The following is a 111753-nucleotide window of genomic DNA, read 5'->3' on the forward strand; positions in this document are numbered from 1 at the left end:
GCGCACCACGGCATGGCCGGGCGGCGGCACCGGCTCGGTTTGCGGTGCCGCTTCGAGCCGCAATGCGTCGAGGTCGGCGGCCTTCTCGTTCACGCGCAGTGCGCGCGAACTGTGGGCGGGGTGCATGGCTGCTGCGCTCATCGTTCAGCTCCTCGCATCTGGCAGGCCCAGCATCGCGCGGGCCTCGCGCGGGTTGGCGACTTCGCCGCCCAGGCTCACGAGGATGTCGCGCGCCTTCGCCACCAGCTGCGCGTTGCTCTCGGCGAGCACGCCCTTCTCGAGGTAGATGTTGTCTTCCATCCCCACGCGCACGTGGCCGCCCAGCAGCCAGGCCTGCGCGACGATCGGGAACTCCATGCGCCCGATGCCGAAGGCGCTCCAGAAGGCGCCGCGCGGCAGCATGTTGCGCGCATAGAGCAGCGTCTCGGGCGTGGGCGCGAAGCCGTACTTCACGCCGAGAACGAAGGTCCACATGGCGGGGCCGTCGAGCGTGCCGTCGGCGATGAGGTCGAGCGCGAGGTTGATGTCGCCCGAGTCGAAGATCTCCAGCTCGGGCTTCACGCCCGCCTCGCGCATCACCTTCGCCATGCGCCGCACGTTCCTCGGCGTGTTGATGACCACGTCGGGGCCGGAGTTCATGGTGTTCAGGTCGAGCGAGCACACGTCGGGCCTGATGAGCGCGATGTGCTCCACGCGCTTCTCGGGCGGCAGCAGCGTGGTGCCGGGCGCGGCGACCTTCGGATCGTCTTCGCTCGGAATGAAGCGACCGCCCGGGCCGGTCGTGAGGTTGACGATCAGCTCGCGGTTGCCGCGGCGGATGCGGTCCACCACCTCGCGGTACAGCTCGACTTCCATCGAGGGCTTGCCGGTCTCGGGGTTGCGCACGTGGATGTGCACCTGGCTCGCGCCGGCCTCGGCGGCGGCCAGGCATTCGTCGGCGATCTGCACCGGCGTGATCGGCAGGTGCGGCGTCTGCTCCGGCTTCACGAGGTTGCCCGTGACGGCGCAGGTGATGAGTGTCTTGGTGGTGCTCACAGGTGGCGCCCTCCGTCGACCACGATGCGCGTGCCGGTCACGAATCGCATGGTGGTGGCCAGCGCCTCGACCGTGGCGGCCACGTCATCGGGCTGGCCGATGCGGCCCAGCGGCGTGGTGCTGGCCATCTTGCTGGCGAACTCCGCGCCGCGCCCCGGCACGAAGCCCGATTCCACCGCGCCCGGCGAGACCGACACCACGCGCACCGCCGGCGCCAGGGCCTTGGCCAGTGCATCGCCCACCACGTCGAGCCCGGCCTTGGCCGCCACGTAGGCGAGGTTGCTGCCCACGCCCGTGAAGCCTGCGATGGACGAGATGTTGGCCACGAGGCCGTCGCCGCTCGCCTTCAGCATCGGCGCGAACGCGCGGATGGTGGCGAACACGCCGCGGAAGTTGGAACGCACGATGTCGTCGATGAGCTCGTCGGTCAGCGCGTCGAGGTCGGCGGCCGGCACCGGTTTCGTGTGGCCCGCGCTGTTGACGAGGATGTCGCAGCGCCCGAGCGTGGCCTTCACCTCGGCCGCGGCGGCGACGAGGCTCGGCGTGTCGACGATGTCGGCGCGGATCGCCGCATGGCGCTGGCCGTTGGCCGAGGGCAGGGCGGCCGCGCGGGCCGCGGCGTCGTCGCCCTTGCGGTGCAGCAGCACGCAGGTGGCGCCCAGCGCGGCGAGGCGCGTGGCGGTGGCGTAGCCGATGGCGCCTAGGCCGCCGGTGATGACGGCGACCTTGCCGTCTAGTCTGGAGACTGGGTCGAAGCTCATGGGTGTGGTGCGGAAGAGTTGATTCAGGGAATGGGTGGGCGGGGAAACTTCATCTCGCCGGGTTCGAGCTCGAAGTCGTGGTGCAGCGAGGCACTCTTTCCGTCAGGAGCGAGCGCGAAACGGCCGATCAGCCGACGCGTCACGCCGAAGGTCGGGTCGCTCTCCAGGTTCTCGTCGTCATCGGCGAACACCTGCGTGATGAGCACCTTGTGTCCCGGCTTGCTCACCATGAAGTGCAGGTGCGCGGGACGGTTCGGGTGACGCTTCTGCGCGCGCAGCAGCACGCCGCAGGGGCCGTCGGTCGGCACCGGGTAGCCGGCCGGGCGCACGCTGCGGAAGTGGAAGCGGCCCTCGGCATCGGTGGAAAAGCGCCCGCGCAGGTTCATGTCTTCCTGCGACGGGTCCTGGTTCTCGTAGAGGCCGACCGGCGAGGCCTGCCACACGTCGACGGTGGCATCGGCCACCGGCCGGCCCTCGTGGTCGCGCACCGTGCCCGTCACCTCGAGCGGGGTGCCCGGCGTGCCCGAGCGCGCGATGCTCTCGCCCTGCGCGCAGGCCGGCGCGTTCGCGCGCCAGAAGGGCCCGAGCAGCGCGGCCGGCGACTCGCCCTGCGGGTCCTGGTTGTTCTGCAGCGCGACCACGGTCGACACGCCCAGGATGTCCGCCGCCAGCACCACCTCGTTCTTGGTCTCGCCGGTGGCCTGGCCGATGGCGACGATGAATTCGAGCGCCTGCTCGAACTCTTCTTCCGTCAGCTTCACTTCCTGGACCAGCGCGTGCAGGTGGCGCGTGACCGCTTCCATCACGGTGCGCAGCCTGGAGTCGGGCGTATGTCTCATGGCGTCGAGCACGTGGCCCAGCACCGAGTGGGGGGAGGTGGCGATGTTCATGGCAAGTCTTTGCAATCGTTTGCACGATATTAGTCCAAATCGCCGAAAAGTAAAATGGCGGCAATCCGGGGTATATGAATGGCAGAAAGCCGCCTGAAGCCACTGCACCCGGCGACAATCGTTTGCACCAATGAGCGCCAACCAACCCGCCCCGTCCTCACCCGTCACCATCCGCGACGTCGCCCGCGCCGCCGGCGTGCACGTGTCCACCGTCTCGCGCGCGCTCAGCCCCGAGAAGCGCTCGCTGATCAGCGAGGAGGTGCTGCGCGTGGTCGAGGAGGCGGCGCAGCGCCTGGGCTACCGGCCCAACCGCGCGGCCTCGGCGCTGCGCACGGGGCGCACCCACACCATCGGCGTGCTGGTGCCCGACATCACCAACGCGGTGTTCCCGCCGATCCTGCAGGGCATAGAGGCCAGCGCCGCCGCGCGCGGGTATTTCGTGTTCGTCACCAACGTGGTCGACCACGCGCTCGCGCGGCCGGTGCTGGAGCGCATGCTGGCGCAGCGCGTCGACGGCGTGGTCATGGCCACCGCCACGCGCGACGATCCGCTGGTCGACTTCGTCACCAAGGCGGGCATGACGGCCGTGCTGGTCAACCGCGCCGACGAGACCGGCCGCCTGCCGGCCGTGGTGAGCGACGACCGGCTCGCGATGAAGCTCGCGGTCGACCACCTCGTTGCGCTGGGCCACAAGCGCATCGCGCACCTTGCGGGCCCGCAGACCATTCCCACCGGCGTGGGCCGGCGCCTGGGCGTGGAGCAGGCCCTGCGCGACCACCGCATGAAGCCCTTCCGCGTGGTCGAGTGCGCGAGCTACAGCCGCGAGGCCGGCGCCGAGGCGATGAAGCAGATGCTCGCGGCCGGCGCCGCGCCGCAGGCCGTGGTGTGCTGCAACGACCTGGTCGCGCTGGGCGCCTACGACGCGCTGCGCGAGGCGGGCCTGCGCGTGCCGCAGGACATCTCAGTCACCGGCCACAACGACATGCCGCTGGTCGACATGGTCGACCCGCCGCTCACCACCATCCGCCTGCCGCACCGCGAACTCGGCTGGCGCGCGGCCGAGATGCTGTTCGAGGAGATCGACGGCCACTCGATGTCGGCCTCGACCGTGGTGCTGCGCCCCGAGCTGGTGGTGCGCAAGTCGACCGGCGCGCCGGCCGGCACGCGCTGAGCCGCGGCGGGCCTACCACCACCAGTGGGCGATGTCGTCGCTGAACCCCATGTAGAGCAGCACCAGCGTGACCAGCGCGACGATGCACTTGGCGCGCAGCGACATCTTCGGCCTGGGCGCGAAGTCCGCCGCGCTGCCGACGAAGTGCACGCCGCAATGGGGGCACTGCCGCACCTTGCCGTAGATCGGCTCCTTGCAGCGCGGGCAGGGCACTTCGTCCGAACCGGGCTCCGGCGGCGAGCCGTCCGTGCGCTGCTGCCTCTCGCGTTGCTGCTGCAGCCTCGCGCGGCGCTCGCGGTGCGCGGCCAGGTCGATGGGGTCGTTGGGCTTGTCGGACATGCTCGGATGAAAACAGGCCCTAGCGTACAGCGCGCGGCGCGGCCTTCCTGCGCGCGGCGGGACGGCGCGGCGGCTTCGCCTCCAGCACCAGTTCGGCCGGCAGCGTGTCGTTCCACGACTCGGTGAAGTAGGCGCGGTCGCTGGGTACCAGCTGGGGCAGCGCCTCGCGCAGCAGCGCCAGCGATTGCTCGGCGGCCTTCAGGTCGCCGGCATGCGCCGCGTACCAGGCGTGCTCGAACAGCAGGCTGCAGTGCTGCAGGCCCGGATAGCGGCGGCGTCCGGCCTGGTGGTCGGCCAGCCGCGCCTGCGCCACCTGCACCCAGCGCGCGGGCCAGTTGGTCGCATCGAAGGCATCGGCGAGCGGGCCGGCCAGCTTCGAGATGGCGGTCGGATCCAGCGGCTTCTGCGCGCGGAACTGCGCGAGCGTGGGCTGCTGCTCGGGCCGGCAATGGCCGCGCGCGATGCGCATCAGGTAGATCGCGTTCCACGCCGAACGGCCCTGGCCGTCGGTGTGGCCGCAGAGCCATTCGCTGAAGGCGATCCACTGCACCGCGCGGCGGGTGGTGTCGGTGTTGCCGTCGTGCGCCAGCGCGGGCAGGTCGGAGAGGCCCACGCGGTCGAACAGCCACGCGGCCATGCCCATGTTGGCGGCCACGTGCTGCGCCGCGTCGAAGGAGTGCGACTCGAAGGCGGCCGCCAGCGCTTCGCCGAAGCGTTGCAGCGACTCCTCGGCCAGCGCGGCCGCGGCGGGCTTGTCGTCTGCCGACAGCGTCAGCGCGCGCGAGCGGCAGGCCAGCGCCCACAGGTTGCACCACTCGAAGCGCACGTCGGGGTGGTGGCGCAGCACCAGTCCGCGCACCGCGTCTTCGGCCATGCCGCTCAGCAGCGACTGCGCCAGCGGCAGGTCGCGCGCGGTATAGGCGCACCACGCGGAGACGATGCACTCCATCGCGCCGAGGTAGTCGCTGCCCGCGACGTGGTGCGCGAGCCGCTGCTTCTTGAGCGCCTGCAGCCGCCGCCGCGCCTGTTCGTTGTCGCCGAGCCGGCGCCACAGCATGGCCTCGTTGAGCGTGACCAGCGCGCGCTGGAAGTCGGTGGCCGCCAGCGTGCCGGCGAGGCGGATCGATTCGAGGGCGCTGCCGCCCAGGTTCTCGCCCGGCTTCTCGCCAGCGACGGGTGCCATCAGCCGCCCCTGTCGCGCCGCCTGCTGCGAGGCGACGAGCTGCTTCCAGAAAGCCGCGTCCTGCAGGTGCACCGCATCGGGCGGCGGCGAACCGGCAGCCTGCTGATGCCTGCGGGAGCGCAGTCCGAGGAAGGACGCGATCTCGGCGGCGGTGGCCGCGCGGCCTTGCACCAGCACGCGCACGCGCTTCGCCTCGGCGGCAGGCAGCCAGAAGGGGCCCTGGCTGCGCCGCTCGGCGTTCAGGAAGCGGGGCTCGCGCTGCGTGTCCTCGCCCCAGCCGGCGTCGATGCCCCAGGTCTTGAAGTCGCGGAAGGCGCGGCTCACGACCATGCGCAGCGTGCTGGCGTCGGACACCTCGCCGCGCAGGTCGGCCAGCCGCACGACGCCGGCGTCGGCCTCGTGGGCGTGCTGCATGCGCACCAGCAGCCACAGCGACTGGAAGGCCGCGCGCCTGCCGTTCACCGACTGCGGCGAGGTGAGCTCTATGGAAACGTGATCTGCGTGTGGGGCTGGCTTGGGCACGCCCCCGATTTGAACCTCAAAACGGGGGCGTTACCTGAAGAGAGATGCCGGCGACGGAAAGGCTTCGTGCTCAGTAGCGGTGCTCGTCCAGCAGCCCGGGCACTTCGCTGCGCCCGATGCCCAGGTCGCGCAGCTCGTGCTCGCTCATGCCGGCGAGGTGCCGCGAATCGGCGCGTGCGCGGCGGCGATTCACCACGCGGCGGCGCCAGCCGCGCAGGGCATGGATCAGGCGTTGATGAAAGGACGTTGGCTTCGGCGCATTCACGATGGGCTCCTTGGTTGGTGCGCTCATCTTCCCGTCGGGCGTGATATTGTGGAAGTTGAGAATTCTGAGCCTGGCAATCAGGCTTCCTGATATCGGCACAGCCCATGCGACAGCTCAACCTCGACCAACTGCGCACCCTCATCGCCATCGTCGACCTCGGCACCTTCTCGGCCGCCGCCCAGGCGCTGCACCTGGCCCAGCCCACGGTGAGCCTGCACATCAGCGAACTCGAATCGCGCCTGGGCGCGCCGCTGGTGGTGCGCGGCAACCGGCGCATCACGCCGACGGCGGCAGGGGCCGCGCTGGTGGAGCGCGGGCGCAAGCTGCTGCGCGACACCGACGACGCGGTCGAGGCGGTCAAGCGCCAGGCCGAGGGGCGCATCGGCCGCGTGCGGCTGGGCACATCCACCGGCGTGCTGGTCGACCTGCTGCCGCAGGTGCTGGAGGCGCTGGGCGCGGAGCACTCCGGCATCGACGTCGAGGTGAGCATCCGCGGCTCCTACGAAGCCATGGAGCGGCTGGCGGCGGGCACGCTCGACATCGGCCTGGTCGCCATTCCGCAGCCGCCGCTGCGCGGCATCGTCGTCACGCCCTGGTGCGAGCAGCCCATGATGGCCTTCGTGCCGCGCCGCTGGAAGGCGCCGAAGCGCGTCACGCCCGCGTGGCTGGCGGCGCAGCCGCTGATCTTCAACGAGGCGACCACGCACATGTACCGCCTCACCATGGAATGGTTTGCCGCTGCCGGCTTCGCGCCGCGCGCGCGCATCGAGCTCAACTACGACGCCGCCATGCGCAGCCTGGTGGCGGCCGGCTACGGCGCGGCGCTGCTGCCGCTGCAGCAGTCCACCGACATCGCGCCGGGCAACGACCGCATACAGGTCCTGCCGGTGAGCCCGAAGCTCACTCGCCGCGTGGGTATCGCGCACCGCCAGCATGCGCTGCTCGACGGCGCGACGCTGAGCGTGCTCGAGGTGCTGAAGACCTTCAGCCAGGCCTGACCGGCGGCCTGCCGGGTGTCAGGCCCCGTCGGGCTTGCGCATGCCCAGCGAGAGGATCTCGTTGGCGTTGACGATGGCCGTGGCGATCTCTTCCGTGGTCGTGCGCTTGCTCATGGCCTGGTCGCGGATCAGGTCGTAGGCCTGGCCCTCCGACACGTCGTGCGTCTTCATCAATATCGCCTTGGCCTCGGCGATGCGGCGCTGCCCCAGCAGCTTGGCCTCGACCTTGCGCAGCCGCTTGGCCAGCGAGCGCGCCTCCTTGTGCGCCTCGCGCGCCACAACCAGCGCAGAGAACAGCCCGAACGAGCGCACCGGCGACGGCAGCACCGCCTTGGCGCCGATCTCCAGCACCGCCTCGATGATCGTCGGGTTCTCGTAGGTCACCACCGCGATGATGGCCGGCGCGTCCTCGCTGCGGGTCCACTCGAAGCGCAGGTTGATGAAGTCGGGCTGCACCGCCATGAAGGCCACGTCGATGCCCTCCGGCAGCACCTGCACCGGCGGCCAGAAGGCCTGCACCTGGCAGCCGATGCGCTGCAGCTGCTGCGTGAGCTGGCGGCCGTCGCTGTCGTCGGGGTGGATCACCGCGATCTTCAGCAGCCGTAGCTCCTTCAGCTGCGGCGGCGTGACGCGCAGGGTGTGGCGTTTTGGAGCCGGGCCTTCCACGCTCAGGCCTCCAGCGTGTCCAGCTTGGCGGTCCAGTCGCCCAACGAATGGGTGACGAGATAGGGGTCCGGGTACACCGCCCGCGTGGCCTGCCGCACGATGGTGAATTGGCCGTGCGCATCGACCCGGCCGATGCGCGGGTACAGGCAGGTGTGGTGGTTGGTCGGGTCGATCTTCACCAGCCCCTGCGGCGCGTCGAACTCGCTGCCCAGGATGTGCGGAAGGATCTCCGCGATGCCGTCGCTGCCCGCCTGCCGGTAGGCATTGGCGAAGATGTGCATCTGGAAGTACGAAGCCTCCCAGCACAGGTTGGGCACGCAGCCGTCGCCGAAGCGCGCGCGCAGCATCGCCAGGCAGCGCCGGTTGGCGGCCGAGTCGATCGACTGGAAGTACGGCGCCGCCGTGAAGTGCCCGGTCGCCACGCCGTGGCCCATCTGCGAGATCTCGGCCTCCGAGGTCGTGAGGCTGGCGATGGGCATGGTCTTCGGGTCGAAGCCGGCCTCGGCGTAGGCGCGGTACAGGCTCGCGGTGGAGTCGCCCACCACGGTCGAGAAGATGAAGTCGGGCCGCTTGTCGCGGATGTCGTCCATGATGGCCCGGTAGTCGCGCTCGCCCGCGTCCAGCGCCACATAACGTTCGCCGAGCTTCTCGCTGCCGGGGCGCTGCATCACCAGCTCGCCCATGATGCGGTTCGACTCGTAGGGGTAGATGTAGTCGGAGCCGATCAGGTACACGCGCGCGCCGAAGTTCGTGGTCATGAACTCGGCCAGCTGCACGCTGTTCTGGTTGGGCGCGGCGCCGGTGTAGATCACGTTGCCCGAGTACTCGAAGCCCTCGTAGAGCGTCGGGTAGAAGAGCAGCTTGTTCCACTTCTCGATGACCGGGATCACGGCCTTGCGGCTGCTCGACATGTAGCAGCCGAAGATCACGTTCACGCGGTCCTGCACGATCAGCCGCTCGGCCAGCACGGCGTAGCGCGCGGGGTTGGACTGCGGGTCGTAGCGCACGGCCACGATCTCGCGGCCGTCCACGCCGCCGGCCGCGTTGATCTCCTCGATGCCGAGCAGCGCGCCCTGCAGCTGCGAGAGTCCGATGGTCGATGTGACGCCGGTTTCCGAATAGAGGATGCCGACGCGTATGGGGTCCTTGTCAGCCACGCTGAAGTCTCCTGGGGTGTCGAATCATCATAGTCTTCAGTCGGCGGTGTCAGTGGGCGGCGGCGAGCCGTGCGCTCATGCGCGCGAGCCGGGCGGGCAGGCTGCGCGCGTCGTCGGCGATGCAATAGTCGCGCCAGCCGAAGATGCGCCGCACATAGGCGTCGGCCGCGCCGTCCACCGCGACGCAGGCGGCGCGCACGCCGGCATCGCGTGCCTCGGCGACGGCCTGGCGGGCATCCTCGATCAGGTAGCGCGCGTCGTGCACGTCGATGTCGGAGGGCGCGCCGTCGGTCACCAGCAGCACCGCGCGCTGGCCCGGCGGCTCGGCGCGCATCAGCGATGTGGCATGGCGCAGCGCGGCGCCCATGCGGGTCGAGTAGCGCCCGTGCAGCGCGCCGATCATGGCGCGCGCCGGCGCGTCCAGCGGCATGCCCGATTCGAGCAGGCGGTAGTAGTAAACCTCGGCGCGCGTGTTCGACGAGAAGCCGTGGATCGCGAGCCGGTCGACGCCGCGCGCGTTCGACGCGGCCAGCATCAGCGCGGCCTGCTTCTCGATGTCGAGCAGCGAAGCCGCATGCGGCCCCGGGTCGTTGGCGGAAGCCGACAGGTCCAGCAGCACCAGCACGCTCGAAGGGCGCGGGCCCTTGCCCGGGCGCATGAACAGGCGCGCGTCGGGCCGCAGCCGGAGGCGGCGGTCGACCAGCACCTCGATGGCCGCATTCAGGTCGATGTCGTCGCCCTCCCATTGCCGGCGCAGGCGGTGCGTGCGGTCGAGGTGCCGCGCGCGGGGCAGGGCGAGCGGGGCGATGCGCTCGCTGCCGGCCGATGCCTGCTCGCGCGCCGGCAGCAGGCCCTGCCATGCCGGCAGCTTCTCGATCACCGTGCACCAGTCGGGGCGCAGGCGTTCGAGCCTGCGGTCCCATTCGGGATACGTGTAGCGGCCGAGTTCGATGTCGCCCGCGGCATCCGGGGGAGGGGCGCTGCCTTCGGTCGGCGCGTCGGAAGGCGGCGGTGGCGGCCGTGCGCCCGCTTGCCGCAGCGCGATGGCTTCGTCGGGCGCCGCATCGGTTTCGGCGAAGTCCCACAGGTAGCTGTTGTCGTCGCGCCAGGGCGCGGGCACGACGTAGTCGCGGGGCTCGAAGCGCACGCGCATCTGGCCCAGGTCGTTCGCGAGGATCGAGGCGATCGCGCGGAAGGCGTCGTAGTCCTCCAGGCCCGCGCCGGCGGCGGTCTCCTCGAACAGGCGGCGTGCCTTGTTCACCCAGTGGTTGTCGTCCTGCGACGAGGGCAGCAGCAGCAGGCGGTCCATGCGCGAGACGAGCGCGGCGAAGCCCAGGTCGAGCGCGTCGGGCACCGGCGGCAGCGACGCGGCGAACCAGCCGTGCAGGCCGGGGAAGTCGCGGCACAGCAGCCGCTCGACGCGCGCGTCCTCGATGGCCGAGACGATGGCGATGCCCATGGGCCTGAGCGTGTGCGCCGGGCGCGCGGGCTGCGAGTGGCGCAGGTGCGCGACCGCGTGCGCGACCATCGCGCGGCGAAGGCCCGGCCCGGTGGCGCTCTCCGGCAGCAGCAGCTTGCGACCGGTGAGCACGGCGCGTGCGCCGGCCAGCGCCTGCACTTCAACGTCGATGCCGGCCAGGCCGCGCGCGAGCAGCGCCAGCGCACCGAGGCCGCCGTGCCCTTCGCTCATCCGAACTGCGCCTCGACGAAGCCCTGCAGCGCGCTCGCCATGTCGGGGTCGTCGGTCAGCGCGCGCGTCATCGTCATCTCGCAGCTCTCGCGCGGCGTCACGCCGTCGCGGATCAGCACGCCCGCGTAGATCAGCATGCGCGTCGACACGCCCTCGTCGAGCCCGCGGTGCTTCAGCTCGCGCGAGCAGCGCGCGATGGCCACCAGCTTCGCGGCGAGATCGAGACCGACCCCGGCCTCGTGCGCGACGATCTCCGCTTCGAGCGTGCTGCCCGGATAGTCGAACTCCAGCGCCGCGAAGCGCTGGCGCGTCGATGGCTTCATGTCCTTCGCGCTGCTCTGGTAGCCGGGGTTGTACGACACCACCAGCTGGAAGTCGGGATGCGCATGCACCAGCTCGCCTTTCTTGTCCAGCGGCAGGATGCGGCGCGCGTCCGTCAGCGGGTGGATCACCACGGTCGTGTCCTGCCGCGCCTCCACCACCTCGTCGAGGTAGCAGATGCCGCCGTGCCGCACCGCCAGCGTCAGAGGACCGTCGTGCCAGGCGGTGCCGTTGGCGTCGAGCAGGTAGCGCCCGACGAGGTCGGATGCCGTCATGTCCTCGTTGCAGGCCAGCGTCACGAGCGGCCGGCCGAGCGACCACGCCATGTGCTCCACGAAGCGCGTCTTGCCGCAGCCGGTCGGGCCCTTGAGGATCAGCGGCATGCGGTGGCGGTAGGCCTGCCGGTAGAGCGCCACCTCGTTGCCCGCGGGCCGGTAGAAGGGCTCGGACTCGATGCGGTAGGCCGCGAGCGGATCGTGCACGGGTGCGTTCATGGCGTGGCGAGCAGTTCCTTCAGCGCGTCGTCGATGAAGCGGGTGTCGGCGGGGCTGCTGCCGCCGCCCGCGAAGTGGCCCCACACGCCCGGGATCGGGCGGCACTCGGCGTTCGGCATGTGCGACACCTCCCACTCGTTGTCGGCCGCGGGAAAGTACAGGTCGCGCTCGGCCGGCATCACGATGGCGCGTGCCTTGATGGCGCCTAGCGCTCTCTTGAAGTCGCCCTTGAACACCGGGTTGTCGCTGATGTCGCCGTGCTGCCACGACCACAGCATCGCCAGCAGGTTGTTCGCGTCCTTCTTCAGGAAGAAGCCTTCCCAGTAGCCGACCAGGAAGTCCTCGAGCGAACTGAAGCCCAGCTCGCGCCACAGCTCCTGCATGTAGAAGGGCTGCGACAGGCCCCAGCCGGCGTACACGCGGCCCACCGCGCGCAGGCCCCTCGTGGGCGGCGTGGTGTACCAGCCGCCGTTCCACGCGGCATCGGCCGTGAGCGCCGCCTTCACGCCCTCGAGGAACACGATGTTGTGCGGCGCCGTCTTCGCCGAGCCGCAGAAGGGCGCGATGCGCCGGACCATGTCGGGGTACAGGCAGCCCCACTGGTTGGTCTGCTGCGCGCCCATCGACCAGCCCACCACCAGGGCGATGCGCTCGATGCCGAACTTCTGCGTCACCAGCCGGTGCTGCAGCGTCACGTTGTCGTAGAGCGTGACGTTCGGAAAGCGCGAGAGGTCGTAGGGTTGCGGCGTGTTGCTCGGCGAGGACGACAGCCCGTTGCCCAGCATGTTGGGCACGATGATGAAGTACTTCGCCGGGTCGAGCGCCATGCCCGGACCGATGAGCCACTCGTTGTCGTGGTGCTGCCCCGAATACCAGGTGGGGTAGACGATGACGTTGCTCTTGTCGGCGTTGAGCGTGCCGTAGGTCTTGTAGGCGAGCTTCGCGCCGCGCAGGGTGGCGCCCCGCTGCAGCACGATGTCGCCGAGCTCGAAGATCTCGTAGTCCATGGTGCGGCGGCTCAGCGATGCTTGGCCGCTTCGTTCGGAATGCCCTCGATCGGGCACTCCGGCGTGCCCACCGTGCTGCGCGTGAACGACTCCACCATCTCGCGCGTGCCCTCGGGGTCGTTGATCCACTTCGTGTAGAAGTTGTACGGGCAGGCCGCCACGCCCTTGTCGCCGTCGCCGGAATTGATGGTGCCGGTGTAGCCGCGATGCACCAGCTTGAACAGGTGGTTCTGCGACTGACCGTTGCGGCGTGCGTCGCGGATCAGGCCCATCGAGAGCTCGGCGTAGTTGATGCCCATCTCCTCCTCGCCGCATTCGCCCAGCGTGCGGCCGTCGAAGCCGATGAGCGCCGAGTGGCCGAAGTACGAGTACACGCCGTCGAAACCCGCCGCGTTGGCCACCGCCACGTAGGTGTTGTTCATGAAGGCCATGGCCTTCGACACCATGATCTGCTGTTCCTTGGCCGGGTACATGTAGCCCTGGCAGCGGATGATGAGCTCGGCGCCGCGCATCGCGCAGTCGCGCCAGATCTCGGGGTAGTTGCCGTCGTCGCAGATGATCAGGCTGATCTTCATTCCCTTGGGGCCTTCGCTCACGTAGGTGCAGTCGCCCGGATACCAGCCCTCGATGGGCACCCACGGCATGATCTTGCGGTACTTCTGGACGATCTCGCCCTGGTTGTTCATGAGGATCAGCGTGTTGTAGGGCGCCTTGTTCGGATGCTCCTCGTGGCGCTCGCCGGTCAGCGAGAACACGCCCCACACGTTCGCGCGGCGGCAGGCGTCGGCGAAGATGGCCGTCTCCTCGCCGGGCACGGTGGCGGCCGTGTCGTACATCTCCTTGGCGTCGTACATGATCCCGTGCGTGGAGTACTCGGGGAACACCACCAGGTCCATGCCTGGCAGGCCCTTCTTCATGCCGACCAGCATCTCGCCGATCTTGCGGGCGTTGTCCAGCACCTCGGCCTTGGTGTGCAGGCGGGGCATCTTGTAGTTGACGACCGCGACGCCCACGCAATCGTTGCTGCTCGAAATATCACCGTGTCTCATGGGACTGCTCCTGAAAGAGGGGTTGAGGAAAAAGAGGGCTACACGGTCAGGAACGACCTGACCTTGTCCTGGTCGAGCGTCGCGCGCGCCTCGTCGTGCACGAGGCGCCCGCGGTCGATGACGAGAAAGCGGTCGGCCAGGTCGAGCGCGAAGCTCAGCACCTGCTCCGACACCACGATGGCGAAGCCGCGCTCGGCGCGCAGCACGTTCAGCGTCTGCGCGATCTCCTTGATGATCGAAGGCTGGATGCCCTCGGTCGGCTCGTCGAGGATCAGCAGCTTCGGCTCGGAGATCAGCGCGCGCGCAATCGCCAGCATCTGCTGCTGGCCGCCGGAGAGGTTGCCGGCCTTGCGCTGCCTCATGTCCTTGAGCACCGGGAAGAAGCGGTAGAGGTACTCGGGCACCGTGCGGTGGCCCGACTTCGCCGCGCCCGAGAGGATGTTCTGCTCCACAGTGAGAAACGGGAACACCATGCGCCCCTGCGGCACGAAGGCCAGCCCCTGTGCCACGCGCTGGTAGCTGGGCAGCCTGGTGATGTCGGCGCCGCCCAGGCGGATGTGGCCTCCGCGCGCCGGCAGCAAGCCGATGAGCGACTTCAGCAGCGTGGTCTTGCCCATGCCGTTGCGGCCCATGACGGCGACAGCCTCGCCGGGTGCCACATGCAGCGACACGTCGCGGATCACCTGCGATTCGCCGTAGGCCACGTTCAGTCCGGAAACTTCGAGCATCCGTTTTCTCCTCTGTTCAGTGGCCGAGGTAGACGTCGATCACGCGCGGGTCGGCCTGCACTTCGGCGGCGGTGCCTTCGCTGAGCAGCCGGCCCTGGTGCAGCACCGTCACGCGGTGCGCGATGCGCTTGACGAAATCCATGTCGTGCTCGATCACCACCAGCGACTTGCCCGACGCGATGCGCCGCAGCAGGTCGCCGGTCTGCTCGCGCTCGCGCGGGCTCATGCCTGCCACGGGCTCGTCGAGCAGCAGCAGCTCGGGCTCCTGCATCAGCAGCATCCCGATCTCCAGCCATTGCTTCTGGCCGTGGCTGAGCTGGCCCGCGCGGCGGTCGAGCTGGTCGAGCAGGAACACGTCGGCCGCCATCGCGTCGATGCGCTCGCGCAGCGCCGCCGTGCGGCGGAAGGTCAGCGACTGCAGCAGGCCGTGCATGCGCGGCAGCGAGATCTCGAAGTTCTCCAGCACCGTGAGGTCTTCATAGACCGAGGGCGTCTGGAACTTGCGGCCCACGCCGGCGCGCACGATCTCGTGCTCGTTCATGCGGGCGAGGTCGGCGCCGTTGAAGAGCACGCGGCCCGAACTCGGCTTGGTCTTGCCGCACACCATGTCGAGCAGCGTGGTCTTGCCCGCGCCGTTCGGGCCGATGATCACGCGCAGCTCGTTGCGCTCGACCGCAAGGCTCAGGCCGTCCACCGCCTTGAAGCCGTCGAAGGACACGGTGAGGTCTTCCACGCGCAAGATCTGCTCGCTGGAAGGCGGCGCCGCCGAAGCGGCCTGCGGCAGGCCGCCGCCGGGCATCGTCATCGTCGCGTTCATGGCGCGGCCTCCGCGCCGCGCCGGCGCATCAGCTTCTCGCCCAGACCCGCAAGGCCGTTGGGCATGGCCCAGACCACGAGGATGAACACGGCGCCCAGGAAGTACAGCCAGCCTTCGGGAAAGGTCTCCGACAGGTACGACTTGAGAAAGCCGATCAGCAGCGCGCCGATCACTGCGCCCGGAATCGACAGCCGTCCGCCGACCGCCGCGTAGATCACCATCTCCACCGATGCCACCACGCCGATCACGCCCGGCGCGATCAGCCCGACCTGCAGGCTGTAGAAGGCTCCGCCGATGGACGAAAGCACTGCTGCCACCGCGAACACGAAGGCCTTCATGTGCGCCGTGTTGTAGCCGCTGAAGCGCACGCGGTCTTCGCGGTCGCGGATGGCGATGAGGATCTTGCCGAAGCGACTGCGCACGACGAGCAGCGAGAGCGCCATCACCAGCCCGACGGCCAGCACCTCGACGAAGTAGATCGTGCGCTTGGAGTCGTCGTTCGCGATGTCCAGGCCCAGCAGCGTGCGGAAGTCGGTGATGCCGTTGGCGCCGCCGGTATCGCCCTGCTGGCCGATCACCACCACCGTGAGCGTGAGCGCCAGCGACAGCGTGACGATCGCGAAATACACGCCGCTCACGCGCCGCTTGAAGATCGCGTACGAGAACACGTACGCCAGCACCGCCGGAACCACGAGGATGCCGACCACGGTCCAGCCCAGCGAATGGAAGGGCTGCCACCACGTGGGCAGCTGCTCCACGCTGCTCCACACCATGAAGTCGGGCAGCTCGGGCGCGGAGGCTTCGAGCTTGAGGAACATGGCCATCATGTAGCCGCCAAGGCCGAAGAACATGCCCTGGCCCAGGCTCAGCACGCCGCCGTAGCCCCAGGTCAGCACCACGCCGATCGCGACGAAGGCGAAGGCCAGGTACTTGCCCACGAGGTTCAGGCGGAAGGCGTCGAGCGCGAGCGGCAGCACCACGGCCAGCAGCAGGAGCACGGCGGCCATCGAGCCGATGTCGCGCCTGCGTTGCAAAGAGAGCTTCGACAGCATGCTCAGCTCCTCGAACGGACCGCGAACAGCCCGTTGGGCCGGAAATACAGCACCACGATCACCAGCAGCAGGATCGTCGCCTTGGCCATGGAGCCGCTCATCAGGTACTCGAGCCAGGTCTGCGACTGCGCGATGGAGAAGCCCGAGAGGGCCGTCCCCACCAGGCTCTGCACGCCGCCGAACACCACCACGATGAAGGAGTCGACGATGTAGAGCTGGCCGGTTCCGGGGTTGGTCGAGCCGATCATCGTGAACACCGCGCCCGCGATGCCCGCGAGGCCGGAGCCCAGCGCGAAGGTCATCGCGTCGACGCGGTGCGTGTCGATGCCCACCGCGCCGGCGATGGCGCGGTTCTGCGTCACCGCGCGCACCTTGAGTCCCCACGAGGTGCGGTACAGCAGCAGGTAGACGCCGGTCGCCACCAGCGCGGTGAGCCCCACGATGAAGATGCGGTTCAGCGGCAGCTGGATGCCCGCCGTCGGCTCCCACGCTCCCGCGAGCCACGAGGCCAGCGGCACGCTCACCTCCTGCGCGCCGAAGATCGAGCGGTAGGCCTGCTGCAGCATCAGGCTCAGGCCCCAGGTGGCGAGCAGGGTGTCCAGCGGCCGGTCGTAGAAGAAGCGGATGAAGCCCCGTTCCAGCACGTAGCCGAACGCGAAGGTCACTGCGAACGCGAACGGAATCGCGGCGAACAGGTACAGGTCCATGAAGCCCGGCGCGAAGTGCTCGAAGAAGCGCGCGGCCAGGTAGGTCATGTAGGCGCCGAGGGCCATCAGCTCGCCGTGCGCCATGTTGATGACGCCCATCAGGCCGAACACGATGGCCAGCCCGATCGCCATCAGCAGCAGGATGGTGAACAGGCTCACGCCGTTGAACACCTGCATCACCGCGATGTCAAAGTTCATCGCGTTCAGACCTTCGGGAAGGGGTTGGGCTCGACGAGCTGGGGCGATTCCCACACGATGTCGAACTGGCCGTCGGGGCGCGCACGGCCGACGCGCACCTTCTTCCAGACGTGGTGATTGGTGGCGTGCACGCGCACCGTGCCTTCGGGCGCCTCGATCTCCACGCCCGCGGCAGCCGCCGTGACCTTGTCGACGTCGAAGGACTTGGCCTTCTCCACCGCCAGCTTCCAGAGGTACACGCTGTTGTAGGCCACCTCCATCGGGTCGCCGATCACGCGGTCCTGCCCGTACTTCGCCTTGAAGGCCTTCACGAATTTCTCGTTGGCCGGCGACTTGATGCTCTGGAAGTAGCCCATGCAGGCGTAGTAGCCCGCGGCGTTGTCCTTGCCGATGCCGTCGATCTCGTTTTCCGACACCACGGTGGACAGCAGCACCTGCTTGGCACCGTCCAGGCCCGCCGCGCGCAGCTGCTTGTAGAAGGCCACGTTGGAGCCGCCCACCACGGTGCTGTAGATGCAGTCGGGCTTGGCGGCCTTGATCTTGTTGATGATCGACGAGAACTCGGTGTGGCCCAGCGGCGCGTACTCTTCGCCGAGCACCTTGCCGCCGGCCTTGGCGATGGCCGGCTTGGCGATCTTGTTGCAGGTGCGCGGGTAGATGTAGTCGGAGCCCACGAGGAAGAAGCTCTTGCCCTTCTCGCGCGCCATCCACTCGACCGCCGCGATCACAGACTGCGTGGCTTCCTGCGAGGGGTAGAACACGCGCTTGTCCTGCTCCTGGCCCTCGTAGTAGGTCGGATAGAACAGCAGGCCCTTGGCCTGGTTGAGCACCGGCAGCAGCGCCTTGCGCGAGGCCGAGGTGTAGCAGCCGATGATGGCCGCGACCTTGTCGCGCTCCAGCAGCTTGCGGGCCTTCTCGGCGAACACCGGGTTCTCGCTCGCGCCGTCTTCCACCACGGCCTCGATCTTCCGGCCCATCACGCCGCCGGCCGCGTTGATCTCCTCGATCGCCAGCTTCTCGGCATCGACCAGCGAAGCCTCGGCGATGGCGATGGTGCCCGAGAGCGAATGCAGCAGCCCCAGCTTCACGGGGCCGCTGTCCTGCGCCGAGGCAATGCCGGCCACGCCGCCGGCGGCGCCCAACACGATCATCGAGCCGCCGGTCTTCACGATCTGGCGGCGGTTGAAAACGTTCGTCATGTCAAATTCCTTCGTATTTGTGCGAGTCATCAGGAAGATCCGACCTTCGGAACCGCGCGTTGGGTGTCTCCTCCCGCGGCGCGGCCCTGCAAACGAACGCTGCGTTGCCAGTGCGCTTTTCTCCGGGCAAGGCTCCGCCACCGGATGCGGCGCATCCGTTTCGAAAAAGCACTCTTGCGGCCGAGAAAACAAAAAAGCCCGAACCGGTGGTTAAACCGATTCGGGCTTTATTGCCCGACGCCTCGCTGGCAGCACTGGCAGCGGGTGTCGTATGACTGGTAACGATTGCTCGTTGGGGCGGATTCTTCTCAACTCACCCCGGCATGAACATACGCTGTTTCGCTAATTGGCGAAAACGCGGCGCATGTGTTATTCGCGCTCAGCGCGGGCGCGCGTAGTCCGACTCGATCCACGCGCTCGCACTGCTGGCGGTGAGCTTGAACGCGGGCGACACGCTCACGCTGGCGAGTTCGCTGTCGTCCGCGTCGTCGTAGGCCGTGAGCGTGGCCGTGGGGTTGTCCTCGTCGGGCACGATGGAAAGCGCCACGCGCACGCGCCGGTCGTCGCGCGCAGTGACGGTCACGCTCTTGTTGAGCGTGGCGTGCAGCTGCTGCTCGTGGCGGCGGATGACTTCGGCGGCGGTCTTCACCAGCGTGGAGAAGGCCGGGGCGTCGAGCGGCTTGGGGTTCTTCTTGTCGCGGCCCATGGTCCAGGGGCCGACGAGGGCCGGCTCGGGGTCGCCGTGGCGCGTCATCTCGACGGCCCAGCCGTCGTCTTCCTCGTTCTTGATAACGCGGGCGGTCCAGCGGTCGTCGCGCCAGAGGCGGTCTTCCTGCAGGGGGAGGATGTCGGAGTCTGTGGTCGGTTCTGTCATTCGGTAGGTGTCGGTCTGGCGCGGGGCATTTTCGCCTCCGCCGCAGGGCCACCGATGTGGCGCGCGAGACCCTCGGCCAGCGCATCGAAGGTGGCGCGGCAGCGCGGGCTGCCGCGCAGGTCCTCGTGCATCGTGACCCAGGTGTCCAGCTTCAGAGAGAAACCGCGCGGTATCAGCCGGACCAGCCCGGGGTTGCGGCTGGCCAGCGCCACCTGGCAGATGCCGATGCCGGCACCGGCGCGGATCAGCGCCAGCTGCGTGAGGTCGCTGTCGGTGCGCAGCGAGAAGGCGTCGCGCGTGAAGCCCTTGAGCGCCTTGCCCGCGTTGCGCACGAAGGCCGTGGGCTGGTCGTAGCCGATCAGCGAGTGCGCGGCCAGCTCTTCCAGCTTGCGCGGCGTGCCGTGGCGCGCCAAGTAGTCGCGATGCGCATGAAAGCCCAGCTCGATGTTGCCGATGCGGCGCGCCACCAGCTGCTCCTGCCTGGGGCGCACCATGCGCACGGCGATGTCGGCCTCGCGCCGCAGCAGGTCCTGCACGCGGTTGGTCGACACCAGCTCGACCTTCAGCGCCGGGTGCGTCTCGCGAAGCCCCGCCACGATGGGCGGCAGCACTTCCGCGCAGACGACTTCGCTGGCCGACACGCGCACCACGCCGCGCACGCCTTCGCCCTGGCTGCTGGCGGCGCGCTCCAGCGAGGCGGCGGTGCTTTCCATGGCCTCCGCATGCGTGCGCAGCGCCAGCGCCACCTCGGTGGGCAGCAGCCCCGTCTGCGAGCGCGTGAAAAGCACGGTGCCCAGCGCTTCCTCGAGCGCCGCCACGTGGCGCCCGACCGTGGGCTGGGTGATGCCGAGGGCGCGTGCCGCGCCCGAGAGCGAGCCCTCGCGCAGCACGCTCAGGAAAGTGCGGTAGAGCTCCCAGCCGATGTTCGAAGTCATACATAAATGTATGGCCGATAGCTCATGTTCGGCAATTCCAATGGAGCCGACGCGGTTCCAGAATTCTTCCATCGGCAACAACTTCTGGAGCAGTTCATGGCACACGACACGACACGCGGCGACACGGTCCTGGTTCTCGGCGCAACGGGCGGCATCGGCGGCGAGGTGGCCCGCCAGCTGCGCGATGCGGGCTGGGAGGTGCGCGCACTGAAGCGCGATGCGCAGGAAGGAAAGCGCGAGGGCATCACCTGGCTGGCCGGCGACGCGATGGATGCGCAGGCCGTGCGGCGGGCGGCGAAGGGCTGCTCGGTCATCGTGCATGCGGTCAATCCGCCGGGCTACCGCAACTGGTCGGAACTGGTGCTGCCGATGCTCGACAACACCATCGCCGCCGCGAAGGCCGAGGGCGCGACCGTCGTGCTGCCCGGCACGGTCTACAACTTCGGCCCCGACGCCTTCCCGCTGCTGGCCGAGGACTCGCCGCAGCGCCCGCTCACCCGCAAGGGCGCGATCCGCGTCGAGATGGAACGGCGCCTGGAGGAAGCCAGCCGCCAGGGCGCGCGGGTGCTGATCGTGCGCGCCGGCGACTTCTTCGGCCCGAAGGCGGGCAACAACTGGTTCTCGCAGGGGCTGGTGAAGGCGGGGCAGCCCGTCAGGTCCGTGAGCTACCCCGGCAGCGCCGGCGTCGGCCACCAGTGGTCGTACCTGCCCGACGTGGCGCGCACCATGGTCGAGCTGCTGGCGAGGCGCGACCGGCTCGATGCCTTCGCGCGGTTCCACATGGCTGGCCACTGGGACGCCGACGGCACGCGCATGAGCGACGCCATCCGCAAGGTGGTGGCGCGCCGTATCGGCACGAGGGTCGGCGTGTCGGCCTTTCCGTGGTGGCTGCTGACGCTGGCCTCGCCCCTCGTCGTCACCTTCCGCGAAATGCGCGAGATGCGCTACCTGTGGCGCACGCCCGTGGGCATGGACAACGCGAAGCTGGTGGCCTTCCTGGGCCGCGAACCGCACACGCCGCTCGAGGAGGCGGTGGAAGCCTCGCTCGAAGGCATGGGCTGCCTGGCCACGGCGCCGGTGGCCGCCGTGGCCTGATCCGCGGCGAAGCTCAGAACACCGACAGGCCCGTGCGCGTCACGAAGAGTTCCAGCGCCTTCATGCCCAGCAGCGAATTGCCGGTGGCGTCGAGCGCCGGCGACCACACGCACAGCGTGAGCCTGTCGGGCACCACGGCGACAATGCCGCCGCCCACGCCGCTCTTGCAGGGCAGGCCGATCGAGAAGGCCACGTCGCCCGCCGCGTCGTAGGTGCCGCAGGTGAGCATCAGCGCGTTGATGCGGCGCGTCTGCCGCTCGCCGGTGACCTCGGGCTCTCCGTCGATCGGATGCGCGCCGTCGCGGCACAGGAAGGCCGCGGCGCGCGCCAGCTGGCGGCAGCTCATGCGCAGCGCGCACTGGTTGAAGTAGGTGTCGAGCACGGTCTCGACGTCGTTGTCGATCTTGCCGAAGCTCTTCATGAAGTTGGCCAGCGCGATGTTGCGAAAGCCCGTGTCGGCCTCCGAACGGGCCACCTCGTCGTCGAAGGCGATGGGCTCGCCGCACAGGCTCGACATGAGCGCGAGGATGTCGGTCTTGGCGCTGCCGCCGCTGGCCCTGGCCTGGCTCACGAGCCGGTCGGCCACCGCGATGGCGCCTGCATTGATGAAGGGGTTGCGCGGCTTGCCCTGCTCGTTCTCCAGCTGCACCAGCGAGTTGAACGGGTTGCCCGAGGGCTCGCGGCCGATGCGCTCCCACAGCGCGTCACCCATGCGCTGCATGGCGAGCGTGAGCGTGAAGAGCTTCGACACGCTCTGGATGGAAAAGGGCGTCTCGAAGTCGCCCGCGCCGGCCTCCTCGCCCTCGCAGGTGCGCAGCGCGATGCCGAACTGCCGCGCATCGACGCGCGCGAGCGCCGGGATGTAGCTGGCCACCTTGCCGCCCTGGCCCAGCTGCGGGCGCAGGGTGGCGACGATCTCGTCGAGGACGGGCTGGAATTTGCTGGTCTTGCTGCTCATGCGGTGCGTTGTACCGCAGGCCGCCGGTTCACCAGCACGATGCCCAGCGCCACGCCGATGAGCGCAACGATCAGCTGCGCCGTGAGCGGCTCCTTCAGCAGCGCTACGCCGAACACCAGCGCGAACAGCGGCGTGAGGAAGGTGAAAGACGACATCTGCGTGGCCGGGTAGTGCCGCAGCAGCCACATCCACGCGAGGTAGCTGGCGAAGGCGCCGACCACCGTCTGCAGGCCGATGGAGGTCCAGGCCCAGGCGGAGTACGAGAAGCCCCAGTGCTCGCCGAGCCCCAGCGACAGCACCGGGCACATCGCGGCAGTCACCGCCACTTGGTAGAACAGCGTCTTCTCGGCACTGGCCGTGGCCAGGCGAGTGGTGCGCAGCGTGAGCGTGGTCAGGCCCCAGAGCATGCCGGCCGCCAGCGCCATGCCGTCGCCGATGAGCTGTGACGAGCTCATGTGGGCGAAGCCCTCGCTGAAGGCCAGCACCACGCCCGAGAACGCGATGAAGAGCCCCAGCCACTGGAAGCCGCGCAGCCGCTCGGCCGGCACCCAGCGCGGCAGCAGCAGCGACACCCAGAAGGGCGCGGTGTAGAGGAACACCGTGAGCCGCGAGGCGCTGGTGTGCTGCAGCCCGAGGTAGATGCCGGCGAATTCGCCCGAGAACAGCAGGCCGGCCAGCAACCCGGGCCACAGCGTGCCGTCGCGCTCGAAGAGCGGCACGCGCCGCCACACGCACCAAAGCCACAGCAGCACGGTCGCGCCGATCATGCGGATCGAGGCCTGCCACATCGGCGGTACCTCGGCCACGGTGGTCTTGATGAGGATCTGCTGCAGGCCCCAGAAGGCGCAGCAGGCGATGAGCAGGCCTATGGCGAGGCTGTCGAGGTGGGTCTTGCGCTGGATCATTCGGGGCGGTCGATCGAACGGGTGGCGGCGGCGGATGGCCGCTCGATTCATCCGATGATCGTATCGCGCTGGCAAATTCCGCGCGGGCTCACTGGGCAAAGGCATCCAGCGCGGGCAGCGGCGCCTGCCGCTCGAAGCGCTGGCCGATGGCCTGCAGCGCGGCCTCCAGGAACTGCAGGAACATGCCCATGGCCACCGTGGTCGTCTGGCCCGAGCGCTGGTAGAGGCAACTGAAAGAGCGGGCACCGGCGTCGGCCAGGCCGGTCCACACCAGCGTGCCGCGCTCCACGTCCTCGGCCACGTTCTCGGGAATGAGAAAGCCGATGCCGGTGCCGCCAGCCACCAGCCGCCGCACCATCGCGACCGAGCTGGTCTCCACCAGCGGGCGCACCTTGCGGTGCTCGCGGTGGTCGATCTGGTCGACCATGGCGCGCAGCTCGGTGTCGGGCGTCATGAGGATCAGCGGGTGCTCCAGGCAGTCGCGCAGCCGCGGCAGCTTGCCCAGCGCCGCCAGCGGATGGCCCGGCGGCGTGACCAGCCCCAGGTGCTGCGGAAAGCTGCGGATCTCCTCCACGCCCGGCGGCGGCTTGCGGCGCAGGCAGAAACCGATGTCCGATTCGCCGTTGGCCACCCATTTCAGGATGTTCTCGCCGCTGCCCGAGCGCACGCCGTAGGTCACGCCGGGGTAGTTCTTCATGGCGGTCTCGATGACCTCGGGCACCAGCTGCTCGGCCGACGAGTGCGGCACCGCCAGGTTGATGTGCCCGCGCCGCAGCGAGCGCAGGTCTTCCACCTGGGCCAGCGCGTTGTCGAAGTCGCGCTGCCCGCGCCGCACGGCGGCCACCATGATCTCGCCCGCGGTGGTCAGCTGCATGCCGCGCGGCAGTCGGTCGAACAGCGGCGTGCCCACCTGCTCCTCGAGATTGAGCACCTGCTGGTGGACGGCCGCGGCCGTGAGGTGCAGCGCCTCGGCCGCCTTGCGCACCGAGCCGCGGCGGGCCACTTCGTCGAAACAGCGGAAGGTCTGGGAGATGGCGCGCATGGTGGCGGGAGTGTATGGATTTTCTATACGCGCCGTACGAAACAAACAGATTTTCCTGACGGGAGATGCGGCCTAGATTCGCACCTTCTTCAATCTCGCGAGGTTCGTTCCCGTGACCACCACCGTCGACCAGATCACCCAGCGCCGCCGCGGCACCGGCCTGATCGCCCACGACCCGGCGCTGAGCGCCGGCGGCTACACCCTGATCGCGCCGCAGACCGACGACGGCAACGTCTACCTGGTCGACATCGAGGGCCGCGTGGCGCACCAGTGGAAGATGCCGGTGCGCCCGGGCCGCGCGGCCGTGATCCTGCCGAACGGCAACCTCGGCTACAACGGCAACCACGCCGATTCGCCCGAGATCTACCCGGCCTGGTCGCTGTGGCACGGCGGCGACTTCTACGAGGCCACGCCGGAAGGCGAGATCGTCTGGCGCTTCCAGGACCCGACGCACCACCACGACGCCCGCTGGCTGGCCAACGGCCACCTGCTGTACGCCGGCTGCGCGACGGTGCCTGCCGGTTTCGCCGAACGCGTGCCCGGCGGCACGGCCCACGGCCCCGACGAGACCATGTACGGCGACGTGATCCGCGAGGTCGATCGCGAAGGCCGGCTCGTGTGGGAGTGGAAGGCCTGGGAGCACCTGGCGCCGGAAGACTTCCCCATCCACCCCGGCTTCGGCCGCACCCACTGGCCGCTGGTGAACGGGCTCGACGTGACGGCCGACGGGCTGGTGCTCATGAGCCTGCGCACCACCTCGGGCATCGTCGGCATCGACCGCGCCACGGGCGGCGTGAAGCTGCACATTCCGCCCTCGGTGCTGTCGCACCAGCACGCGCCGGTCGCGCTGGACAACGGCAACATTCTTGCTTTCGACAACGGCAACTTCCGCACCGGCAAGCATGTGGCGTTCTCGCGCGTTCTCGAAATCGATCCGGCCTCCAACGAGGTCGTGTGGCAGTACGCGGACGAGCTGGTCAACGCCTTCTATACCGCCTACATGGGCAGCGCGCAGCGCCTGCCCAACGGCCACACGCACGTCACCGAGTCGGCCACGGGGCGCCTGTTCGAGGTCACGCCGGCCGGCGAGGTGGTCTGGGAGTACGTGATTCCCTGGTTCGCCGAGTACCCCGACGAGGCCGCGCGCAAGTACGTGCCCGGCCGCCAGAACAGCGTGTTCCAGACCTTCCGCTACAGCGCGGCGCAACTTCCCTGGCTCAAGGTTTCCGCATCATGATTTCTTCCGCTCTTCGCTGGCTGGCCCTTCCGCTGGTCATGGCGCTGCCCTTCGCGGCGCAGGCCGCCGATGCGCCCAAGCCCGTGCGCATCCTCAGCAACTGGTTCGCCCAGCCCGACCAGGCCGGCTACTGGCAGGCCCAGCAGGACAGGCTCGGCAAGGAGGCCGGCATCGAGATCAGCGTGCTGCAGGGCGGCCCGAAGATCCAGACCATTCCGCAGGTGGCCTCGGGTCAGGCCGAGTTCGGCATCGGCAACGCAGACGACGTGCTGCTGGCCCGCCTGCGCGGCGCGCCGGTGCGCGCGGTGTTCGCGCACCTCGACTACGTGCCCTACACACTGGTCTATCACGCCGATCCGGCCGTGAAGTCCATCGCCGACCTGCAGGGCCGCACCTTCGCGGTGAACATCGGCAATGCCTACTGGGAGTGGACGAAGAAGCAGTACAGGCTCGCCGGCACGCGCGAGATCCCGGTGAGCGGCGACCTGAGCCTGTTCCGCAACGACCCGAAGATGGTGCAGCAGGGCTACTCGCTCTTCCTGCCCGCGCGCATGGCCGCGGCCGGCGTGCAGGTGCAGCAGATCACGCTGGCCTCGCTGGGCTACAAGCCCTACAACGTGCTCTTCACCACCGACGACATGATCCGCAAGAACCCCGCGCTGGTGAAGGCCACCGTCGCGGCGGTGCAGAAGGGCTGGGCCGGCTACGTGCGCAACCCGCAGGGGCTCAAGCCGCTGATCACCGGCATGAACAAGCAGATGACGCCCGAGATCTACGACGCGGCCAACAAGGAAATGATCGAGACGCTGATCTCGCACGACCTCGGCCGCATCGGCTGCATGAGCGACGCGCGCTGGAGCGAGCTGGCGGGCCAGCTGCGCAGCGTCGGCTTCCTGCCGGCGGGCTTCGACGCGAAGCAGGGCTACGACCGCACGCTGGTGCCGGGCTGCAACTCATGAGCGACAAGGGCGCGGCCGTCGGGCTGGAGGGTGTGTCGAAGCGCTTCGACACGCGCAAGGATGGCGGGCTGCTGGCGCTGGACAAGGTCGACTTCGCGCTGCGCCCCGGCGAGTTCGTCTCCATCGTCGGGCCCTCGGGCTGCGGCAAGTCGACGCTGCTGCGCATCATGGCGGGGCTGGTCGCGCCGAGCACCGGGCGCTGCACGCGGCCGGACGGCATCGAGACCGCCTTCGTGTTCCAGGAGGCCGCGCTGCTGCCCTGGCGCAACGTGGAGCGCAACGCGCAGCTGCTGATGGAGCTCGAAGGCCACTCGCCCGACAGCTACCGCCCGCGCGCGGCGGAGGCGCTGAAGCTGGTGGGGCTCGCGGGTTTCGAGAAGTCGTATCCGCACCAGCTCTCGGGCGGCATGCGCATGCGGCTGTCGCTGGCGCGCGCGCTGGCCCTGCGACCCGGGCTGCTGCTGCTCGACGAGCCGCTGGCGGCGGTGGACGAACTCACGCGCGACGTGCTGCAGGAAGAGCTCTCGTCGCTGTGGCGGCAGGCCGGCTTCACCGGCGTGCTGGTGACGCACAACGTGCACGAGGCGGTGTACCTCTCGAACCGCGTGGTGGTGATGTCGCCGCGGCCGGGGCGCATCCTGGACGTGATCGACGTGCCCTTCGCATTCCCGCGCGCGCCGGAGCTGCGCGCCAGCGCGGACTTCGCCGCGCTCACGGGGCAGGTGACGTCGGTGCTGCGCGCGCAGCATCACGCGCAGGCCGTGGCTTGAGGGAGCGGAGATGACCCGATCTTCTTCCCCTGCATTGGCCCTCGCGCGCAACGCCGCGCCCGTGGTGGCGGTCGCGCTGCTCGCCATCGGCCTCTGGTGGCTGTTGAGCGCCACCGTCTACCAGGGCAAGGGCTACCTGCTGCCCTCGCCGCAGGAAGTGGCCGCGGCCACCGCCGAGAACGCCGCAACGCTCGCGGGCGCCACGCTCTCCACGCTGAAGGAGGCGCTGCTGGGCTACGCGCTGGCCATCGTCGTCGGCATCGCCGGCGCCGCGGTGCTGGCGCAGTCGCGGCTGCTGGAGCGCAGCCTGTATCCGTACGCGGTGCTGCTGCAGACCGTGCCGGTGGTGGCGATCGCGCCGCTCATCGTGCTCTGGTTCGGCTACAACGAGCTGTCGGTGGTGATCGTGAGCTTCATCATGTCGCTCTTTCCGATCATCAACAACACGATGCTGGGCCTGCGCTCCACCTCGCGCAATCTCGCGGAGCTGTTCGCGCTGCACCGCGCGAGCGGGCTGGTGTCGTTCTGGAAGCTGCGGCTGCCGGGCGCGCTGCCGCACATCTTCGCGGGGCTGCGCATCTCGGCGGGGCTGTCGGTGATCGGCGCCATCGTGGGCGAATTCATCATCGGCTCGGGCAATGCCGAAGGCGGGCTGGGCGTGCAGATCGTCTTCGCGCAGGGGCGCATGTACACCGCGCTGCTGTTCGCCGAGGTGATCGCGGCGACGCTGCTGGGCTTTCTCTTCTTCCTGGCGGTGAGTGCGATCGGACGGCTGCTGCTGCGGCACTGGCACGAATCGGCGCTGGGGAGCTAACCGGGCCGCCTATTTCGCCTGTTTCGCCGCGGCGGCCACGGGGTAGGGCGGCTTGCCGCGCGTGCCTGTCATCAGGTCGGGCACGACGGTTTCCACGTCGGCCACCGCGCGCGCGGCGCGCTCCAGCTTCTTCGCGAGCGCCGCGTCGGGCACGCAGCCCTGCAGGTACACCCAGCGGCGCTGGATGATGACCCAGACACTGCCCTTCTTCACGCCCGGCACGGCCAGCAGCGCGGCGCGCACCTTGGGTGCGAGCGGCTTGTCGTAGCGGTAGGCGTTGCTGTCGGCGCACTTGCCGGCCAGCCAGCAGGTGGTGCCGCGTTCCAGCCGCGAGTGGGTCTGCAGGCGGCGTTCCTCGGTCGTGTAGAACGGGCCCTCGGGCACGGCGCAGGCCGGCAGGCCCGACGAGAGCTGGAAGAACGGGTCGTCGAACCAGTTCTGCTTGAGCGGTGCCGTGGCTTCCTGCGCCGTGCCGGTCTGCGCGGCGAGCAGCAGGACGAGCAGGAGCGCAGGGCGGAGGGTCACAAGGGGTGCTCTGTGTAGAAGCGCCCGCCGTGGAAGAGCAGCGGCGAAGCGCCCGCGTTGTGGGAGCAGCGCTCCACCTCGCCGACGAAGATCACGTGGTCGCCTTCGTCGTAGCGGCTGCGGTTGAAGCACTCGAAGCTGGCCGCCGCGCCCACCAGCACCGGCGCGCCGCCCAGGCCCTCGGTGAAGGCCACGTCGGCCCAGCGGTCGATGTTCTTGGTGGCGAAGCGTTCGGCCAGCGCCTTCTGGTTGGCCGCCAGGATGTTCACCGTGTAGTGCGAGCCGGCGCTGAGCGCGGGCATCGAGCCGGCGGCGCGAGAGAGGCTCCACAGCACCAGCGGCGGCGTCAGCGACACCGAGTTGAACGAGTTGGCCGTGAGGCCGACCAGCGTGCCGTCAGCCGCGCGCGCGGTCACGACGGTGACGCCGGTGGCGAACATGCCGAGGGCTTCGCGAAACTCGTCGGACGAAAAGGAGGGCGGCTGGGCCCGGCGGGGAGTGGTCACAAGAAAGGAAGCAATGGCTTGGAGGCGGAGGGCCATTTTGGCTCAGCGCCCGCCGGCCTGCCCGGCCGGGTCCATCAACTCTGCTACCAGCCGGGTATAGACGGCAGCGGCCGGGGAGGGCGTTCGCCCCGCCAGCGTGACGAGGCTGTAGTGCGTCTGCATGCGCTCCAGGCCCGCCACCGGCAGGGGAACGAGCGTGTCCGTGTCGTGGCCCGGGACGGGCGCGACCGGCGCGAGGATCACTGCGTCGGCCGTCAGCGCCAGGTGCCGCAGCGTGCCTGCGTCGTCGCAGGTCACGTTGAACACGCCGCGGTCGCCGCGCGGGGCCACCCGCTCGAACTGCATCGCCACCTCCGCCGGCAGGCGCGGGCCGGCGACGGGGTAGGCCATGAGCTTCTCGAGCGTCGCCGGCTGCTGCCTGGGCTTCAGCAGCGGGTGCTTGGCTCGCACGAAGAAAGACACCGGCAGGTTGGGCAGCCGCACGAGCTTCAGGCCGGGCTGCTGCTTCGTCAGGTCGCGCGTGTCGGCGACGAACAGGTCGAGCTCGCGGCGGTGCAGCCGCTCGCACAGCGTGGCGGTGTCGGCCACCTCCATGCGCATCTGCAGCTGCGGGTGGCGCTGCGTCATGAGCGACAGCGCCGCGCGGCCCAGCGTGCCGGCGGCGAAGGGGCCGAAGCCCACAGCAAGACTGCCGATGGCGAGGCCTTCGAGCTGCAGCACGTCGCGCGCGATCTGCTGCGCGTCGGCCAACAGCTCGCGGGCGCGCGCCAGCACCAGTTCGCCGGCCTGGGTGAAGCGCACGCTGCCGTAGGCGCGGTCGACCAGGCGGGCCTGCAGGTTCTCTTCCAGGTTCTCGATGCTGCGGGAAAGCGCAGGCTGCGAAAGATGCACTGCCTGGGCCGCGCGGCCGAAGCTGCCCTGGTCCGCCAGGGCGACGAGATGCTGGAGCTGGCGAAGCTGCATTTTGCGTTTTGCTTCAAAAGGAAGCGCATATTTTGCATTTGCCAATGATTCTGGTGCTTCGCAGAATCGCCGGATGCAAGCCCCATCCCCTTCATCCCGCCCCTTTTCCGTCGTGCTCGTTGCGCTGGCCTGTGCGCTGGGAGCCTCGCCGGTATTCGCCCAGGTCGCGCCCAAGGCGCCGGAGCCTTCCACGCTGCAGGCCAACGCCGACATGGCGAAGACGCTGCCTTTCGCCAACCGGCAGGACTTCGAGGACGCGATGCACGGCTTCGTCGGCACCGTGCCCGACGCGCTGGTGCCGGGCTCCGGCGCTCGCCCGGTCTGGAGCATGAAGCCCTACGACTTCCTCAAGGCCGACGCGCCGGCCGACACCGTCAACCCGAGCCTGTGGCGCCAGGCGCAGCTCAACGCGATCCATGGCCTCTTCAAGGTGACCGAGCGCGTCTACCAGGTGCGCGGCTTCGACATCGCCAACATGACCATCGTGGAAGGCGACGGCTCGCTGATCGTGATCGATCCGCTGCTGGCCGCCGAGACCGCGCGCGCTGCGCTCGAGCTCTACTACCAGCACCGCCCGCGCAAGCCGGTGGGCACGGTGATCTACACCCACGGCCATGCCGACCACTTCGGCGGCGTGAAGGGCGTGGTCGACGAGGCCGACGTGAAGGCCGGCAAGGTGCAGGTGCTCGCGCCCTCGGGTTTCATGGAAACGGCGGTGGCCGAGAACATCCTCGCGGGCAACGCGATGAGCCGGCGCTCGCAGTACCAGTTCGGCACGCTGCTGCCGCCCGGCCCGCGCGGGCAGGTCGACACGGGGCTGGGCAAGGCGCTGGCGCGCGGCACCATGTCGCTGATCGCGCCCACGTCGACCATCGACAAGCCGACGGAAGAGCGCGCCATAGACGGTGTGCAGTTCGTCTTCAGGCTGGTGCCGGGCTCCGAGGCGCCGTCGGAAATGCTCATGTACCTGCCGCAGTTCCGAGTGCTCAACATGGCGGAGGACGTGACGCACAACATGCACAACCTCTACACCATCCGCGGTGCCGAGGTGCGCGACGGCAACCTGTGGTCGAAGTACATCGACGAGGCCCGCGTGGCCTTCGGCGGCAAGGCCGAGGTGCTGATCGCCCAGCACCACTGGCCGACCTTCGGGCAGGAGCGCATCGTCGACCTGCTGAAGAAGCAGCGCGACATGTACAAGTTCATCAACGACCAGTCGCTGCGCCTGCTCAACCAGGGCTACACGTCGGCCGACATCGCCGAGACGCTGCGCATGCCCGCGAGCCTGGAGCAGGAATGGTCCGCGCGCGGCTACTACGGCACGCTGCGGCACAACGCCAAGGCCGTCTACCAGAAGTACCTCGGCTGGTACGACGCCAACCCCGCCAACCTGAACCCGCTGCCGCCGGTGGCCTATGCGAAGAAGACGGTCGAATACATGGGAGGCGCCGACGCGGTGCTGGCGCGTGCGCGCGAAGATTTCAAGAAGGGCGAGTTCCGCTGGGTGGCCAGCGCGATGAGCCAGGTGGTGTACGCAGATCCGACCAACCGCGCGGCCCGCGAGCTGGGCGCCGACGCGCTCGAGCAGATGGGCTACCAGTCGGAGGCCGGCACCTGGCGCAGCGCGTATCTCGTGGGCGCGATGGAGCTGCGCAACGGCGTGCCGAAGATCCCGGGCGGCAACAGCTCCAACGCCGACACGCTGAAGGCCGTGAGCAACGACCTGTTCTTCGACTTCCTCGGCGTGCGGCTCGACGCCGCCAAGGCCGAGGGCAGGAAGATGGTCATCAACTGGAACTTCACCGATTCCAATCAGCAGTTCGTGCTGACGCTGGAGAACTCGGCGCTCACGCACATTGCCGGCCAGCAGCCTGGGGCCGACGCCACGGTGACGCTGAGCCGGGCCGTGCTCGATGCGGTCACGCTGAAGGAGACGAGCTTCCCGGCGGCGGTGCTCACCGGCAAAGTGAAGATCGACGGCGACCGCGCGAAGCTGGCCGAGCTGATGTCGATGCTCGACACCTTCGAGCCGATGTTCCCGATCGTCGAACCGAAGGTTCAGCCGAAGAACCAGTAGCACACCGCGATGGCGGCCACCACGCCCGCCACCTCGGCCAGCAGCGCGCAGGACACCGCATGCCGCGTGCGCTGGATGCCCACCGCGCCGAAATACACGGCCAGCACGTAGAAGGTGGTCTCGGTGCTGCCCTGGATGGTGGCGGCCACCAGCGCGGGGAAGCTGTCGACACCCTGGCTCTTCATGGTCTCGATCAGCATTGCGCGCGCCGCGCTGCCCGAGAAGGGCTTGACCAGCGCGGTGGGCATGGCGTCGACGAAGCGGGTGTCGAAGCCGACCGCGCCCACCAGCCAGCGCAGGCCGTCGAGCGCGAAGTCGAGCGCGCCCGAGGCGCGCAGCACGCCGATGGCGCACAGCATCGCGACGAGGTACGGCAGCAGGTTCTTCGCGATGTCGAAGCCTTCCTTCGCTCCTTCGATGAAGCATTCGTACACCTTGATGCGGCGGACGGCGCCCGCCAGCAGGAACACGATGATCACGCCGAACAGCGTGAGGTTGCCCAGCAGCGACGACAGCGAGGCGATGGCGGTTGCCGACAGCGTGCCCAGCAGCGCCATGAAGCCGCCCAGCAGCAGCGCGCCCGGCACCAGGTAGGCCAGCACCACCGGGTCCCACAGCCGCAGGCGCTGTGCCACCGCCACCGACAGCAGCCCGACCAGCGTGGAGGCGCTGGTGGCCAGCAGGATCGGCAGGAACACCAGCGTCGGGTCGCCCGCGCCCTGCTGCGCGCGGTACATGAAGATGGTGACCGGCAGCAGCGTCAGCGACGAGGCATTGAGTACTAGAAAGAGGATCTGCGCGTTTGTGGCCGTCACCGGATCGGGGTTCAGCCGCTGCAGCTCGCGCATCGCCTTCAGGCCGATGGGCGTGGCGGCGTTGTCCAGCCCCAGCGCGTTGGCCGCGAAGTTCATGGTGATGAGCCCCAGCGCCGGATGCCCCGCCGGCACGCCCGGCATGAGCCGCCTGAAGAGCGGCCCCAGCAGCCGCGCGAGCCAGCCCACCAGCCCCGCAGCCTCGGCGATGCGCAGGAAGCCCAGCCAGAGCGTGAGCGTGCCGAACAGCAGCACCATCACCTCGACCGCCAGCCGCGCCATGGCGAACAGCGCCTCCACCAGCGCGGCGAACACGGTCGGGTCGCCCCCGACGAGCCACCGCCCCAGCGCCGCCAGCGCCGCCACCCCGAAGAAACCCAGCCACAAGCCGTTGAGCACGCTTCTTTTCCTTTTGTTTCGCTTCGATGATAGAGCCGCCATCCGGGCCCGCCGCGAGCTACAGTTCGGCCCATGCGCGCCTCCATCGCCCGTCGCCTAGCCGCCTTCCTGTGGGTCGTGGCGGCTGCATGGCTTGCCGGTTGTGTCAGCCTGCCGCCGCCCGTGCCGCACACGCCCGTCACGGCGATCACCGACGTGGCGCAGACCGAGCTCGGGCAGCTCGCGGCCAAGGGCGCGCCCGAGGGCTCCACCGCGCTTTCGGGCTTCCGGCTGCTGCCGGAGGCGGCATTCGCGTTCGACGCGCGCATCTCGCTCGCGCGGCATGCCGAGAAGTCGCTCGACGTGCAGTACTACCTGGTGCAGCGCGACGACATCGGCCTGCTGTTCCTGCGCGAGCTGCGCGAGGCCGCGGCGCGGGGCGTGCGGGTGCGGCTGCTGGTGGACGACCTCTACACCGGCGGCGAGGACGAGCTCTTCGGCACGCTGGCCGCCTTCCCGAACGTGGAGGTGCGGCTCTTCAACCCGCTGCCCTCGCGCGCCAGTTCGCTCGGCACGCGGCTGCTGCTGTCGCTGACCGACTTCGGCCGCATCAACCACCGCATGCACAACAAGCTGCTGATCGCCGACAACAGCTTCGCGGTCTCGGGCGGGCGAAACATCGGCAACGAATACTTCATGCGCAGCACGGCCGCGAATTTCATCGACATGGACGTGATTTCCAGCGGCCCCGTCGTGCGGCAGATGTCCGAGGGCTTCGACCGCTACTGGAACAGTTCGCACGCATGGCCCATCGAGCGCATCGCGCCGCTGCACGGACTGACGCGCGAGGCGGCGCAGCGCCGCTTCGACGAGATCGCGCGCTCGGCCGTGCCCGACGTGCCCATCCGTCCGCGCGACGTGCTCAACAAGTCGCCGGTGGGCGAGCAGCTCATCACCGGCAAGATCGACCGCTACTGGGCGCCGTCGACGCTGTTCATCGACGACCCGGACAAGATCACGCGCAAGGCCGACGAGGCCTACATCGGCAGCGTGACCGAGGGTGCGCTCAGCGTGATCAACGCCACGCGGCGCGAGGTGGTCATCGCCTCGCCGTACTTCATTCCGGGGCCGAAGGGCATGGAGGAGATGCGTGCCTGCATCGCCAAGGGCGGGCGCATCACGGTCGTGACCAACTCGCTGGGCGCGACCGACGAGCCGCTGGCCTACGCGGGCTACGAGCGCTACCGCGCCGACATGCTGAAGATCGGCGTCACCATCTTCGAGATCGCGCCCACGCTCAGCGGGCGATCGGGGCGCTTCGGCGACTTCGGCAAGTCGATCAGCCGGCTGCACGCCAAGCTCGCGATCGTCGACAACGAGCGCTTCTTCGTCGGCTCGATGAACCTCGACCACCGCTCGGCCGCGGTCAACACCGAGATCGGCCTGGTCATCGACAGCCCCGAGCTGGTGCAGGACTACAACAAGCTCATGTCGGGCGAGCGCGTGAACCTCGGCTACCGGCTGCGGCTCGGGCCCAACGGCCGGCGCGTGCAATGGCTGGAGTACGACGACGCGGGCGGCGACATCGTCCACGAGGACGAGCCCGGCGAGTTCCTCTGGCTGCGCTTCAAGAACTGGCTGCTGCTGCCCATCGTGGGCGAAGAGCTGCTGTAGCAGGCGCTTCCGCCTCCGCCTCCGTCACCACCTCCACTGCGCGCGCTCGCGGCGCGCCGGCGGCCGTGTAATACGGCTTGCACACTGCCCCTCTAGATTGCGGCGTCCCACGACACAACAACCAGAGGGATTCCAGATGCGCCTCATGCCCCCGGTGCCGCCGGCACCGCCAGCCATGCCCGACCTACGGTGGCTCGCCGCACTCGCCGTTGCTTCCGCCCTGCTGCAGGGCTGCAACGGCGGCGGCAGCGGCCAGTCGATCGTTCTCGGCCCGGTCGCCGGCACGCCGGCTCCAGCCCCCGCTCCGGCACCCGCCCCCCAAGCCGACGCCGCCACCGCCGATGCCAACCTGCAGGCCACCTGGGTGGAGATCGGCGACAACAACGCGGCCATCGCGCGCGCCATCACCAGCTACACCGCGCCGGCCTCCGCCACCACGGCCGACGCCAATGCCGCATGCCCGCAGATCACGGTGGACGGCAAGACGACGCGCATGACCTTGCGCGCAGGCGCCGGCACCATGGCGCTGCGCACCACGGCCAGCGACCCGGCCGATTCCAAGCCTTCCGCCTTTCCCGTGTCGTCCTGCGAAACCACGCTGCCCGCCGACGCGAAGCAGGCCGCCATCGGCAGCCGCGCGCTGCCGCTGCCCAAGGCCGAGCCGCAGCGCGTCCTCTTGCTGGCCGACACCGGCTGCCGCCTGAAGAAGGCCGACAACGCCTATCAGCCCTGCAACGACAGCAGCGTGTGGCCGTTCGCGCCGCTCGCCGCCACCGGCGCGGGCTTCAACCCCGACCTGGTGCTGCACATCGGCGACTACCACTACCGCGAAAACGTCTGCCCCGACGACATTGCCGGCTGCAAGGGCAGCCCCTGGGGCTATGGCTGGGACACCTGGCAGGCCGACTTCTTCAAGCCGGCGGCGCCGCTGCTGGCCAAGGCTCCGTGGATCCTGGTGCGCGGCAACCACGAGGAATGCGCGCGCGGCGGCCAGGGCTGGATGCGCTTCCTCGATCCGCGCCCGTACTCCGACAAGCGCTCGTGCAACGAGCCGGCCAACGACAGCACCGGCAACTATTCCGAGCCGTACGCGGTGCAGTTGGGCACGGGCTCGCAGGTCATCGTGTTCGACTCGGCCAAAGCCGGCAAGGTGGCGCTGAAGACGGACGACCCGCAGTTCATCGCCTACCAGAAGCAGTTCCAGACCGTCGCGACGCTGGCCGCCAAAGCCGGCATCACGACCACGATGTTCACCAACCACCACCCGATCCTGGCCTTCGCGCCGATCGCGGGCTCCACCCCGGCATCGGGCAACCTCGCGCTGCAGTCGGTGATGGGCAATCTCAACCCCAAGGCCTACTACCCGAGCGGCGTGCACATCGCGCTGCACGGCCACGTGCACGACTTCCAGGCGCTCAACTTCGCCACCGACCACCCTGCCACGCTGGTGACGGGCAACGGCGGCGACAACCTCGACGTGGCGCTGCCCGATCCGCTGCCGCCCGGCACCACGCCCGCGCCGGACGTGACGGTCGACCGCATCACGCACCACAGCAGCTTCGGTTTCATGATGATGGAGCGCAAGGCGGCGCCCGGCGTGGGCTGGTCCTTCAAGGCCTACACGGTGGCGGGCAAGCTGCTCGCCACCTGCGAGCAGACCGGCCGGACGCTGGCCTGCGACAAGACGGGCTTCCTCACGCCGTGACGATGCGCGCCGCGCTGGCGATGGCGGCCGCATGCCTGGCCTGGACGGGCACGGCGGCCGTTGCCATTGCCGCGACCGCGGCGGAGATCAACCCCGGCGGCCCGCCGAGCGTGGTGATCGATCGCATCGGTGCCACGCCGAAGATCTCCGCACGCATCGATCCCACGGCCGCCACCTTCAAGCCCGACCCGGCGCTGGCCGCGCTGGGCAAGCGCATCTTCTTCGACACGCGGCTGTCGCAGCCGCAGGGCACCTCGTGCGCCAGCTGCCACGATCCGCTGCGCGCCTTCACATCGACGCTGAGCGCCCCTTCGCTGGCCGGCCCGCGCACGCCGCAGGGCGGCCGCCCCGGCCATTTCAGCGCGCGCACCGCGCCGTCGCTGCTGTACGTGCGCTACGTGCCGCGCCGGCACTTCTACCAGGACGACGACGCGCCTTTCGCCTCGCCCTTCGGCGGCCTCTTCGCCGACGGCCGTGCCGACACGCTGGCCGAACAGGCGCGCGGCCCGCTGTTCGACCGTGACGAGATGAACAACGCCTCGCCGAAGAGCCTGCTGCGCAAGCTGCGCGGCACCGACCTCGCGCCCGCGATGTCGCTGGCCTTCGGCCCCCGCGTGCTGCGCGACCCTGAGCAGGCGGTGAAGGGCATCGGCCAGGCGCTGCAGGCCTACCTGCAGAGCGACGAGATGGCGCCCTTCAGCTCGCGCTTCGACGACTACCTGCGCCACCGCACGCCGCTGAGCCCGCTGGAGATGCGCGGTTTGGCGCTGTTCAAGAACCCGGACAAGGGCAACTGCATGTCGTGCCACACGCTGTCCGACACCGCGAGCCGGCCCGAGCGATCGCTGTTCACCGACTTCGGCTACGACGCCATCGCCGTGCCGCGCAACCTGTCGCTGCCCGCCAACCGCGATCCGCGCCGCTTCGACAACGGCCTGTGCCGCACGGCCGCGCAGCTGCGCTGGCCCGAGCCCAACCAGTGGTGCGGCTACTTCCGTACGCCGGGGCTGCGCAACGTGGCGGTGCGCCAGAGCTTCATGCACAACGGCGTGTTCACCACGCTGCGCGATGCGGTCGCGTTCTACGCCACGCGCTCGACCGACCCGGCGAAGTGGTATCACGGCAAGCCCACCTTCGACGACGTGCCGGCGGCCTATCGCGGCAACATCAACGTCAATTCCACGCCGATGAACCGTCGCCCCGGCACCACGCCGGCGCTGACCGACGAGGAGATCGACGAGATCAGCGCCTTCCTCGGCACCCTGACCGACGCGCGCTATGTGGCGGCCATGCCGAAGCCGGCGACGAAGTAGCTGCCTGGGTCATCGCCAGCGAGGGAAGGTGCGTTACATTTCCTCCGAGATTGTGAACTTTTGTCACAGACGCCTTTCTTCTGGAGACTTCGACATGACCGTTCCCGTGCCGCGCGAGTCGATTGCGCCGCTTTCCACCAGCCGTCGTCGCGCACTGACCGGGCTGGCCGCCGCAACCGCCGCCGCAGGCCTCGGGTTTCCGGCGCTCGCGCAGAACCGGCCGCTGCGCATCGGGACCACCTTCGACAACAGCAGCGTCGAGAAGGCCAACGGTCAGGGGCTCTACCAGGGTTCGAGCGCCTTCTTCAACGCGCTGAACAAGGCGGGCGGCATCAACGGCACCAAGGTCGAGCTCGTGATGGCCGACGACACCTTCAAGCCCGAAGTGGCCAAGGCCAACGCGCTGGCCTTCGAGAAGGACAGCTCCGTGCTCGCGCTGGTGCACCCGCTGGGCACGCGCCAGACGGCCGAGGTGATGGACGCGGTGCCCGGCATGGCCGTGGTGGGCCCCATCACCGGCACCATCTCGCTTCGCAAGAAGAATTCGCCCAACACCTTCTGGGTGCGCGCCAACTACGACCAGGAAGTCGAGAAGCTGGTGAGCACCGCCGCCGTGCTGGGCCAGAGCCGCATCGGCCTCGTGCATTCGAACGACCCGCTGGGGCAGTCGGTGCTGGCCGCCTTCAAGAACGCGCTGGCCAAGGCCAAGCTGGAGCCGGCGGTGATCGCGACCACGCCCAACACCACCAGCATGGAAGTGGGCCCCGCCGCCGAAGCCATCGCCAAGGCCAAGCCGCAGGTGGTGGTGGTCGGGCTGGCCGGCACCGCGCCGGTATTCCTGAAGGCGCTGCGTGAGGCGGGCAACAGCAGCTCGGCCTACGGCCTGTCGATCACGGCCAGCGCGCTGTCGGCCATGGGCGACCTGGCCAAGGGCCTGGGCTTCGTGATCGTGGTGCCCTCGCCGTACTCGACCAAGTTCGAGATCGTGCGCCGCTACCAGGCCGACATGACGGCCAACGGCGTCAAGGAGTTCTCGCTCACCAGCCTCGAGGGCTACCTGAATGCCGCCGTGCTGGCCGAAGGCATGCGCCGCGCCGGCAGTTCGCTCACGCGCGCCTCGGTGATGTCGGGCCTCGCGAGCATCGAGAACTTCGACCTGGGCGGCGTGAAGATCAACTACGGGCGCACCAACCGCGAAGGCGGTCAGTTCGTGGACGTGGCCGTCATCGGCAGTCGCGGGCAGATGCTCAGCTAGGCCAGGTACTCCCCCAGGCTTCGCGCACTTCGTGTCGCTTCGCCAACCCCCTCGCCGGGGGCGACACCTGCGGCCCGGCAAAGCCGGTTCCGCGGTGTCCTGCAATCAGACCCCGACGCCCAGCAAGCCTTCCAGCAATTCCTGGTCGGCCGCCAGCTCCGCGCTCGGCCCCGCGTGCACCACCGTGCCGCGCTCCAGCACGATGGCCTTGTGCGTCATCTCCAGCGCGAGCACCGGATGCTGCTCGACCACGATCGAGGCGAGCCCTTCGGACTCGCACAGCCGGCGGATCGCCGCGGCGAGCTCTTCCACGATGATCGGCGCGAGGCCTTCCATGGGCTCGTCGAGCAGCAGCAGCTTCGGGTTGGTCATCAGCGCGCGGCCGATGGCGAGCATCTGCTGTTCGCCGCCCGAGAGCTGGTTGCCGTAGTTGCCGCGGCGCTCGCGCAGGCGCGGGAAGAAGTCGTAGACGCGCTTGAGGTTCCAGCCGCCCAGGCGCGAGATCACCGTGAGGTTCTCCTCGACGGTGAGCGAAGGGAACACCTCGCGCTCTTGCGGCACCCAGCCCAGCCCCGCGCGCACGCGCTGGTGCGAGGGCCAGCGCACGATGTCCGTGCCCTGCCAGCGGATCGCGCCCTGCATCACGCGTGTGTTGCCCATCAGCGTCTCGAGCAGCGTGGTCTTGCCCACGCCGTTGCGCCCGAGGATGGCGAGGCTTTCACCCTGCTGCAGGGAGAAAGCCAGCCGGTCGAGCACCACGGCGTTGCCATAGCCGGCGGTGACGTTGTCGAAGGCGAGTGCTTCAGGCATGTTGGTCGTGTGGGTGGTGATGGAGGTGCGAACTGCCCAGGTAGACCTCGCGCACGCGCGGGTCTGCGCCGATTTCCGAAGGCGTGCCCTCGGTGAGGATGCGGCCGCCCACCAGCACCGAGATGCGGCGCGCGAAGCGGAAGACCAGCTTCATGTCGTGCTCGATGAAGAGCACGCTGATGTCCCGCGGCAGCGCCGCGATGGCCTCGAACAGCTCGCCGCTCTCGTCCTCCGGCACGCCGGCGGCGGGTTCGTCGAGCAGCAGGATGCGGGGCTTGGCCGCGAGCGCGAGCGCGATCTCGAGCAGCCGCTGCTTGCCGTAGGCCAGCTCGGCCACGGGCACATCGGCGAGGCTGTCGAGCTTCAGCGTGCCCAGCAGGGCGTGCGCCTCGTCGAACACGGCCGTGCAGCCCTTCAGTGGCCGCCACCAGGTGGCGCCCAGCCCTTCGCGCTCGCTGATCGCCAGCACCACCGACAGCAGCGGCGTGAGACTGGGGAAGAGCGTGTTGATCTGGAAGGTGCGCGCCAGGCCCATGCGTGCGCGCTTGTCGCCCGGCAGGCGCGTGATGTCGAGCCCGCCCATGTGGATGCTGCCGCTGGTGGGCTTGAGCACGCCGGTCAGCAGGTTGATGAGCGTGGTCTTGCCCGCGCCGTTGGGCCCGATCAGCGCCTGCCGCGCGCCGGGTTCGAGCGAGAGGTTGACGTCGCCCACGGCCTGGAAAGCGCCGAAGCGCACGCCGAGGCCCTGCGTGCGCAGGGAGTGCGCGGTGTTCGTCATCGCGCCTTCCCCGTGCGCACGAAGCGCGAGAGCGCGCCCATGATGCCGCCGCGTCCCAGCATGACGGCCGCGATCAGGAAGATGCCGAGCCAGAACATCCAGTACTGCGGGTTCATGTCCGCGAACCAGTCGTGCACCAGCATGTAGACGATGGCGCCGATCATCCCGCCGTACAGCCGCCCCGTGCCTCCGAGCACCAGGATGATGAGCACCTCGGCCGAGCGGTTGAAGCTGATCGACTCGATGCCGACGAACTGCGTGGTCTGCGCCAGCAGGGCGCCTGCCACGCCAGCCACCGCCGCCGAGAAGGCGTAGGCCATGCGCAGCCGCGCTTCCACCGGCGAGCCGATGGCCGTCATGCGCTTGCGGCTGTCGTGGATGCCGCGCAGCGCCAGGCCGAAGGGCGAGCGCAGCACCAGCCGCACGAGCAGGAACATCGCGAGCACCACGCCGAAGGCATAGCAGAAGGCGGTCTTGCCGTAGAGGTCGAATTCGAAGAGGCCCAGCACCGGTGCGATGGCCACGCCCTGCAACCCGTCTGTGCCGCCGGTGATGCCCGAGAGCCGGTTGGCCAGCTCGTACAGCAGCACGCACACGCCGATGGTGATCATCAGCCGCGTGAGGTCGGCGCCGCGCACCACGAGATAGCTCAGCACGTAGCCCAGCGCGCCGCACACCGCCAGCGCGAACAAGAGGCCGCTGAAGGGCTCGCTCCAGCCGTACTTCGCGAGCAGGCCGGCCGCGTAGGCACCGGCGCCGAAGAAGGCCGCGTGGCCCACGGTGAGGATGCCCGCGTAGCCCAGCGCCATGTCGAGCGACACGGCGAACAGGCCGAAGATCATGACCTGGCTCATCAGCGTGAGCTTGTCGGGCAGCAGGAAGAAACTCGACGCGAGCGTGAGCCAGAACGCGGCTTCGGCGATGCGCATTTGCGCGGGGGAAAGGCTCAGGGCTCTCATGCGAGCCCCTTCTTCGCGACGATGCCGTTCGGCCGCACGAGCAGCATGACGATCATGAAGACGTAGATGAGAAATGCGCCGGTCTCCGGCAGGTAGTACTTGCCCGCCACGTCGACGATGCCGACCAGCAGCGCCGCGATGAAGGGCCCGGTGACGGTGCCCGCGCCGCCCACGCAGACCACCATCAGGAAGTAGACGAGGTACTTGAGCGGGAACGAGGGCTCCAGCCCCAGCATGCCGAGGCTCAGCGCGCCGCCGAGTCCCGCGAGGCCGCAGCCCAGCGAGAAGGTCAGGAAGAAGAGGCGCTGCACGTGTATGCCGGTGCCGCCGGCCACGCGCTGGTTGTCCACCGCTGCGCGCACCATCGCGCCGTAGCGGGTCTTGCCCAGGCCCAGCAGCAGCGCGGCCAGCACGAGCACGCCGCAGACGATCAGGAAGAGGCGGTAGCGGCCCACTTCGAGCCCCACGAGCGACACCTGCCCGTCGAGCGCCGGCGGCAGCGTGAAGGGCTGCATCGTCGGGCCGAAGAAGTAGGTGAAGGCGGCGATGGACACGAACACCACGCCGATCGACAGCAGCACCTGGTCGAGCGGATGCGCGCGGTAGAGGCGCCGGTAGAACAGGAACTCCAGCACCGCGCCCGTGACGGCAGCCGCCACGAAGGCGGCTGCCAGCGAGAGCCCGAAGCCCAGCCCGAAGTGGCTCATGAGCACGCTCGCGGCGTAGCCGCCCACCATCGCGAAGCTGCCGTGCGCGAGGTTGACGAAATTCATGAGCCCCATCGTGATGGACAGGCCCACGCCGATGAGAAAGAGGAGCATGCCGTAGGCCACTCCGTCGAAGATCACGATGCCCATGAATTTCCCGCTTGCTGACTCGCTGGCTGAACGATGGATACGAGGGCGCGCCTACTTGGCTGCGGCGCCTTCCTTGGCCGGGTCCTTCACGCGCTCGAACTTGTCGAACTCGACGTTCACCAGCTGGCCGTTCACGCGCTCGGTCTTGCGGATGTAGACGGTCTGCACGATGTCGCGGGTGGCCGGGTCGATCTCCACGGGGCCGCGCGGGCTCTCGAAGCTCAGGCCCTTGAGCGCGTCCATGAACTTGTCGCCGGCGGTGTCGCCCTTGGTCTTGGCCAGCGCGAGGTCGATGGCGGCCATCGCGTCGTAGGCGGTCACGGCGAAGTAGCTCGGGCGCAGCTTGGTGCCGTTGTCGGCGGCGAAGTCCTTCACGAACTTCTGGTTCTTCGGCGAGGGATGCGCGAACGAGTAGTGATGGCTGGTGACCAGGCCCAGCGCCACGTCGCCGGTGGCGTCGAGGTAGCTGTCGTCGGTGGCCTCGCCGGTGGCGTAGAGCTTGATGCCGGCCTGCTCCATGCCGCGCTCCTTCCACACCTTGAGGAAGGCCGGCGGCATCACGCCCGAGGGAAAGAAGAAGAACACGGCCTGGGGCTTGGCGTCCTTGATGCGCTGCACGTAGGCCGAGAAGTCGGGGTTGTTCATCGGCGTGCGCACCTCGCCCGAGACCTTGCCGCCGCCGGCGGTGAAGGTCTTCTTGAAGGCGGTTTCCGCGTCGACGCCCGAGGCGTAGTCGGCGACCACGGTGTAGGCGTCCTTGATGCCTTCCTTGAGCATGTAGCGCGCCATCGGGTCGGTGACCTGCTGCACGGTGAACGACAGGCGCGCCACGTAGGGCGAGCTGGTGGTGATGGCCGACGAGGCCGCGTTCATCACGATGGTCGGGATCTTCGCCTGCGTGGCGATGGCGCCCACGGCATACGCGTTGGGGCTGAAGTCCAGGCCGGTGAGCACGCTCACCTTGTCGCGCACGATGAGCTCCTGCGCGATTCGCTTGGCGGCGTCGGGCGCGGGGCCGGCGGTGTCCTTCTTGATGATCTCGACCGTGCGGCCGCCCACCTTGCCGCCGTGCTCCTTCAGGTAGAGCGCGATGCCGGCGTCGAACTGGCGGCCGTAGTCGGCGTACGGACCCGAGTAGGTGGCGATGAGGCCGATGCGCAGCGGCTCGCCGGCCGCATGCGCCGTGGCGCCCGCCAAGCCGAGGCCGGCCAGCAGCAGGGTCGAGAGGAGGGTTCTCTTGGTCATCGTCGTTGGCGTCATGGAAAAGGGCCTTTCAGGTGGAGTGGATGCGCCGATCGGGCGCCGCTGTCGTGTAACCGGGTGCAAACAAAGCGGGCGATGATGCCCGAGGGGGCGTCAAACCTGGGTATCGGGCACGCGCACCGTGAGGCCATCGAAGGCCGCGGTGATGCTGAGCTGGCAGCTCAGGCGCGAGCCGGGCCTGCGCTCGGACGCCACGGCATCGAGCAGCGCGCTCTCCATGTCGTCGGGCGGCGGCAGCAGGTCGATGAAGGCGTCGTCCACGTAGACGTGGCAGGTGGCGCAGGAACAGCATCCGCCGCACTCGGCGTCGATGCCGCGAACGTTGCCGCGGATGGCGGTCTCCATCACGCTGGCGCCGACCTTGGCGTCGACCTCGCGCGTGGTGCCGTCCTTGAGGATGTAGTGGATCGTGGGCATGGGTTTCAATGGAAATGGCGGCCGCCGCCGGGCCGCCCCAAGGCGGGCCGCGCCTCCCCCTCGGGGGGTGGAGTTACACGCAGCGAAGCGGAGTGAAAAGCCGGGAGGCTCATGGCTCTAGAACATGTCGAAATACTCGCGGTGTTCCCACTCGCTGACTTCCAGGTTGAAGCGGGCGATCTCCGCTTCCTTGATGTGGCAGAGGTAGTCGACGAAGGTCTTGCCCATCTGCGCGTTGAGCATCTCGTCGCGGCGCAGGCAGGCGAGGGCGTCGCCCAACGAACGGGGCAGCTGCTCCGCAGGCGTCTCGTAGGGCGCGTCGGCCGAGGGGCCGGGGTCGATCCGGTTGCGGATGCCGTCCAGGCCCGAGAAGAGCTGGGATGCGAGATACAGGTACGGGTTGGCCGTCGGCTCGCCCACGCGGTTCTCGATGCGCGTGGCGGACTGGCCCGGGCCGCCGAGCACGCGCAGCATCGCGCCGCGGTTGTCCTTGGCCCAGATTGCGCGGTCGGGTGCGAGCGAGAAGGGGCGGTAGCGCCGGTAGCCGTTGATGGTGGGGCTCGCCAGCGCCGCGGCGCCGCAGGCGTGCGCCTTGAGGCCGCCGAGGTAGTGCATGCCGGTCTCGCTCAGCGGCTGGCCGCTTGCGGCTTCCGGCATGAAGGCGTTGACGCCGTCGCTCTTGCGGCGCAGCGACTGGTGCAGGTGCCAGCCGCTGGACATCACGTTCGGGATCTTCGGCCGGCACATGAAGGTGGCATGCAGCCCGTTGCGCTGGCAGACCTGCTTGATGGCGCTGCGCAGCAGCACCATGGTGTCGGCGGGCATGACGCCGGCGGTGGGGCCGAAGGTCAGCTCGAACTGGCTGGGGCCGAATTCGATTTCCAGCGAGCGCAGCGGCAGGCCGAGCGCCATGAGCTGCGAGCGCAGCAGCTCCATCAGCCCGTCGACGCGGTCGTAGCGCAGCTCGGTGAGGTACTGGTGGCCGTGCGAGAGCAGCGACACGCGCGGCGGCTCGCCGGGCTGGCCGGAGTCGGCCAGGCCCATGCGCGCGTCGTCGAGCCTGAAGACATGGAACTCGACCTCGAGGCCGGCGATGAAGTCCAGCCCCAGCTCGTCGAGCTGGTGCACCGCGCGCTGCAGGATCTGCCGCGTGGCGAAGGGGCAGGGCTTGCCGTCTGCCATGTAGGCGTCGCACATCACCCAGCCGGTGCGCGGCGACCACGGCAGGACCTTGAAGGTGGCCGGGTCGGCCACGATGGTGAAGTCGGCGCCGCCCTGCAGGCCCTCGACGGCGAAGCCCCCGCCCTGGGTGAACACCGGGAACACGGTCTTGTGCGAGGTGTCCTTGGCCAGCAGGGTGGAGGTGAGGTTCACGCCCTCCCAGAGGGCCGAGCGCGCCTCGGCGGCGACGAGCGTCTTGCCGCGCAGGATGCCGTGCTGGTCGGGCCAGGCGAAGCGGACGAGATCGACCTCGCCGCTGTCGATGCGGCGCACCAGCTCCCTGGCCTGCGCGTGCTGGTCTTCGCTCCAGAGGCCGAAGCGGTCGACGAATGTGTGGCTGCTCATGGCGCGTGCGTCCTGTGAGCGGGTCAGGCAGCGGCCAGGCGTGCGGAGGCCCAGTCCGACTTCAGGCGCCGTGCGCGGTCGGCGTCCTGCCAGTAGGCCTCGGTGGAGGCTTCGTCGGCGACGTTGCGGCCGATGCCGTCGATGGAGGGCGGGCCGGTCATGGCGCCGGCCTGTGCGGCGTCGATGACCATCGGCGCGCCTTCGCCGGCGAGCGTGGCCTCGATGGCCTTCACCAGCACGCGGCGGTAGGCAATGATCCCCTTGTCGGTGCTGCCCAGGTGCTCGCGCGTGCGGTCCTGGATGGGGCCCTGCGACTCCACCGCCCACTGGTCGTGCACGTTGATGTCGTCGCCCATGCCGGTGTAGGTCTCGGTGAGCTGTTCCTCGATGCTGTAGCCGTAGTTGTTGCGCTTGTTCTTGCGCGAGGTGTAGTCGGGCAGCTCGTAGAGCTTCAGGCGCTGCTCGCGCATCTGCTGCTTGTCGACCGGGCCGGTGAAGCTGGTGAAGATGGCGTACCAGTAGCAGTGCGTGTCGTCCACCGGCACGTGCCACTGCGAGATGGTCATCTCGGAGCTCATCGGGATCACGAAGGCCTGCGGGAACACCAGGTTGGTCACGCGCACGTGGGTGGTGTCTTCCGACAGCTTGCGCAGCGCCTTCAGGCGGAAGCCGTAGTCGGTGGGCTCGACGCTGATGTCGGGCCGGTCGTACTCGCGCAGCACCTTGGTGATGGGCATGTCGGAGTCGGCCGAGGCGCCGCGGAACTGCTTGCCGTAGCTCTCGGAGGTGTCCTCGTCCTCGAAGAAGCGGTGCAGGTAAGAGGCGTGCGCCGGGTCGATGCCCACTTCGAGCGCCTGCAGCCAGTTGCACTCGAACAGGCCCTTGAACGCGAAGGTGTGGGTGTCGGGCGCGACGAAGCAGTCGAACTCGGGAAAGGCGGGGGGCTCGCCCTCGCCGATGTAGGCGAAGACCACGCCGCTCTTTTCGACCACCGGGTAGGCCGACTGCTTGATGCGGCTGCACAGCTTGCTGGTGGCGGGCTCGGCGGGGGTTTCGAGGCAGTTGCCCTTGGCGTCGAACAGCCAGCCGTGGAAGGCGCAGCGGATGCCGCCGTTCTCGAGCCGGCCGAAGGCGAGGTCGGCGCCGCGGTGCGGGCAGTCTCGGTCGAGCATGCCGAGCTGGCCGCTCTCGTCGCGGAACAGGACGAAGTCCTGCCCCATGAGCTTCACGGGCTTGACCGGGCGCGGGCCGGCCAGTTCGTCGGCCAGGGCCACCGGCTGCCAGTAGCGGCGCAGCAGCTTGCCGGCGGGGGCGCCGGGTCCGACGCGGGTGATGAAATCGTTCTGCTCTGCGCTGATCATCGTGCGGGCTCCATCGTGGGGACTGTGGAAAGAGGTCTGCAGCTATTGCATGCAACTGTATACATTCTGTTGGTGATCCTCGATCCGGGTCAAACTTTCATCTGCCGTTTCGCCCCGATTTGGGGCTTTGAAAGCCGAAAATCAGGGTAAACGCTGAGCGTATCGTCAGTTTTTGACACTTCTTGTGAAGCAGTGCATGCAACAACTGAGCCAGCGTAAATACGCTGCGTGCAATGCCGGCCTCGTCTCCTAGAATTCGCCGATGGACTCCCAACAATCCCGCGTGCTCGTGCAACTGCGCGACATGATCCTCAAGGGCGAATTCGTGCCCGGAGAGCGGCTGGCCGAGATCCCGCTGGCCGAGAAGCTCGAGGCTTCACGCACCCCGGTGCGGCTGGCGCTGGCCAGCCTGGAGCACGAAGGGCTGATCGAGCAGTCGCCCAGCGGCGGCTACCAGATGCGCCGTTTCACCTCGCAGGAGGTGGCCGACGCCATCCGCGTGCGCGGCGTGATCGAAGGCTTCGCCGCGCGCCTGCTGGCCGAGGACGGCGCGCCCCGCCAGCTGCTGCGCGACCTCAAGGACTGCCTCGAGGACGGCGATCGCGCCGTCAACAAGCCGAGCATGGAGCTCGACGACTACGCGGCCTACGTCGAGATGAACGACCGCTTCCACAAGCTGATCATCGAAGGCTGCGGCAACCTCGCGCTCAAGCGGGTGATGGACATGCTCGGCGGCCAGCCCTTCGCCGCCCCCAGTGCCATGCTGCCGATGCAGTCGTCGATGGAAGAGGGCCAGCAGTGGATGCGGCAGGCGCACCGCACGCACCATGCGATGGTGCAGGCCATCGAGCGCGGGCAGGGCTCGCGGGCGCAGGCGCTGGGCGAGGAGCACGTCGAGATCGCGCGCATGAACCTCGACTACGCGCTGGAGCGGCCCGAGCTGGCAGCCGAGCTGATGCCGGGCATCAAGCTGGTGTCCAAGGGGCGCGGCGGCTGAGACCGAGGCTGAGGCCGAGGATGAGTGAAGGCAACCGGTTGGTAATTAATAGACTGGCTGGTATTTCGGCATCCGCGCCGTCTGCCCAGCGACGGGCAAGACTAGAATTTCCGGCATGAGCGCCACCGCCCCCGTCAAGACCTCGTTCAAGGAACAGATGCTGCTGGCCCGCGAAGAGGCCATCGTGCAGACCGCCAACCGCCTGCTTGCCGAGAAGGGCTTCGAATCGATGACGGTCGACGAGGTCGCCGCATCCGTCGGCATCGCCAAGGCCAGCCTCTACAAGCACTTTCCGAGCAAGGAAGACTTGGCCGCCGCCGCGATGGTGCGCATCATGCAGCGCACCCTCGATTTCCTGGCCTCGGTTCCGGCCGACGACAAGCCGGCCGCCAAGCTGCGCGCAGTTGTGCGCTGGGCGATGGAAGTGCAGCTGGCCGGCGAGATGCCCCTGCTGCCTCACCAGAACTCCAGCCTGCGCGCCACGCTGATGGGCAACAAGGGCTACCTCGACCGCCTCGTGACCATCAGCGACCGGCTCGGCGGCTGGATCCAGGCGGCGCAGGCCGACGGCTCGCTCAACCCGAAGCTGCCGGCGATCGCCGTGCTCTACACGCTGTTCGCGCGCGCCTGCGATCCGGTGCTGGGCTTCCTGAAAGCCGGCGGACAGCAGACCGACGAGCAGATCGTCGAACTGGTGCTCGCGACCTGCTTCGACGGCCTGGCCGCGCGCTGAGCGGCTGGCGAGAAGGCAGCCCCCTCAGCTGCTGACAAGCGCGCGCCGCGGGGCCACCACCGCCTCCACCGCCGCGCCGACCGCCAGCAGCCGGTGATCGGTATTGCCGATGCTGGCGAGCATCAGCCCGACGGGCGCCGTGCCCGCGTCGTGGCAGGGTACCGAGAGCGCGCAGCCGTCGAACAGGTTCACCACCGAGGGGTTGCGCAGCATGCGGGCGTTGATGCGGTAGTAGGTGTCGTCGTCCTTCAGCACCTCGGCGATCGGCGGGGCGATGTCGGGCGTGGTGGGCATCAGCATCGCGTCGTAGCCGATGGCGGCCGTGTTGATCGAGCGGATGAACTGGCGGCGCAGCGCCTGCAGCTGCAGGTAGTCGGGCGCGGTGATGGTTTCGCCGGTCTTGATGCGGGCCAGCACGCGCGGGTCGTACTTGGCCGCGCCGGTCTTGATGATCTCCCGGTGCCAGGTGAAGGCCTCGGCGGCGGTGATCATGCCGCGCGGGTTGATGGCCGGCGCCTTCGCGAACTCCGTCATCGGCAGCTCGGTGACGGCGGCGCCGGCGGCCGAGAGCTTGGCCAGCGCCGACGCGAATGCCGCGGCCACGGGCGGCGAGAGCTCGTCCTGGAAGAAGGTCTTGGGCACCGCGAAGCGCAGCCCGCGCATCGGCAGCACGCGCAGCGGCCGCTGCAGCTCGGCGGCCAGCACGGCGTCGAGCAGGGCGCAGTCTTCGACCGTCCAGGCCATCGGGCCGGCAGAGTCGAAGGAGGTCGACAGCGGCATCACGCCGTCGAGCGGAATGCGCCGCTGCGTCGGCTTGAAGCCCACCAGCCCGTTGAGCGCGGCCGGGATCCGCAGCGAGCCGCCGGTGTCGGTGCCGATGGCGCCGGCCGCCATGCCGTCGGCCACCGAGATTGCGCCGCCCGAGGTCGAGCCTCCGGGAATGCGGCCCGTCGCGCGGTCGTAGACGTTCTTCGGCGTGCCGTAGTGCGGGTTGATGCCCAGCCCTGTGTAGGCGAACTCGACCGTGTTGCTGCGTCCGATGACGATCGCGCCGGCACGCCGCAGCCGCTCGACCACGAGGGCGTCGCGCACCGCAGGCGGCTGGCCGGCCAGCACCATCGAGCCGCCGAGCGTGGTGACGCCGGCTTCGTCGAACAGGTCCTTCAGCGAGATCGGGATGCCGGCGATGGGCGAGGCAGCCGGGCGGCCGCTCTTGCGCTCGGCGTCGAGCCGGGCCGCCGTGGCGCGGGCCGAGTCGGCGTGCACCCGGATGAAGGTGCGCGCGCCTTCGCCGGCGGGGTTCTGGATGGCGGCCAGCGCTTCTTCCACCAGCTGGCTGCTGCTGAGGCTGCCGGCGGCGAGGCGGCGCGACATCTCGGTCATCGAGAGCTGGCCCATGGCCCTGCCGGTGGCCGGCTCCGTCGATCCCTGGGCAAAGGCCCTCGGCCATAGGGAGAGCAGGCCCGTGGCCGCGGCTGCGCCGGCGGTCTGCTGCAGGAAGTTACGTCGTTGTTGTGTCTGCTGCTGCGTCATGGCGCGCTCCCCATCGATCAGATGGAATCGGGCCAGTCTACACAGCGACGGCTGCCAAGGCGTTGCCGACCGTTACCGGGTGCCGGGCACCTCGATCAGCAGCTGGGGCTTGTAGCCTTCCTGTTCGCCGTTGCGGGCGTAGCCCAGCGGGTTGGCGACCACGCGGCAGCCGTTCTTGATGTAGTCGGACGGGCAATGCAGGTGGCCGTGCAGCCACAGCCTGGCCTGGGGCAGCAGTTCGTCGAGCGCATTGCAGAAACCGGCGGTGCCCGGTGTCAATCCGTAGCGCGGATCCGCGCTTTCGAGGCTGGGCGCGAAGTGGGTGATGGCCACCGTGGTGCCCTCGAAAGGCTCGGCCAGCGCCTGCGTGAGCCAGGTCTGGCAGGCCAGCGCTTGGTCGCGCAGCTGTGCGGCGAGGAAAAGTTCGCCGTTACGCATGGTGGCCGCTTTTTCAAGATAGAAATCGGCCGCGCGCATCGCCTTGCCGCGTTTCTTGAGCGCCTCGGCCAAGCTGTCGGTCGGCTCGGCCAGTGCGTCGAAATCGGCCCAGAGCGTGGTGCCGACGAAGCGGACGCCTTCTATCACCCGGGTTTCGCGCTCCAGCCAGATGATGTCTAGCTCGTCGCAGAGCGCGTGCAGGCGCTGGTGGGTCTCGTCGAAGTCGACGCTGTCGTACTCGTGGTTGCCCGGCACGTAGATCACCGGCATCGGCCAGCCGTTGCGGGGCGAAAACCTGCCCAGGCCGAAATCGGTGTCGGTCAGGCGGGAGCCCTGCTGGTAGGAGCCGATGTCGCCCGCAAGTATCAGCAGGTCTGCGCCCGGCAGCGGCTTGGCGCGGAAGTGGGGATGGGACTCCAGGTGCAGGTCGGACAGCAGTTGCAGCTTCATCGTCGGGCCAGTCTAGGTGAATTGCCCCATGCATGACGCGCATAAAGCCCGGGTTGATTTGCTAGGGTTAACCCTTATTCTTGGAACATCAACCACTCAAGCGCAGCCACGAGCCGCGCACCATCATGTTCAGCCTCATCGCCCAAGTGGCCCGTTTCTTCCGTTCCTCCAGCGTCAATGCCCCGGCCAGCCACGCCGCCGCGCTGATGGAAAGCGCCGACATGCGCGCCGGCCGCGGCGCTCATCACGCCCAGGAACTGCGCGCTGCAGCCAGCGCCTGGCTCAGCGTCGTCCGCTGATCCAATCCTGGTTCGGTCAGCCGGGCACTTTCTGCCCGAGGACCGACCCGGCGAAAGCCGCGGCCGCCGAGCGCAGCAGCGCATTGCGCAGCCATTCGTGCGAGTGCCCGTGCTGGGCGCGCCGGTGCCAGATGGCGTCGACGTGCACCGGGGGCTGATCGAAGGGCAGGTCGCGCAGCACCAGCTGGTCGTCGATGCCGGTCACGGTCACGAAGTGACGAGGCAGCACGGTCAGCAGGTCTGAATTGGCGACCACCCGGCCCGCCGTGAAGAACTGGTTCACCGTCACCACGATCCGCCGCTCGCGCCCCATGGCGCCCAGCGTCTGGTCGATGAAGCCGTAGGGCCGCCCCGAGAAGCTCACCAGCAGGTGACGGGCGGCGCAGTAGTCGTCCAGCGTGAGGGGCGCATTGGCCAGCGGATGGCCCCGTCGCATCACGCATACATATTGACCCAGGTAGAGCCGCTGGGTCTCGAACGGCACCCCCACCCCCGACTGCCCCCGCGCCGCGAGGCTCGCGATCACCGCCGGGAAGTAGCCGACGGCCATGTCGACTTCTTCCTGTTCCAGCATGCGGCGCGGATCGCGCGTGGTCAGCGGCAGCACGCGCAGCGAAATGGCGGGAGCTTCCTGTTCGGCGATCTGGACCAGGCCCGGAATGAGCTCGGCCGCGGTGGCGTCGGCCATCGCCAGCAGGAAAGTGGTGTCGGCGACGCCGGCATCGAACTCACCGGGGGCCAGCGTGTGCTGCAGCTGGCGCAGGGAGTCCCGTACGGTCGGCCAGAGGGCGAGCGCCCGCGGCGTGGGCTCCACGCCGGCGCCCGAGCGGCGCACCAGCTCATCTCCAAGAACCTCGCGCAGGCGTCGCAGTGCGTTGCTTACCGCCGGCTGTGTGATCGACAGGTTGCGGGCGGCGCGCGTGAGGTTGCGTTCTGCCATCACCTCGTCGAAGACGCGGAGCAGGTTGAGGTCTAGCGTGCGAAAGTTGACGTCCATCAGTCTTGTGAATGATAAACATCAGAAAGATAAAGTGGATAAACACTAGGGTAAGCCCTAATATCACCCCATCGGCCTTGTTCGCCACCACTGATTACCACTGTCCCAGGAGGGATGCATCATGACCAGCTTCGTTCACGTTGACCAACCTACCGTCCACCCCGGCGTACGTCGCGCCGAAGTCCTGTTCGGCCAGATCCAGGCCGCCCGCGCAGGTGCCAATGGCGCCCGCCCGCTCATCGCCCTGCTGATCATCGCCATCGCGGCGGCTGTCCTGGTGGTGACCGAATCGCTCGTTTCCAACTGGAACGACGGCGGCCTGCTCGCTGTCTGGACCGTGTTCTGCGTCGCGGCCATCGGCCTGTTCGCGCTGTTCGCAGGTTCGATCAGCCAGGGTGCCATCGGCACCGCCTGGCGCGCTGCCGCACAACGCCGCGCTGCTGCCCGTGCCGATGCCCGCTTCCTGGAAACCGCCAAGAACGATCCGCGCGTGATGCAGGATCTGCAGGCCGCGATGTGGCGCCAGCAATCTGAAGGCACTGTCCCGGCCGTTGAAGCTGCCAAGATCGATGCGCTGGCCCGCATGAGCGCCCGTTCGCAGGAAGTGCGCATGCCCACGCTGTACGAAGCCATGCGTCGCATGAACAGCTCGCGCTACTACTAATAAGTAGCGTCTCGCTGAATGACGAAAGCCGCCCTCGGGCGGCTTTCGTCATTTATGAGGGGGAGGTGTAGAGCCTCCGCGCAAAAAAGTGCTCAAGAGTGGACGGAGCCTCAAAATCTGTCATATACTCGTGGGCTTCGCTGCTGAATACCTCTGGTGTTCGGGTCCAGCCGGTCTCTTCGGAGGTGGTTGGAGGGGTGAAGAAAAAGTCTTCGAAAGTTGACGCGGTTTGAAAAAACGGTGCATAATCGAAGGCTTCGCTGAAACGAACTGCTTCAGCGACTTGCGGTGAAAGTCGTGGGTTGCGAAAGAAGTTGGCTGAAGCGAAAAGCCAAGAAAGTTTGGTGAGATTTGAAAAAATCGTGCTAGACTACAAGGCTCCGCTGAAATGACTTCGGCGGCTGACAATGAAAGTTGTGAGCTGTGAATAACGAAGAAATGGAAAGCGAAAAAAGTTTGGCGATTCTTTAAAAATCGTGCTAGACTACAAGGCTTCGCTGATCGCAGCAAGCAAACGAAGTAAACGACAAGTTGCTTCGGTGATCGTTAAAAAATTACAGCCGATAAGCGTGGGCGTTTGAAGGTAATTGCACAAGTTCTTCGGAACAAGTCGCAAGACTTAAAAACGCTCATGAGAATAGAAGTGAAGTTCACTTCAATTCCGTTTTTGTGAGTTTTGCTTCATCGCGAGATGGGGCGCAAAAATCAAGATCGAACTATAGAGTTTGATCCTGGCTCAGATTGAACGCTGGCGGCATGCCTTACACATGCAAGTCGAACGGCAGCGCGGGAGCAATCCTGGCGGCGAGTGGCGAACGGGTGAGTAATACATCGGAACGTGCCCAATCGTGGGGGATAACGCAGCGAAAGCTGTGCTAATACCGCATACGATCTACGGATGAAAGCAGGGGACCGCAAGGCCTTGCGCGAATGGAGCGGCCGATGGCAGATTAGGTAGTTGGTGAGGTAAAGGCTCACCAAGCCTTCGATCTGTAGCTGGTCTGAGAGGACGACCAGCCACACTGGGACTGAGACACGGCCCAGACTCCTACGGGAGGCAGCAGTGGGGAATTTTGGACAATGGGCGCAAGCCTGATCCAGCCATGCCGCGTGCAGGATGAAGGCCTTCGGGTTGTAAACTGCTTTTGTACGGAACGAAACGGCCTTTTCTAATAAAGAGGGCTAATGACGGTACCGTAAGAATAAGCACCGGCTAACTACGTGCCAGCAGCCGCGGTAATACGTAGGGTGCAAGCGTTAATCGGAATTACTGGGCGTAAAGCGTGCGCAGGCGGTGATGTAAGACAGTTGTGAAATCCCCGGGCTCAACCTGGGAACTGCATCTGTGACTGCATCGCTGGAGTACGGCAGAGGGGGATGGAATTCCGCGTGTAGCAGTGAAATGCGTAGATATGCGGAGGAACACCGATGGCGAAGGCAATCCCCTGGGCCTGTACTGACGCTCATGCACGAAAGCGTGGGGAGCAAACAGGATTAGATACCCTGGTAGTCCACGCCCTAAACGATGTCAACTGGTTGTTGGGTCTTCACTGACTCAGTAACGAAGCTAACGCGTGAAGTTGACCGCCTGGGGAGTACGGCCGCAAGGTTGAAACTCAAAGGAATTGACGGGGACCCGCACAAGCGGTGGATGATGTGGTTTAATTCGATGCAACGCGAAAAACCTTACCCACCTTTGACATGTACGGAATTTGCCAGAGATGGCTTAGTGCTCGAAAGAGAGCCGTAACACAGGTGCTGCATGGCTGTCGTCAGCTCGTGTCGTGAGATGTTGGGTTAAGTCCCGCAACGAGCGCAACCCTTGTCATTAGTTGCTACATTCAGTTGGGCACTCTAATGAGACTGCCGGTGACAAACCGGAGGAAGGTGGGGATGACGTCAAGTCCTCATGGCCCTTATAGGTGGGGCTACACACGTCATACAATGGCTGGTACAAAGGGTTGCCAACCCGCGAGGGGGAGCTAATCCCATAAAACCAGTCGTAGTCCGGATCGCAGTCTGCAACTCGACTGCGTGAAGTCGGAATCGCTAGTAATCGTGGATCAGAATGTCACGGTGAATACGTTCCCGGGTCTTGTACACACCGCCCGTCACACCATGGGAGCGGGTTCTGCCAGAAGTAGTTAGCTTAACCGCAAGGAGGGCGATTACCACGGCAGGGTTCGTGACTGGGGTGAAGTCGTAACAAGGTAGCCGTATCGGAAGGTGCGGCTGGATCACCTCCTTTCTGGAAACAGGCAATTTAATTTAAACGCCCACACTTATCGGTTGTTGGAAGAAGTCGGTTGTCTTCGATGTGAAGATGATCGGCGAATGGGTCTGTAGCTCAGCTGGTTAGAGCACCGTCTTGATAAGGCGGGGGTCGTTGGTTCGAGCCCAACTAGACCCACCAAATCTTCTGATATCTCGTGTGAGAGTTTGAGGGGGATTAGCTCAGCTGGGAGAGCACCTGCTTTGCAAGCAGGGGGTCGTCGGTTCGATCCCGTCATCCTCCACCAACAACTCGATGCTTATTCAACACCAAAGCGGCTTCCTGCGAAAGCATGAGGCTTCTTTGTTGTTGATCAGGATCTCTTGATCAATCGGCTGTTCTTTAAAAATTCATAGAGTCGAATCAGCGCTGCTGATGGAAACCGCACATTCGTAAAGGTTTAGTGCGGACCGTGCCATCAGCGGCAAGAATTTTTGATTGCGTCAAAAGAAACTTCAATTTCGAATCAAATCGATTTTTGAAGACGGCATAACGCGTCAGGTGAAAGACCTGGCAATTCCTTGATTGACTTTGGTTTCCGTGAGGAAACGTCAAAGTTATAGGGTCAAGTGAATAAGAGCACGTGGTGGATGCCTTGGCAATGATAGGCGACGAAGGACGTGATAGCCTGCGATAAGCTTCGGGGAGCTGGCAAATTAGCTTTGATCCGGAGATTTCCGAATGGGGAAACCCACCGAAAGGTATCGCATGATGAATACATAGTCATGCGAGGCGAACCGGGTGAACTGAAACATCTCAGTAGCTCGAGGAAAAGACATCAACCGAGATTCCGAAAGTAGTGGCGAGCGAAATCGGAGAAGCCTGTTAGTGATAGCACAAGACATAACGGAACAGCTTGGAAAGGCTGGCCATAGCGGGTGATAGCCCCGTACGTGAAATGACCTGTGTGGTACTGAGCTAACGACAAGTAGGGCGGGACACGAGAAATCCTGTCTGAATATGGGGGGACCATCCTCCAAGGCTAAATACTCATCATTGACCGATAGTGAACTAGTACCGTGAGGGAAAGGCGAAAAGAACCCCGGGAGGGGAGTGAAATAGATCCTGAAACCGCGTGCTTACAAAAAGTAGGAGCCCGCAAGGGTGACTGCGTACCTTTTGTATAATGGGTCAGCGACTTACATTCAGTGGCAAGGTTAACCGAATAGGGAAGCCGTAGAGAAATCGAGTCCGAATAGGGCGATCAGTCGCTGGGTGTAGACCCGAAACCAAGTGATCTATCCATGGCCAGGATGAAGGTGCCGTAACAGGTACTGGAGGTCCGAACCGACTAGTGTTGCAAAACTAGCGGATGAGCTGTGGATAGGGGTGAAAGGCTAAACAAACTTGGAAATAGCTGGTTCTCTCCGAAAACTATTTAGGTAGTGCCTCAAGTATTACCTTCGGGGGTAGAGCACTGTTTTGGCTAGGGGGTCATGGCGACTTACCAAACCAAGGCAAACTCCGAATACCGAAGAGTACAGCTTGGGAGACAGAGCACCGGGTGCTAACGTCCGGACTCAAGAGGGAAACAACCCAGACCGCCAGCTAAGGTCCCTAAAATTGGCTAAGTGGGAAACGAAGTGGGAAGGCTAAAACAGTCAGGATGTTGGCTTAGAAGCAGCCATCATTTAAAGAAAGCGTAATAGCTCACTGATCGAGTCGTCCTGCGCGGAAGATGTAACGGGGCTAAGCCAGTTACCGAAGCTGCGGATTTGCAATTTATTGCAAGTGGTAGGAGAGCGTTCTGTAAGCCTGTGAAGGTGCGTTGTAAAGCGTGCTGGAGGTATCAGAAGTGCGAATGCTGACATGAGTAGCGTTAAAGGGGGTGAAAAGCCCCCTCGCCGTAAGCGCAAGGTTTTCTACGCAACGTTCATCGGCGTAGAGTGAGTCGGCCCCTAAGGCGAGGCAGAGATGCGTAGCTGATGGGAAACAGGTCAATATTCCTGTACCGATGTGTAGTGCGATGTGGGGACGGATCTTAATAGGTCATCCGGGTGTTGGATATCCCGGTTTAGTTGGATGTAGGCGTGCATTAGGCAAATCCGGTGCACATATACCGAGGCCAACGATCGAGCCAGCTTGCTGGTGAAGTGACTGAACGAGGTTCCAGGAAAAGCCACTAAGCTTCAGCTACACACGACCGTACCGCAAACCGACACTGGTGCGCGAGATGAGTATTCTAAGGCGCTTGAGAGAACTCAGGAGAAGGAACTCGGCAAATTGACACCGTAACTTCGGAAGAAGGTGTGCCCTATTAGTGTGAAGTGAACAACGGAGCATGAATGGGTTGCAAAAAATCGGTGGCTGCGACTGTTTATTAAAAACACAGCACTCTGCAAACACGAAAGTGGACGTATAGGGTGTGACGCCTGCCCGGTGCTGGAAGATTAAATGATGGGGTGCAAGCTCTTGATTGAAGTCCCAGTAAACGGCGGCCGTAACTATAACGGTCCTAAGGTAGCGAAATTCCTTGTCGGGTAAGTTCCGACCTGCACGAATGGCGTAACGATGGCCACACTGTCTCCTCCTGAGACTCAGCGAAGTTGAAATGTTTGTGATGATGCAATCTCCCCGCGGAAAGACGGAAAGACCCCATGAACCTTTACTGTAGCTTTGTATTGGACTTTGAACAGATCTGTGTAGGATAGGTGGGAGGCTTTGAAGCAGGGTCGCTAGATCTTGTGGAGCCAACGTTGAAATACCACCCTGGTGTGTTTGAGGTTCTAACCTAGGTCCATTATCTGGATCGGGGACAGTGCATGGTAGGCAGTTTGACTGGGGCGGTCTCCTCCCAAAGCGTAACGGAGGAGTTCGAAGGTACGCTAGTTACGGTCGGACATCGTGACGATAGTGCAATGGCATAAGCGTGCTTAACTGCGAGACTGACAAGTCGAGCAGATGCGAAAGCAGGACATAGTGATCCGGTGGTTCTGTATGGAAGGGCCATCGCTCAACGGATAAAAGGTACTCTGGGGATAACAGGCTGATACCGCCCAAGAGTTCATATCGACGGCGGTGTTTGGCACCTCGATGTCGGCTCATCTCATCCTGGGGCTGTAGCCGGTCCCAAGGGTATGGCTGTTCGCCATTTAAAGAGGTACGTGAGCTGGGTTTAAAACGTCGTGAGACAGTTTGGTCCCTATCTTCCGTGGGCGCTGCAGATTTGAGGAAGCCTGCTCCTAGTACGAGAGGACCGGAGTGGACACACCTCTGGTGTATCGGTTGTCACGCCAGTGGCATTGCCGAGTAGCTAAGTGTGGAAGAGATAACCGCTGAAAGCATCTAAGCGGGAAACTCGTTTCAAGATGAGATCTGCCGGGGCCTTGAGCCCCCTGAAGAGTCGTTCAAGACCAGGACGTTGATAGGTCAGGTGTGGAAGCGCAGTAATGCGTTAAGCTAACTGATACTAATTGCTCGTGCGGCTTGACCCTATAACTTTGATCAGTCAGATCAAGGTGTTATGCCAAGTTGACGCATTCAAAACAATTCGCCAAAGCTGATTCCAAACTCTATGAATTCGTTTGATTGATCAAGTGATCAGTCAGACAACCCTTTATGCCTGATGACCATAGCGAGTTGGTCCCACTCCTTCCCATCCCGAACAGGACAGTGAAACGACTCAGCGCCGATGATAGTGCGGGTTCCCGTGTGAAAGTAGGTCATCGTCAGGCTCTTACAGCCCAGAAACCCCCAGTCGTACACCGGCTGGGGGTTTTGCTTTGCAGTCGCGGAAACGGAAAATACCGAGAAGCAGCTAAAGGTTGTGCAGGCCTGTGCTATTTGCCTCGGCTGCGCCTGCGGCAATCAATTCCGCCAAGATGTCTCCGGTCAACCGATCCAATTCGATCTCGCCGAAAAAACGCGACCGAATTGCATCCAGATAAGCAGTGCCTCGCAGCCAGGTCTCCCAATCCGCACCGGAGATCGACTGCACTTCCAGCAGCTTGAACTTCATCAGCACCTTGATGGCGTGCCGCGCATGCTTGACCGGATCGCGTCGCAAGCCATCGAGGCGTCGACGTGCAACAGACAAAGCCAGGTCGACGTTATCGAACACGGCGCCGTGCCCCGGAATCACCCGCCGCGGTGCAAGCTCCGCGATCAGATCCAAAGTGGCCCCCACGTCGTCGAACGAAGGCTCTCCGGCCAGTTCGGGAAACGCAATGCCGAAGCCGTTTTCCCACAGGGCGTCCGCAGAAATCAACGTCTGCGTCTCAGGCTCGAACAGAATGATCGAGTGAGGATCGTGTCCCGGTGCGGCATGCACTTGCCACGGCCTGTCCCCGAGCACGCACTCGCTCCCCGGCCGCAGCAGCCCGGTGAAGCCGAATCGCGGACATGTCTGCCCAGTCGCCAGGAAACTCAAGCCTTGCTGATCCCAGCTTTCGACGAACGCAGCTTCGCCTGGCGGGATATCAGTACGAACTGACGGGTAACGTGCTTGCAGTGCCGCGTTCCCTCCGCAGTGGTCGCTGTGCAAATGCGTATTCAGGATGCGATCGAGCGGTCTGCCGCCAAGCACCGACTCGATAAGGGCGACCGTCTGCTCCGCATGCGTCGCATACCCCGTATCGACGATGGCTGTCTCTTCGCCGCCCACGAACAGCACATTGTTCGACGAGAGCCAGCCTCGCTCGAAAACGACGACATTCGCCGGCAGCCCGGCGCTCGCCGACGAATGGCTCATCGTTCAGGCGCTCGCGCTGACGCGAAGTTCGCGGCGCAGGATCTTCCCGACATTGGTCTTCGGCAGCGATTCCCTGAACTCGATGTGCTTGGGCCGCTTGTAGCCGGTCAGCTGCGAATGGCAGTACTGCAGCACCGCATCCTCGGTCAGCGTCGGATCCCTGCGGACCACGAAGACCTTGATGGCTTCGCCCTGCTTCTCGTCGGGCACGCCCACCGCGGCGCATTCCACGACACCCGGGCACAGCGAGATCACGTTCTCGAGCTCGTTCGGGAACACGTTGAAGCCACTGACCAGGATCATGTCCTTCTTGCGGTCGACGATGCGGCTGTAGCCGTCTTCCTGCATCACGGCGATGTCGCCGGTGCGCATGAAGCCGTCGGGCGTGAACGCAGCGGCGGTTTCCACCGGCTGGTTGTAATAGCCCGTCATCACGTTCGGCCCCTTGATGCAGAGCTCCCCGGGCTGGCCGTCCGGCAGCGAATTTCCCTCGTCATCCTTGATCGCGATCTCGATGCTGGGCAGCGGCAGGCCGATCGTCCCGGTGAACTTCGTGTTCGACACCGGGTTGTTCGTGCCGATCGCACAGGTCTCGCTCATGCCCCAGCCTTCGATCATCGGACAGCCGGTGGCCTCGAACCACTTGCGCGCCGTGCCTTCGGAGGCCGCCATGCCGCCTGCCTGCGAGACGAACAGCGTCGAGAAGTCGATCGACTTGAAGTCCGGATGCATCAGCAACGCATTGAACAAGGTGTTCACCGCGGGCAGCATGTGGAAGGGCCGCTTCTTCAGCACCGCGATGAACTTGTTGAAGTCGCGCGGGTTGGGAATCAGCGTCATGTGCGAGCCCTGGCGGATCACCAGCAGGCACAGCGTCAGCGCGAAGATGTGATACAGCGGCAGCGCCGCGATGCTGTTGACCTTCGCCAGATCGCCGGCACGCGACAGCGCCGGCGTGAACCATGCCTCGGCCTGCAGGGTGGCCGCGACGATGTTGCGGTGGGTCAGCACCGCGCCCTTCGACAAGCCGGTCGTACCGCCCGTGTATTGCAGGAAGGCAATGGAATCGAGGGTACTTTGGTCCGGTTCCAGCGTGCGGCCGCGTCCCTCCGAGATGGCCTGATTGAAGGGCGTCACGCTGCGCCCGTCGCTCAGCGGCAGCTTGTAGGCAGGCACCAGCTTCGCGAGGTGCCGCACGGCCACCGTGATCCATGCTCCGTACAAGCCGCCGAGCAGATCGCCCATCGAGGTCATGACCACGTGCTTCACCGGCGTGCGCTCGATCACCTTCTCGAGCGTGGCCGCGAAGTTCTCGAGGATGACGATGGCCGTCGCGCCGGAGTCTTTCAGCTGGTGCTCGAGTTCGCGCGCCGTGTACAGCGGGTTGACGTTGACGCAGGTGTACCCCGCGCGCAGCACGCCGCACATGGTGACCGCGAACTGCGGAATGTTGGGCAGCATGATCGCCACTCGTGCACCGGGTTCGAGTCCGCGCGACTGCAGCCAGGCGCCCAGCGCCTTCGACAGGGTGTCGAGCTCGCCGTAGGACATCCAGCGCTCCATGCAGACCGAGAAAGGCCGGTCGGCATAACGGGCGAAAGCCTCGTCGAACATCTGGGGCAACGAGCGGTACTGCTCCGGATGAATCTCGTGCGGCACGCCGGCCGGATAGTTCTGTCGCGCGGAAGATGTGGTCTGCATGCAAGCTCCTTTGGCGCGGATTGTGGAAGGCACTTTGCCTCCGCGACCAGCGGGCTTGTCCTAGGGGAAGGGCGCGTGCTGTCGCGCGCGCGATAGCTGCGCGCAGCGAAGAGGGCGCAGAGCAACCCTTCGGAAATTCAGGCCTTGCCCGATTCGCCCGGCAGCAGCACCCCGGCCTCGATGTCGGTCGCGACCTCCAGCGACTCGTACAGCGGCGTGAAGTCGGGCTCCGTGAGGTCGAACAGCTGCTTGAAACTGTCGATCACGAAGTAGTTGGCCTGGTAGGTGTCGATCTTGTAGCGCGTGCGCATGGTGCGCAGCAGATCGAGCGGCAGCCGCCGCGGCTCGTCGCTGAGCACCGCGTGCTTCAGCTCGCCCACCGAGCTAAGGATGCCGGCGCCATAGGCGCGCAGGCCGTCCGGCTGGCGGATCAGCCCGAACTCCACCGTGTACCAGTAGAGCCGCGCCAGCTTCTCGCCGGCACCAAGATCGTGCGCCTTGATGCCGCCCTGCCCATAGCGCTGCACGTAGTCGGCGAAGGTCGGGTCGAACAGCATCGGCACATGGCCGAACAGGTCGTGGAACACGTCGGGCTCGACGATGTAGTCGAACTCCTCGGGCTTGCGGATCCAGTCCGTCACCGGAAACTTGCGGTTCGCGAGCAGCGTGAAGAAAGGCAGCTCCGGAATCAGCCCCGGCACCGCCACGATCTCCCAGCCCGTCGCGCGGTGCAGTCGCTCGTTGAGCTCGTCGAAGCGCGGGATGCGGTCCTTCACGCCCAGCGAGGGCAGCGCCTTGATGAAGGCGTCGCAGGCCAGCCCCGGCAGTTGTGCCACCTGGCGCTCGTAGAGCCGGCGGTACGTGTCGTGATCGGCCGGCGTGTAGCTGGCCCAATCCTGCGGGCAGGTGTAGTCGGCCAGCACCGCGCCGCCGCGCGAATAGTCGCCGCGGGGCGGGCGGTCCGAGGCACCGTAGACGGCGGGAGTGACGACAGCTGCAGGGGTTTCCATCGAGATCGGTCTTGAGTTGCTTCGTTGCTTACTTGAGCCAGCGGTCCATCGTCCGCTGGAAGTCGCCGCCGGCCTGCTGCAGGTGCAGCCATTGGTCGACGTACGACTTGAAGGCCACGTCGTCGCGCGGCAGCATCCAGGCCATTTCGCCGTACTGCAGCGGCTTGTCGGGGTTGACCGCGCACAGGCCCGGCTTGAGCTTCTGCTGCGTGATGGCCTCTGCCGCCTCGGTGACGAACACGTCGGCGCGGTTGGCGAGGATCTCGTCGAAGATCGTCACGTTCTCGCCGTGCAGCGTGAGCTTGGCCTGCTTGAAGTTGGCGCGGGCGAAGCGCTCGTTGCTGCCGCCCGGGTTGAAGATGACGCGCACCGACGGCTTATCGATGGCCGCCACGCTCTGGTACTTGGCCACGTCGGCGCAGCGCGCGATGGGCGTCTTGCCATTGACCATGTAGGGCGCGCTGAAGAAGGCGCGCTTCTGGCGGTCGGTGGTGACCGACACGCCGCCCACGGCGATGTCGCACTTGCCGGCGGTCAGGTCGGGCAGCAGGTTGGCCCAGGTGGTCTTGACCCACTCGGGCTTCGCGCCAAGGCTGGCGCTGAAGCCCGCCATCAGGTCGACGTCGATGCCCTCGAAGCTGCCGTCGGTCTTCTGGAAGCTGAAGGGCTTGTAGTCGCCCGGCGTGCAGATGCGCAGCACCGCTGCCTTCTGCACCGTGTCCAGGTGCGAGGCGCCGGCCGCCGGCGCGGCCGCGGGCGCCATCGCGCAACCCGAAAGAACGGCGGCAGCCGCCGCAATGAAGGTCAAACCGATCGAAGGCGTACAGCTGCGCATGCGTGCTCCAGAAGCAGGTAAATAAGGGAAGGGGCCCTTATTTTGCGGCGCTCAGCACGCCGCGGCGCATCTGGTCGAGCTCGATGCTCTCGAACAGCGCCTTGAAGTTGCCGTTGCCGAAGCCGTCGTCGCCCTTGCGCTGGATGAACTCGAAGAAGATCGGGCCGAGCTGGTTCTCGCTGAAGATCTGCAACAGCAGGGCATCCTTCTTGCCGTCGATCAGGATCTTGCGCTTGTGCAGCGCTTCCACGCTTTCGCCGTGGCCCGGGATGCGCTTGTCGACCAGTTCGTAGTAGGTGTCGATGGTGTCCAGCAGCGTCACGCCGTTGGCGCGCAGCGCGTCGACCGTCTGGTACAGGTCGTCCGAGCCCATGGCGATGTGCTGGATGCCTTCGCCCTTGTACATGTCCAGATATTCCTGGATCTGGCCCGCCTGCTCCTTGCCTTCCTCGTTGATCGGGATGCGGATCTTGCCGCAGGGGCTGGTCATGGCCTTGCTCTTCACGCCCGTAACCTGGCCTTCGATGTCGAAGTACTTGATCTCGCGGAAGTTGAAGAGCTTCTCGTAGAAGCCGGCCCAGACGTTCATCCGGCCGCGGTACACGTTGTGCGTCAGGTGGTCGATGTAGGTCAGGCCGTTGCCGAACGGCGAAAGCGCCTGTTCCGGGGACACGCCGGGCAGAGCCTCGAAGTCGACGTCGTAGAAGCCGATGTTGCCGATGTCACCGGGCTTCGCTCCGTTCTTGCCAGGCCAGCGGTCCACCAGGTAGATCAGGCTGTCGCCGATGCCCTTGATGGCGGGAATGTTCAGCTCGCCGGGGCCGGCCTTGTCGGCGAAGCCCCATGCGCCCAGCGCCGTGGCGCGTTCATAGGCCTGCTTGGCATCCTGCACGCGGAAGGCAATGGCGCACACGCTCGGGCCATGCTCGCGGGCGAATTTCTGCGCGAACGAGTCGGGCTCCGCATTCAGGATGAAATTGATCGTGCCCTGGCGATAAAGCAGCACGTTCTTGTGGCGGTGCTTGGCCACGGCCTTGAAGCCCATGCGCTCGAATACCTTGCCCATGGCAACCGGATCGGGTGCCGCGTATTCGATGAATTCGAAGCCGTCGGTGCCCATGGGGTTCTCCCAGGGAGTGAAGGCGGGTGCGTCGGCTTGGCTCATGTGCGGTCTCCGGTAGAGGTGGGGATTGATTGGATTGAATGAACAAGGCGCGAAATCGGCCGGTCATGCAATGTAGGGTGGATGCCTCTCAGGTTTTCTGCGTTTCCACGCGCCCATGGTGGTCATCACGCGGTAAAACTGCAAGAATGACGAAATGGAAGCACTGGACAAGATTGATAGGCTGATTTTGCGCACGCTGCAAGCAGACGGCCGCGCAACCTACGACCAGATCGCCGAGCAGGTGAGCCTGTCGCCCAGCGCGGTGCTGCGGCGGGTCAAGCGGCTCGAGGAACACCGCGTGATCGACCGCTACGTGGCGCTGGTCCAGCCCGAAGCAATCGGCCTGGGCCTGACCGCCTACCTCAACGTGCGGCTCGAAAAGCACACCGAGACCCACAAGCGCAACCCCATGGACCTGTTCCGGGCCAGTGTGCAGACCTGGCCCGAGGTCGTCGAGTGCGCCGCCCTGACTGGCGACATGGACTACCTGCTGCGCGTGGTGGTGGCCGACATGGCTCACTACAGCCGCTTCATCATGGACACCCTGCTCAAGCACCCCAGCGTGGAAGACTGCAAGACCAGCTTCGTGCTCGACCGTGTCAAAGCCACAACAGCTGTGCCCGTTTAGCTACATTTCGGTTGCGCGAGAGCCACAGGGTCTGGTCGCGGTCTGGCACTGGGTCACAAATGTGTCCCGTGATTGACCTTGCGAACTTGTTGTTTAAGGGGAAACCCTTATATTTGAGCCATGCTTACCGCCAAGACCCTTCTCAAAGCGTCTCTCGGCATTGGCTCTTTCCTGAAAGCGCCGATGGTTGAGGCGCAACCACGCGCCGTCAGCGCGCCTCAACCGGTGATGGTGCCGATCCGCTCGATCGGCCCGCGCGAACGCGAGCGCATCGCCCGCCACCTGCTCGACCTCACCCCGCACGATCGCTACCTGCGCTTTGGCTACGCGGCGGCCGACGAGCAGATCCAGCGCTACGTCGACAGCCTCGACTTCGAACGCGACGAGCTCTTCGGCATCTACAACCGCCGCCTCGACCTGATCGCGATGGCGCACCTGGCCTTCGCTCCCGGCGACCAGCACAGCGACTGCGCCGAGTTCGGCGTGTCGGTCTCGGCCCATGCCCGCGGCCGCGGCTACGGCGCCCGCCTGTTCGAGCGCGCAGTGGTCGTGGCGCGCAACGAAGGCGTGGGCATGCTCTTCATCCATGCGCTGAGCGAGAACGCCGCCATGCTGAAGATCGCCCGCAACGCAGGCGCCACCGTGGTGCGCAGCGGCGCCGAAGCCGAAGCCCACCTCGAACTGCCCAGCGCCACCTTCGACAGCCGCATGAGCGAGATCGCACTGGAGCACTACGCCGCCGTCGACTACGCGCTCAAGACCCGCGCCAAGCAGTTCTGGGCCTTCCTGGCCAGCCTGCAGGAAGTGCGCAGCGGCATGCGCGACGCGCGCAAGAAGTCGGCCCAGTAAGCCGCCGGCGCCCTGGCGGCGCCTGCGTGCTTACCCTCGCCGGAATTGCCCGGTAGAGCGTGTCACACGCAATCCGGTATCCTTGTTCCTCCTCAACTCCGCCCTCCCGCAGTGGCCGACCCTCACCCTGAACGCGCTCCCGTCGAACGGGAAGACAAGCGCAGCTTTCTCCAGAAACTCGCCGAATTCATCCACCCCGGCCCTGACTCGCGCGACGAACTGATCGAAACCCTGGCTGACGCCGAGGACAACGAGGTGATCGGCGCGGAGTCGCGCGTGATGCTCGAGGGCGTGCTGCGCATGGCCGACATGACCGCCGGCGACGTGATGGTCGCCGCGCCGCGCATGGACCTGGTGAACATCGACGCGCCCTTCGACGCGTTGCTGCACCTCGTCATCGACACCGCGCACTCGCGCTTCCCGGTGTACGAGGGCGAGAAGGAAAACATCATCGGCATCCTGCTCGCGAAGGACCTGCTCAAGCTGCAGCGAGCGCCGGGCCTGAACATCCGCGCGCTGCTGCGCCCGGCCACCTTCGTTCCCGAGAGCAAGGGCCTGAACGACCTGCTGCGCGAGTTCCGCGGCAACCGCAACCACCTGGCCATCGTCATCGACGAGTTCGGCCGCGTCGCAGGCCTCATCACCATCGAGGATGTGCTCGAGCAGATCGTGGGCGAGATCGAGGACGAGTTCGACATCGCCGAGGACGAGGGCGACATCTTCGGCCTCGCCGACCACACCTACCGCGTCTCGGGCGACACGCCCATCGAGCGCGTCGCCGAGGCCTTCGGCATCGTGTTCGACGAAGAGCAGCTCAGCGAAGACTTCGACACCATCGGCGGCCTGATCGCGCACGAGATGGGCCATGTGCCCAAGCGCGGCGAGCACCACGCGATCGGCGGTTTCGACTTCGTCGTGCTGCACACCAAGGGCGGCGCCGTGCGCTGGTTCAAGGTGTCCCCGGCACGCGGCGGCGACGCGGCCGACTGATGGCTCGCGCGCAGGCTTCCTCCCTCGCCTCCCTGTTTCGCCCGCTCGGCTTCGTCGCCGCCGGGCTCGCCCAGGCGCTGTCCATGGCTTCGCCCGCGGGCGGCAAGCCGCTGTGGTGGCTGCAGCTGCTGTCGCTCGGCGCCTTCGTCTGGCTGCTCGACGGCCTGCGCGCGCAGGGTGCCGGCTGGCGTCGCGCCGGCCTGCATGGCTGGCTGTTCTCCACCGCCTGGCTCACAGGCAGCTTCTGGTGGCTCTTCATCTCGATGCACACCTATGGCGGCCTGCCTGCGCCGCTTGCGGCCATCGCCGTGCTCGCGCTGGCGGCTGCGCTGGGCCTTTACTACGCCATCGCAGCGGCATGGTTCGTCGTGCGCGGACCCGAGGGACGCGTGACAGGTGCAGTGGTCTTCGCCGCGCTCTGGACGCTCGCGGAGCTGGTGCGCGGCAGCTGGTTCACGGGCTTCCCATGGGGCGCGGGCGGCTATGCGCATGTCGAAGGGCCGCTCGCGGCGCTCGCGCCATGGGTGGGCGTGTACGGCATCGGCGCGGCTGCTGCGCTGGTCGTCGCGCTGATCGTGCTGCACCATCGCCCGCTTCGCATTGCCGAAGCCGTGCAGGTCGTGGTGCTGGTCGCGCTGGTGTTCGCAGTGCCGAATCTCGTGCCCGCGCTTCGCGAAGAGGTGCAGGGTGCGAAGGGCACCACCGGCAGCCTGAACGTCGCTCTCCTGCAGGGCAACATCCCGCAGGACGAGAAGTTCATTCCCGGCGGCGGCATCGAGACCGCGCTTCGCTGGTACGGCGAACAGCTGCGCGATGCCAAGGCCTCGCTCGTCGTCACGCCCGAGACCGCATTGCCGCTGCTGCCCGTGCAACTGCCGGGCGGCTATCTCGACGCGATACGCGCGCGCTACAGCCAGGGCACGCAGGCGGCCATCGTCGGCCTGCCCCTTGGCGGACAGGGCACCTACAGCAACTCGATGCTCGGCTTCCGCCCCGGCGACGCGCAGCCCTACGTCTACAGCAAGCACCACCTGGTGCCCTTCGGCGAATTCATTCCGCCGGGCTTCCGCTGGTTCATCCAGATGATGAACATCCCGCTGGGCGACTTCGCGCGCGGCGGCCTCGCGCAGGCGCCCTTCGTATGGCAGGGCCAGCGCATCGCGCCGAACATCTGCTACGAGGATTTGTTCGGCGACGAAATCGGCGCGAACTTCCGCGACGAGGCCACGGCGCCCACCATCCTGCTCAACGTGAGCAACATCGCGTGGTTCGGCGACACCGTCGCCATCGACGAACACCTGTCGATCTCGCGCATGCGCGCGCTCGAATTCGCCCGGCCGATGGTGCGCTCCACCAACACCGGCGCGACCGTCGTGATCGACGCCCAGGGCCGTGTGACGCACGAGTTGCCGCGCCTCACGCGCGGCGTGCTCGAAGCCAGCGTGGAAGGCCGCCGCGGCCTCACGCCCTTTGCGCGCTGGGTGGCGCCCTTCGGCCTCTGGCCGTTGTGGCTGCTGGCCATGGCCATCGTGGCGGTGGCCCGGGTACAAGGCCGCCGCAGTCGCTGAGCCTCAGGCTGCCGCAGGCAGAGCCTTCACCGGCCAGTCGCGCAGCTTGCCCGGGTTCAGCAGGCCCAGCGGGTCGAAGCGCTTCTTCACCTCGATGACTTCCGGCGGCAGCGGCCCGCCAGCCTTGCCGTCTTCGACGATGTTCACGTGCGGGTTGTTGATGTGCACGCTGTGCTCACGGTGGATGCGCATGATCTCCTGCAGCCGCTCCTCGGTGCTGAAGCGCACCAGCTGCAGCCCGCTGCAGGTCATGAGGCCGGCCACGTTGCGCAGGAACTCGATGTGCATCATCACCTCGCCGTTCTCACCGCCCAGCAGCTTCTCCATCTCGATGACCTGCTCGACGTGCCTGCCGGGAATGAAGCCGCTCTGCAGGTAGGTCAGGTTGGGGTCGATCTTCAGCGCATGCAGCGTCGTGTGGTTCCAGGTGAATTCCATCAGCGTGCGGTTGCTCTTCTGCACCTCTTCGGCCGTCTTGCGGTAGCTCACGGTGCCACCGTGCGCTTCCACCAGCTGCAGCAACGCGGGCTCGCACGATTCGGCCACCAGCGACAGCACCGTGTGGCAGCCCTTCGGCAGATGCGCGGCCAGTTGCGCCAGATGGTCGGAGATCGGTGCCGCGAAGAAGGTGACGCCGCGCTTCACGATGCCCGGCGCGTGCGCGAGCTTGTCGGCGAAGTTCAGCGCGCTCTCGAAGTCGCCGAAGGTCACCAGCGTCTCGAGCCACGGATGCGCGGGTGCCAGCGCGATCTCCAGCTCCAGCACGAGGCCGTTGGTGCCCCACAGGTGGTGCATGCGCATCGCCTCGGCACCACGAAGTTCGACCACCTGAGGCTCGGCCTCGATGGTCATCGCGCGGATGCCGATCACGTTGCCCGGCGCTCCCAGCGGCCCGTAGTTGATGGAGCCCACGCCGCCGAAGCCGCCGCCGAACAGGCCGCCCAGCGTCGCACTGCGGTAGGTGGAGGGCACGCAGCGCAGCTCCTGCCCCGTGGGCTTCGTCTGCTTCTCGAGCTCGCCGAGCCGGATGCCGGCCTGCGCGCGCGCCACGCCGGGGCGCACCCATAGGCAGGTGTTGTAGCCCGTCATGTCCAGCACCACGCCGCCGGCCAGCGGCGTGGTCTGGCCGTAGTTGCCGGTGCCGCTGCCGCGGATGGTGATCGGCACGCAGCGGCGCGCGCAGGCGCCGACCACCGCGCGGATCTCTTCCTCGGTGCGCGGGCGCACGACGACGTCGGCGCGCTTGTCCTTCAGCTGGCGCACGAGCACCGGGCTGAACCACGAGAAGTCGGAGGACAGCCGCGTGACGCGGCTTTCGTCGGTGATCCAGTCGAGGTCTGGCAGTTCGAGCAACAGCTGCTCGATGGCGGAAACAGGAGCGTTCATGGTCAAGGTTCAATCCTGGGAAAGTTCGCTCGCATGCCACGAGCCCAGCGCCAGCTTCGTGAGCCAGGCCATCAGCACGAAGAGCGCGACACCGGTGAGGGAGATGAGCAGCAGGGCCGCGAACATGCGTGGAATGTTCAGCTGGAAGCCCGCCTGCAGGATCTGGTAGGCCAGCCCCGCGCCGGAGCCGCCCGTGCCCGCGACGAACTCCGCCACCACCGCGCCGATGAGCGCGAGGCCGCTGGAGATGCGCAGTCCGCCGAAGAAGTAGGGCAGCGCGCTCGGAATGCGCAGCCGCACCAGCTGCTGCCAGCGCGTGGCACGGTTGAGCTTGAAGTAGCTCTGCAGGTCGGGGTCGATGCTGCGCAGGCCCAGCGTGGTGTTGCTGATGATCGGGAACAGCGCCACCAGCGCCGCGCACACCGTCATCGCCGCCACCGGGTTCTTCACCCAGATGATGATGAGCGGCGCCACCGCCACGATCGGCGTCACCTGCAGCAGCACCGCGTACGGGAAGAGCGCGGTCTCGATGCGCTTGCTCTGCACGAACAGGAACGAGATCAGCACGCCCGCCACCGTGGCCAGCAGGAACGACAGCACCGTGATCTTCAGCGTGACCAGCAGCGCGTTGCCCAGCGGCGCCCAGTCGGTCACCAGCGTCTGCACCATCAGGTACGGAGAGGGCACCAGGTAGGGCGGCAGCTCCATGGCCACCACCATCCATTGCCACAGCGCGACCAGCACCACGCCGATCAGCACGGGGTAGAGCACGCGCTGCACGCGCGGCTGGCCCAGCAGGGGAACGGCCTTGGCGGTCATCGCGCGGCCTCCTCGTCGGTGCTGCTGGCGCGCAGCAGGCTGTCCTGCAGCCGCTTGGCGTGGCGCGCGAACTCTGGCGTGACCATGAAGTCCGCGCTGCGCGGATAGGGCTCGTCGATGCGGAATTCCTCCACCACGCGGCCCGGTCGCGCGGCCATCATCACCACCCGGCTCGACAGGAACACAGCCTCGTGGATCGAGTGCGTCACGAAGATCACCGTGAGCTTCTTCTTGCGCCACAGCTCCAGCAGGTCGGCGTCGAGCTTGTGGCGCGTGATCTCGTCGAGCGCGCCGAAGGGCTCGTCCATCAGCAGCAGGTCGGGCTGCGTGACGAGGCCGCGCGCGATCGACACGCGCATCTGCATGCCGCCCGAGAGAGCGCGCGGCAGCGCGTCGGCGAACTTCTCGAGCCCCACGAGCGCGAGCGATTCCATCACCCGCGCATCGGCCTCCTTGCGCGGCACGCCGGCCAGGTCCAGCGGCAGCCGCACGTTGGTGCGAACGCTGGCCCACGGCATCAGCGTGGGCGACTGGAACACGAAGGACATCTTGTGCGGGCAGTCGTGCAGCTGCGCCACCGGCCTGCGCCACACCAGCAGGCGGCCGTCGCTGGGCTCGAGCATGCCCGCCACCATCTTCAGCAGCGTGCTCTTGCCGCAGCCCGAGGGGCCGAGCAGGGTGACGAACTCGCCCTCGGCGATGGACAGGTCCACCGGCAGCAGCGCCTGCGTGCCGTTGGGGTACGTCTTCTCGGCCGAGAGCACTTCCACTGCCGGCACGGCGGGCGCGAGTTCAGGCGGGGGCGCCAGCGTGTGAGGGTCGATGCGATTCACGATCTGAGTTCTCCGATACGTAGCTGCGTGAGAAATGCGCAATGGCGCGTCGCGGCCTCTTCGTGAAACACCGCGGAACCGGCTTTGCCGGGCCGCAGGTGTTGCCCCCGGTAGGGGGTTGGCGAAGCGACACGAAGTGCGCGCAGCCTGGGGGCGAGCATCAAGGAATGACCTTCGCGTCCTTGACGAACTCGGTCGTGTAGGTCTTCGCCAGCTCCACCTTCGACGGGTCGAGCAACTTCGCGCTCACCAGGAAGTCGTAGCTCGCCTTGGCACGCGCATCCGTCATCACGCCGATGCCGAGCTTGGCCGCGTCGCCGCCGGTGATCATCCCCATCTCCTTGAGCTTGGCCACGCTGTAGGCCAGCTGGTCGTCGGTCATGTTGGGGTTGTCCTTCTTGATGAGGGCATTGGCGGGCGCCGGGTCGGCGAGGTAGCTCTTCCAGCCCTCGGCCGAGGCCTTCACGAAGGCGGCGACCTGCTTGCTGCGGTCCTTCACGGTCTTCTCCATGCACGACACGGTGGTCGCGTAGGCCGGGAAGCCGTGGTCGCTGAACATCAGCACGGTGCTTTTCACGCCGGCTTTCTGGATGGCGTAGGGCTCGGAGGTGAGGTAGCCCTGCTGCGCGGTGTTCTTGTCGGCAACGAAGGGCTGGATGTTGAAGGTGTAGGGCCGCGTCTGCTCGTCGGTGAAGCCGAACTTCGCCTTCAGCCAGGGCCAGTAGCCGCGCTGCGCCTGCGCGCCGATCAGCAGCGTTTTGCCCTTGAGGTCCTCGAACTTCTTCACGTCCTCGTGCGCGATCAGCACCTGCGGGTCTTTCTGGAAGAAGGCCGCCACGTTGACCACCGGCACGCCGCCTTCGCGCACCTGCATCATCTGGATGTCGCTCGAACCCATGATGCAGTCGGCCTGGCCGGCGGCCATCATCTGCGTGATGTTGACCTGCGGGCCGCCCATCTTGATGGTCACGTCGAGGCCGTACTTCTTGTAGATGCCCTGCGCCACGGCCTGGTAGAAGCCGCCGTGCTCGGCCTGCGCGTACCAGTTGGTCATGTAGGTGAACTTGTCCTCGGCCTGCGCGGGCGCGGCGGCGAGGAATGCGATGGCGGCGGCGCCGGCGATGGACAGTGCGAAGGAGCGCATGGAGTGGACCTCTCGTGGCAGGGGAGTTGAAGAAGAAAGAAAAGGAGAAGCGGCCGTTGCAAGAAGCGGGCTCGGGCCGGGCTCAGGCCGGCTGGAAGCTCTGCTGCACGAAGCCCTGCTGGTGCCCGCGCTCCCAGGTGGCTTCTTCGCGCACTACCCAGCGCAGCGCGTGCAGCTCGGTCAGCGCCTGCACCCAGCTGTCGGAGAGCGTGTCGAGGATGGCTTCGCCCTGTTCGCGCGTGGCGGTGGTCGGGTCGCCGATCACGCCGCTCGGGCCGAAGTCGCGCGAGGTCCATGCACAGGCCGGACGGCCGTCGGCCGACAGCAGCTTGATCGGGAAGGGCGGTGGAAAGTTGGCGACCGCGTGCTCCATGTGCACCGTCTCGGGCGCCAGCGCGAGCATCAGCGCCGTCTCGGAATGGCCTGCGTGCATCGCGAGCTTCTTTTCCTGCTCGCTCACCTGCTTGCTCGCAGCGCTGGGCAGGCGCGACACGCCGTGCGGCACCACCACGAAGTCGCCGTGGCGCAGGCGCAGTTCGCGCGCCGCCATCTCCAGCACCTGCGGCTGGCCGCCGTGGCCGTTGGCGAACAGCAGCTTGCGAAAGCCCGAGCGGTAGACCGACTCGCCGATCTCGATCACGGTCGACAGCAGCGTGGTGCCGGTCAGCGTCATGGTGCCGGGGAAGTGCAGGTGCTCTTCCGACTTGCCGTAGGTGATGGTCGGCAGCGCGAAGGCGCGCACCTCTGCGGGCAGCTTCTCGAGCGCCTTGCCCATCACGCCCGAGCAGATCACGCTGTCGACCGAGCACGGCAGGTGCGGGCCGTGCTGCTCGATGGCGCCGCAGGGCAGCACGATGACTGTGTTCTCGCGATCGGGCAGCGCGGCGATCTCGGTCCAGCTCAGGTAGGGCAGGAAGCGGTGGGGCGGGATGTAGCCGTGGAGCATGGGAAGTCCTTGTTCTCTTACTTGGGGAAGAAAGGCGTTGCGTCGCCGTGCGTGACGCGGCCGTCGCGCAGCACCACGCGGGTGGCGGTGCGCGAGGGCCAGCCGTGGCGGTCGGCCTGCGTGAACAGCACCAGGTCGGCGGAACGGCCGACCAGCGAGGGCGCGGCCGACGCCGGGCCACGCTGCAGCCAGTCGCTGCGGCACAGCGCCTGCGACCAGGTGTCGAAGGGCTCGTCGAGCTGGGCCACCAGCGCTGCGGTGCCAAGCGCTTCCACGGGGTCGAAGCTGCCCAGGCGGCAGAAGGGGTCCTGCACGTTGTCACTCGCGAAGAGCAGCGGAATGCCGCGGTCGCGCGCCTCCTTCACCAGGGTGATGCCGCGCAGGCGCGGTGTGCGGCCGGTGACGGCGTCCTGCAGCAGCAGGTTGGTGGCGGGCAGCGAAACGACAGTGATCGGCGCGCGCGCCACCGCGTCGAGCGTGGCGAAGGCCTGCGCCTCGGGCTGGGCCGCGAGCGCGCAGATGTGGCCGCAGACCACGCGGCCTTCGTAGCCGATCTCGCGCAGGATGCGGGCGGTGGTCTGCAGGCCGACGGCCGAGGCGTTGAGTTCCTCGTCGACGTGCAGGTCGATGTCGAGGTCGCAGGCCTGTGCCGATACCAGCAGGTTGCGCAGCGCGTTCTCGCTCCAGTTGGTGGAGTGCACGAAACCGCCGAGCAGCGCATGCGGCCCCGTGGCCGTCACCTGCTTCGCGAGGCGCATGGCCTGCGCGGCGTCTTCGAAGAGCGGCAGCTTGATGAGGCTCACCTGCTCCAGCCGCACCCGGCCGGCCCATTCCTGTGACAGTTCGGCCATCACCGGCCAGGCCATCGGTACGGCGTCGGGCTCCCACCAGTCGACGTGCGTGCGCAGGTGCGCCGTGCCGCATTCCCAGGCCCACTGCAGGCCGCGCGAGGCGCGCTCGCGCACATCTTCGGGCGTCCAGTGCACGCGGTCGGCCAGCATCGCGTCGATGGCGCCGAGCAGGCCGGGCCGCACCTCTTTCATGCGCGGCAGCGTGAAGGCCTTGTCTAGGTGCGTGTGCGCGTCGACGAAGCAGGGCAGGGCCAGCGCGCCGCCGAGGTCCCAGGCCGAAGGCTGCAACGGTGTTGTGGCGGCGATGGCCGGTTCGACCGACTGCACGCGGCCCGCCTCGATCGCGACATGTGCGAGTACCGGCACGCCATCGTGCTGCGGCCATTCGGCCGGCAGCAGCCAGCGCGGCAGGCGCACGTTGCAAAGGAGCGATGGCGCGCTCATGCGAAATGCGCCATGGCCTGGCCCACGCGTGCCATGAAGCGCTTGAGCTGGGGCTCGGTCGCGACGTTCATGTGGTAGTGGGCGTGGTAGTCCACCTTCGCGCGCTGGCCGGTCAGCCGCTTCATGTAGCGCGTGACGATCTTGCGCGGCGGATCGCCCATGTACATCGCCATCCACCGCGGGCGGCCGTAGGTGACGACGGCGCTGATCCGCTTGATGTGCGTGAGCATCGGCTTCACGTTGGCCGGGTCGCTGATGTCGAAGGCCACGCCCGGCATGAAGAGCCGGTCGAAATAGCCCTTGAGCATCGCCGGCAGCCCGAAGCACCACGTCGGAAAGCAGAACACGATGCCCTCGGCCCACTGCAGCCGCTCCACATAGGGCTTCAGCGGCAGCTGGTTGGAGGGCACGTCGTGATAGCCGAGCCGCTCCTCGCGCGAGAGCACCGGGTTGAAGCCCTCGGCGTAGAGATCGCAGTCGTCCACCTCGTGCCCGGCGGCGCGCAGGTTCTTCAGCACCTCCTGGTGCAGGGCGGCGTGGAAGCTGGTTTCGACCGGATGGCAGTAGACGACGAGCACGCGCATGGTGTGTTTGACCGCTTAATCAGAGCAAGTGGTCAGGTTATGCAAGCGACGTGCCAGTGGTGGTGCACTGGTTTGGGGCGGGGTCGTGGTCGAAGGCGCCGCAGCTCCGGGAGTGGCGTCTTCTGGAGGTTAATCCGTAACAAAAGTCACGAAAGTGCCTGAATTCGGGACGTCAGGAAGACTGCAAAGAGTCTTTACGTAACATCCACACACACAACAGAGTAATTGTTAACTAAAATCCACAATTCCAAATTTGTGAACTTTGGACCTCAATAGAGGCGCTTTATTAACCCATTCGATTCACCGAGAGCTCATCTTGAAAAAACTACTCCTGGTTGCAGCCATCGCGGGCGCACTTCCTTTCGCTGCGCAAGCAGAGTCCAATTTCGTGAGCGCGGCCTCGGGCCAGCTGAGCGCCACCGCGCGCCTCAACTTCACGGTGACGATCCCGCGCGTGATGTACCTGCAGGTCGGTACCGGCACGAACTTCAGCACGGTGAGCACGGTCGATGGGCTGACCTTCACGGTGCCGGGCGCATCGGTCGGCGCCGGCGGCACCATCGCGGGTGCGGGCGGTGACCTGACCGGCGGCGCGGTCACGGTGCGCGTGCTCGGCAATGCCGGCAACCTGTCGCTGAATTCCGGCGTGACCGGCCAGCTCAGCAACGGCTCCAGCACCATTCCCTGGAGCGCCATCACCGTGACGGCCGCTCCGCTCACCACGGGCATGACCACCGGCTTCACCAACGCGGCCATCACCCACCCGGCGTTCAGCACGACCTCGGGCGCGGGCCCGACGGCCACGGCCTTCACCGCCGTGAACACCGTTGTGCGCCAGGAAAGCAAGTGGACCTTCGCGTACGACAACACCGGCGTCTACGCGCCCGGTACCTACGGTGCCACCGTGGCCAACAACGGTGTCGTGACCTACACGCTCACCTCGCCCTGACCCTGGGCCATCGCAATGGGAAGAAGGCGGCCTGGCGCCGCCTTTTTTTCCGCCTCGGGAGAAGCACCTTGAAATCGCGTCGCTCTTCGTTCGAACAGCTCCGCCTCGTGGCGTGCCTCGCGGCCGCTCTCGGCGCGCAGGCGTCCGTGCACGCGTACACGGTTGGCATCGCCCCCGCATCGCGCTCGCTGTACCTGCAGGTCGGCGTCGGCACCATGACGCAGGGCAGTCCCAACACCGCCGGCAACAACACGACGCGCAACAACGTGACCGTGACCGTGCCCGCGGCGGCGCTGTTCACCGGGGCCGCGCAGACGATGCAGACCGACAGCACCGTCATGATCAGCCCCATCGACGGCGCTAACTACTGCACTCCCGCCGGCAAGGTCTACATCGGCAGCTTCTTCCGCACCAACAGCAACTCCAACAACAGTGCCACGCTGACCGTCAGCACGCCCGCGACCCTCACCAGCGGAAGCGCGACCATCCCGTTCAGCACCATCGCGTGGACCGGCACCGGCACCGGCCAGTACGACTCGGAGATCCCGAGCGGTTCGTTCAGCAGCACGCTGCTCACGCTGGTCTCGGTGGACAAGAACACATGGTCGGAAAGCTGCCTGCTGTTCACCTACACCAACCCCGGCATCATGCCGGCCGGTACCTTCACCGGCACGGCCACCTACACGCTGACGGCTCCATGAAGACCGCCCGTCGCGCGCTCACCGTCGCCGCCTTGTCCATCCTGGGCGCCCTGTTCGCCACGCAGGCGGATGCTGCCACCTACCGCGTGGACGACACCGGCACCGTCGTCAGCCAGGCGGTCACCCAGATGCGCTGGCGCCAGCCCGTGCCGGGTCGTATCGCGGACAACACCGTCGAAGCGCAGCTCTCCGTTGCGCTGCGCCTGAACCTGTCGCAGTGGGTGATGCGCCAGGCCCGCATCTACATGCTGCTGGCCCCCACCGAGAACGAGCGGCTGGTCGTCACCTGGCGCACGCAGGGCCGGCTGCTGCCCGGTTCGATGCGCGGCGGCGACCGCGTGCTGGTCTACGAGGGCGTGGTGCGCGAATCCTTCCTGCAGGAAACCATCCTGCTGAACCTCACCGCCGACGGCCGCGCGCTCGAGCGCGCCCAGTCGCTGAATTTCAACTTCGAGATCGAGATGACGCCATGACGCGCGCGATCGGACCTCTTCTTCTTTCCTCCCGTCTTCTGCGCGCACTGGCGCTGGTCGCGGCCCCCGCGTGGGCAGCCCTCTCCGCCATTCCCGCACAGGCCCAGTTCGCGCTGGCCGTCTCGCCCCCCCGCCTGGAGCTGACCGGCAAGCCCGGCGAGCGCGTACGCGACGTGATCGAGCTGACCCATTCCGACGCGCGCCAGGGCGAATACACCTTCAAGACCGCCGACTGGACGCTCAAGCCCGACGGCTCGGTCGATTTCAGCGACGAATTGGCGCCCGGCAGCTGCCGTCCGTGGGTGGCCATCGAGCGCCGCGAGATCAGCATCGCCGCCGGCAAGCCCTACCGCTACCGCTTCGAGGTGACGCCGCCGCCCGGCACGCCGCCGGTGGAATGCCGCTTCGCGGTGCTGATCGAGGGCAAGGAGCGCACCAACGCACCCGGCACGCCGGTGGCGATGGCCGCGCGCATCGGCGTCATCGCCTATGTGGCTGTCGGCGACGTGCAGCCCGTGCTCGATATCGCAAGCACGGCCGTGAAGCTGGTGAACGGCCAGAACCAGCCGATCCTGCGCATCCGCAACACCGGCACGGCGCACGGCCGGCTCGCGGGTTTCCTGAACGGCACCGATGCCAGCGGCGCGCGGCTCGAGTTCCAGCCGGCCACCACGCCCATCATGCCGGGCGAGACGCGCGAGATCGCACTCACGGCAAGCAAGCCCGGCGACGCCGACACAGCCGTGGCGGTGCGCTTTCCCGTCACCGTGACCGGTTCGCTCGAGTGGGGCAAGAGCGGCTCCTTCAAGGTCAACGAACGCTTCGCCCAATGAAGAAGCGGGCCCTGCGTACCGCGCTCGGACTCTGCAGCGCCGGCACGGCGCTGGCCGGCGCCGGCGCGTGGGCCCAGGGGCCGGCATCGGCGGGCGAGCCTCCGGCCGCCCCCGCGTACGTGGACCGGGTGCTCGAAGAGGGCGCGGTGGTGCCCCAGGCGGAGCCGCCCGAAGAGGCTCCCAGCACCGGCTGGCCGCGCGGATGGAGCGCCGAGCTGCAGTCCAACCGGCAGAGCAGCAGCGCCATCAAGACACAGAGCCAGACGCTGACCTTCTCCGGCTTTCTCGATACGCCCAACTACGGCACCTTCTCCGCCAACCTCAACCTGAACCGCAACCCCGCGCCGGTGTACGGCTACGGCGTGTTCGGCACCAGCGGCACCAGCTACACCGTGGTGCCCTTCACCTCGACCAACAGCAGCACCTGGCGCATCGACCAGCGCGCGATGCCCTTCGACGGCGGGTGGTTCGGCAACAGCGCCATCGGCAACATCAACATGGCCAGCACGCCGCTGGCGCGCGGCGTGGGCCGGGTGTTCATCCCCAGCCTGCCTATCGAAGGTGCGTCGGTGAGCATCGAGCAGCCCGGCCGCACGCAGTTCAATGCCTCGGCAGGACGGCTCGGCTACTTCGACGGACTGGCCTTCGAGGGCTTCTCCGCCGGGCGCGGCACCGCGGCCAGCGTCGGCGCGCAGACGCAGATAGCCGGCGGCGACGGCCCCGCAGCATTGGGCCGCGCCGATGCCGCGGTGCAGTTCGTCGAGGCCCGCAACGTCAACATCAATGGCCTGGCCGGCTACGCGCGCGACACCCGCACGATGTGGGGGGCCGTCTCGTGGCAGGGGCTCGCGCCCTGGGCCGACACGCTCGGCAGCGGAACCGGAGGCATCGGCGACCGCATCGGCGGCATGCGCGTGCAGGCCAACCTGGTGCACAGCGAGGGACGGCCGTCGGACTCGTCGTCGAAGGCAGCCTTCGATTCGGCTTCCGGCGGCTGGCTCGACGCGGCCTGGCGCACCGACTGGTTGCAGCAGAGCGCCTCGCTGTTCTACTTCCAGCCCTCGCTGCGCTGGGGCTCCGACACGCTGCCCAACAACCTGCGCGGCGCCTCGTGGCGCGGCGACATCTCCACCCGCCAGTGGCAGCTGGGCAGCAACATCGAAGTCAGCGACAGCGTGAGCGGCCCGGGACGCAGCTCTGTCTACGCCAACCTGTACGGCCGCTACCGCTTCGATTCGCGCGACGCCGTCTCGGGCAACCTGGCCGTGCGCAGCGGTTCCTACGCCGCGCAATCGGCCCAGGTGACGTGGGAGCACCAGTCCGACCTGGGCTTCACCCAGTGGCGAACCGACGTGGCGCACGGCGTCGAGATGCGAGTGCTGCGCACCAGCCTCGATCACGCCTGGCGCGTGGGCGAGGCGCAGACGCTCTCGACCTCGCTGGCCATCGAGCAATCGAACCGCGCGGGCACCAGCCAGCGCACCGTGTACTGGGGCGTGCTCGGCACCACGCCGCTCATGGCTGGTGCCCGGCTCGACCTGAGCCTGCGCGGCAGCAACAGCATCGGCGGCAACAGCTCGCGCTTCCTCAGCGCCAATGCGCGGCTGGCCTGGCCGCTGGGCGGCGGCTGGTCGTTCATCACGCAGTTCACCGCCTCGCGCGGACAGGAAGCGCTCGACCCCGCCGTGGTGTCGGCCCTGACTACCGCCACGCAGCAGCCGACGCTGGTCGTGCCGTCCACCCGATCGTTCATGCTGGTGCTTCGCTACGAAGGCCGTGCCGGCATGGCCAATGCGCCCATCGGCGGCATACCGGGCACCGGCGACGGCCGCCTAGAGGGCCACGTGTACTACGACCAGAACAACAACGGCCGCCGCGAGGCCAGCGAAGGCGGCGTTGCCGGCGTCACCGTGCGCATCGACCGCCGCTACGTCACGCAGACCGACGCCCAGGGCTTCTACAGCTTCCCGGCGGTGGCCGGAGGCAGCCACGAGGTCGAGGTGGTGCAGGACACCCTGCCGCTGCCCTGGAGCAGCGGCCCGGGCTCGTCCACGCAGCGCGTCGACATCCGCTTGCGCGGCACTTCCGTGTCCGACTTCGCGGTCCAGAAAGACCGCTGAGAAAAAAGCGGCCCCAGCCCTACACTTCCTCCCGTTCCTGCCGATATCCGGAGACCGGGCGCGCGCGCCGCGCCCGAACCTCATGTTCTTACGACGGATCGGGTCTTATGACGGGAAGTTGGCTTCAATCGGGGCGCGCCGCGCTGGCCGCGCTGCTGCTCACGCCGATGCTGAGCGTGGCGGAGAACGGCTTCGGCACCAACTCGGCGACCGCGAGGCTGCGCTTTACCGTGATCGTGCCGCCCGTGTTCCGCGTGCTGCAGGTCACGCCGACCGCCGACGGCTACGACTACCTCATCTGGACCAACATGAAGTCCGTCATGATCGGCGGGCGCGAATACCGCTTCACCCGGCTCGGCGAGAACACCGTGCGCGTGCCCACGGCGCCGGGTGACACCTGGGTCGTGCACGGGCTCTAGACACGCCTGCGCAACAAGAAAAGCCCCGCTCGCTGCGGGCTTGCCGCTCAGTTCCGGTCGCTGGTCTCGGTCCGGTCCGGCGACAGGCACAGCGGTCCCGTGCAGGCCGACGACCGGAAAAAGATCGGCGAGTCGGGTACGCCGAAGTAGCGGAGGCCGTTGGCCGTCTGCGCGTTCGCCTGTGCTGCATTGGCCTCCTGCAGGCCGAACACGGGGTCCGGGTTGTCGAGGAACTCGTATTCGAAGCTGCTCGACTGCGTCGTGTCCTTCACGTAGTAGATGTAGTCCTTCGATTCGCCGTTCGCGTCTTTCAGGAAGCGGTCCTTCAGCAGCCGGTAGCCTTGCGCACCCTGTTCCCGGATCTGTGCCTTGACGTCCTTCACTTCGCCGCCCACCACGCTCAGCGGGCTGATCACGGCCTTGAAGTGGTAGCGCGATGCGCTGCTCAGGTCTTTCAGGAAGAACTGGTAGCCGCCCTGGTTGACCAGGAAGGGCGTGGCCCACGGCCGGTAGCCGTTCGCGCCCTGCGCGTTCGCACGGCTCACGTAGTCGGCGACGTTCTCGGCATACAACTCGGCCGACACGTCGTAGGTGGCCGACGAGCCGAGATCCTTGCGGTAGAGCACGGCGAATTCGGGGTCGAGGTTGCTGTTGAGATCGATGGGCGCCAGGATCTTGAGCAGCACCATGCCCTTGGCTCCCTGTTCCTTCGCCTGCTGCAGCAGCGCCTGCAGTGCGGTGGTCTGCAGGATGTCGTAGGTCAGCCGCTTGTACTCGTAGCTGTAGGTGCTCTCCGTGTCCTTGACCAGCATGAAGCTGTCCTGCAGGCGCACGATGGTGCCCCCGGCCTCTCCCTCGAGGTAGCGGTAGCCGGCGGCGCCCTCCCGGTTGAGCAGCGCGATGTAGTCGTTGAAGCGCTTCTCGGCCGATTCGGTGTCCGGATCGCGGTTCTGCTCGAATTTCAGGAACTTGTAGCTCGCGGCAATGGGCGTGGGCGTCGGGGTCGGGTTGGGGTTCGGCTCCGGGTTGGGTTCGGGGCTCGGGCCCGCGCCCGGCCCCGGTGACGGAGGCACCCAGCCGACTGGCAGGCTCCCGAAGTTGCCGCCGCCTCCTCCACCACCGCCGCAGGCCACCAGTGCCGCCGTCGCGAGCGCCGCAAAGAACAATCTCGTTTTCATGATCCTCTACTCCTGTTTGTTCGTGATTCGCCGCCGCAAGAAAAAAGAGGGCGGGCGGCGAAGCGAGCGAAGGTAGGCGCGCGGGCACGCCCAACACAGTGCAGAAAGTCACTGCGTTGCAGGAAGCGCGAGGAATACGGGAGGGAGTTAAGACGAAAGGATTGGCCCCGGGGCAGGCCCCGCGCTCAGGCCTTGATGCCGCAGCCGTTGAGCACGAAGGCCACGAGCTCGCGCGCGATGGGTTCGCGGTCGATGGGCGCGTCGGGCGGCAGGCCGAGCATCACGCGCGTCTGGATCGCGTAGTCGGCATAGCTCTGGGTCATGGCCCAGATGTGCATCAGCAGGATGCGCGCGTCGAGCGGACGCATCTGGCCGCGCGCGATCCAGCCGTTGATCACGTCGATCTTGTTCTGCGTCCAGGCCCGCGCGTTGGGCCAGTAGCGGTCGAGGTTGCGCCCACCGTCGAGGATCTCGCGCGTGAAGAGGCGCGACATCTCGGGGCTGTCGATGGCGTGGTCGAGCTTCTTGCGGATGTAGTTGCCCAGCACCGTGGCGGGGTCGCTCGCGTCCTCGAAGGAGAACACCACCTTCCATGCGTGCAGCACCTGCATCAGCAGCTCTTCGTAGAGCTCTTCCTTGCCGGCGATGTAGTAGTGCAGCTGTGGCTTGGTGAGGCCCGCGCGCGCCGCGATGGCCTGCGTGGAAGTGCCCTTCAGGCCGTGCAGGCTGAACTCCGTGACGGCTGCGGTGCGGATCGCCGCCATGATGCGCTCGCGCCCCGGCCGTGCGCGCGACAGGGGCCCGTCTGGCGCGGGCATTTCCCGGGCGGGTGAAACGGGGAGGGCGGCGGGATCGGCGTTCATGGTGGCGGATGGGCGGTGCGGCGGTGCGGCGGTGCGCCCGGTCGATGGTAATACCACCGGCTCCACCGGCATCCCGCGCATGACCGCATGCCATGCCGGCATGGGCGCGGAGGGCATGCAGGCATGGTTCATGTATCGTCCTCGCCGCCTCGAAAGAATCCACTCAACACAGGAGTTCTACATGTACCTCTCTCCCCGTTTCCGTGCCTTCGCGGCCGGCGCCGCGCTGCTGGCCGCCAGCGCGCTCGCGCAGGCGCAACAGGCGCTGCCCAACGTAGTGATCCTCGCCACCGGCGGCACCATCGCCGGTGCCGGCGCCTCGGCCGTCAACAGCGCCACCTACGCGGCCGCCAAGGTCGGCGTCGAGAAGCTCATCGCCGGCCTGCCGGAGCTCTCGAAGGTTGCCAACGTGCGCGGCGAGCAGGTGTTCCAGGTCGCATCGGAAAGCCTGACCAACGACAACCTGCTGACGCTGGCCAAGCGCGTGTCGGCGCTGTCGAAGCAGTCGGACGTGGATGGCATCGTCATCACCCACGGCACCGATACGCTGGAAGAAACCGCCTACTTCCTCACGCTGACCGTGCACACGAACAAGCCGATCGTGGTGGTCGGCTCGATGCGCCCGGGCACCGCGCTGTCGGCCGACGGCGCACTGAACCTGTACAACGCCGTGAACGTGGCGGGCAGCAAGGACGCAATGGGCAAGGGCGTGCTCGTGACGATGAACGACAACATCGACACCGGCCGCGACGTGAGCAAGAACGTCAACATCAAGACCAGCGCCTTCTCCAGCCAGTGGGGCCCGCTGGGCATGATCGTCGAGGGCCGCAACTACTGGTTCCGCGCGCCGGTCAAGCGCCACACCATGAACTCGGAATTCGACATCGACAGCATCACCACGCTGCCGCCGGTGGAGATCGCCATGGGCTACGAGGGCGTGAGCTCGGTGGCCATCGACGCCATCGCCAAGAGCGGCGCCAAGGCGCTGATCCATGGCGGCACCGGCAACGGCTCGGTGGCCGATCGCATCGTGCCGAACCTGCAGAAGGCCCGCTCCGACGGCGTGATCGTGATCCGCAGCGCCCGCGTGCCCGACGGCTTCGTGATCCGCAACGCCGAGCAGCCCGACGACAAGTACGACTGGGTGGTGGCGCACGACCTGCGCCCGCAGAAGGCGCGCATCCTGGCGATGGTCGCCCTGACCAAGACCAACAACACCAAGGAACTGCAGCGCATCTTCTGGGAGTACTGATCTCCTCTGGGGGCGTCTTCGGCACCCCGTGCGTACCGGGCCGCAGCGGTGAAAGCCGCCGCGGCCTTTTCTTTTTTCCTGCCTATCGGCGTCCCGTTCCGCGATGGTGCCGGGCGTACTCGATGCTCGCGATGCAGATCGCCAGCCATGCGGTGCCCGAGCACAGCCCCGCGAGCACGTCGCTCGGGAAGTGGGCCCGCACGAAGATGCGGCTGCAGGCCACGGTGACGATCACGGCGGTCGCGGCCATCACCGAAGGCACCCGCCAGCGCGCCGGCAGCATGCGCAGCCCCAGGTAGCCCAGCATGCCGTAGAGCACCATCGAGCCCGAGCTGTGGCCGCTCGGAAAGGAATAGCCCGACACCTGCGCGAAGCCGAAGTCGTGCACCGGCCGCGCGCGCTCGAAGATGTGCTTGAGCATGTGGTTCAGCACCGCATTGCCGACCGTGGCCGCGACCCAGCCGGCCGCGAAGCCGCGATGTCCGCGCAGCCATAGCGCCACCGCCACGCCGGTGCACAGCAGCACCACGGTGATCGGGTCGGCCAGGTGGGTGAGCCACGAGAACACCTCGCGCACTGCCGGCGGGGTATGGATGCCCACCGAATGGCTGATCGTCTCGTCCAGCAGGCCCATCGGCCGGCCGTCGCCCAGGCCTTCGGCCACTTCGGCGAACCCCCAGGCCAGCGCCAGCACGGCCGCGGCGCCGATGGCCAGCCCGCCGAACAGCAGCCCGGTGCCCGGCTCGGGCTGCGCCGCGCGGCGGCGCCGCAGGTGTTCGAAGCTCCAGGCGGCGATGCCGGCGACCAGGGTCAGCAGGGCGAGAAGAACCAGGAATCCGGGCCAGGCCTGGGCGCCGACGCGTTCTCCCAGGGCGATCAAAGCGGCATGGTCAACGGGCATGGAAGACAGAGGGGGTTTCGGGGCGGGGGCGGGTGGGCAAAGGGCGAGAGCATAGCGGCCCGCTCCTGACTGCCCGCTGCCTCGTAAAATAGCCGGCTCGTTGCGCCGCGGGTTCTTCTCCCGCCGGGCGGCCGCCTTCACGCAGATCCATGCTGACCTTCCAACAAATCATTCTCAAACTGCAGTCGTACTGGGCCGACAAGGGCTGCGCGCTGCTGCAACCGTACGACATGGAAGTGGGCGCGGGCACCTCGCACACCGCCACCTTCCTGCGAGCCCTCGGCCCGGAGCCCTGGAAAGCCGCCTACGTGCAGCCCAGCCGCCGACCCAAGGACGGCCGCTACGGCGAGAACCCCAACCGCCTGCAGCACTACTACCAGTACCAGGTCGTGCTGAAGCCGGCGCCCTCGAACATCCTCGAGCTCTACCTCGGCAGCCTCGAAGCCCTGGGCTTCGATCTGAAGAAGAACGACATCCGCTTCGTGGAAGACGACTGGGAGAACCCCACGCTCGGCGCCTGGGGCCTGGGCTGGGAGGTCTGGCTCAACGGCATGGAAGTGACGCAGTTCACCTACTTCCAGCAGGTCGGCGGCATCGACTGCAAGCCCATCACCGGCGAGATCACCTACGGCCTGGAGCGCCTGGCCATGTACCTGCAGGGCGTGGACAACGTCTACAACCTGACCTGGACCGACGGCCTGAGCTACGGCGACGTCTACAAGCAGAACGAGGTCGAGCAGTCGACCTACAACTTCGAGCACAGCGACGCCGAGTTCCTGTTCACCGCCTTCAATGCGCACGAGAAGCAGGCGAAGCACCTCATGGAAGCCCAGCTCGCGCTGCCCGCCTACGAGCAGGTGCTGAAGGCCGCGCACAGCTTCAACCTGCTCGACGCGCGCGGCGCGATCAGCGTGACCGAGCGCGCCGCCTACATCGGCCGCATCCGCAACCTCGCGCGCAGCGTGGCGCAGAGCTACTACGACAGCCGCGAGCGCCTGGGCTTCCCGATGGCGCCGCGCGAATGGGTCGCGCAGATCCCTCCCAAGAAGGCTGCCTGAAGCAGCTGTCGTCCCATGCCCACCGTCTTCACCCACGTCGCCGTCCCGGTCTGCGCAACCATTGCGCTGGGCACGCGGCGCGTGCCGGTCGCGGCGCTGCTGGCGGGCATGCTCGCTTCCATCGTGCCCGACTTCGACGGCCTGGCCTTCAAGCTCGGCATCGCCTACGGCGGCATGTCGGGGCACCGCGGCTTCACGCACACGCTGGTGTTCGCGCTGCTGCTGGGGCTCGCCGGCTGGTGGCTCGCGCCCCGCTGGGGCATGCGCCGGGCGGCGGGGTGGGCGTGGATCTCGCTGTGCACCGTGTCGCATCCGCTGCTGGACATGCTGACCAACGGCGGCATCGGCATCGCCTTCTTCTGGCCGTTCAGCGACGCGCGCTACTTCAGCCCGTGGCGGCCCATCGAGGTGTCGCCGATCGCGCTGAAGAAGTTCTTCTCGCCGCGCGGCGCGCAGGTGCTGTTCAACGAGATGCTCACCGTGTGGGCGCCCTTGCTGGTGGCTTCGGTGGCCGTGCTCGTCGCACGCCGCAATGTGGAGCGGCGCACCGGCGCCGTCGCCGCATGAATCCGGTTCTTCCTCTTTCTTTCCCTTCCACGGCGCTGCCCAGTCGCGTGCCCGTGGCCGGTGCCGCTTGCGGCCCATTTCCTCCTACTCTCTGAGCCATGTCGTCTGCCAGCCTTCTTGTCGAACTGTTTGTCGAGGAATTGCCGCCCAAGGCGCTGAAGAAGCTCGGTGACGCCTTTGCCGGCGTGCTGCGCGACCAGCTCGCGGCGCAGGGGCTCGTGGAGCCCGGCGCCGTGCTGACCCCGTACGCCTCGCCGCGCCGCCTTGCCGCGCACATCACGCATGTGGCCGAGCGCGCCGCCGACAAGGCCGTGTCGCAGAAGCTCATGCCCGTGGCAGTCGGCCTCGACGCATCCGGCCAGCCCACGCCCGCGCTGCTCAAGCGCCTGGGCGCGCTCGGCGCCGATGCCTCCGCCGTGCCCGGCCTCAAGCGCGCCATGGACGGCAAGGCCGAAGCGCTGTTCTACGAAAGCACCGCCAAAGGCGCCACGCTGGCCGAAGGCCTGCAGAAGGCGCTGGCCGAAGCCATCGCCAAGCTGCCGATTCCCAAGGTCATGAGCTACCAGCTCGAAAGCGGCTGCGAGCTGCCGGGCTGGAGCAGCGTGAGCTTCGTGCGCCCCGCGCACGGCCTCGTGGCGCTGCACGGCGATGCCGTGGTGCCTGTCGAGGCGCTGGGCCTGAAGGCCGGCCGCGAAACGCACGGCCACCGGTTCGAGGCGGCGGTCGACCCGGTCGTGCTGCGCGATGCCAACAGCTACGCGCTGCAGCTGCAGGAAGAAGGCGCCGTCATCGCGAGCTTCGAGGCGCGCCGCGCCGAGATCGCGCGCCAGCTCGCGGCGGCCGCGGTGAAGGTCGGCGGCGGCTCGGTGCCCATCGAGGACGAAGCCCTGCTCGATGAAGTCACCGCCCTGGTCGAGCGCCCGAACGTGCTGGTCTGCAGCTTCGAGCGCGAGTTCCTCGAAGTGCCGCAGGAATGCCTGATCCTCACGATGAAGGCCAACCAGAAGTACTTTCCGCTGCTCGACGCGTCGGGCAAGCTCACCAACAGGTTCCTGGTCGTCAGCAACATCAGCCCCGACGACGCGAGCGCGGTCATCGGCGGCAACGAGCGCGTGGTGCGCCCGCGCCTGGCCGACGCCAAGTTCTTCTTCGACCAGGACCGCAAGAAGTCGCTGGCCTCGCGCGTCGAGTCGCTGGGCAAGGTGGTCTATCACAACAAGCTGGGCACGCAGGGCGAGCGCGTGGAGCGCGTGATGCGCATCGCGCGCGGCATTGCAGAAAGGCTCGGCGACGCGACGCTCGCCGCGCACGCCACGCAGGCCGCCCAGCTGGCGAAGGCCGACCTCGTGACCGACATGGTCGGCGAGTTCCCCGAGTTGCAGGGCATCATGGGCCGCTACTACGCGCAGCATGACGGTCTCGACGCCTCGGTGGCCGACGCCATCGAGGATCACTACAAGCCGCGCTTCGCCGGCGACGAGCTGCCGCGCAACACCGTGGGCCTCGTGGTGGCGCTGGCCGACAAGCTCGAGACGCTGGTCGGCATGTTCGGCATCGGCAACCTGCCCACCGGCGACCGCGACCCGTTCGCGCTGCGCCGCCACGCGCTGGGCGTGATCCGCATGCTGATCGAGAAGGACCTGCCGCTGGGGCTCGACGCATTGCTGCAAGACACCGCCGCGCAGTTCAGCGGCATCGCCGGTTTCGAGAGCAGCCGCGCCACCGGCGAACTGCAGGACTTCATCCTCGACCGCCTCGCCGGCTCCCTGCGCGAGCAGGGCGCCAGCGCCCAGGAGGTCGAAGCCGTGCTGGCTCCGCGCCCGCAGCGCCTGGGCGAAGTGCCCAAGCTGCTGGCCGCCGTGCGCGCCTTCGCGGCCCTGCCGGCCGCCGCCGCGCTGGCCGCTGCGAACAAGCGCATCGGCAACATCCTCAAGAAGGCCCCCGAGGCCGACGCGCACGTCAGCGAACTGCTGCTGCAGGAGCCCGCCGAGAAGGCCCTGCACGCGGCCATGGCGCAGGTCGTGCCCGCCGCCAACGCGCAGTTCGAGGCTGGCGACTACACCGCCTCGCTGCAGACGCTGGCCGCGCTGCGCGAGCCGGTCGACGCCTTCTTCGACGGCGTGATGGTCAATGCCGAGCAGGCCGACCTGCGCCTGAACCGCCTGGGCCTGCTGATGTCGCTGCACGCCGCGATGAACCGCGTGGCGCAGCTCGAACGGCTGGCCGTCTGACCCCGACCACGACGCCTCCACTACCAGGAGCGGCACCGCCATGAAACTCGTCATCCTCGACCGCAACGGCACGATCAACGTGCACCGCGAAGACTTCGTGAAGAGCGACATCGAGTGGACGCCGCTGCCCGGTGCGCTGGAGGCGGTTGCGCGCCTCAACCATGCGGGCTGGCACGTGGTGATCGCGTCCAACCAGTCGGGCCTGGGCCGCGGCCTGTTCGACATGGCCTCGCTCAACGCCATGCACGCCAAGATGCACAAGATGCTCGCGGCCGTGGGCGGCAAGGTCGACGCGGTGTTCTACTGCCCGCACAGCCCCGACGAGGACTGCGACTGCCGCAAGCCCAAGCCGGGTTTGTTCCTGCAGATCGGCGACCGCTACGGCATCGATCTCGAGGGCGTGCCGACCTGCGGCGACAGCCTGCGCGACCTGCAGGCCGGCGCGGCCGCCGGCTGCGAGCCACACCTGCTGCTCACGGGCATGGGCGCGGCCTGCCGCGGCGTCGATCCGCTTCCTTCCGAATACCCGGCGAACACGATGGTCCACGACGATCTCGCCGCCTTTGTCGACTTTCTGCTCGCGCGCGAAGCGCGGGACGCACTGCAGGTAGCTCTCTGATGGCGTTGTTCCGTTCCGTTCTCCACGCACTGTGGATGCTCGTCACCGTGGTGCCCTGGGGCATCATCATGTGCGTCAGCTCGCTCTGGAAGCGCGGCGTGCCGCTCTACTGGATGGCCGTGCGCTGGCTCGGCTGGGCCATCGGCGGCGCGCGCGTGCTGCTGGGCATCAAGACCCGCGTGAGCGGCATGGAGAACCTGCCGACCGACAAGCTCGCCGGCGCGATCCTGCTGGTGAAGCACCAGTCCACGCTCGAGACCTTCCTGATGCCCACGCTGATGCCGCACCCGCTGGCCTACGTGTTCAAGAAGGAGCTGATCTACATCCCCTTCTTCGGCTGGGCGATGGCACGGCTGGACATGATCCACATCGACCGCAGCCAGCGCGCGCAGGCCTTCAACAAGGTCGTGAACCAGGGCCGCAAGCTGCTCGCGCAGGGCATCTGGATCATCATGTTCCCCGAGGGCACGCGCATTCCGCGCGGGCAGAAGGGCACCTACAAGAGCGGCGGCACGCGCCTGGCCTGCGAGACCGGCGTGCCTGTGATCCCCATCGCCGTGACCTCGGCCAAGGTGTGGCCGCGCAAGGCCTTCATCAAGCGTCCGGGCGTGGTCGACGTGTCCATCGGCCCGGCCATTCCCAGCGTGGGCCGCAAGCCCGACGAGCTGATGCGCGAGGTCGAGGAATGGATCGAGGCCGAAATGCGCCGCCTCGACCCCGAGGCCTACGTCGACAGCTCCCCGCAGCCCGCGCAGCAGGAAGCGGTGAGCTGAGGAAGAAGAGAGAGAAAGCCCGCCATGGGGGGACTGCTCCGGTTCACGATGGACCTCTTCGAGGGGCTGGGCAGCGAATTCGCGCCACCGGCTCCCGCGCCGGCACGGCCGCGCCGGACCAGGAAGAAACCGGAGCCTCCGGTTGCTCCGCCGGCCGTCGTTGCGCCGGTCGAAGAACTGCCCGACCCACATGCGCCGCCGGCAGTGCCGCTGGCCGACACGCTGACGCTCGCGAACTTCGTGCATCCCCAGGCCACGCGCGAGGTGGTGCTCGGCTCAGCGCGCGTGGCTTACGAATTCAAGCGCGGCAAGCGCAAGACGATCGGTTTCCTGGTCGGGGCCGAAGGGCTGTCGGTGCGGGCGCCGCGATGGGTGGCGCTGCGCGACGTCGACGCGGCCATTCGCGAGAAGTCCGACTGGATCCTGCGCAAGCTGACGGAGACGCAGCAACGCCATGCGCGCGTCGAAGCCACGCGCATCGAATGGAAGGACGGCGCGGGGTTTCCCTTCCTGGGCGAGCAGATCGTGATGCGGCTCGATCCGAAGCACGGCTTTGCCGGCGTCGGGGGCACGCTCGATCCGGTCGAGGGCGACGGGCCCCGGGTCCTGAGGCTGGCCGTGTCGCAGAACGCCGAGCCCTCGCAGATCCGCGATGCCGCGCAGGCCTGGCTCATGCGGCAGGCGCGAAAGCTGTTCATCGAGCGGCTGGATCACTTCGCGCCGCTGCTTGGAGTGCGGTGGGAGAAGCTGTCGCTTTCCAATGCCGCCACGCGGTGGGGGAGTGCGAGTGCGGATGGGTCGATTCGGCTCAACTGGCGGTTGATTCACTTTCGGTTGGAGGTGATTGACTATGTCGTTGCGCATGAGCTTGCCCATTTGAGGGTCATGGATCACTCGCATCGGTTCTGGGAGACTGTGGAGAGTGTTTTGCCGGACTATGGGGTGTTGAGGCAGCAGCTTAAGGATGAGGCTGTTCCTCGCTGGAACTGATTGCTTTGTTTGGGTTTTTTCCCGGGGCCGGGACTCGCCCCGGCGGGCGACCTACTTTCTTTTGCTTCGCCAAAAGAAAGTAGGCAAAGAAAAGGCGACCCCACTGTCTGCGACCCCTTCGCTGCGCTACGGGGCAACCTGCGGTGCTCGCGTTTCGCGGGGTCTCGCAGAACTCGCTTCGCTCAGACAGCTGCGAGCCCTGATCCGCGAAACGCTGCGCTCCTCGGCGCAGCCAGAGGGGAGGGGAGATGTGCGGGCCATCGCGTTGCTCGGCCCCCAAGGCACAGCAGGCGCTTCGCGCCTGCTGTGCTTGGAATGAATCGTTGGTCTTGTTAGGGGCGCTGTAACCAAATACGTGGCCGAGCGAAGCGAAGGCCAGTCCAGGCTGTTCAGAAGGCCGAGCGTAGCGATGGCCTGCTCGGTCTCCAACTCCCTTCTGGCTGCGCCGAGGAGCGCAGACGTAGGAGGGATAAGGGCCGCAGCTGTCTGAGCGCAACGTAGTGGAGCGAGTTCTGCGGACCCCCTCCTACGTCGAGCACCGCAGGTTGCCCGTAGCGCAGCGAAGGGACGCAGACAGTAGGGTCGCCTTTCTTTTGCCTACGTTTCTTTGGCGAAGCAAAGAAAAGTAGGTCGGCCGCCGGGCCGAGACCCGGCCCCGGGAAGCAAGCACCCAGCAAACATCAGCACAGTGAACTGCAGCAGCTCACCGAGCATGCGTAACCCCCCCATCCACCACCAACGTAGACCCCATCACATAGTCCCCAGCCCGCGAAGCAAGGTAAATGGCCGCCCCCGCCATATCCTCCGGCACCCCGATCCGCCCAGCCGGAATCCTCCCCTTGATCTCATCCCCGTGATCCCGCGCCACCTTGTTCATGTCCGAAGCAAACGCCCCAGGCGCAATCGCACTCACCACGATGCGATCCTGCGCCAGCCGCAACGCCATGCGGCGCGTGAGCTGGATCAGTCCGGCCTTGCTCGCCGCATACGAATACGTCTCCTGTGGATTGATCGAGATCCCGTCGATCGAAGCGATGTTGATCACCTTCGCCAGGTGATCCGTCGCCGCCTTCTTCAGCATCGGCGTCAGCGCCTTGGTCAGGAAGAAGGGCGTCTTCAAGTTCAGGTCCACCACCTTGTCCCAGCCGCTCTCTGGAAACTCTTCATAAGGCGCGCCCCAGGCCGCGCCTGCGTTGTTCACCAGGATGTCCAGCGAGGCTTCGTGCTTCGCATAGGCATCGACCAGCGCCTGTGCGCCCTCGACGGTCGACACGTCCGCCGGCAGCGACACGCAGTGCCCGAAGGCCGACAGTTCCTTCGCCGTCTCGTCGCAGGCCGCGGCCTTGCGCGCAGAGATGTACACACGCGCGCCCTGGGCCAGGAAGCCCTCGGCGATCATGCGGCCGATGCCGCGCGAGCCGCCGGTGATCAGTGCGGTGCGGCCCTTCAGCGAGAAGAGTTGGGTGGTGTCCATGGTGCGGGTGTCTCCTGAATGAGTGATCGTGATCGGATTCAGGAAACGAGCTTAGTGCGCGCCGCCCCGCGCGCGCGTCACCTCGGTGTCAGCAGCAGGCTGCGGGGGCTGGTGAAGCTGCGGGGAGCGCCGGTCAGCGGATCGGAGAAGTCGAGCGACCGGGCCAGCAGCTGCATGGGCTTGTCGAAATCGTCGGCGCCCTCGGGCAGCAGCACGGGGTAGATCGGGTCGTTCACGATCGGCATGCCCAGCGCCATGCAGTGCACGCGCAGCTGGTGCTTGCGGCCCGTGATCGGCGACAGCCGCAGCAGCGCCTGGCCTTCGTGCACCCGCAGCACCTCGATGCGGGTCTCGGAGTTGGGCTCGCCGGGTTCCTCGCGCACGCGCATGAAGTGGTCGTCGTCGACCAGCCGGCTGCGATAGACCTCGGGCACCGACGACACGCCCTCGCGCCAAGGCACCACGGCCTCGTAGTGCTTGGTGATGCGCCGCTCGGGAAACAGCGACTGGTAGGCGCCGCGCGTGGCGGGCCGCACGGAGAACAGCACCAGCCCCGAGGTGCTGCGGTCGATGCGGTGCAGCGGCACGAGGTCGTCGAGCTTCAGCTTGCGCTTGAGGCGCACCAGCAGGCTTTCCTTCAGGTACTTGCCCTTGGGCGTGACGGGCACGAAAGGGGGCTTGTCGACCACCAGCAGCTCGTCGTCCTGGAACACGACCTGCTCCTCGAAGGGGATGGCCGTCTCGCCGTCGAGCGTGCGGTAGTAGTACACGCGCAGAGGCGACTGGTAGCGGCGCGTCAGGGTCACGGGCACGCCGTGCTCATCGACCACGTCTCCCGCCTCGATGCGCTCCAGCCAGGCTTCGCGCGTGATGACGGGAAAGCGCTCGATCAGGAACTCGGCGATCGTCGGCCAGGGGCCGTACGGCAAGCCGATGCAGCTCGGGCCGACGCCGTCGCGCGTGGGCAGCGGCAGCTGGGCTGGCCGGCGCCGGGTCATGGCGCGGAAGATGCCTGCTGCAGCAGCGACAGGGCTTCGGCGAACGTCGGGCGCATGGCGGGGGCGGGATGCAGGCAGCGGTCTTTCAGCACGGCCACCGATGCGGGGGCGGCGTCGGTGCAGCGCTCGAGCAATTCCTCGAGCAGGCAGCCGAAGGCGCGCACCTCCAGCGCCTGGAAGGCTCGCGCCTGTGCCGCGTCGAGCGAACCCGTGAGCCAGGCGGCGCCGAAGTCGCCCAGCCGTCCGCCGCCCTGGGCGTGCCAGAGGATGTTGTGTGCGTAGAGGTCGCCGTGAAGAATCCCGCGCGTGTGCAGGTGCCGCATGGCCGATGCGATGTCGCGGGCGATGCGCAGTGCCGTGCCGGATGTCCAACGCGCCTCGTCGGCATAGACGTCGCGCGTGCACGATGCGAGGCTCGGCGGCCCTGCAAGCATGGCGAACGCGGGATCGACCAGCGCCATCACCAGGCCTTCAGTGCCTTCGGGGTGGCCGTCGATGCGGCTCTGCGCGGCGATCAGCGTGGGGTGTGCGCCGGCCGCGATGCTGGCGGCCATTTCGCTGTGCGGCCAGCCGTCGCTTGTCACCGCGCCCTTGAAGAGCTTGACTGCCACGGGCTGCGCGGCGGCGCCGAGCGTGGCCCCGTGGATCACGCCCGAGGCGCCTTCGCCGAGCTTCTCGCCCAGTGTCAGTTCGCTCCAGTCGACATGCGGTACCGACTGGGCGACGATGGCCGCGTCCTCGGCTTGCGTGTCGAAGGGATTGCCCGCGCAGGCGAGCCACGACAGGCGCGGCAGCGAGGGCAGCCACTCGGGCAGGGCCTCGAAGCGATTGGCGGAGATGCGCAGCAGCTCCAGTTGCCTGAGCGCGGCCATCGACGCGGGCAGCGCATGCAGGCGGTTGCCCGCCAGCATCAGCTTCTGCATCCGCGTGCATGCGCCCAGCGAGTCGGGCAGTTCCTCGATTGCGTTGTCGGTGAGGATCAGCCAGCGCAGCGAGGGCGGCAGCGCCGCGGCCGGAACACTGCTGATGCGGTTGGCCTTGAAGCCGACGATGTCGAGGCCATGGCAGCGGCCTATCGATTCGGGCAGCGTGGTGAAGCGGTTGTCCGAGCAGAAGAGCACGCGCAGCCTGCGCAGGCGATGCAGGTCGTCGGGCAGGGCGTCGAGCGCATTGCCCGACAGGTTCAGCACCTCGAGCGAATCGGCAAGGTCGAAGACCTCGCGCGGGAACTCGGTGAGTCCGCACGAGAGGTCGATGCGTGTTGCGCCTGCCAGCCGGCCCGCGCGCAGCTGAGCCAGCGTGTCCATCCGCCGAGTCTAAGCCGTCGCGGCCACCGTGGCCTTGGGGCCGAAGCGGTAGATGCCGTCCTTGCCCAGCTCGCGCCGTACCTGGCCCGCGAACCAAAGCAGGTGAAGGTGCGCCACGGTTTCGCCCATCGCGAAGGTCATCTGGTGCAGATCGAGTTCGCGCTTGAACAGGATCGGCAGGCCCTCGGCGGCCGTCAGTGCGCGCGCGGTGCAGGCCTCGAGCAGTTCGGCGAGCCGGTCGCGGTGGTGCTCCTGCAGCTGCTCGACGCGGCGATGGATGCCCCGGAAGGGCTTGCCGTGCGAGGGCAGGCCCAGCGTGTCGGCCGGCAGCGACTTGAACCTCTCGATGCTGTCGAGGAAGAGGCGCAGCGAGTTCGCCTCGGGCTCGCCCGCGTGAACGCTCACGTTGGTGGAGATGCGCGGCAGCATCATGTCGCCGCCCAGCAGCAGCTTGAGCTCGTCGCAGTACAGCGAGATGTGCTCGGGCGCATGGCCATAGCCGCTGATGCAGCGCCAGGCGTGGCCGCCGATGTTCACTATGTCGCCGTCGAGCATGCGCACGAAGCTGTCGGGCACCGAGGGCACCATGTTCGCGTAGTAGTTGGTGCGCGCACGGATCTTCGCGACGGACTCGGGGTCGGTCAGGCCGTGAGAGGCGAAGAAGCGAGCGGCCTGCTCGCCGCCCGCCAGGGTGTCGCCGGCGGTGCTGAGCACGCGGGCCACGTGGTAGTCGGTCGAGCTGATCCACAGCGGCGCGTTCCAGCGCTTGCACAGCCAGTCGGCCAAGCCGATGTGGTCGGGGTGCATGTGCGTGACGATGACGCGCAGGATCGGCATGCCCTGCAGCTGCGTCTCGAACACCTGTTCCCACTGGGCGCGTGCCTCGTCGCGGGCGATGCAGCAGTCGACCACCGTCCAGCCCTCGACGCCGTCGATGCTGTCGCGCAGCAGCCAGAGGTTGATGTGGTCGAGCGCGAAGGGCAGCCGCATGCGGATCCAGCGCACGCCGGGTGCCACTTCCAGGGTCTGGCCGGGCTCGGGGAGCGTGTCGCCGAGGGGGTAGTGGAGTTCGCGTTCGAGGAGGTTCATGTAAGATTGACGTTTACGTAAACGTCATGAGTCAAGGGCACCATTGTAGGGATCGCGGCGCAAACCTGCTGTCGCGCCCGTAACGCCCCCAGCCAAGGCCATTTTTCCCGCCAGCCGCCATCGTCGTCATGCCCGCGCAGACCTTCACCATCAGCCAGCTCGCGAAGGAGTTCGACCTCACGACGCGGGCCATCCGCTTCTACGAGGACATGGGCCTGCTGGCCCCCGAGCGCGCCGGCCTGCAGCGCATCTACAGCACGCGCGACCGCGCCCGGCTCACGCTCACGCTGCGCGCCAAGCGCCTCGGCCTGAGCCTGACGGAGGCAAAAGATATCCTCGACATGTACGACAGCCCGCGCGATACCGTCGCGCAGCTGGAGAAGTTTCTCGGCGTGCTGGGTACCCACAGGGCCCAGCTCGAGGCGCAGCTGGCCGAATTGCAGGCCAACCTCGCGGAAGTGAAGGAGCACGAGAAGAAGGGGCGGGCGACGCTCGCCAAGGCGCAGAAGGCCGGCAAGGCCCCCAGACCGGCCGAAGCCAAGGCCTGATACACGACTCATCGACAATAGCCGACTATGTCCGACAAATCCGATACCCTCGACGACCTCTTCGCCCACAACCGCGCCTGGTCCGCCCAGATGGAGCGCGACCGGCCCGGCTTCTTCACCAGCCTGGTGAAGCAGCAGACGCCGCGCTACATGTGGATCGGCTGTTCCGACAGCCGAGTGCCCGCCAACCAGATCACCGGCCTGGAGCCGGGCGAAGTGTTCGTGCACCGCAACGTCGCCAACATCGTGGTGCACTCCGACCTCAACGCGCTCTCGGCGATCCAGTTCGCGGTCGAGCACCTGAAGGTCGAGCACATCATGGTGGTGGGCCACTACGGCTGCGCGGGCGTGAAGGCCGCGCTCAGCGGCAAGCGCATCGGCCTGGCCGACAACTGGATCCGCCACATCCAGGACGTGCGCGACCGCCACCACGTGATGCTCGAGAGCCTGCCCGACGAGGATGCTCGCGTCGACGCACTGTGCGAGCTCAACGTCGCAGAGCAGGTGGTGAACGTGGCCGTCAGCACCGTGATGGTCGATGCCTGGGCGCGCGGCCAGAAGGTCAAGATTCACGGCTGGACCTTCGGCGTGCACGACGGCCTGCTGCAGGACCTGGGCCTGAGCGTGGACGGCACCCAGCCGCTCGACGCCGCCTACAAGGCCACGGTGCAGCGCATCCGCCACAAGTGGAGCAAGCCGGGCGAGGTGGTGCGGTCGGTCGGGGCGCAGGGCACGCAGCCCAAGGCCGAAGGCACCGACCAGGCCTGACACAGAGCGGCCCGCCGCCTTCCCGTCCAGCCGCGCCTTCGCCCCGTCATGTTCCCGCAGCGCCTCGATTCGCCGCTGGCCTACGACATCGCGAAGGCGATGATGGACGGCTTCAACCGGCACTACCGGTTGTTCAGGGCCGAGTCGGCGCGCGCCAAGCACCGCTTCGAAACCGCCGACTGGCACGGCCAGCAGCGCGCGCAGCGCGAGCGCATCGAGTTCTACGACCTGCGTGTGAGCGAGGCCGTGGCCCGGCTCGAGAAGGAGTTCAAGGCCGGCGAGCAGCCCATGGACGTGTGGCACCAGATCAAGCTGCACTACATCGGCCTGCTGGTGGACCACCACCAGCCCGAGCTGGCCGAGAGCTTCTTCAACTCGGTCACCACGAAGATCCTGCACCGCACGTACTTCCAGAACGACTTCATCTTCGTGCGCCCGGCCATCAGCACCGAGTACATCGAGCCGCGCGGCGCACCCACCTACCGCCCCTACTACCCCGCGCCCGACACGCTGGCCGACACCATCGAGCAGATGCTCGACGACTTCGCCCTGCTCGGCAGCTTCGCCAACAAGCGCCGCGACGCGGAGCGAGTGGCTCGCGTCATCCTGAACCGCTTCCACCAGGTCAAGCTGCGCGCCAACTTCCAGCTGCAGGTGCTGTCGGGCCTGTTCTTCCGCAACAAGGGCGCGTACGTGGTCGGCAAGATCATGAACGGCTTCACCGAGCTGCCGTTCTCGCTGCCCATACTGCACGACAGCCACGGCCGGTTCTACATCGACGCGGCGCTCTTCGGCGAAGACGACCTGCAGATGCTCTTCAGCTTCGCGCGTGCGTACTTCATGGTCGACATGGAGGTGCCCTCGGCCTGGGTGCAGTTCCTGCGCTCGCTCATGCCGCGCAAGCCGCGCGCCGAGATCTACAACGCGCTGGGCCTGGCCAAGCAGGGCAAGACGCTCTTCTACCGCGACTTCCTCTCGCACCTGAACTACTCGAGCGACCGCTTCCGCATCGCGCCCGGCATCAAGGGCATGGTCATGCTGGTGTTCGACCTGCCGTCGTTTCCGTTCGTGTTCAAGGTCATCAAGGACTTCTATCCGCCGCAGAAGGACACCACGCGCGAGCAGATCAAGGGCAAGTACATGCTCGTGAAGCAGCACGACCGCGTGGGCCGCATGGCCGATACGCTGGAGTACAGCGACGTGGGCTTCCCGCTCGACCGCTTCGAGCCCGAGCTGATCGAGGAGATCCGCAAGTTCGCGCCCAGCCAGCTCGAGATCGGCGACCGCGACGGCAACGGGGAAATGGAAGTCGTGGTCAAGCACGTCTACATCGAGCGGCGCATGATCCCGCTCAACATCTACCTGCAGGAAGCCTTCGACGCACTGGCCAACCCCGAGAGCCCGGCGCACGCCAAGCGCGCGAAGGAGCAGCTGGAGCGCGCGGTCATCGAGTACGGCAATGCCATCAAGGACATGGTCGCGGCCAACATCTTCCCCGGCGACATGCTGTGGAAGAATTTCGGCGTCACGCGCGGCGGCAAGGTCGTGTTCTACGACTACGACGAGATCGAATACGTCACCGACTGCAAGTTCCGCAAGGTACCCGCGCCGCGCAACGAGGAAGACGAGATGAGCGGCGAGGTCTGGTACTCGGTGGGCCCGAAGGACGTGTTCCCCGAGACCTTCGAGCCCTTCCTGCTGGGCAACAAGGACGTGCGCGCGGCCTTCATGGCGCACCACGCCGACCTGCTCGACGCCGCCTTCTGGCAGCACCACAAGGAGCGCATCCAGGCCGGCCAGATGCTGGATGTGTTCCCTTACGAAGAGTCGCAGCGCTTCCAGCACGAGGGGCACGCGACGCACTTCTGACCGATCGTTCCCTATTCCGCTTTCGTGATTTCGCTTTCGTGATTCCGTTTTCGCATTACTGAACTGAAGGAGACCTCCATGTCCGAATCCATCGTCATCGTCGGCGCCGCACGCACCCCCATGGGCAGCTTCCAGGGCGACTTCGCCTCCCTCTCCGCGCACGACCTCGGCGGCGCGGCCATCAAGGCGGCCGTCGAGCGCGCCGGCATCGCGCCCGACACCGTGGGCGAGGTGCTGTTCGGCAACTGCCTGATGGCCGGCCAGGGCCAGGCCCCGGCGCGCCAGGCGGCCTACAAGGGCGGCCTGCCCGACAGCGCGGGCGCGGTCACGCTCAGCAAGATGTGCGGCTCGGCAATGAAGGCCGCGATGCTCGCGCACGACCTGCTGCTGGCCGGCACGCACGAGGTGATGGTGGCCGGCGGCATGGAAAGCATGACCAACGCGCCCTACCTCATGCTCAAGGGCCGCGGCGGCTACCGCATGGGCCACGACCGCATCTTCGACCACATGATGCTCGACGGCCTGGAAGACGCCTACCAGCCCGGCCGCTCGATGGGCACCTTCGGCGAGGACTGCGCCGCCAAGTACAAGTTCACCCGCGAGCAGCAGGACGCCTTCGCCATCGCCAGCGTCGAGCGCGCCAAGAAGGCCACCGACACTGGCCTCTTCAAGGACGAGATCGTGCCCGTCACGGTCAAGGGCCGCGGCGGCGACACCGTGATCTCGGTCGACGAAGGCCCGGGCAAGGTCAAGCTCGACAAGATCCCCACGCTCAAGCCCGCATTCAAGAAGGAGAACGGCACCATCACCGCCGCATCGAGCTCGTCGATCAACGACGGCGCCGCCGCGCTGGTGATGATGACCGAGTCGCACGCGAAGAAGATCGGCGCCAAGCCCATCGCCCGCGTCGTCGGCCATGCCACGCACGCGCAGCAGCCCGAGTGGTTCTCCACCGCACCGGTCGGTGCCGTGCAGAAGCTCTTCGCCAAGACCGGCTGGAAGGCCCGCGACGTCGACCTGTGGGAAGTGAACGAAGCCTTCGCAGTGGTGCCGATGGCGCTGATGCACGAGCTCGACGTGTCGCACGACATCGTCAACGTGCATGGCGGCGCCTGCGCGCTGGGCCACCCGATCGGCGCCAGCGGCGCGCGCATCATGGTCACGCTGATCCATGCGCTGAAGGCGCGCGGCAAGACGCGCGGCGTGGCCACGCTGTGCATCGGTGGGGGCGAAGGCACCGCGGTGGCACTCGAATTGCTATAAGGGCAATGGCTGGGAACGCCCGAGGAGAGGCGTTCACCAGCTTTTTTCATTCAAACAACCCGAACGAACAATGCGTAGAGCAGGAGATTTCATGCGCCCATCCATCCACCGCACCGCCATCGCCGCCGTGCTGGCCACCGCCTTCATGGCGGGTACCGCCCTGGCCCAGAAGCGCGACAACGTGCTGTTCCAGGCCGCCACCGACGAGCAGCCGGCCGTGATCAAGACCCTGGAGAAGCTGGTCAACATCGAGACCGGCACCGGTGACGCCGAGGGCATTGCCGCCGCCGGCAACTTCCTCGAGGCCGAGCTCAAGAACCTGGGCTTCACGGTCACGCGCAGCAAGTCGGCCGGCCTCGTGGTGGGCGACAACATCGTGGGCAAGATCAAGGGCCGCGGCGGCAAGAACCTGCTGCTGATGTCGCACATGGACACGGTCTACCTGAAGGGCATCCTCGCGAAGGCACCGTTCCGCGTGGAAGGCGACAAGGCCTACGGCCCCGGCATCGCCGACGACAAGGGCGGCAACGCGGTCATCCTGCACACGCTCAAGCTGCTGAAGGACTACGGCGTACGCGACTACGGCACCATCACCGTGCTGTTCAACACCGACGAAGAGAAAGGCTCCTTCGGCTCGCGCGACCTGATCCAGGAAGAAGCCAAGCTGGCCGACTACGTGCTCTCCTTCGAGCCCACCAGCGCCGGCGACGAGAAGCTCTCGCTGGGCACCTCGGGCATCGCCTACGTGCAGGTCAACATCACCGGCAAGGCCTCGCACGCAGGCGCGGCGCCCGAGCTGGGCGTGAACGCGCTGGTCGAGGCCTCCGACCTCGTGCTGCGCACGATGAACATCGACGACAAGTCGAAGAACCTGCGCTTCAACTGGACCATCGCCAAGGCCGGCAACGTCTCGAACATCATCCCCGCGAGCGCCACGCTGAACGCCGACGTTCGCTACGCGCGCAACGAGGACTTCGACGCCGCCATGAAGACGCTGGAAGAGCGCGCACAGCAGAAGAAGCTGCCCGAGGCCGATGTCAAGGTGATCGTCACCCGCGGCCGTCCCGCCTTCAATGCCGGCGAAGGCGGCAAGAAGCTGGTCGACAAGGCCGTGGCCTATTACAAGGAAGCCGGCGGCAACCTCGGCGTGGAAGAGCGCACCGGCGGCGGCACCGACGCGGCCTACGCGGCGCTCTCGGGCAAGCCAGTGATCGAAAGCCTGGGCCTGCCGGGCTTCGGCTATCACAGCGACAAGGCCGAGTACGTGGACATCAGCTCCATTCCGCGTCGCCTGTACATGGCCGCCCGCCTGATCATGGACCTGGGCGCCGGCAAGTAAGCGGAAGCAAGAAGCACGAACGAGAAAGAAAGACAGGAGACAACGCCATGCTGCTCAGCGCCGACCAGGAAGCCATCCGCGACGCGGTACGCGATTTCTCGCAAGCCGAACTCTGGCCCAACGCGCCGAAGTGGGACCGCGAGCACAGCTTTCCGAAGGAAGCCCACCAGGGCCTCGCGGCGCTGGGCGCCTACGGCATCTGCGTGCCCGAGGAGCATGGCGGCGCCGGCCTCGACTACCTCACGCTCGCGCTGGTGCTGGAGGAAATCGCGGCCGGCGACGGCGGCACCAGCACCGCCATCAGCGTGACCAACTGCCCGGTCAACGCCATCCTCATGCGCTACGGCAACGCGCAGCAGAAGAAGCAATGGCTGGAGCCGCTGGCGCAGGGGCAGATGCTCGGCGCCTTCTGCCTCACCGAGCCGCAGGCCGGCAGCGATGCATCGAGCCTGCGCACCACGGCGCGCAAGGACGGCGACGGCTACGTGATCGACGGCGTGAAGCAGTTCATCACCAGCGGCAAGAACGGACAGGTGGCCATCGTGATCGCCGTGACCGACAAGGGCGCAGGCAAGCGCGGCATGAGCGCGTTCATCGTGCCCACCGACACGCCCGGCTACGCCGTGGCGCGCCTGGAGGACAAGCTGGGCCAGCACAGCAGCGACACCGCACAGATCAACTTCGATGGCTGCCGCATCCCGCGCGAGAACCTGATCGGCGCGGAAGGCGAGGGCTACAAGATCGCGCTCGGCGCGCTGGAAGGCGGGCGCATCGGCATCGCCGCGCAGAGCGTGGGCATGGCGCGTAGCGCCTTCGACGTGGCGCTGGCCTATGCCAAGGAGCGCCAGGCCTTCGGCGGCTCGATCTTCGACCAGCAGGCCGTGGGCTTCCGCCTTGCCGAATGCGCGACGCAGCTCGAGGCTGCGCGCCAGCTCATCTGGCATGCGGCCAGCCTGCGCGATGCCGGCCTGCCCTGCCTGAAGGAGGCCGCCATGGCCAAGCTGTTCGCCAGCGAGATGGCCGAGCGCGTGTGCAGCGCGGCCATCCAGACGCTGGGCGGCTACGGCTACGTCAACGACTTCCCGCTCGAGCGCATCTACCGCGACGTGCGCGTTTGCCAGATCTACGAAGGCACTTCGGACATCCAGAAGCTGCTGATCCAACGCGCGCTGGCGTGAGCGAACGCCGCGGGCGCCGCTGGGGCCGCATCGCCGCGGCGCTCCTGCTGGCGGCGCCGGCAATCTGGGGCTTCGTCATCGAGCCGCGCTGGGTGGCGGCGCGTGTCGAGCCCTTGAGCTCGACGGAGTGGACCGCGCCGGCAGGCCTCAAGGTGGCGGTGGCGGGCGACTGGCACCTCACCACGCGTTCCGCGTGGCGCATCACCAGCGTGGAGCGGGCCGCGAGCCTCGTCGACGAGATCAATGCCGCGCAGCCCGACGTGGTGCTGCTGCCCGGCGACTTCCTCGCCGGCTCGGGCGACGACGAGGCGCTCTCCATCGAGGAGATGGCCGCCGTGCTGGGCCGGCTCGCGGCGCCGCAGGGCGTGTACGCGGTGCTCGGCAATCACGACTGGTGGCATGACGGGCCGCGCACCGCCCAGGCGCTGGCCGCGCATGGCATCCGCGTGCTGGAGAACGCCTCGGTGCGGCTGCCCGGCCACGACGTCTGGGTGGTTGGCATCGGTGACCACTCGACCGGCCATTCGGAGCCCATGCGGGCGCTGGCCGGCGTGCCGCCCGGCGCTGCGACGCTGGTCATGATGCACGACCCCTTCAGCTTCGCGACCATGCCGCGCACGCGGGGGCTGGTGGTGGCTTCGCACACGCATGGCGGACAGGTCAGCCTGCCGGGGCTCGGGGCGCTGATCGTGCCGGGAGCGGCCCCGCGCGAATGGGCCTACGGCTGGGTCACCCACAAGGGCCGGCGCATGTACGTGACCAGCGGGCTCGGCGTGAGCATCCTGCCGGTGCGCTTCAACATGCGGCCCGAGTGGGTGATGTTCAGGTAGGGCTGCGGCGGTCTGTTCCTGCCTGTCATCGGTTTGGATGACAGACAGGCGCCGCGCGCCGGCGCACCATGGCCGCCTCTTTCCCGGAGGCCCTTGCCATGACCGTTCAGAAACCCTTTTCCCTTGCCGCGCGGCTGGCGCTCCTGCCGTTCGCCGTTGCGTTCGCCTTTTCCGCCCGGGCCCAGCCGGCGGCACCCGACATCGCAACGCTGACAGCGACGGAGGCCATGCGGCAGCTGTGCGCGGGCACGGTCACCAGCGAGCAGCTGACGGAGGCCTACATCGCGCAGGCCAAGGCGAAGGCGAACCTCAACGCATTCATCACCCTCGACGAGGCCGGTGCGCTGAAGCAGGCGCGCACGGCCGACGCACTGCGCAAGCGCGGCGGCGCATGCAAGCCGCTGGCGGGGCTGCCGGTGGCCATCAAGGACAACATCCAGGTGCAGGGCCTGCCCGCGACGGCCGGCTCGCCCGCGCTCAAGGGCTTCGTGCCCGCGGCCGACGCGCCGGTGGTGGCGAAGCTGCGCGCCGCCGGCGCCGTCATTCTCGGCAAGACGAACATGCACGAGCTGGCCTTCGGCGTCACCGGCTACAACCCCGGCTTCCACAGCGGGCCCGACGTGGGCGTGCGCAATGCCTACGACGTGACCCGCATCGCCGGCGGCTCGTCCTCGGGCAACGGCACGGCGCTGGGCGCGCGCATGGTGCCGGCCGCGCTGGGCACCGACACGGGCGGTTCGGTGCGCATTCCCTGCGCGTTCAACGGCTGCGCGTCGCTGCGTCCGACGGTGGGGCGCTACCCGCAGCAGGGCATTGCGCCGATCTCGCACACGCGTGACACCGCCGGGCCGATGGCGCAGTCGATGGCCGACGTCGCGCTGCTCGACAGCGTCATCGCCGGTGGCAAGCCCTCCAGGCCTGCCGACCTGAAGCGCGTGCGCCTCGGCGTGGTGCCGGCCTTTCTCGCCAACCTCGATGCCGACACGCGCGCCGCCACCGACGCCGCGCTCGCGAAGCTGCGCGCGGCCGGCGTCACGCTGGTGGACGTGGAGATGCCGAAGCTGATGGAGCTCAACGGGGCGGTCGGCTTTCCGCTGGCGCTCTACGAGGCGAACGACGACATGGTGGCCTACCTCGCGAAGTACCGCACCGGCATCGACATCGCGCAGCTCACGGCCGGCATCGCCAGCCCCGACGTCAAGGGCACCTTCGAGGCCTTCGTCATCCCGCGCAAGCTGCCGGCGCCGAACGGCGTGGTCGATGCGAAGCCGGTCTACGACAACGCGATGCGCGTCGCGCGCCCCGCGCTGCAGAAGCTCTACCGCGACACCTTCACGAAGAACAGGCTCGACGCGCTGGTGTTCCCGACTGTGCCGCGCGTGGCGCTGGCAGCCGCGCCCGAGGCCAGCAGTCCCGAGAACTTCGGCGCGCTGATCCAGAACACCGACCCCGGCAGCAACGCCGGCATTCCGGGCGTGCAGCTGCCCTCGGGCCTCGGCGCGACGACGGGCCTGCCGGTGGGGCTGGAGCTCGACGGACCGGCCGGCAGCGACCGCAGGCTGCTGGCCCTGGGGCTCGCGGTAGAGCAGGTGCTGGGCCGGCTGCCGGCGCCGAAGTGATGACGGCCGGGCGATAGGCGGGCGCCGTCGTCAGCGCGCGGCCGGCATGTTCCGGCCCGCCAACGCCGAGCGGCGCTCGATGCCCAGCTTGTCGAAGATGCGGCGCAGGTAGGTGCGCACCGTGGGCACGCTCACCGCCATGCGCCGCGCGATCTCCTTGTCGGTGAGCCCTTCGCGCACGCAGCGCGCCACTTCCTGCTCGCGTGCGCTCAGCAAGGCCCAGGCGGCGTCCTGCGCGCCCGACAGCGAGTGCGATGCCGTCGCCGCCACGCGCTGCGCCCGCTGCAGGGCCCCGATGAATGCCGGCTCGATCAGGTCCAGGAGCGCCTTCTCGTGATCGCCGAAATCGCCGCGCCCCTTGCGGCGCCAGATGCGCAGATCGCCCAGCGCACGATCGCCCTCGAAGGCATGAAGGTTCATGCCCCAGTGCAGCCCGTCGCGCGCGAGGAAGTCGTTGAAGAAGGGTGTGCGCATCAGCTCGCGCTGCGGTATCACCTCGGTCACGCGCGTGGCGCGGCGGCGCGACTGCAGCACGAAGGTGATCGGGTCGTGGTGCTGGTGCCACCGCGCGTAGCTGTCGAGGTTGGCAGGGTCCATGTGCAGCGCCACGCGCGAGCCGAAGCTGCCGCTTGCGGCGTCCCACACGAACGAGGCGAACTGGTCCGCATGCAGCAGGTCGAGCAGCGCCCGGCCCAGGCGCTCGCGGATCTCGCGTTCGTCGCGGTCGTCTTCGGCCAGCAGCGCGAAAACGCCGCGCAGGGCCTGCTGTTCAGGAGCTGTGAGGTACATCGCGTGCTTTCTCGAAGGCGTTGTAACGCTAACGTTTAGCAAGCGTCGCGCCAAGAGTGGATGCCCGCAGGGCCCGCGCGAACGCCCTGCAAAGCGCGCAAAATCGGGCGCCGGTTACCTGCCCCTCCATGCAGCCGTCCTCCCCCAGCTCCACCCGCGCGCCCTTTCCGGCACCGCTGCTGCGGCGCCTGCGCGACTACTGGGTCGAGGCGCCCAATCCCAATCCGCTGGTCGACCAGAGCCTCGCACGGGCCTACCTGGACGACACCTACGACACGCCGCTCATGGCGGCCAGCGTCGCCGCCATCTTCTGGATCACCTTTCTCGTGCTCACGCACAACCTGGGCGCGCTGGCGTGGGGGCTGCTGGTGCACACCTCGCAGTGGCAGCGGCATCGCTACCTGCGCCGCTTCGATCCCGCCGGCATCGACGCGGGCAACGCGGTGAGCATGCGCCGCCGGCTCGAAGTGCGCATGCTGGTGCCGGGGCTGATCTGGGGGCTGGCGCCGTGGCTCTTCTTCCCGCACGACAACCTCACGCTGATCCTGTTGATGTATTTCTTCATCAGCGGCGTCTCCGGCGTCGTCATCGCGGCGCTCGCGCAATGGTGGCTGGCCGCGCTGTGCTTCAGCGTGCCGATGTTCCTCGGCATGGCGCTGCGGCTGGTGGTGGAGCCGGGCAGCGTGACCATCCTCATGGGCTGCCTGGTGGTGTCGCAGATGTTCGCGGCGCTTTATTACGCGCGCAAGCAGAACCGGCTGATCGTGCGCTCCATCGAGCACGGCTTCGAGAACGCGCGGCTGGCCGATGCGCTCGCGCGCCAGCTCGACCACGTGGCCCAGCTCGCGGCGCAGCGCGCGCGCATCTTCGCGGCCGCCAACCACGACCTGCGCCAGCCGATGCATGCGCTGGCGATCTTCGTCGACGCGCTCAACACCCGCGACGCGCCGAGCGCCGACAACCTGCGCTTCATGCGCGACAGCGTCGATGCGCTGCGCGGTTCGGTCGATGCCCTGCTCGACATCGCGCAGCTCGACGGTGGCGTGGCCCCGGTGCGGCTGGAGGCCGTGCAGCTCGATCCCGTCTTCGAGGCGCTGAACGGCCGCTTCGCCGCGCTGGCAGATGCCAAGGGCCTCGCGCTGCGCATCCGTCCGACCGAGGCCGTGGTGCGCGCCGACGCGCGCATGCTGGCGCGGCTTTTGGGCAACCTCGTGGACAACGCCATCAAGTACACGCCCGGGGGCACGGTCTTCGTCTTCGCGCGCCGGCTGCATCGTTCTGCCGATGGCCTGCCCGCATGGCGCATCGAGGTGCGCGACTCCGGCGTGGGCATCGAGGCGCGGCACCAGGCGCATGTGTTCGAGGAGTTCTTCCAGGTCGACAACCCCGGGCGCGACCGCAGCCGGGGCCTCGGGTTGGGCCTGTCGCTGGTGGCGAGCATGGCGCAGGCCATGGGCTCGCGCATCCAGGTGCGTACCGCGCCTGGGCGCGGCAGCACCTTCTCGCTGGTGCTGGAGGAAGCGGCCGCGTCCGCCGGTGCGGCGGCGCAGCAGGACGGCGAAGCGGCGGCCGTACCCGTTGCGGGAGCGGTCCTGGCGCCGATCCGCATCCTAGTGCTCGATGACGAGGAGCCTGTGCGCGAAGCCATGCGCTCGCTGCTGACCGGCTGGGGCCACGAGGTCGCGCTGGCCTCGAGTCCGCGCGAGGCCCTGCAGCACGGCGGCGTGTTCGACCTGATGCTGAGCGACCTGCGGCTGAGCAGCGGCCTCTCGGGCCTGGCGGCGGCGCAGGCCCTGCAGGCCGTCGGCAAGGCGCGCAACGTGGTCATCCTCACCGGCGAGACCGCGCATGCGACGCGGACCGAGGTCGAGCGCGCGGGCTATGCGCTGATCTACAAGCCGGCCGACGCGCAGGCGCTGCAGGAGGCCATCGCCGCGAGCCGGTCTTCATAGCCTCGGGGCTTGCCCTGTCGGCAGCAGGTCCGCAAGGTGTTCCAATAGCAGTCTTCATGAGTCCCATCGATCCCCCTACCGGGCCTTGCCCCTGCGGCCGAACCGACCGCCGCGACAAGCCCGTGGCCTACGCCATGTGCTGCGGCCGCTATCTCGACGATTTCTCGAACACGCCCGCGCCGGATGCCGAATCGCTGATGCGTTCGCGCTATTCGGCCTTCGTGCTGGAGCGAGGCGAGTACCTGCTCGCCACCTGGCACGCGTCGAAACGTCCGGCTTCCATCGAGTTCGAGCCGGGCGTCAAGTGGCTGGGGCTCGACGTCCGCTCGCGCTCCGTGCTCGACGCGGACCATGCCGAAGTCGAGTTCGTCGCGCGCCAGCGCGGCCCTTCCGGCGCCGCCACGCGCCTGCACGAGCGCAGCCGCTTCGTGCGCGAGGACGGGCGCTGGTTCTACGTCGACGGCGACCTGCAGTAACAACCCCGGGTTGACGCGCCGGGCCGGGGCTCGCACAATCGGCCCCGCTCCGGGGTGCACGCATGTGGCGTGCTGAGATGGCAAAGCTGCCGACCCGCGAACTTGATCCGGGTCATACCGGCGTAAGAAGAGCTGCACTCCCTGACTCCGGTCCGTCACTCCCCCTTCCGTGACGGGCATCCCGAAGTCCACCGAGCGATTGCGGAGCACCCTTTCCCTCAACAAGGAGTGCCTCCGATGAATGCCCCCGACAAGTTCACCTCGCTGCTTTCGCTGACGCGCGAGCCCTTTCCCGCGTCGCACAAGTGCGTGATTCCGGGCAGCCGGCCCGACCTGTTCGTGCCCGTGCGCGACGTGCAGCTGACCAACGGCGAGACCGTGTCGCTCTACGACACCTCGGGCCCGTACACCGACCCGAAGGTCGAGATCGACGTGCGCCGCGGCCTGCCGGACGTGCGCGGCGCGTGGATCGCCGAGCGCAACGACACCGAGAGCTACGAGGGCCGCATGCACCATGCGCTGGACGACGGCGCGAAGAACGAAGACCGCGACGCCCAGCGCCTGGCCGAACTGCGCGCCGGCGCCTCGGCGCTGCAGCGCACGCCGCGCCGCGCGAAGTCGGGTGCCAACGTCACGCAGATGCACTACGCGCGCCGCGGCATCGTCACACCCGAGATGGAATACGTGGCCCTGCGCGAGAACGGCAAGCGCGAGTGGATGGCCGAATACCTCGCCAACGAAGAGCGCGCGAAGCGCGTGGCGGGCAACCCGATGGGCGCGAGCATTCCGCGCATCATCACGCCCGAGTTCGTGCGCGACGAAGTGGCGCGCGGCCGCGCGATCATTCCGGCCAACATCAACCACCCCGAAGTCGAGCCGATGGCCATCGGCCGCAACTTCAAGGTGAAGATCAACGCCAACATCGGCAACTCGGCAGTCACCTCGAGCATCGAGGAAGAGGTCGAGAAGCTGGTGTGGGCCATCCGCTGGGGCGCGGACAACGTGATGGATCTTTCCACCGGCAAGAACATCCACACCACGCGCGACTGGATCGTGCGCAACAGCCCCGTGCCGATCGGCACCGTGCCCATCTACCAGGCACTCGAGAAGGTCGGCGGCGTGGCCGAGGACCTCACCTGGGAGATCTACCGCGACACGCTCATCGAGCAGGCGGAGCAGGGCGTCGACTACTTCACCATCCACGCCGGCCTGCGCCTGCCGTTCATTCACCTCACGGCCGACCGCATGACGGGCATCGTGTCGCGCGGCGGCTCGATCATGGCCAAGTGGTGCATCGCGCACCACAAGGAGAGCTTCCTCTACACCCACTTCGAGGACATCTGCGACATCATGAAGGCCTACGACGTGAGCTTCTCGCTCGGCGACGGCCTGCGCCCCGGTTCAGGCGCCGATGCCAACGACGAAGCCCAGTTCGCCGAACTGCGCACGCTGGGCGAACTCACGCAGATCGCATGGAAGCACGACGTGCAGACCATGATCGAAGGGCCGGGCCATGTGCCGATGCACATGATCCAGTCGAACATGGACGAGCAGTTGAAACACTGCCACGAGGCGCCGTTCTACACGCTCGGGCCGCTGACCATCGACATCGCGCCGGGCTACGACCACATCGCCAGCGCGATCGGCGCGGCGATGATCGGCTGGGCGGGGACTGCGATGCTCTGCTACGTGACGCCGAAGGAGCACCTGGGGTTGCCTGATCGGGACGATGTGAAGCAGGGGATCATTGCGTACAAGATCGCGGCGCATGCCGCGGATGTGGCGAAGGGGCATCCGGGGGCTCGGTCGCGGGACGATGCGCTGAGCAAGGCGCGGTTCGAGTTTCGTTGGCAGGACCAGTTCAACCTGGGGCTTGACCCCGACACTGCGCGGGAATTCCACGATGAGACCTTGCCAAAGGATTCGAGCAAGGTGGCGCACTTCTGTTCGATGTGCGGGCCCAAGTTCTGCTCTATGAAGATTACTCAGGAAGTGCGGGAGTACGCGGCGAAGAAGGGAGTGGCTGAGGCTGCTGTTTTGGCTGAAGGGATGGAGGAGAAGTCGAAGGAGTTCATGGCTGGTGGGGGGGAGATGTATATCCCTATCCGGGCGGTGTCTTGAGGTTTTTTCCCGGGGCCGGGACTCGCCCCGGCGGGCGACCTACTTTCTTTTGCTTCGCCAAAAGAAAGTAGGCAAAGAAAAGGCGACCCCACTGTCTGCGCCCCTTCGCTTCGCTACGGGCAACCTGCGGTGCTCGCGTTTCGCGGGGTCTCGCCCAAACTCGCTTCGCTCAGACAAGGGCGAGCCCTGATCCGCGAAACGCTGCGCTCCTCGGCGCAGCCAGAGGGGAGGGGAGATGTGCGGGCCTTTGCTTCGCTCGGCCCCCAAGGCACAGCAAGCGCTTCGCGCTTGCTGTGCTTGGAATGGGGCAAGGGGCCCATTGC

102 protein-coding genes, 2 tRNA genes, 3 rRNA genes and 1 riboswitch (1 of these 108 cut by a window edge) are annotated in these 111753 nt (G+C 67.3%); of the genes, 49 read left to right on the plus strand and 58 right to left on the minus strand.

Going from position 1 to position 111753, the window contains the following annotated elements; translation table 11 throughout:
* The 4 genes in view from EJP69_RS22495 to EJP69_RS22510 are tightly spaced (at most 23 nt apart) and all read right to left on the minus strand, a layout consistent with a single transcriptional unit that may run on beyond the window.
* Window positions 1-141 carry the 5' end (the start) of a quinone oxidoreductase family protein gene (locus EJP69_RS22495; protein ID WP_240652267.1) on the minus strand. The gene continues 867 nt to the left of window position 1, outside the view, so only the first 141 of its 1008 coding nucleotides appear in the window; its start codon is at window positions 139-141; the stop codon falls past the left edge of the window.
* 3 nt (window positions 142-144) lie between these two features.
* Window positions 145-1035, minus strand: a complete 891-nt coding sequence (locus EJP69_RS22500; RefSeq protein WP_126472572.1) for a beta-keto acid cleavage family enzyme — start codon at window positions 1033-1035, stop codon at window positions 145-147.
* Window positions 1032-1796 (minus strand): SDR family NAD(P)-dependent oxidoreductase, encoded by a 765-nt coding sequence (locus tag EJP69_RS22505; protein ID WP_126472573.1) that lies wholly within the window; start codon window positions 1794-1796, stop codon window positions 1032-1034. Before EJP69_RS22505 ends, EJP69_RS22500 begins: the two co-directional genes overlap by 4 nt.
* 23 nt (window positions 1797-1819) lie before the next feature.
* Entirely contained in the window at window positions 1820-2686 is an 867-nt protein-coding gene (locus tag EJP69_RS22510) for a dioxygenase family protein (RefSeq protein ID WP_093195669.1), read from the minus strand.
* A gap of 130 nt (window positions 2687-2816) precedes the next feature.
* Here EJP69_RS22510 and EJP69_RS22515 point away from each other — a divergent pair, with 130 nt between their 5' ends.
* Window positions 2817-3857 (plus strand): LacI family DNA-binding transcriptional regulator, encoded by a 1041-nt coding sequence (locus EJP69_RS22515; RefSeq protein ID WP_126472574.1) that lies wholly within the window; start codon window positions 2817-2819, stop codon window positions 3855-3857.
* Window positions 3858-3869: 12 nt separating this feature from the next.
* Here the strand turns inward: EJP69_RS22515 and EJP69_RS22520 are convergent, their stop codons facing one another.
* From EJP69_RS22520 to EJP69_RS22530, 3 genes are all read right to left on the minus strand, one after another.
* Window positions 3870-4196, minus strand: a complete 327-nt coding sequence (locus tag EJP69_RS22520) for a hypothetical protein (protein ID WP_126472575.1) — start codon at window positions 4194-4196, stop codon at window positions 3870-3872.
* A 19-nt stretch (window positions 4197-4215) separates the two neighbouring features.
* The gene (locus EJP69_RS22525; protein WP_126472576.1) at window positions 4216-5901 is read right to left on the minus strand and encodes a hypothetical protein; all 1686 of its coding nucleotides are present in this window, start codon (window positions 5899-5901) and stop codon (window positions 4216-4218) included.
* A gap of 70 nt (window positions 5902-5971) precedes the next feature.
* Window positions 5972-6193, minus strand: a complete 222-nt coding sequence (locus EJP69_RS22530) for a DUF1127 domain-containing protein (RefSeq protein WP_240652269.1) — start codon at window positions 6191-6193, stop codon at window positions 5972-5974.
* Window positions 6194-6270: 77 nt separating this feature from the next.
* On the opposite strand from EJP69_RS22530, the gene EJP69_RS22535 reads away from it, so the two are divergent.
* The gene (locus EJP69_RS22535) at window positions 6271-7164 is read left to right on the plus strand and encodes a LysR family transcriptional regulator (RefSeq protein WP_126472577.1); all 894 of its coding nucleotides are present in this window, start codon (window positions 6271-6273) and stop codon (window positions 7162-7164) included.
* A gap of 18 nt (window positions 7165-7182) precedes the next feature.
* On the opposite strand, the gene EJP69_RS22540 is transcribed toward EJP69_RS22535, so the two are convergent.
* The 13 genes from EJP69_RS22540 to EJP69_RS22600 form a co-directional block, all read right to left on the minus strand.
* Window positions 7183-7830 carry an ANTAR domain-containing response regulator gene (locus EJP69_RS22540; RefSeq protein ID WP_240652270.1) on the minus strand — a complete coding sequence of 216 codons (648 nt, stop codon included), beginning with the start codon at window positions 7828-7830 and terminating at the stop codon, window positions 7183-7185.
* 2 nt (window positions 7831-7832) lie between these two features.
* Window positions 7833-8987: a transporter substrate-binding domain-containing protein gene (locus EJP69_RS22545; protein WP_093195663.1), complete on the minus strand. Its 1155-nt coding sequence runs from the start codon at window positions 8985-8987 to the stop codon at window positions 7833-7835.
* 49 nt (window positions 8988-9036) lie between these two features.
* Window positions 9037-10677 carry a nitric oxide reductase activation protein NorD gene (locus EJP69_RS22550; protein WP_126472578.1) on the minus strand — a complete coding sequence of 547 codons (1641 nt, stop codon included), beginning with the start codon at window positions 10675-10677 and terminating at the stop codon, window positions 9037-9039.
* Entirely contained in the window at window positions 10674-11492 is an 819-nt protein-coding gene (locus tag EJP69_RS22555) for a CbbQ/NirQ/NorQ/GpvN family protein (protein WP_093300508.1), read from the minus strand. The genes EJP69_RS22550 and EJP69_RS22555 overlap by 4 nt, the downstream gene beginning before the upstream one ends.
* Window positions 11489-12499 carry an alpha/beta fold hydrolase gene (locus EJP69_RS22560; RefSeq protein WP_126472579.1) on the minus strand — a complete coding sequence of 337 codons (1011 nt, stop codon included), beginning with the start codon at window positions 12497-12499 and terminating at the stop codon, window positions 11489-11491. The genes EJP69_RS22555 and EJP69_RS22560 overlap by 4 nt, the downstream gene beginning before the upstream one ends.
* Window positions 12500-12510: 11 nt before the next feature.
* Complete coding sequence (locus tag EJP69_RS22565; protein WP_126472580.1) at window positions 12511-13548, minus strand: aliphatic amidase; 1038 nt, start codon at window positions 13546-13548, stop codon at window positions 12511-12513.
* A 38-nt stretch (window positions 13549-13586) separates the two neighbouring features.
* On the minus strand, window positions 13587-14276 hold the full coding sequence (urtE, locus tag EJP69_RS22570; protein ID WP_093300513.1) for an urea ABC transporter ATP-binding subunit UrtE: 690 nt from the start codon (window positions 14274-14276) through the stop codon (window positions 13587-13589).
* A 16-nt stretch (window positions 14277-14292) separates the two neighbouring features.
* Window positions 14293-15075: an urea ABC transporter ATP-binding protein UrtD gene (urtD, locus tag EJP69_RS22575; RefSeq protein ID WP_093300593.1), complete on the minus strand. Its 783-nt coding sequence runs from the start codon at window positions 15073-15075 to the stop codon at window positions 14293-14295.
* Between the two features lie 14 nt (window positions 15076-15089).
* Complete coding sequence (urtC, locus tag EJP69_RS22580; protein ID WP_126472581.1) at window positions 15090-16145, minus strand: urea ABC transporter permease subunit UrtC; 1056 nt, start codon at window positions 16143-16145, stop codon at window positions 15090-15092.
* A gap of 2 nt (window positions 16146-16147) precedes the next feature.
* Complete coding sequence (gene urtB, locus EJP69_RS22585; protein WP_093300516.1) at window positions 16148-17050, minus strand: urea ABC transporter permease subunit UrtB; 903 nt, start codon at window positions 17048-17050, stop codon at window positions 16148-16150.
* Window positions 17051-17055: 5 nt separating this feature from the next.
* Window positions 17056-18249, minus strand: a complete 1194-nt coding sequence (urtA, locus tag EJP69_RS22590) for an urea ABC transporter substrate-binding protein (RefSeq protein WP_126472582.1) — start codon at window positions 18247-18249, stop codon at window positions 17056-17058.
* A 379-nt stretch (window positions 18250-18628) separates the two neighbouring features.
* Window positions 18629-19123: a hypothetical protein gene (locus EJP69_RS22595; protein ID WP_126472583.1), complete on the minus strand. Its 495-nt coding sequence runs from the start codon at window positions 19121-19123 to the stop codon at window positions 18629-18631.
* Window positions 19120-20058: a LysR family transcriptional regulator gene (locus tag EJP69_RS22600; RefSeq protein WP_093195653.1), complete on the minus strand. Its 939-nt coding sequence runs from the start codon at window positions 20056-20058 to the stop codon at window positions 19120-19122. Before EJP69_RS22600 ends, EJP69_RS22595 begins: the two co-directional genes overlap by 4 nt.
* Before the next feature lie 96 nt (window positions 20059-20154).
* Here EJP69_RS22600 and EJP69_RS22605 point away from each other — a divergent pair, with 96 nt between their 5' ends.
* Entirely contained in the window at window positions 20155-21153 is a 999-nt protein-coding gene (locus EJP69_RS22605; protein ID WP_126472584.1) for an NAD-dependent epimerase/dehydratase family protein, read from the plus strand.
* Window positions 21154-21166: 13 nt separating this feature from the next.
* Here the strand turns inward: EJP69_RS22605 and EJP69_RS22610 are convergent, their stop codons facing one another.
* The 3 genes from EJP69_RS22610 to EJP69_RS22620 all read right to left on the minus strand — a co-directional run bounded on the left by EJP69_RS22610 (window position 21167) and on the right by EJP69_RS22620 (window position 24058).
* Complete coding sequence (locus tag EJP69_RS22610) at window positions 21167-22111, minus strand: glutaminase (protein WP_126472585.1); 945 nt, start codon at window positions 22109-22111, stop codon at window positions 21167-21169.
* Entirely contained in the window at window positions 22108-23016 is a 909-nt protein-coding gene (locus EJP69_RS22615; RefSeq protein WP_093300525.1) for a DMT family transporter, read from the minus strand. The genes EJP69_RS22610 and EJP69_RS22615 overlap by 4 nt, the downstream gene beginning before the upstream one ends.
* An 88-nt stretch (window positions 23017-23104) precedes the next feature.
* A complete protein-coding gene (locus EJP69_RS22620) occupies window positions 23105-24058 on the minus strand; it encodes a LysR family transcriptional regulator (RefSeq protein WP_093195649.1) in 954 nt (317 codons plus the stop codon).
* 112 nt (window positions 24059-24170) lie between these two features.
* Between EJP69_RS22620 and EJP69_RS22625 the strand changes: the two genes are divergently transcribed.
* Genes EJP69_RS22625 through EJP69_RS22640 form a run of 4 tightly spaced genes read left to right on the plus strand, consistent with a single transcriptional unit; the run spans window position 24171 to window position 27838 of the window.
* Window positions 24171-25295 (plus strand): aryl-sulfate sulfotransferase, encoded by a 1125-nt coding sequence (locus EJP69_RS22625; protein WP_126472586.1) that lies wholly within the window; start codon window positions 24171-24173, stop codon window positions 25293-25295.
* Window positions 25292-26254 (plus strand): ABC transporter substrate-binding protein, encoded by a 963-nt coding sequence (locus EJP69_RS22630; protein ID WP_126472587.1) that lies wholly within the window; start codon window positions 25292-25294, stop codon window positions 26252-26254. Before EJP69_RS22625 ends, EJP69_RS22630 begins: the two co-directional genes overlap by 4 nt.
* Window positions 26251-27024, plus strand: a complete 774-nt coding sequence (locus EJP69_RS22635; protein WP_093300530.1) for an ABC transporter ATP-binding protein — start codon at window positions 26251-26253, stop codon at window positions 27022-27024. Before EJP69_RS22630 ends, EJP69_RS22635 begins: the two co-directional genes overlap by 4 nt.
* Window positions 27025-27034: 10 nt before the next feature.
* Window positions 27035-27838, plus strand: a complete 804-nt coding sequence (locus tag EJP69_RS22640) for an ABC transporter permease (protein WP_093195645.1) — start codon at window positions 27035-27037, stop codon at window positions 27836-27838.
* A 9-nt stretch (window positions 27839-27847) separates the two neighbouring features.
* Here EJP69_RS22640 and EJP69_RS22645 read toward each other — a convergent pair whose 3' ends face one another.
* Genes EJP69_RS22645 through EJP69_RS22655 form a run of 3 tightly spaced genes read right to left on the minus strand, consistent with a single transcriptional unit; the run spans window position 27848 to window position 29832 of the window.
* A complete protein-coding gene (locus EJP69_RS22645) occupies window positions 27848-28363 on the minus strand; it encodes a BON domain-containing protein (RefSeq protein ID WP_126472588.1) in 516 nt (171 codons plus the stop codon).
* Window positions 28360-28869 carry a flavin reductase family protein gene (locus EJP69_RS22650; protein ID WP_093195643.1) on the minus strand — a complete coding sequence of 170 codons (510 nt, stop codon included), beginning with the start codon at window positions 28867-28869 and terminating at the stop codon, window positions 28360-28362. Before EJP69_RS22650 ends, EJP69_RS22645 begins: the two co-directional genes overlap by 4 nt.
* A gap of 42 nt (window positions 28870-28911) precedes the next feature.
* A complete protein-coding gene (locus EJP69_RS22655; protein ID WP_093300533.1) occupies window positions 28912-29832 on the minus strand; it encodes a LysR family transcriptional regulator in 921 nt (306 codons plus the stop codon).
* A 73-nt stretch (window positions 29833-29905) separates the two neighbouring features.
* Here EJP69_RS22655 and EJP69_RS22660 point away from each other — a divergent pair, with 73 nt between their 5' ends.
* The gene (locus EJP69_RS22660) at window positions 29906-31909 is read left to right on the plus strand and encodes an alkyl/aryl-sulfatase (protein ID WP_126472589.1); all 2004 of its coding nucleotides are present in this window, start codon (window positions 29906-29908) and stop codon (window positions 31907-31909) included.
* Here EJP69_RS22660 and EJP69_RS22665 read toward each other — a convergent pair.
* Window positions 31891-33120, minus strand: coding sequence for a nucleoside recognition domain-containing protein (locus EJP69_RS22665; protein WP_126472590.1), 1230 nt, complete (start codon window positions 33118-33120; stop codon window positions 31891-31893). The two genes, EJP69_RS22660 and EJP69_RS22665, sit on opposite strands and share 19 nt — an antisense overlap.
* Window positions 33121-33192: 72 nt before the next feature.
* Here EJP69_RS22665 and EJP69_RS22670 point away from each other — a divergent pair, with 72 nt between their 5' ends.
* From EJP69_RS22670 to EJP69_RS22685, 4 genes are all read left to right on the plus strand, one after another.
* On the plus strand, window positions 33193-34773 hold the full coding sequence (locus tag EJP69_RS22670) for a phospholipase D family protein (RefSeq protein WP_093195639.1): 1581 nt from the start codon (window positions 33193-33195) through the stop codon (window positions 34771-34773).
* 175 nt (window positions 34774-34948) lie between these two features.
* Window positions 34949-36478, plus strand: a complete 1530-nt coding sequence (locus EJP69_RS22675; protein WP_126472716.1) for a metallophosphoesterase — start codon at window positions 34949-34951, stop codon at window positions 36476-36478.
* Window positions 36479-36480: 2 nt separating this feature from the next.
* On the plus strand, window positions 36481-37791 hold the full coding sequence (locus EJP69_RS22680) for a cytochrome-c peroxidase (RefSeq protein ID WP_126472715.1): 1311 nt from the start codon (window positions 36481-36483) through the stop codon (window positions 37789-37791).
* 94 nt (window positions 37792-37885) lie between these two features.
* Entirely contained in the window at window positions 37886-39046 is a 1161-nt protein-coding gene (locus tag EJP69_RS22685) for an ABC transporter substrate-binding protein (protein ID WP_093195636.1), read from the plus strand.
* 105 nt (window positions 39047-39151) lie between these two features.
* Here the strand turns inward: EJP69_RS22685 and EJP69_RS22695 are convergent, their stop codons facing one another.
* The 8 genes from EJP69_RS22695 to EJP69_RS22730 form a co-directional block, all read right to left on the minus strand.
* The gene (locus tag EJP69_RS22695) at window positions 39152-39856 is read right to left on the minus strand and encodes an ABC transporter ATP-binding protein (protein ID WP_093195635.1); all 705 of its coding nucleotides are present in this window, start codon (window positions 39854-39856) and stop codon (window positions 39152-39154) included.
* Window positions 39849-40634, minus strand: a complete 786-nt coding sequence (locus EJP69_RS22700; RefSeq protein ID WP_126472591.1) for an ABC transporter ATP-binding protein — start codon at window positions 40632-40634, stop codon at window positions 39849-39851. Before EJP69_RS22700 ends, EJP69_RS22695 begins: the two co-directional genes overlap by 8 nt.
* A complete protein-coding gene (locus EJP69_RS22705; protein WP_126472592.1) occupies window positions 40631-41593 on the minus strand; it encodes a branched-chain amino acid ABC transporter permease in 963 nt (320 codons plus the stop codon). The genes EJP69_RS22700 and EJP69_RS22705 overlap by 4 nt, the downstream gene beginning before the upstream one ends.
* Window positions 41590-42450, minus strand: a complete 861-nt coding sequence (locus EJP69_RS22710) for a branched-chain amino acid ABC transporter permease (RefSeq protein WP_126472593.1) — start codon at window positions 42448-42450, stop codon at window positions 41590-41592. Before EJP69_RS22710 ends, EJP69_RS22705 begins: the two co-directional genes overlap by 4 nt.
* Window positions 42451-42501: 51 nt before the next feature.
* A complete protein-coding gene (locus EJP69_RS22715) occupies window positions 42502-43695 on the minus strand; it encodes an ABC transporter substrate-binding protein (RefSeq protein WP_093300542.1) in 1194 nt (397 codons plus the stop codon).
* Window positions 43696-43806: 111 nt separating this feature from the next.
* The gene (locus EJP69_RS22720; protein ID WP_126472594.1) at window positions 43807-44130 is read right to left on the minus strand and encodes a 2Fe-2S iron-sulfur cluster-binding protein; all 324 of its coding nucleotides are present in this window, start codon (window positions 44128-44130) and stop codon (window positions 43807-43809) included.
* A gap of 117 nt (window positions 44131-44247) precedes the next feature.
* Window positions 44248-45696, minus strand: a complete 1449-nt coding sequence (locus EJP69_RS22725; protein ID WP_126472595.1) for a glutamine synthetase family protein — start codon at window positions 45694-45696, stop codon at window positions 44248-44250.
* A gap of 23 nt (window positions 45697-45719) precedes the next feature.
* Window positions 45720-47057, minus strand: coding sequence for an aromatic ring-hydroxylating dioxygenase subunit alpha (locus EJP69_RS22730; protein ID WP_093195628.1), 1338 nt, complete (start codon window positions 47055-47057; stop codon window positions 45720-45722).
* A gap of 262 nt (window positions 47058-47319) precedes the next feature.
* Between EJP69_RS22730 and EJP69_RS22735 the strand changes: the two genes are divergently transcribed.
* Both EJP69_RS22735 and EJP69_RS22740 read left to right on the plus strand, forming a co-directional pair.
* Complete coding sequence (locus EJP69_RS22735) at window positions 47320-48054, plus strand: GntR family transcriptional regulator (RefSeq protein WP_093195627.1); 735 nt, start codon at window positions 47320-47322, stop codon at window positions 48052-48054.
* Window positions 48055-48169: 115 nt separating this feature from the next.
* On the plus strand, window positions 48170-48787 hold the full coding sequence (locus EJP69_RS22740; protein ID WP_093300544.1) for a TetR/AcrR family transcriptional regulator: 618 nt from the start codon (window positions 48170-48172) through the stop codon (window positions 48785-48787).
* Window positions 48788-48811: 24 nt separating this feature from the next.
* Here the strand turns inward: EJP69_RS22740 and EJP69_RS22745 are convergent, their stop codons facing one another.
* On the minus strand, window positions 48812-50320 hold the full coding sequence (locus tag EJP69_RS22745; RefSeq protein WP_126472596.1) for an amidase: 1509 nt from the start codon (window positions 50318-50320) through the stop codon (window positions 48812-48814).
* Between the two features lie 72 nt (window positions 50321-50392).
* Window positions 50393-51208, minus strand: coding sequence for a metallophosphoesterase (locus EJP69_RS22750; protein ID WP_126472597.1), 816 nt, complete (start codon window positions 51206-51208; stop codon window positions 50393-50395).
* 80 nt (window positions 51209-51288) lie between these two features.
* On the opposite strand from EJP69_RS22750, the gene EJP69_RS22755 reads away from it, so the two are divergent.
* Window positions 51289-51507, plus strand: coding sequence for a hypothetical protein (locus EJP69_RS22755; protein WP_093195623.1), 219 nt, complete (start codon window positions 51289-51291; stop codon window positions 51505-51507).
* A gap of 16 nt (window positions 51508-51523) precedes the next feature.
* Here the strand turns inward: EJP69_RS22755 and EJP69_RS22760 are convergent, their stop codons facing one another.
* Window positions 51524-52504 carry a LysR family transcriptional regulator gene (locus EJP69_RS22760; protein ID WP_093195622.1) on the minus strand — a complete coding sequence of 327 codons (981 nt, stop codon included), beginning with the start codon at window positions 52502-52504 and terminating at the stop codon, window positions 51524-51526.
* Between the two features lie 121 nt (window positions 52505-52625).
* Here EJP69_RS22760 and EJP69_RS22765 point away from each other — a divergent pair, with 121 nt between their 5' ends.
* The 6 genes from EJP69_RS22765 (at window position 52626) to rrf (ending at window position 59114) form a co-directional block, all read left to right on the plus strand.
* Window positions 52626-53168, plus strand: a complete 543-nt coding sequence (locus EJP69_RS22765) for a hypothetical protein (RefSeq protein ID WP_126472598.1) — start codon at window positions 52626-52628, stop codon at window positions 53166-53168.
* A gap of 713 nt (window positions 53169-53881) precedes the next feature.
* Window positions 53882-55416, plus strand: a 16S ribosomal RNA gene (locus tag EJP69_RS22770).
* A gap of 88 nt (window positions 55417-55504) precedes the next feature.
* Window positions 55505-55581: transfer RNA gene (locus EJP69_RS22775), tRNA-Ile, on the plus strand.
* A gap of 30 nt (window positions 55582-55611) precedes the next feature.
* Window positions 55612-55687: transfer RNA gene (locus EJP69_RS22780), tRNA-Ala, on the plus strand.
* Window positions 55688-56003: 316 nt separating this feature from the next.
* A 23S ribosomal RNA gene (locus EJP69_RS22785) occupies window positions 56004-58874 on the plus strand.
* 127 nt (window positions 58875-59001) lie between these two features.
* Window positions 59002-59114 (plus strand): 5S ribosomal RNA (gene rrf, locus EJP69_RS22790).
* The 16S, 23S and 5S rRNA genes sit together here with 2 tRNA genes alongside, the layout of an rRNA operon.
* 83 nt (window positions 59115-59197) lie before the next feature.
* On the opposite strand, the gene EJP69_RS22795 is transcribed toward rrf, so the two are convergent.
* The 5 genes from EJP69_RS22795 to hppD form a co-directional block, all read right to left on the minus strand.
* Window positions 59198-60130, minus strand: a complete 933-nt coding sequence (locus EJP69_RS22795) for an MBL fold metallo-hydrolase (RefSeq protein ID WP_126472599.1) — start codon at window positions 60128-60130, stop codon at window positions 59198-59200.
* 3 nt (window positions 60131-60133) lie between these two features.
* Complete coding sequence (locus EJP69_RS22800; RefSeq protein ID WP_126472600.1) at window positions 60134-61831, minus strand: AMP-binding protein; 1698 nt, start codon at window positions 61829-61831, stop codon at window positions 60134-60136.
* Window positions 61832-61968: 137 nt separating this feature from the next.
* Window positions 61969-62841: a phenylalanine 4-monooxygenase gene (phhA, locus tag EJP69_RS22805; RefSeq protein ID WP_126472601.1), complete on the minus strand. Its 873-nt coding sequence runs from the start codon at window positions 62839-62841 to the stop codon at window positions 61969-61971.
* Between the two features lie 28 nt (window positions 62842-62869).
* Entirely contained in the window at window positions 62870-63676 is an 807-nt protein-coding gene (locus EJP69_RS22810) for a transporter substrate-binding domain-containing protein (RefSeq protein WP_126472602.1), read from the minus strand.
* A gap of 37 nt (window positions 63677-63713) precedes the next feature.
* A complete protein-coding gene (gene hppD / locus EJP69_RS22815) occupies window positions 63714-64841 on the minus strand; it encodes a 4-hydroxyphenylpyruvate dioxygenase (RefSeq protein WP_126472603.1) in 1128 nt (375 codons plus the stop codon).
* Window positions 64842-64995: 154 nt separating this feature from the next.
* On the opposite strand from hppD, the gene EJP69_RS22820 reads away from it, so the two are divergent.
* From EJP69_RS22820 to lnt, 4 genes are all read left to right on the plus strand, one after another.
* Window positions 64996-65469: an Lrp/AsnC family transcriptional regulator gene (locus tag EJP69_RS22820; protein WP_093206014.1), complete on the plus strand. Its 474-nt coding sequence runs from the start codon at window positions 64996-64998 to the stop codon at window positions 65467-65469.
* A 120-nt stretch (window positions 65470-65589) separates the two neighbouring features.
* Window positions 65590-66318 carry a GNAT family N-acetyltransferase gene (locus EJP69_RS22825; protein ID WP_093206012.1) on the plus strand — a complete coding sequence of 243 codons (729 nt, stop codon included), beginning with the start codon at window positions 65590-65592 and terminating at the stop codon, window positions 66316-66318.
* 111 nt (window positions 66319-66429) lie between these two features.
* On the plus strand, window positions 66430-67308 hold the full coding sequence (locus tag EJP69_RS22830; protein WP_093206010.1) for an HlyC/CorC family transporter: 879 nt from the start codon (window positions 66430-66432) through the stop codon (window positions 67306-67308).
* Window positions 67308-68876 carry an apolipoprotein N-acyltransferase gene (lnt, locus tag EJP69_RS22835; protein ID WP_126472604.1) on the plus strand — a complete coding sequence of 523 codons (1569 nt, stop codon included), beginning with the start codon at window positions 67308-67310 and terminating at the stop codon, window positions 68874-68876. Before EJP69_RS22830 ends, lnt begins: the two co-directional genes overlap by 1 nt.
* 3 nt (window positions 68877-68879) lie before the next feature.
* On the opposite strand, the gene EJP69_RS22840 is transcribed toward lnt, so the two are convergent.
* From EJP69_RS22840 to EJP69_RS22870, 7 genes are all read right to left on the minus strand, one after another.
* Window positions 68880-70262, minus strand: a complete 1383-nt coding sequence (locus EJP69_RS22840; RefSeq protein WP_126472605.1) for an FAD-binding oxidoreductase — start codon at window positions 70260-70262, stop codon at window positions 68880-68882.
* 9 nt (window positions 70263-70271) lie between these two features.
* The gene (locus EJP69_RS22845; RefSeq protein ID WP_093304720.1) at window positions 70272-71081 is read right to left on the minus strand and encodes an ABC transporter permease; all 810 of its coding nucleotides are present in this window, start codon (window positions 71079-71081) and stop codon (window positions 70272-70274) included.
* On the minus strand, window positions 71078-71914 hold the full coding sequence (locus EJP69_RS22850) for an ABC transporter ATP-binding protein (RefSeq protein ID WP_093206002.1): 837 nt from the start codon (window positions 71912-71914) through the stop codon (window positions 71078-71080). The genes EJP69_RS22845 and EJP69_RS22850 overlap by 4 nt, the downstream gene beginning before the upstream one ends.
* Window positions 71915-72074: 160 nt before the next feature.
* Window positions 72075-73058, minus strand: a complete 984-nt coding sequence (locus tag EJP69_RS22855; RefSeq protein WP_126472606.1) for an ABC transporter substrate-binding protein — start codon at window positions 73056-73058, stop codon at window positions 72075-72077.
* Between the two features lie 82 nt (window positions 73059-73140).
* Entirely contained in the window at window positions 73141-74004 is an 864-nt protein-coding gene (locus tag EJP69_RS22860; protein ID WP_093205998.1) for a creatininase family protein, read from the minus strand.
* Between the two features lie 17 nt (window positions 74005-74021).
* Entirely contained in the window at window positions 74022-75299 is a 1278-nt protein-coding gene (locus EJP69_RS22865) for an amidohydrolase family protein (protein ID WP_126472607.1), read from the minus strand.
* Entirely contained in the window at window positions 75296-75883 is a 588-nt protein-coding gene (locus tag EJP69_RS22870; RefSeq protein WP_126472608.1) for an NAD(P)H-dependent oxidoreductase, read from the minus strand. Before EJP69_RS22870 ends, EJP69_RS22865 begins: the two co-directional genes overlap by 4 nt.
* A gap of 316 nt (window positions 75884-76199) precedes the next feature.
* On the opposite strand from EJP69_RS22870, the gene EJP69_RS22875 reads away from it, so the two are divergent.
* From EJP69_RS22875 to EJP69_RS22895, 6 genes are all read left to right on the plus strand, one after another.
* Complete coding sequence (locus EJP69_RS22875; protein WP_126472609.1) at window positions 76200-76832, plus strand: hypothetical protein; 633 nt, start codon at window positions 76200-76202, stop codon at window positions 76830-76832.
* A 68-nt stretch (window positions 76833-76900) separates the two neighbouring features.
* Window positions 76901-77533 (plus strand): hypothetical protein, encoded by a 633-nt coding sequence (locus EJP69_RS22880; protein ID WP_126472610.1) that lies wholly within the window; start codon window positions 76901-76903, stop codon window positions 77531-77533.
* Entirely contained in the window at window positions 77530-78006 is a 477-nt protein-coding gene (locus EJP69_RS22885; RefSeq protein WP_126472611.1) for a hypothetical protein, read from the plus strand. The genes EJP69_RS22880 and EJP69_RS22885 overlap by 4 nt, the downstream gene beginning before the upstream one ends.
* The gene (locus tag EJP69_RS29555; protein ID WP_170217212.1) at window positions 78003-78839 is read left to right on the plus strand and encodes a hypothetical protein; all 837 of its coding nucleotides are present in this window, start codon (window positions 78003-78005) and stop codon (window positions 78837-78839) included. The genes EJP69_RS22885 and EJP69_RS29555 overlap by 4 nt, the downstream gene beginning before the upstream one ends.
* Window positions 78836-80959: an SdrD B-like domain-containing protein gene (locus EJP69_RS22890; protein WP_170217213.1), complete on the plus strand. Its 2124-nt coding sequence runs from the start codon at window positions 78836-78838 to the stop codon at window positions 80957-80959. Before EJP69_RS29555 ends, EJP69_RS22890 begins: the two co-directional genes overlap by 4 nt.
* A 107-nt stretch (window positions 80960-81066) precedes the next feature.
* The gene (locus EJP69_RS22895; protein ID WP_126472613.1) at window positions 81067-81378 is read left to right on the plus strand and encodes a hypothetical protein; all 312 of its coding nucleotides are present in this window, start codon (window positions 81067-81069) and stop codon (window positions 81376-81378) included.
* A 47-nt stretch (window positions 81379-81425) separates the two neighbouring features.
* Here EJP69_RS22895 and EJP69_RS22900 read toward each other — a convergent pair whose 3' ends face one another.
* Window positions 81426-82556 carry a hypothetical protein gene (locus tag EJP69_RS22900; RefSeq protein ID WP_126472614.1) on the minus strand — a complete coding sequence of 377 codons (1131 nt, stop codon included), beginning with the start codon at window positions 82554-82556 and terminating at the stop codon, window positions 81426-81428.
* A gap of 185 nt (window positions 82557-82741) precedes the next feature.
* Complete coding sequence (locus EJP69_RS22905) at window positions 82742-83419, minus strand: TetR/AcrR family transcriptional regulator (RefSeq protein ID WP_176947546.1); 678 nt, start codon at window positions 83417-83419, stop codon at window positions 82742-82744.
* Window positions 83420-83600: 181 nt separating this feature from the next.
* Between EJP69_RS22905 and EJP69_RS22910 the strand changes: the two genes are divergently transcribed.
* Window positions 83601-84671: an asparaginase gene (locus tag EJP69_RS22910; RefSeq protein WP_093206052.1), complete on the plus strand. Its 1071-nt coding sequence runs from the start codon at window positions 83601-83603 to the stop codon at window positions 84669-84671.
* Window positions 84672-84753: 82 nt separating this feature from the next.
* Here EJP69_RS22910 and EJP69_RS22915 read toward each other — a convergent pair whose 3' ends face one another.
* The gene (locus EJP69_RS22915; protein ID WP_126472615.1) at window positions 84754-85572 is read right to left on the minus strand and encodes a phosphatase PAP2 family protein; all 819 of its coding nucleotides are present in this window, start codon (window positions 85570-85572) and stop codon (window positions 84754-84756) included.
* Between the two features lie 149 nt (window positions 85573-85721).
* Between EJP69_RS22915 and glyQ the strand changes: the two genes are divergently transcribed.
* The 6 genes from glyQ (at window position 85722) to EJP69_RS22945 (ending at window position 91810) form a co-directional block, all read left to right on the plus strand.
* Window positions 85722-86630, plus strand: a complete 909-nt coding sequence (gene glyQ, locus EJP69_RS22920) for a glycine--tRNA ligase subunit alpha (protein WP_093205976.1) — start codon at window positions 85722-85724, stop codon at window positions 86628-86630.
* A gap of 15 nt (window positions 86631-86645) precedes the next feature.
* Window positions 86646-87197, plus strand: a complete 552-nt coding sequence (locus EJP69_RS22925; protein ID WP_093205974.1) for a metal-dependent hydrolase — start codon at window positions 86646-86648, stop codon at window positions 87195-87197.
* 98 nt (window positions 87198-87295) lie between these two features.
* Window positions 87296-89428 (plus strand): glycine--tRNA ligase subunit beta, encoded by a 2133-nt coding sequence (glyS, locus tag EJP69_RS22930; protein WP_126472616.1) that lies wholly within the window; start codon window positions 87296-87298, stop codon window positions 89426-89428.
* A 40-nt stretch (window positions 89429-89468) separates the two neighbouring features.
* Window positions 89469-90047, plus strand: a complete 579-nt coding sequence (gene gmhB, locus EJP69_RS22935) for a D-glycero-beta-D-manno-heptose 1,7-bisphosphate 7-phosphatase (RefSeq protein ID WP_093205970.1) — start codon at window positions 89469-89471, stop codon at window positions 90045-90047.
* Window positions 90047-90820 carry a lysophospholipid acyltransferase family protein gene (locus tag EJP69_RS22940; protein WP_093205968.1) on the plus strand — a complete coding sequence of 258 codons (774 nt, stop codon included), beginning with the start codon at window positions 90047-90049 and terminating at the stop codon, window positions 90818-90820. The genes gmhB and EJP69_RS22940 overlap by 1 nt, the downstream gene beginning before the upstream one ends.
* 48 nt (window positions 90821-90868) lie before the next feature.
* Window positions 90869-91810 carry a M48 family metallopeptidase gene (locus tag EJP69_RS22945; protein ID WP_126472717.1) on the plus strand — a complete coding sequence of 314 codons (942 nt, stop codon included), beginning with the start codon at window positions 90869-90871 and terminating at the stop codon, window positions 91808-91810.
* 703 nt (window positions 91811-92513) lie between these two features.
* Here EJP69_RS22945 and EJP69_RS22960 read toward each other — a convergent pair.
* The 4 genes from EJP69_RS22960 to EJP69_RS22975 form a co-directional block, all read right to left on the minus strand.
* Entirely contained in the window at window positions 92514-93284 is a 771-nt protein-coding gene (locus EJP69_RS22960; protein WP_126472617.1) for an SDR family oxidoreductase, read from the minus strand.
* A gap of 77 nt (window positions 93285-93361) precedes the next feature.
* Complete coding sequence (locus EJP69_RS22965; RefSeq protein ID WP_126472618.1) at window positions 93362-94282, minus strand: pseudouridine synthase; 921 nt, start codon at window positions 94280-94282, stop codon at window positions 93362-93364.
* Complete coding sequence (locus EJP69_RS22970; protein WP_126472619.1) at window positions 94279-95589, minus strand: leucine-rich repeat-containing protein kinase family protein; 1311 nt, start codon at window positions 95587-95589, stop codon at window positions 94279-94281. The genes EJP69_RS22965 and EJP69_RS22970 overlap by 4 nt, the downstream gene beginning before the upstream one ends.
* Window positions 95590-95598: 9 nt before the next feature.
* Entirely contained in the window at window positions 95599-96678 is a 1080-nt protein-coding gene (locus tag EJP69_RS22975; RefSeq protein ID WP_126472620.1) for an MBL fold metallo-hydrolase, read from the minus strand.
* A gap of 128 nt (window positions 96679-96806) precedes the next feature.
* Between EJP69_RS22975 and EJP69_RS22980 the strand changes: the two genes are divergently transcribed.
* The 8 genes from EJP69_RS22980 to iaaH all read left to right on the plus strand — a co-directional run bounded on the left by EJP69_RS22980 (window position 96807) and on the right by iaaH (window position 106092).
* Window positions 96807-97226 carry a MerR family transcriptional regulator gene (locus EJP69_RS22980; RefSeq protein WP_093205958.1) on the plus strand — a complete coding sequence of 140 codons (420 nt, stop codon included), beginning with the start codon at window positions 96807-96809 and terminating at the stop codon, window positions 97224-97226.
* Between the two features lie 27 nt (window positions 97227-97253).
* Entirely contained in the window at window positions 97254-97994 is a 741-nt protein-coding gene (can, locus tag EJP69_RS22985) for a carbonate dehydratase (RefSeq protein ID WP_093205956.1), read from the plus strand.
* Window positions 97995-98042: 48 nt separating this feature from the next.
* Window positions 98043-99863: a bifunctional isocitrate dehydrogenase kinase/phosphatase gene (aceK, locus tag EJP69_RS22990; RefSeq protein WP_126472621.1), complete on the plus strand. Its 1821-nt coding sequence runs from the start codon at window positions 98043-98045 to the stop codon at window positions 99861-99863.
* A 78-nt stretch (window positions 99864-99941) separates the two neighbouring features.
* Entirely contained in the window at window positions 99942-101126 is a 1185-nt protein-coding gene (locus EJP69_RS22995; protein WP_126472622.1) for an acetyl-CoA C-acyltransferase, read from the plus strand.
* Between the two features lie 91 nt (window positions 101127-101217).
* A complete protein-coding gene (locus EJP69_RS23000) occupies window positions 101218-102465 on the plus strand; it encodes a glutamate carboxypeptidase (RefSeq protein ID WP_126472623.1) in 1248 nt (415 codons plus the stop codon).
* A gap of 47 nt (window positions 102466-102512) precedes the next feature.
* Window positions 102513-103643 (plus strand): acyl-CoA dehydrogenase family protein, encoded by a 1131-nt coding sequence (locus EJP69_RS23005; protein ID WP_093205946.1) that lies wholly within the window; start codon window positions 102513-102515, stop codon window positions 103641-103643.
* On the plus strand, window positions 103640-104473 hold the full coding sequence (locus tag EJP69_RS23010) for a metallophosphoesterase (RefSeq protein ID WP_126472624.1): 834 nt from the start codon (window positions 103640-103642) through the stop codon (window positions 104471-104473). The genes EJP69_RS23005 and EJP69_RS23010 overlap by 4 nt, the downstream gene beginning before the upstream one ends.
* Before the next feature lie 98 nt (window positions 104474-104571).
* Entirely contained in the window at window positions 104572-106092 is a 1521-nt protein-coding gene (gene iaaH / locus EJP69_RS23015) for an indoleacetamide hydrolase (protein ID WP_126472625.1), read from the plus strand.
* Between the two features lie 30 nt (window positions 106093-106122).
* Here the strand turns inward: iaaH and EJP69_RS23020 are convergent, their stop codons facing one another.
* Window positions 106123-106881: a helix-turn-helix transcriptional regulator gene (locus EJP69_RS23020; RefSeq protein WP_126472626.1), complete on the minus strand. Its 759-nt coding sequence runs from the start codon at window positions 106879-106881 to the stop codon at window positions 106123-106125.
* A 128-nt stretch (window positions 106882-107009) separates the two neighbouring features.
* Between EJP69_RS23020 and EJP69_RS23025 the strand changes: the two genes are divergently transcribed.
* From EJP69_RS23025 to thiC, 3 genes are all read left to right on the plus strand, one after another.
* Window positions 107010-108833, plus strand: a complete 1824-nt coding sequence (locus EJP69_RS23025; RefSeq protein ID WP_126472627.1) for a hybrid sensor histidine kinase/response regulator — start codon at window positions 107010-107012, stop codon at window positions 108831-108833.
* A gap of 56 nt (window positions 108834-108889) precedes the next feature.
* The gene (locus EJP69_RS23030) at window positions 108890-109309 is read left to right on the plus strand and encodes a YchJ family protein (RefSeq protein WP_126472628.1); all 420 of its coding nucleotides are present in this window, start codon (window positions 108890-108892) and stop codon (window positions 109307-109309) included.
* Between the two features lie 40 nt (window positions 109310-109349).
* Window positions 109350-109455: riboswitch (TPP riboswitch) on the plus strand.
* Between the two features lie 91 nt (window positions 109456-109546).
* Window positions 109547-111430: a phosphomethylpyrimidine synthase ThiC gene (thiC, locus tag EJP69_RS23035; protein WP_126472629.1), complete on the plus strand. Its 1884-nt coding sequence runs from the start codon at window positions 109547-109549 to the stop codon at window positions 111428-111430.
* Window positions 111431-111753 lie beyond the last annotated feature (323 nt).

The organism is Variovorax gossypii, from assembly GCF_003965815.1.
GTDB classification, from domain to species: Bacteria; Pseudomonadota; Gammaproteobacteria; order Burkholderiales; family Burkholderiaceae_C; genus Variovorax; species Variovorax gossypii.

Coding starts and splice junctions, on each gene's coding strand:
- EJP69_RS22680 (WP_126472715.1), top strand. CDS start 36,481: ATGCGCGCCGCGCTGGCGATGGCGGCCGCATGCCTGGCCTGGACGGGC.
- EJP69_RS22515 (WP_126472574.1), top strand. CDS start 2,817: ATGAGCGCCAACCAACCCGCCCCGTCCTCACCCGTCACCATCCGCGAC.
- EJP69_RS22995 (WP_126472622.1), top strand. CDS start 99,942: ATGTCCGAATCCATCGTCATCGTCGGCGCCGCACGCACCCCCATGGGC.
- EJP69_RS22810 (WP_126472602.1), bottom strand. CDS start 63,676: ATGCGCAGCTGTACGCCTTCGATCGGTTTGACCTTCATTGCGGCGGCT.
- EJP69_RS22895 (WP_126472613.1), top strand. CDS start 81,067: ATGACGGGAAGTTGGCTTCAATCGGGGCGCGCCGCGCTGGCCGCGCTG.
- EJP69_RS22560 (WP_126472579.1), bottom strand. CDS start 12,499: ATGGACTACGAGATCTTCGAGCTCGGCGACATCGTGCTGCAGCGGGGC.
- EJP69_RS22655 (WP_093300533.1), bottom strand. CDS start 29,832: ATGCAGCTTCGCCAGCTCCAGCATCTCGTCGCCCTGGCGGACCAGGGC.
- EJP69_RS22765 (WP_126472598.1), top strand. CDS start 52,626: ATGACCAGCTTCGTTCACGTTGACCAACCTACCGTCCACCCCGGCGTA.
- EJP69_RS22800 (WP_126472600.1), bottom strand. CDS start 61,831: ATGCAGACCACATCTTCCGCGCGACAGAACTATCCGGCCGGCGTGCCG.
- EJP69_RS22660 (WP_126472589.1), top strand. CDS start 29,906: ATGCAAGCCCCATCCCCTTCATCCCGCCCCTTTTCCGTCGTGCTCGTT.
- hppD (WP_126472603.1), bottom strand. CDS start 64,841: ATGAGCCAAGCCGACGCACCCGCCTTCACTCCCTGGGAGAACCCCATG.
- EJP69_RS22870 (WP_126472608.1), bottom strand. CDS start 75,883: ATGCGCGTGCTCGTCGTCTACTGCCATCCGGTCGAAACCAGCTTCCAC.
- EJP69_RS22710 (WP_126472593.1), bottom strand. CDS start 42,450: ATGGGCATCGTGATCTTCGACGGAGTGGCCTACGGCATGCTCCTCTTT.
- urtD (WP_093300593.1), bottom strand. CDS start 15,075: ATGCCCGGCGGCGGCCTGCCGCAGGCCGCTTCGGCGGCGCCGCCTTCC.
- EJP69_RS23025 (WP_126472627.1), top strand. CDS start 107,010: ATGCAGCCGTCCTCCCCCAGCTCCACCCGCGCGCCCTTTCCGGCACCG.
- EJP69_RS22865 (WP_126472607.1), bottom strand. CDS start 75,299: ATGAGCGCGCCATCGCTCCTTTGCAACGTGCGCCTGCCGCGCTGGCTG.
- EJP69_RS22730 (WP_093195628.1), bottom strand. CDS start 47,057: ATGATCAGCGCAGAGCAGAACGATTTCATCACCCGCGTCGGACCCGGC.
- EJP69_RS22820 (WP_093206014.1), top strand. CDS start 64,996: ATGGAAGCACTGGACAAGATTGATAGGCTGATTTTGCGCACGCTGCAA.
- EJP69_RS29555 (WP_170217212.1), top strand. CDS start 78,003: ATGACGCGCGCGATCGGACCTCTTCTTCTTTCCTCCCGTCTTCTGCGC.
- EJP69_RS22900 (WP_126472614.1), bottom strand. CDS start 82,556: ATGAAAACGAGATTGTTCTTTGCGGCGCTCGCGACGGCGGCACTGGTG.
- EJP69_RS22980 (WP_093205958.1), top strand. CDS start 96,807: ATGCCCGCGCAGACCTTCACCATCAGCCAGCTCGCGAAGGAGTTCGAC.
- EJP69_RS22965 (WP_126472618.1), bottom strand. CDS start 94,282: ATGACCCGGCGCCGGCCAGCCCAGCTGCCGCTGCCCACGCGCGACGGC.
- EJP69_RS22700 (WP_126472591.1), bottom strand. CDS start 40,634: ATGACGAACACCGCGCACTCCCTGCGCACGCAGGGCCTCGGCGTGCGC.
- EJP69_RS22505 (WP_126472573.1), bottom strand. CDS start 1,796: ATGAGCTTCGACCCAGTCTCCAGACTAGACGGCAAGGTCGCCGTCATC.
- EJP69_RS22825 (WP_093206012.1), top strand. CDS start 65,590: ATGCTTACCGCCAAGACCCTTCTCAAAGCGTCTCTCGGCATTGGCTCT.
- phhA (WP_126472601.1), bottom strand. CDS start 62,841: ATGGAAACCCCTGCAGCTGTCGTCACTCCCGCCGTCTACGGTGCCTCG.
- EJP69_RS22750 (WP_126472597.1), bottom strand. CDS start 51,208: ATGAAGCTGCAACTGCTGTCCGACCTGCACCTGGAGTCCCATCCCCAC.
- EJP69_RS22910 (WP_093206052.1), top strand. CDS start 83,601: ATGTACCTCTCTCCCCGTTTCCGTGCCTTCGCGGCCGGCGCCGCGCTG.
- EJP69_RS22595 (WP_126472583.1), bottom strand. CDS start 19,123: ATGACAGAACCGACCACAGACTCCGACATCCTCCCCCTGCAGGAAGAC.
- EJP69_RS23000 (WP_126472623.1), top strand. CDS start 101,218: ATGCGCCCATCCATCCACCGCACCGCCATCGCCGCCGTGCTGGCCACC.
- EJP69_RS23030 (WP_126472628.1), top strand. CDS start 108,890: ATGAGTCCCATCGATCCCCCTACCGGGCCTTGCCCCTGCGGCCGAACC.
- gmhB (WP_093205970.1), top strand. CDS start 89,469: ATGAAACTCGTCATCCTCGACCGCAACGGCACGATCAACGTGCACCGC.
- EJP69_RS22840 (WP_126472605.1), bottom strand. CDS start 70,262: ATGAACGCTCCTGTTTCCGCCATCGAGCAGCTGTTGCTCGAACTGCCA.
- EJP69_RS22630 (WP_126472587.1), top strand. CDS start 25,292: ATGATTTCTTCCGCTCTTCGCTGGCTGGCCCTTCCGCTGGTCATGGCG.
- EJP69_RS22600 (WP_093195653.1), bottom strand. CDS start 20,058: ATGACTTCGAACATCGGCTGGGAGCTCTACCGCACTTTCCTGAGCGTG.
- glyS (WP_126472616.1), top strand. CDS start 87,296: ATGTCGTCTGCCAGCCTTCTTGTCGAACTGTTTGTCGAGGAATTGCCG.
- EJP69_RS22695 (WP_093195635.1), bottom strand. CDS start 39,856: ATGCCTGAAGCACTCGCCTTCGACAACGTCACCGCCGGCTATGGCAAC.
- EJP69_RS22860 (WP_093205998.1), bottom strand. CDS start 74,004: ATGCTCCACGGCTACATCCCGCCCCACCGCTTCCTGCCCTACCTGAGC.
- EJP69_RS22845 (WP_093304720.1), bottom strand. CDS start 71,081: ATGACCGCCAAGGCCGTTCCCCTGCTGGGCCAGCCGCGCGTGCAGCGC.
- EJP69_RS22620 (WP_093195649.1), bottom strand. CDS start 24,058: ATGCGCGCCATCTCCCAGACCTTCCGCTGTTTCGACGAAGTGGCCCGC.
- EJP69_RS22705 (WP_126472592.1), bottom strand. CDS start 41,593: ATGAGAGCCCTGAGCCTTTCCCCCGCGCAAATGCGCATCGCCGAAGCC.
- EJP69_RS22565 (WP_126472580.1), bottom strand. CDS start 13,548: ATGAGACACGGTGATATTTCGAGCAGCAACGATTGCGTGGGCGTCGCG.
- EJP69_RS22940 (WP_093205968.1), top strand. CDS start 90,047: ATGGCGTTGTTCCGTTCCGTTCTCCACGCACTGTGGATGCTCGTCACC.
- EJP69_RS22960 (WP_126472617.1), bottom strand. CDS start 93,284: ATGGACACCACCCAACTCTTCTCGCTGAAGGGCCGCACCGCACTGATC.
- EJP69_RS22510 (WP_093195669.1), bottom strand. CDS start 2,686: ATGAACATCGCCACCTCCCCCCACTCGGTGCTGGGCCACGTGCTCGAC.
- EJP69_RS22715 (WP_093300542.1), bottom strand. CDS start 43,695: ATGACCAAGAGAACCCTCCTCTCGACCCTGCTGCTGGCCGGCCTCGGC.
- EJP69_RS22605 (WP_126472584.1), top strand. CDS start 20,155: ATGGCACACGACACGACACGCGGCGACACGGTCCTGGTTCTCGGCGCA.
- EJP69_RS22670 (WP_093195639.1), top strand. CDS start 33,193: ATGCGCGCCTCCATCGCCCGTCGCCTAGCCGCCTTCCTGTGGGTCGTG.
- EJP69_RS22520 (WP_126472575.1), bottom strand. CDS start 4,196: ATGTCCGACAAGCCCAACGACCCCATCGACCTGGCCGCGCACCGCGAG.
- urtC (WP_126472581.1), bottom strand. CDS start 16,145: ATGCTGTCGAAGCTCTCTTTGCAACGCAGGCGCGACATCGGCTCGATG.
- EJP69_RS22530 (WP_240652269.1), bottom strand. CDS start 6,193: ATGAGCGCACCAACCAAGGAGCCCATCGTGAATGCGCCGAAGCCAACG.
- EJP69_RS22945 (WP_126472717.1), top strand. CDS start 90,869: ATGGACCTCTTCGAGGGGCTGGGCAGCGAATTCGCGCCACCGGCTCCC.
- EJP69_RS22745 (WP_126472596.1), bottom strand. CDS start 50,320: ATGACGCAGCAGCAGACACAACAACGACGTAACTTCCTGCAGCAGACC.
- lnt (WP_126472604.1), top strand. CDS start 67,308: ATGGCTCGCGCGCAGGCTTCCTCCCTCGCCTCCCTGTTTCGCCCGCTC.
- glyQ (WP_093205976.1), top strand. CDS start 85,722: ATGCTGACCTTCCAACAAATCATTCTCAAACTGCAGTCGTACTGGGCC.
- EJP69_RS22740 (WP_093300544.1), top strand. CDS start 48,170: ATGAGCGCCACCGCCCCCGTCAAGACCTCGTTCAAGGAACAGATGCTG.
- urtB (WP_093300516.1), bottom strand. CDS start 17,050: ATGAACTTTGACATCGCGGTGATGCAGGTGTTCAACGGCGTGAGCCTG.
- EJP69_RS22635 (WP_093300530.1), top strand. CDS start 26,251: ATGAGCGACAAGGGCGCGGCCGTCGGGCTGGAGGGTGTGTCGAAGCGC.
- EJP69_RS22975 (WP_126472620.1), bottom strand. CDS start 96,678: ATGAACCTCCTCGAACGCGAACTCCACTACCCCCTCGGCGACACGCTC.
- EJP69_RS22675 (WP_126472716.1), top strand. CDS start 34,949: ATGCCCGACCTACGGTGGCTCGCCGCACTCGCCGTTGCTTCCGCCCTG.
- EJP69_RS22970 (WP_126472619.1), bottom strand. CDS start 95,589: ATGGACACGCTGGCTCAGCTGCGCGCGGGCCGGCTGGCAGGCGCAACA.
- EJP69_RS22915 (WP_126472615.1), bottom strand. CDS start 85,572: ATGCCCGTTGACCATGCCGCTTTGATCGCCCTGGGAGAACGCGTCGGC.
- EJP69_RS22905 (WP_176947546.1), bottom strand. CDS start 83,419: ATGAACGCCGATCCCGCCGCCCTCCCCGTTTCACCCGCCCGGGAAATG.
- aceK (WP_126472621.1), top strand. CDS start 98,043: ATGTTCCCGCAGCGCCTCGATTCGCCGCTGGCCTACGACATCGCGAAG.
- EJP69_RS22615 (WP_093300525.1), bottom strand. CDS start 23,016: ATGATCCAGCGCAAGACCCACCTCGACAGCCTCGCCATAGGCCTGCTC.
- EJP69_RS22855 (WP_126472606.1), bottom strand. CDS start 73,058: ATGCGCTCCTTCGCACTGTCCATCGCCGGCGCCGCCGCCATCGCATTC.
- EJP69_RS22535 (WP_126472577.1), top strand. CDS start 6,271: ATGCGACAGCTCAACCTCGACCAACTGCGCACCCTCATCGCCATCGTC.
- can (WP_093205956.1), top strand. CDS start 97,254: ATGTCCGACAAATCCGATACCCTCGACGACCTCTTCGCCCACAACCGC.
- urtA (WP_126472582.1), bottom strand. CDS start 18,249: ATGACGAACGTTTTCAACCGCCGCCAGATCGTGAAGACCGGCGGCTCG.
- EJP69_RS23020 (WP_126472626.1), bottom strand. CDS start 106,881: ATGTACCTCACAGCTCCTGAACAGCAGGCCCTGCGCGGCGTTTTCGCG.
- EJP69_RS22890 (WP_170217213.1), top strand. CDS start 78,836: ATGAAGAAGCGGGCCCTGCGTACCGCGCTCGGACTCTGCAGCGCCGGC.
- EJP69_RS22610 (WP_126472585.1), bottom strand. CDS start 22,111: ATGAGCAGCAAGACCAGCAAATTCCAGCCCGTCCTCGACGAGATCGTC.
- EJP69_RS22725 (WP_126472595.1), bottom strand. CDS start 45,696: ATGAGCAGCCACACATTCGTCGACCGCTTCGGCCTCTGGAGCGAAGAC.
- EJP69_RS22760 (WP_093195622.1), bottom strand. CDS start 52,504: ATGGACGTCAACTTTCGCACGCTAGACCTCAACCTGCTCCGCGTCTTC.
- iaaH (WP_126472625.1), top strand. CDS start 104,572: ATGACCGTTCAGAAACCCTTTTCCCTTGCCGCGCGGCTGGCGCTCCTG.
- EJP69_RS22885 (WP_126472611.1), top strand. CDS start 77,530: ATGAAGACCGCCCGTCGCGCGCTCACCGTCGCCGCCTTGTCCATCCTG.
- EJP69_RS22735 (WP_093195627.1), top strand. CDS start 47,320: ATGGACTCCCAACAATCCCGCGTGCTCGTGCAACTGCGCGACATGATC.
- EJP69_RS23005 (WP_093205946.1), top strand. CDS start 102,513: ATGCTGCTCAGCGCCGACCAGGAAGCCATCCGCGACGCGGTACGCGAT.
- EJP69_RS22720 (WP_126472594.1), bottom strand. CDS start 44,130: ATGCCCACGATCCACTACATCCTCAAGGACGGCACCACGCGCGAGGTC.
- EJP69_RS22925 (WP_093205974.1), top strand. CDS start 86,646: ATGCCCACCGTCTTCACCCACGTCGCCGTCCCGGTCTGCGCAACCATT.
- EJP69_RS22640 (WP_093195645.1), top strand. CDS start 27,035: ATGACCCGATCTTCTTCCCCTGCATTGGCCCTCGCGCGCAACGCCGCG.
- urtE (WP_093300513.1), bottom strand. CDS start 14,276: ATGCTCGAAGTTTCCGGACTGAACGTGGCCTACGGCGAATCGCAGGTG.
- thiC (WP_126472629.1), top strand. CDS start 109,547: ATGAATGCCCCCGACAAGTTCACCTCGCTGCTTTCGCTGACGCGCGAG.
- EJP69_RS22555 (WP_093300508.1), bottom strand. CDS start 11,492: ATGAACGCACCCGTGCACGATCCGCTCGCGGCCTACCGCATCGAGTCC.
- EJP69_RS22795 (WP_126472599.1), bottom strand. CDS start 60,130: ATGAGCCATTCGTCGGCGAGCGCCGGGCTGCCGGCGAATGTCGTCGTT.
- EJP69_RS22685 (WP_093195636.1), top strand. CDS start 37,886: ATGACCGTTCCCGTGCCGCGCGAGTCGATTGCGCCGCTTTCCACCAGC.
- EJP69_RS22550 (WP_126472578.1), bottom strand. CDS start 10,677: ATGAGCGAAGGGCACGGCGGCCTCGGTGCGCTGGCGCTGCTCGCGCGC.